At 60.9% G+C, this 111489-nt stretch carries 109 protein-coding genes, 7 tRNA genes, 1 other RNA gene and 1 pseudogene (3 of these 118 cut by a window edge); 44 read left to right on the top strand and 74 right to left on the bottom strand.

Features of this window, described 5'->3' with window-relative positions; translation table 11 throughout:
* On the bottom strand, positions 1-2 hold a 2-nt sliver of the coding sequence (locus ACYQ4Z_RS03160; RefSeq protein WP_459860018.1) for a c-type cytochrome. It extends 1063 nt beyond the left edge of the window; only 2 of the gene's 1065 nt are visible here; the start codon is cut by the window's left edge — 2 of its three bases fall inside, at positions 1-2; the stop codon falls past the left edge of the window.
* Positions 1-1344 carry the 5' portion of a sulfite dehydrogenase gene (soxC, locus tag ACYQ4Z_RS03155; RefSeq protein WP_438438837.1) on the bottom strand. 15 nt of this gene lie to the left of the window's left edge, so the window shows 1344 of its 1359 coding nt (coding positions 1-1344); the start codon lies at positions 1342-1344; its stop codon lies beyond the left edge, outside the window. The genes ACYQ4Z_RS03160 and soxC overlap by 17 nt, the downstream gene beginning before the upstream one ends.
* A gap of 169 nt (positions 1345-1513) precedes the next feature.
* Entirely contained in the window at positions 1514-2782 is a 1269-nt protein-coding gene (locus tag ACYQ4Z_RS03150) for an FCSD flavin-binding domain-containing protein (RefSeq protein ID WP_459860017.1), read from the bottom strand.
* 16 nt (positions 2783-2798) lie between these two features.
* Positions 2799-3398, bottom strand: a complete 600-nt coding sequence (locus ACYQ4Z_RS03145) for a c-type cytochrome (RefSeq protein ID WP_438438835.1) — start codon at positions 3396-3398, stop codon at positions 2799-2801.
* 83 nt (positions 3399-3481) lie between these two features.
* Complete coding sequence (locus tag ACYQ4Z_RS03140; protein WP_459860015.1) at positions 3482-4423, bottom strand: ankyrin repeat domain-containing protein; 942 nt, start codon at positions 4421-4423, stop codon at positions 3482-3484.
* A 44-nt stretch (positions 4424-4467) separates the two neighbouring features.
* Positions 4468-4986 (bottom strand): NapC/NirT family cytochrome c, encoded by a 519-nt coding sequence (locus ACYQ4Z_RS03135; RefSeq protein ID WP_459860014.1) that lies wholly within the window; start codon positions 4984-4986, stop codon positions 4468-4470.
* A gap of 109 nt (positions 4987-5095) precedes the next feature.
* Entirely contained in the window at positions 5096-5545 is a 450-nt protein-coding gene (locus ACYQ4Z_RS03130) for an NUDIX domain-containing protein (RefSeq protein WP_219972520.1), read from the bottom strand.
* Positions 5542-6018, bottom strand: a complete 477-nt coding sequence (dut, locus tag ACYQ4Z_RS03125; protein WP_219972521.1) for a dUTP diphosphatase — start codon at positions 6016-6018, stop codon at positions 5542-5544. The genes ACYQ4Z_RS03130 and dut overlap by 4 nt, the downstream gene beginning before the upstream one ends.
* On the bottom strand, positions 5984-7249 hold the full coding sequence (coaBC, locus tag ACYQ4Z_RS03120; RefSeq protein WP_459860013.1) for a bifunctional phosphopantothenoylcysteine decarboxylase/phosphopantothenate--cysteine ligase CoaBC: 1266 nt from the start codon (positions 7247-7249) through the stop codon (positions 5984-5986). The genes dut and coaBC overlap by 35 nt, the downstream gene beginning before the upstream one ends.
* Positions 7250-7273: 24 nt before the next feature.
* Here coaBC and radC point away from each other — a divergent pair, with 24 nt between their 5' ends.
* The 3 genes from radC (at position 7274) to rpmG (ending at position 8441) form a co-directional block, all read left to right on the top strand.
* Positions 7274-7957, top strand: a complete 684-nt coding sequence (radC, locus tag ACYQ4Z_RS03115; RefSeq protein ID WP_119334846.1) for a RadC family protein — start codon at positions 7274-7276, stop codon at positions 7955-7957.
* Between the two features lie 66 nt (positions 7958-8023).
* Positions 8024-8260, top strand: a complete 237-nt coding sequence (gene rpmB / locus ACYQ4Z_RS03110; protein ID WP_119334845.1) for a 50S ribosomal protein L28 — start codon at positions 8024-8026, stop codon at positions 8258-8260.
* A 13-nt stretch (positions 8261-8273) separates the two neighbouring features.
* The gene (gene rpmG / locus ACYQ4Z_RS03105) at positions 8274-8441 is read left to right on the top strand and encodes a 50S ribosomal protein L33 (RefSeq protein ID WP_119334844.1); all 168 of its coding nucleotides are present in this window, start codon (positions 8274-8276) and stop codon (positions 8439-8441) included.
* A gap of 102 nt (positions 8442-8543) precedes the next feature.
* Here the strand turns inward: rpmG and ACYQ4Z_RS03100 are convergent, their stop codons facing one another.
* Positions 8544-8747, bottom strand: a complete 204-nt coding sequence (locus tag ACYQ4Z_RS03100; protein ID WP_119334843.1) for a cold-shock protein — start codon at positions 8745-8747, stop codon at positions 8544-8546.
* A gap of 164 nt (positions 8748-8911) precedes the next feature.
* Between ACYQ4Z_RS03100 and ACYQ4Z_RS03095 the strand changes: the two genes are divergently transcribed.
* The gene (locus tag ACYQ4Z_RS03095) at positions 8912-10228 is read left to right on the top strand and encodes a M23 family metallopeptidase (RefSeq protein WP_219972524.1); all 1317 of its coding nucleotides are present in this window, start codon (positions 8912-8914) and stop codon (positions 10226-10228) included.
* Positions 10229-10238: 10 nt separating this feature from the next.
* Here ACYQ4Z_RS03095 and rfbC read toward each other — a convergent pair whose 3' ends face one another.
* From rfbC to ipdC, 5 genes are all read right to left on the bottom strand, one after another.
* Positions 10239-10790 carry a dTDP-4-dehydrorhamnose 3,5-epimerase gene (gene rfbC / locus ACYQ4Z_RS03090; RefSeq protein WP_119334841.1) on the bottom strand — a complete coding sequence of 184 codons (552 nt, stop codon included), beginning with the start codon at positions 10788-10790 and terminating at the stop codon, positions 10239-10241.
* A 20-nt stretch (positions 10791-10810) separates the two neighbouring features.
* Positions 10811-11761: a glucose-1-phosphate thymidylyltransferase RfbA gene (rfbA, locus tag ACYQ4Z_RS03085; protein ID WP_219972525.1), complete on the bottom strand. Its 951-nt coding sequence runs from the start codon at positions 11759-11761 to the stop codon at positions 10811-10813.
* 17 nt (positions 11762-11778) lie between these two features.
* Positions 11779-12723, bottom strand: a complete 945-nt coding sequence (gene rfbD / locus ACYQ4Z_RS03080) for a dTDP-4-dehydrorhamnose reductase (RefSeq protein ID WP_219972526.1) — start codon at positions 12721-12723, stop codon at positions 11779-11781.
* Entirely contained in the window at positions 12720-13802 is a 1083-nt protein-coding gene (gene rfbB, locus ACYQ4Z_RS03075) for a dTDP-glucose 4,6-dehydratase (protein WP_219972527.1), read from the bottom strand. Before rfbB ends, rfbD begins: the two co-directional genes overlap by 4 nt.
* Before the next feature lie 108 nt (positions 13803-13910).
* Positions 13911-15539 carry an indolepyruvate/phenylpyruvate decarboxylase gene (gene ipdC / locus ACYQ4Z_RS03070; protein WP_219972528.1) on the bottom strand — a complete coding sequence of 543 codons (1629 nt, stop codon included), beginning with the start codon at positions 15537-15539 and terminating at the stop codon, positions 13911-13913.
* A gap of 115 nt (positions 15540-15654) precedes the next feature.
* On the opposite strand from ipdC, the gene ACYQ4Z_RS03065 reads away from it, so the two are divergent.
* The 4 genes from ACYQ4Z_RS03065 to secF all read left to right on the top strand — a co-directional run bounded on the left by ACYQ4Z_RS03065 (position 15655) and on the right by secF (position 19223).
* Positions 15655-16014 (top strand): Lrp/AsnC family transcriptional regulator, encoded by a 360-nt coding sequence (locus ACYQ4Z_RS03065; protein WP_459860010.1) that lies wholly within the window; start codon positions 15655-15657, stop codon positions 16012-16014.
* Between the two features lie 76 nt (positions 16015-16090).
* Entirely contained in the window at positions 16091-16420 is a 330-nt protein-coding gene (gene yajC, locus ACYQ4Z_RS03060; protein WP_233468021.1) for a preprotein translocase subunit YajC, read from the top strand.
* Positions 16421-16439: 19 nt separating this feature from the next.
* Positions 16440-18278 (top strand): protein translocase subunit SecD, encoded by a 1839-nt coding sequence (gene secD, locus ACYQ4Z_RS03055; protein WP_285614494.1) that lies wholly within the window; start codon positions 16440-16442, stop codon positions 18276-18278.
* 12 nt (positions 18279-18290) lie between these two features.
* The gene (gene secF / locus ACYQ4Z_RS03050; RefSeq protein ID WP_459860009.1) at positions 18291-19223 is read left to right on the top strand and encodes a protein translocase subunit SecF; all 933 of its coding nucleotides are present in this window, start codon (positions 18291-18293) and stop codon (positions 19221-19223) included.
* 67 nt (positions 19224-19290) lie between these two features.
* Here secF and ACYQ4Z_RS03045 read toward each other — a convergent pair whose 3' ends face one another.
* Genes ACYQ4Z_RS03045 through ACYQ4Z_RS03035 form a run of 3 tightly spaced genes read right to left on the bottom strand, consistent with a single transcriptional unit; the run spans position 19291 to position 22213 of the window.
* Positions 19291-20298, bottom strand: a complete 1008-nt coding sequence (locus ACYQ4Z_RS03045; protein WP_459860008.1) for a TRAP transporter substrate-binding protein — start codon at positions 20296-20298, stop codon at positions 19291-19293.
* A gap of 25 nt (positions 20299-20323) precedes the next feature.
* Positions 20324-21607, bottom strand: a complete 1284-nt coding sequence (locus ACYQ4Z_RS03040) for a TRAP transporter large permease (RefSeq protein ID WP_219972532.1) — start codon at positions 21605-21607, stop codon at positions 20324-20326.
* Positions 21608-22213, bottom strand: a complete 606-nt coding sequence (locus ACYQ4Z_RS03035; RefSeq protein WP_459860007.1) for a TRAP transporter small permease — start codon at positions 22211-22213, stop codon at positions 21608-21610.
* Positions 22214-22283: 70 nt separating this feature from the next.
* On the opposite strand from ACYQ4Z_RS03035, the gene ACYQ4Z_RS03030 reads away from it, so the two are divergent.
* Positions 22284-24197 (top strand): sensor histidine kinase, encoded by a 1914-nt coding sequence (locus tag ACYQ4Z_RS03030; protein ID WP_459860006.1) that lies wholly within the window; start codon positions 22284-22286, stop codon positions 24195-24197.
* Positions 24198-24206: 9 nt separating this feature from the next.
* Positions 24207-24833 (top strand): response regulator transcription factor, encoded by a 627-nt coding sequence (locus ACYQ4Z_RS03025; protein WP_459860005.1) that lies wholly within the window; start codon positions 24207-24209, stop codon positions 24831-24833.
* 19 nt (positions 24834-24852) lie between these two features.
* On the opposite strand, the gene purB is transcribed toward ACYQ4Z_RS03025, so the two are convergent.
* The 3 genes from purB to secA all read right to left on the bottom strand — a co-directional run bounded on the left by purB (position 24853) and on the right by secA (position 30329).
* Positions 24853-26220: an adenylosuccinate lyase gene (gene purB, locus ACYQ4Z_RS03020; RefSeq protein WP_438438959.1), complete on the bottom strand. Its 1368-nt coding sequence runs from the start codon at positions 26218-26220 to the stop codon at positions 24853-24855.
* Positions 26221-26291: 71 nt separating this feature from the next.
* Entirely contained in the window at positions 26292-27536 is a 1245-nt protein-coding gene (gene argJ / locus ACYQ4Z_RS03015) for a bifunctional glutamate N-acetyltransferase/amino-acid acetyltransferase ArgJ (protein WP_285614487.1), read from the bottom strand.
* Positions 27537-27575: 39 nt separating this feature from the next.
* Positions 27576-30329: a preprotein translocase subunit SecA gene (secA, locus tag ACYQ4Z_RS03010; RefSeq protein WP_459860004.1), complete on the bottom strand. Its 2754-nt coding sequence runs from the start codon at positions 30327-30329 to the stop codon at positions 27576-27578.
* Between the two features lie 42 nt (positions 30330-30371).
* Between secA and ACYQ4Z_RS03005 the strand changes: the two genes are divergently transcribed.
* Positions 30372-30881 carry a DciA family protein gene (locus ACYQ4Z_RS03005; RefSeq protein ID WP_219972537.1) on the top strand — a complete coding sequence of 170 codons (510 nt, stop codon included), beginning with the start codon at positions 30372-30374 and terminating at the stop codon, positions 30879-30881.
* Here the strand turns inward: ACYQ4Z_RS03005 and ACYQ4Z_RS03000 are convergent.
* The 21 genes from ACYQ4Z_RS03000 to rsmI form a co-directional block, all read right to left on the bottom strand.
* Positions 30843-31025, bottom strand: a complete 183-nt coding sequence (locus ACYQ4Z_RS03000; protein WP_459860002.1) for a hypothetical protein — start codon at positions 31023-31025, stop codon at positions 30843-30845. The two genes, ACYQ4Z_RS03005 and ACYQ4Z_RS03000, sit on opposite strands and share 39 nt — an antisense overlap.
* Positions 31026-31027: 2 nt before the next feature.
* Positions 31028-31975, bottom strand: a complete 948-nt coding sequence (gene lpxC / locus ACYQ4Z_RS02995) for a UDP-3-O-acyl-N-acetylglucosamine deacetylase (protein WP_459860000.1) — start codon at positions 31973-31975, stop codon at positions 31028-31030.
* Between the two features lie 13 nt (positions 31976-31988).
* Entirely contained in the window at positions 31989-33194 is a 1206-nt protein-coding gene (ftsZ, locus tag ACYQ4Z_RS02990; RefSeq protein ID WP_197713773.1) for a cell division protein FtsZ, read from the bottom strand.
* A gap of 46 nt (positions 33195-33240) precedes the next feature.
* Positions 33241-34458: a cell division protein FtsA gene (ftsA, locus tag ACYQ4Z_RS02985; RefSeq protein WP_119334821.1), complete on the bottom strand. Its 1218-nt coding sequence runs from the start codon at positions 34456-34458 to the stop codon at positions 33241-33243.
* Positions 34455-35234 carry a cell division protein FtsQ/DivIB gene (locus tag ACYQ4Z_RS02980; RefSeq protein WP_219972541.1) on the bottom strand — a complete coding sequence of 260 codons (780 nt, stop codon included), beginning with the start codon at positions 35232-35234 and terminating at the stop codon, positions 34455-34457. The genes ftsA and ACYQ4Z_RS02980 overlap by 4 nt, the downstream gene beginning before the upstream one ends.
* A complete protein-coding gene (locus ACYQ4Z_RS02975) occupies positions 35219-36166 on the bottom strand; it encodes a D-alanine--D-alanine ligase (RefSeq protein ID WP_119334819.1) in 948 nt (315 codons plus the stop codon). The genes ACYQ4Z_RS02980 and ACYQ4Z_RS02975 overlap by 16 nt, the downstream gene beginning before the upstream one ends.
* Positions 36166-37578, bottom strand: a complete 1413-nt coding sequence (gene murC, locus ACYQ4Z_RS02970; RefSeq protein WP_459859998.1) for a UDP-N-acetylmuramate--L-alanine ligase — start codon at positions 37576-37578, stop codon at positions 36166-36168. The genes ACYQ4Z_RS02975 and murC overlap by 1 nt, the downstream gene beginning before the upstream one ends.
* Positions 37575-38648 carry an undecaprenyldiphospho-muramoylpentapeptide beta-N-acetylglucosaminyltransferase gene (gene murG / locus ACYQ4Z_RS02965; RefSeq protein WP_219972543.1) on the bottom strand — a complete coding sequence of 358 codons (1074 nt, stop codon included), beginning with the start codon at positions 38646-38648 and terminating at the stop codon, positions 37575-37577. The genes murC and murG overlap by 4 nt, the downstream gene beginning before the upstream one ends.
* Positions 38627-39850, bottom strand: a complete 1224-nt coding sequence (gene ftsW, locus ACYQ4Z_RS02960; protein ID WP_219972544.1) for a putative lipid II flippase FtsW — start codon at positions 39848-39850, stop codon at positions 38627-38629. Before ftsW ends, murG begins: the two co-directional genes overlap by 22 nt.
* Positions 39850-41235: a UDP-N-acetylmuramoyl-L-alanine--D-glutamate ligase gene (murD, locus tag ACYQ4Z_RS02955; RefSeq protein WP_459859997.1), complete on the bottom strand. Its 1386-nt coding sequence runs from the start codon at positions 41233-41235 to the stop codon at positions 39850-39852. Before murD ends, ftsW begins: the two co-directional genes overlap by 1 nt.
* 6 nt (positions 41236-41241) lie before the next feature.
* On the bottom strand, positions 41242-42330 hold the full coding sequence (gene mraY, locus ACYQ4Z_RS02950; protein ID WP_119334814.1) for a phospho-N-acetylmuramoyl-pentapeptide-transferase: 1089 nt from the start codon (positions 42328-42330) through the stop codon (positions 41242-41244).
* Positions 42331-42348: 18 nt separating this feature from the next.
* Positions 42349-43740, bottom strand: a complete 1392-nt coding sequence (locus ACYQ4Z_RS02945) for a UDP-N-acetylmuramoyl-tripeptide--D-alanyl-D-alanine ligase (protein WP_459859995.1) — start codon at positions 43738-43740, stop codon at positions 42349-42351.
* A complete protein-coding gene (locus tag ACYQ4Z_RS02940) occupies positions 43737-45437 on the bottom strand; it encodes a Mur ligase family protein (protein WP_219972546.1) in 1701 nt (566 codons plus the stop codon). Before ACYQ4Z_RS02940 ends, ACYQ4Z_RS02945 begins: the two co-directional genes overlap by 4 nt.
* A gap of 9 nt (positions 45438-45446) precedes the next feature.
* Positions 45447-47180 carry a peptidoglycan D,D-transpeptidase FtsI family protein gene (locus tag ACYQ4Z_RS02935; RefSeq protein ID WP_459859993.1) on the bottom strand — a complete coding sequence of 578 codons (1734 nt, stop codon included), beginning with the start codon at positions 47178-47180 and terminating at the stop codon, positions 45447-45449.
* The gene (gene ftsL / locus ACYQ4Z_RS02930) at positions 47177-47449 is read right to left on the bottom strand and encodes a cell division protein FtsL (RefSeq protein WP_170141264.1); all 273 of its coding nucleotides are present in this window, start codon (positions 47447-47449) and stop codon (positions 47177-47179) included. Before ftsL ends, ACYQ4Z_RS02935 begins: the two co-directional genes overlap by 4 nt.
* A complete protein-coding gene (gene rsmH / locus ACYQ4Z_RS02925) occupies positions 47446-48378 on the bottom strand; it encodes a 16S rRNA (cytosine(1402)-N(4))-methyltransferase RsmH (protein ID WP_219972548.1) in 933 nt (310 codons plus the stop codon). Before rsmH ends, ftsL begins: the two co-directional genes overlap by 4 nt.
* Entirely contained in the window at positions 48375-48818 is a 444-nt protein-coding gene (gene mraZ / locus ACYQ4Z_RS02920; RefSeq protein WP_119334808.1) for a division/cell wall cluster transcriptional repressor MraZ, read from the bottom strand. The genes rsmH and mraZ overlap by 4 nt, the downstream gene beginning before the upstream one ends.
* 234 nt (positions 48819-49052) lie before the next feature.
* An RNA gene (gene rnpB, locus ACYQ4Z_RS02915) (RNase P RNA component class A) lies at positions 49053-49427 on the bottom strand.
* Positions 49428-49445: 18 nt separating this feature from the next.
* Complete coding sequence (locus tag ACYQ4Z_RS02910; protein ID WP_197713772.1) at positions 49446-49880, bottom strand: hypothetical protein; 435 nt, start codon at positions 49878-49880, stop codon at positions 49446-49448.
* Complete coding sequence (gene pyrC, locus ACYQ4Z_RS02905; RefSeq protein WP_459859991.1) at positions 49861-50940, bottom strand: dihydroorotase; 1080 nt, start codon at positions 50938-50940, stop codon at positions 49861-49863. Before pyrC ends, ACYQ4Z_RS02910 begins: the two co-directional genes overlap by 20 nt.
* Positions 50930-51826 (bottom strand): 16S rRNA (cytidine(1402)-2'-O)-methyltransferase, encoded by an 897-nt coding sequence (gene rsmI, locus ACYQ4Z_RS02900; RefSeq protein ID WP_119336066.1) that lies wholly within the window; start codon positions 51824-51826, stop codon positions 50930-50932. The genes pyrC and rsmI overlap by 11 nt, the downstream gene beginning before the upstream one ends.
* Before the next feature lie 14 nt (positions 51827-51840).
* Here rsmI and ACYQ4Z_RS02895 point away from each other — a divergent pair, with 14 nt between their 5' ends.
* The 7 genes from ACYQ4Z_RS02895 to ACYQ4Z_RS02865 all read left to right on the top strand — a co-directional run bounded on the left by ACYQ4Z_RS02895 (position 51841) and on the right by ACYQ4Z_RS02865 (position 58549).
* Positions 51841-52251, top strand: a complete 411-nt coding sequence (locus tag ACYQ4Z_RS02895; RefSeq protein ID WP_219972551.1) for a YraN family protein — start codon at positions 51841-51843, stop codon at positions 52249-52251.
* 10 nt (positions 52252-52261) lie between these two features.
* Positions 52262-52822 (top strand): phosphoheptose isomerase family protein, encoded by a 561-nt coding sequence (locus tag ACYQ4Z_RS02890; protein WP_219972552.1) that lies wholly within the window; start codon positions 52262-52264, stop codon positions 52820-52822.
* Positions 52819-53448, top strand: coding sequence for a BON domain-containing protein (locus ACYQ4Z_RS02885; protein WP_459859990.1), 630 nt, complete (start codon positions 52819-52821; stop codon positions 53446-53448). The genes ACYQ4Z_RS02890 and ACYQ4Z_RS02885 overlap by 4 nt, the downstream gene beginning before the upstream one ends.
* A 402-nt stretch (positions 53449-53850) precedes the next feature.
* Positions 53851-54744: a formate/nitrite transporter family protein gene (locus ACYQ4Z_RS02880; RefSeq protein ID WP_459859989.1), complete on the top strand. Its 894-nt coding sequence runs from the start codon at positions 53851-53853 to the stop codon at positions 54742-54744.
* A gap of 56 nt (positions 54745-54800) precedes the next feature.
* Positions 54801-56528 (top strand): bifunctional protein-serine/threonine kinase/phosphatase, encoded by a 1728-nt coding sequence (locus tag ACYQ4Z_RS02875; protein WP_459859987.1) that lies wholly within the window; start codon positions 54801-54803, stop codon positions 56526-56528.
* Positions 56529-56721: 193 nt separating this feature from the next.
* Positions 56722-58149 carry a CmpA/NrtA family ABC transporter substrate-binding protein gene (locus ACYQ4Z_RS02870; RefSeq protein ID WP_459859985.1) on the top strand — a complete coding sequence of 476 codons (1428 nt, stop codon included), beginning with the start codon at positions 56722-56724 and terminating at the stop codon, positions 58147-58149.
* Between the two features lie 34 nt (positions 58150-58183).
* The gene (locus ACYQ4Z_RS02865) at positions 58184-58549 is read left to right on the top strand and encodes a hypothetical protein (RefSeq protein ID WP_459859983.1); all 366 of its coding nucleotides are present in this window, start codon (positions 58184-58186) and stop codon (positions 58547-58549) included.
* Between the two features lie 5 nt (positions 58550-58554).
* Here the strand turns inward: ACYQ4Z_RS02865 and ACYQ4Z_RS02860 are convergent, their stop codons facing one another.
* A complete protein-coding gene (locus tag ACYQ4Z_RS02860; RefSeq protein ID WP_287683922.1) occupies positions 58555-59820 on the bottom strand; it encodes an IS256 family transposase in 1266 nt (421 codons plus the stop codon).
* A gap of 64 nt (positions 59821-59884) precedes the next feature.
* On the opposite strand from ACYQ4Z_RS02860, the pseudogene ACYQ4Z_RS02855 reads away from it, so the two are divergent.
* From ACYQ4Z_RS02855 to ACYQ4Z_RS02835, 5 genes and pseudogenes are all read left to right on the top strand, one after another.
* Positions 59885-60529: pseudogene (locus ACYQ4Z_RS02855) on the top strand (ABC transporter permease); the annotation flags it as partial.
* A gap of 15 nt (positions 60530-60544) precedes the next feature.
* Positions 60545-61357, top strand: a complete 813-nt coding sequence (locus ACYQ4Z_RS02850) for an ABC transporter ATP-binding protein (RefSeq protein WP_219972557.1) — start codon at positions 60545-60547, stop codon at positions 61355-61357.
* On the top strand, positions 61354-63795 hold the full coding sequence (gene nirB, locus ACYQ4Z_RS02845; RefSeq protein ID WP_459859981.1) for a nitrite reductase large subunit NirB: 2442 nt from the start codon (positions 61354-61356) through the stop codon (positions 63793-63795). Before ACYQ4Z_RS02850 ends, nirB begins: the two co-directional genes overlap by 4 nt.
* Positions 63792-64100, top strand: a complete 309-nt coding sequence (gene nirD / locus ACYQ4Z_RS02840; protein ID WP_119334799.1) for a nitrite reductase small subunit NirD — start codon at positions 63792-63794, stop codon at positions 64098-64100. The genes nirB and nirD overlap by 4 nt, the downstream gene beginning before the upstream one ends.
* Complete coding sequence (locus tag ACYQ4Z_RS02835) at positions 64085-66832, top strand: nitrate reductase (RefSeq protein WP_459859979.1); 2748 nt, start codon at positions 64085-64087, stop codon at positions 66830-66832. The genes nirD and ACYQ4Z_RS02835 overlap by 16 nt, the downstream gene beginning before the upstream one ends.
* Here the strand turns inward: ACYQ4Z_RS02835 and ACYQ4Z_RS02830 are convergent.
* Positions 66826-67389 (bottom strand): DNA-3-methyladenine glycosylase family protein, encoded by a 564-nt coding sequence (locus ACYQ4Z_RS02830; protein WP_346731606.1) that lies wholly within the window; start codon positions 67387-67389, stop codon positions 66826-66828. The genes ACYQ4Z_RS02835 and ACYQ4Z_RS02830 overlap by 7 nt on opposite strands.
* Positions 67390-67465: 76 nt before the next feature.
* Entirely contained in the window at positions 67466-68875 is a 1410-nt protein-coding gene (mpl, locus tag ACYQ4Z_RS02825) for a UDP-N-acetylmuramate:L-alanyl-gamma-D-glutamyl-meso-diaminopimelate ligase (RefSeq protein ID WP_459859977.1), read from the bottom strand.
* Between the two features lie 56 nt (positions 68876-68931).
* On the opposite strand from mpl, the gene ACYQ4Z_RS02820 reads away from it, so the two are divergent.
* From ACYQ4Z_RS02820 to ACYQ4Z_RS02790, 7 genes are all read left to right on the top strand, one after another.
* Complete coding sequence (locus tag ACYQ4Z_RS02820) at positions 68932-69513, top strand: hypothetical protein (protein ID WP_459859975.1); 582 nt, start codon at positions 68932-68934, stop codon at positions 69511-69513.
* Entirely contained in the window at positions 69513-70127 is a 615-nt protein-coding gene (locus ACYQ4Z_RS02815; RefSeq protein WP_459859973.1) for a TlpA family protein disulfide reductase, read from the top strand. The genes ACYQ4Z_RS02820 and ACYQ4Z_RS02815 overlap by 1 nt, the downstream gene beginning before the upstream one ends.
* An 88-nt stretch (positions 70128-70215) precedes the next feature.
* The gene (gene aroQ, locus ACYQ4Z_RS02810; protein WP_219972565.1) at positions 70216-70701 is read left to right on the top strand and encodes a type II 3-dehydroquinate dehydratase; all 486 of its coding nucleotides are present in this window, start codon (positions 70216-70218) and stop codon (positions 70699-70701) included.
* A gap of 12 nt (positions 70702-70713) precedes the next feature.
* Entirely contained in the window at positions 70714-71202 is a 489-nt protein-coding gene (gene accB, locus ACYQ4Z_RS02805; protein ID WP_119334793.1) for an acetyl-CoA carboxylase biotin carboxyl carrier protein, read from the top strand.
* A 7-nt stretch (positions 71203-71209) separates the two neighbouring features.
* Entirely contained in the window at positions 71210-72610 is a 1401-nt protein-coding gene (gene accC / locus ACYQ4Z_RS02800) for an acetyl-CoA carboxylase biotin carboxylase subunit (protein WP_459859970.1), read from the top strand.
* Positions 72591-73508, top strand: coding sequence for a 50S ribosomal protein L11 methyltransferase (prmA, locus tag ACYQ4Z_RS02795; protein ID WP_119334791.1), 918 nt, complete (start codon positions 72591-72593; stop codon positions 73506-73508). The genes accC and prmA overlap by 20 nt, the downstream gene beginning before the upstream one ends.
* Positions 73505-74365 carry a zinc-ribbon and DUF3426 domain-containing protein gene (locus ACYQ4Z_RS02790; RefSeq protein ID WP_459859968.1) on the top strand — a complete coding sequence of 287 codons (861 nt, stop codon included), beginning with the start codon at positions 73505-73507 and terminating at the stop codon, positions 74363-74365. The genes prmA and ACYQ4Z_RS02790 overlap by 4 nt, the downstream gene beginning before the upstream one ends.
* 19 nt (positions 74366-74384) lie before the next feature.
* Here ACYQ4Z_RS02790 and ACYQ4Z_RS02785 read toward each other — a convergent pair whose 3' ends face one another.
* Both ACYQ4Z_RS02785 and ACYQ4Z_RS02780 read right to left on the bottom strand, forming a co-directional pair.
* Entirely contained in the window at positions 74385-74852 is a 468-nt protein-coding gene (locus ACYQ4Z_RS02785; RefSeq protein ID WP_119334789.1) for an outer membrane lipoprotein, read from the bottom strand.
* A 53-nt stretch (positions 74853-74905) separates the two neighbouring features.
* Positions 74906-75832 (bottom strand): carbohydrate kinase family protein, encoded by a 927-nt coding sequence (locus ACYQ4Z_RS02780; RefSeq protein ID WP_119336062.1) that lies wholly within the window; start codon positions 75830-75832, stop codon positions 74906-74908.
* A gap of 162 nt (positions 75833-75994) precedes the next feature.
* Here ACYQ4Z_RS02780 and ACYQ4Z_RS02775 point away from each other — a divergent pair, with 162 nt between their 5' ends.
* The 3 genes from ACYQ4Z_RS02775 (at position 75995) to ACYQ4Z_RS02765 (ending at position 79779) form a co-directional block, all read left to right on the top strand.
* Positions 75995-78025, top strand: coding sequence for a PhoX family protein (locus ACYQ4Z_RS02775; protein ID WP_459859966.1), 2031 nt, complete (start codon positions 75995-75997; stop codon positions 78023-78025).
* An 80-nt stretch (positions 78026-78105) separates the two neighbouring features.
* Positions 78106-78882: a GNAT family N-acetyltransferase gene (locus ACYQ4Z_RS02770; RefSeq protein WP_219973436.1), complete on the top strand. Its 777-nt coding sequence runs from the start codon at positions 78106-78108 to the stop codon at positions 78880-78882.
* 15 nt (positions 78883-78897) lie between these two features.
* Positions 78898-79779 (top strand): lysophospholipid acyltransferase family protein, encoded by an 882-nt coding sequence (locus ACYQ4Z_RS02765; protein WP_219973439.1) that lies wholly within the window; start codon positions 78898-78900, stop codon positions 79777-79779.
* A 24-nt stretch (positions 79780-79803) separates the two neighbouring features.
* Here the strand turns inward: ACYQ4Z_RS02765 and ACYQ4Z_RS02760 are convergent, their stop codons facing one another.
* Positions 79804-80628: a symmetrical bis(5'-nucleosyl)-tetraphosphatase gene (locus ACYQ4Z_RS02760; RefSeq protein ID WP_459859963.1), complete on the bottom strand. Its 825-nt coding sequence runs from the start codon at positions 80626-80628 to the stop codon at positions 79804-79806.
* Positions 80629-80657: 29 nt separating this feature from the next.
* Between ACYQ4Z_RS02760 and ACYQ4Z_RS02755 the strand changes: the two genes are divergently transcribed.
* Entirely contained in the window at positions 80658-82058 is a 1401-nt protein-coding gene (locus ACYQ4Z_RS02755) for a 3-deoxy-D-manno-octulosonic acid transferase (RefSeq protein ID WP_459859961.1), read from the top strand.
* Here the strand turns inward: ACYQ4Z_RS02755 and ACYQ4Z_RS02750 are convergent.
* Genes ACYQ4Z_RS02750 through ACYQ4Z_RS02725 form a run of 6 tightly spaced genes read right to left on the bottom strand, consistent with a single transcriptional unit; the run spans position 81988 to position 89223 of the window.
* Entirely contained in the window at positions 81988-83304 is a 1317-nt protein-coding gene (locus ACYQ4Z_RS02750) for a TolC family outer membrane protein (RefSeq protein WP_459859959.1), read from the bottom strand. The genes ACYQ4Z_RS02755 and ACYQ4Z_RS02750 overlap by 71 nt on opposite strands.
* Complete coding sequence (locus tag ACYQ4Z_RS02745; protein WP_219973449.1) at positions 83301-83654, bottom strand: rhodanese-like domain-containing protein; 354 nt, start codon at positions 83652-83654, stop codon at positions 83301-83303. The genes ACYQ4Z_RS02750 and ACYQ4Z_RS02745 overlap by 4 nt, the downstream gene beginning before the upstream one ends.
* A gap of 10 nt (positions 83655-83664) precedes the next feature.
* The gene (locus ACYQ4Z_RS02740; RefSeq protein ID WP_459859957.1) at positions 83665-84333 is read right to left on the bottom strand and encodes a protein-L-isoaspartate O-methyltransferase family protein; all 669 of its coding nucleotides are present in this window, start codon (positions 84331-84333) and stop codon (positions 83665-83667) included.
* A 36-nt stretch (positions 84334-84369) separates the two neighbouring features.
* The gene (locus ACYQ4Z_RS02735) at positions 84370-87432 is read right to left on the bottom strand and encodes an efflux RND transporter permease subunit (RefSeq protein WP_219973452.1); all 3063 of its coding nucleotides are present in this window, start codon (positions 87430-87432) and stop codon (positions 84370-84372) included.
* On the bottom strand, positions 87433-88518 hold the full coding sequence (locus ACYQ4Z_RS02730; RefSeq protein WP_459859955.1) for an efflux RND transporter periplasmic adaptor subunit: 1086 nt from the start codon (positions 88516-88518) through the stop codon (positions 87433-87435).
* Between the two features lie 24 nt (positions 88519-88542).
* Positions 88543-89223 (bottom strand): TetR/AcrR family transcriptional regulator, encoded by a 681-nt coding sequence (locus ACYQ4Z_RS02725; protein WP_219973455.1) that lies wholly within the window; start codon positions 89221-89223, stop codon positions 88543-88545.
* A 125-nt stretch (positions 89224-89348) separates the two neighbouring features.
* Here ACYQ4Z_RS02725 and ACYQ4Z_RS02720 point away from each other — a divergent pair.
* Together ACYQ4Z_RS02720 and csm6 are read left to right on the top strand one after the other, a co-directional pair.
* Positions 89349-89437 (top strand) — tRNA-Leu (locus ACYQ4Z_RS02720).
* 131 nt (positions 89438-89568) lie between these two features.
* Positions 89569-90786, top strand: coding sequence for a CRISPR-associated ring nuclease Csm6 (csm6, locus tag ACYQ4Z_RS02715; protein ID WP_459859953.1), 1218 nt, complete (start codon positions 89569-89571; stop codon positions 90784-90786).
* 185 nt (positions 90787-90971) lie between these two features.
* Here csm6 and ACYQ4Z_RS02710 read toward each other — a convergent pair whose 3' ends face one another.
* A complete protein-coding gene (locus ACYQ4Z_RS02710) occupies positions 90972-92333 on the bottom strand; it encodes an IS1380 family transposase (RefSeq protein ID WP_169116535.1) in 1362 nt (453 codons plus the stop codon).
* A 208-nt stretch (positions 92334-92541) separates the two neighbouring features.
* A complete protein-coding gene (cas2, locus tag ACYQ4Z_RS02705; protein ID WP_119334767.1) occupies positions 92542-92826 on the bottom strand; it encodes a CRISPR-associated endonuclease Cas2 in 285 nt (94 codons plus the stop codon).
* Positions 92827-93141: 315 nt separating this feature from the next.
* On the opposite strand from cas2 (ACYQ4Z_RS02705), the gene ACYQ4Z_RS02700 reads away from it, so the two are divergent.
* Positions 93142-94407, top strand: a complete 1266-nt coding sequence (locus tag ACYQ4Z_RS02700; RefSeq protein ID WP_287683922.1) for an IS256 family transposase — start codon at positions 93142-93144, stop codon at positions 94405-94407.
* On the opposite strand, the gene cas1 is transcribed toward ACYQ4Z_RS02700, so the two are convergent.
* The 9 genes from cas1 to fdxA form a co-directional block, all read right to left on the bottom strand.
* Positions 94408-95259 (bottom strand): CRISPR-associated endonuclease Cas1, encoded by an 852-nt coding sequence (gene cas1 / locus ACYQ4Z_RS02695; RefSeq protein WP_459859951.1) that lies wholly within the window; start codon positions 95257-95259, stop codon positions 94408-94410.
* Positions 95260-95270: 11 nt separating this feature from the next.
* Complete coding sequence (gene cas2 / locus ACYQ4Z_RS02690; protein ID WP_119334765.1) at positions 95271-95555, bottom strand: CRISPR-associated endonuclease Cas2; 285 nt, start codon at positions 95553-95555, stop codon at positions 95271-95273.
* A gap of 64 nt (positions 95556-95619) precedes the next feature.
* On the bottom strand, positions 95620-96348 hold the full coding sequence (locus ACYQ4Z_RS02685) for an ATP-binding cassette domain-containing protein (RefSeq protein ID WP_217126620.1): 729 nt from the start codon (positions 96346-96348) through the stop codon (positions 95620-95622).
* Between the two features lie 89 nt (positions 96349-96437).
* Positions 96438-97535 carry an amino acid ABC transporter permease gene (locus tag ACYQ4Z_RS02680; protein ID WP_438438776.1) on the bottom strand — a complete coding sequence of 366 codons (1098 nt, stop codon included), beginning with the start codon at positions 97533-97535 and terminating at the stop codon, positions 96438-96440.
* Between the two features lie 15 nt (positions 97536-97550).
* Complete coding sequence (locus tag ACYQ4Z_RS02675; RefSeq protein WP_459859950.1) at positions 97551-98726, bottom strand: amino acid ABC transporter permease; 1176 nt, start codon at positions 98724-98726, stop codon at positions 97551-97553.
* 90 nt (positions 98727-98816) lie between these two features.
* Positions 98817-99842, bottom strand: a complete 1026-nt coding sequence (locus ACYQ4Z_RS02670) for an amino acid ABC transporter substrate-binding protein (protein ID WP_219972892.1) — start codon at positions 99840-99842, stop codon at positions 98817-98819.
* Between the two features lie 153 nt (positions 99843-99995).
* Positions 99996-101687 (bottom strand): long-chain-fatty-acid--CoA ligase, encoded by a 1692-nt coding sequence (locus tag ACYQ4Z_RS02665; RefSeq protein WP_459859949.1) that lies wholly within the window; start codon positions 101685-101687, stop codon positions 99996-99998.
* 81 nt (positions 101688-101768) lie between these two features.
* Positions 101769-102218 carry a CBS domain-containing protein gene (locus ACYQ4Z_RS02660; RefSeq protein WP_459859948.1) on the bottom strand — a complete coding sequence of 150 codons (450 nt, stop codon included), beginning with the start codon at positions 102216-102218 and terminating at the stop codon, positions 101769-101771.
* Positions 102219-102278: 60 nt separating this feature from the next.
* Entirely contained in the window at positions 102279-102602 is a 324-nt protein-coding gene (gene fdxA, locus ACYQ4Z_RS02655; protein WP_119334759.1) for a ferredoxin FdxA, read from the bottom strand.
* 161 nt (positions 102603-102763) lie between these two features.
* On the opposite strand from fdxA, the gene trxA reads away from it, so the two are divergent.
* Positions 102764-103090 carry a thioredoxin TrxA gene (gene trxA, locus ACYQ4Z_RS02650; RefSeq protein WP_119334758.1) on the top strand — a complete coding sequence of 109 codons (327 nt, stop codon included), beginning with the start codon at positions 102764-102766 and terminating at the stop codon, positions 103088-103090.
* A gap of 133 nt (positions 103091-103223) precedes the next feature.
* A complete protein-coding gene (rho, locus tag ACYQ4Z_RS02645) occupies positions 103224-104483 on the top strand; it encodes a transcription termination factor Rho (protein ID WP_217126610.1) in 1260 nt (419 codons plus the stop codon).
* A gap of 212 nt (positions 104484-104695) precedes the next feature.
* Here rho and ACYQ4Z_RS02640 read toward each other — a convergent pair.
* The 6 genes from ACYQ4Z_RS02640 to ACYQ4Z_RS02615 form a co-directional block, all read right to left on the bottom strand.
* Positions 104696-104772, bottom strand: a tRNA-Asp gene (locus ACYQ4Z_RS02640).
* Between the two features lie 14 nt (positions 104773-104786).
* Positions 104787-104862: transfer RNA gene (locus tag ACYQ4Z_RS02635), tRNA-Glu, on the bottom strand.
* Positions 104863-104874: 12 nt separating this feature from the next.
* Positions 104875-104951: transfer RNA gene (locus tag ACYQ4Z_RS02630), tRNA-Asp, on the bottom strand.
* A 12-nt stretch (positions 104952-104963) separates the two neighbouring features.
* Positions 104964-105039 (bottom strand) — tRNA-Glu (locus tag ACYQ4Z_RS02625).
* Between the two features lie 23 nt (positions 105040-105062).
* A tRNA-Ala gene (locus ACYQ4Z_RS02620) sits at positions 105063-105138 on the bottom strand.
* Positions 105139-105202: 64 nt separating this feature from the next.
* Positions 105203-105293: transfer RNA gene (locus ACYQ4Z_RS02615), tRNA-Ser, on the bottom strand.
* A 104-nt stretch (positions 105294-105397) separates the two neighbouring features.
* Here ACYQ4Z_RS02615 and ACYQ4Z_RS02610 point away from each other — a divergent pair.
* Positions 105398-105970 carry a cob(I)yrinic acid a,c-diamide adenosyltransferase gene (locus ACYQ4Z_RS02610; RefSeq protein ID WP_119334756.1) on the top strand — a complete coding sequence of 191 codons (573 nt, stop codon included), beginning with the start codon at positions 105398-105400 and terminating at the stop codon, positions 105968-105970.
* A gap of 15 nt (positions 105971-105985) precedes the next feature.
* Here ACYQ4Z_RS02610 and aroG read toward each other — a convergent pair whose 3' ends face one another.
* The 3 genes from aroG to yjgA are packed head-to-tail and all read right to left on the bottom strand — an operon-like array spanning position 105986 to position 108232.
* The gene (gene aroG, locus ACYQ4Z_RS02605; RefSeq protein ID WP_219972886.1) at positions 105986-107077 is read right to left on the bottom strand and encodes a 3-deoxy-7-phosphoheptulonate synthase AroG; all 1092 of its coding nucleotides are present in this window, start codon (positions 107075-107077) and stop codon (positions 105986-105988) included.
* Between the two features lie 2 nt (positions 107078-107079).
* On the bottom strand, positions 107080-107682 hold the full coding sequence (mog, locus tag ACYQ4Z_RS02600; RefSeq protein WP_219972885.1) for a molybdopterin adenylyltransferase: 603 nt from the start codon (positions 107680-107682) through the stop codon (positions 107080-107082).
* On the bottom strand, positions 107675-108232 hold the full coding sequence (yjgA, locus tag ACYQ4Z_RS02595; protein ID WP_438438773.1) for a ribosome biogenesis factor YjgA: 558 nt from the start codon (positions 108230-108232) through the stop codon (positions 107675-107677). Before yjgA ends, mog begins: the two co-directional genes overlap by 8 nt.
* A 36-nt stretch (positions 108233-108268) precedes the next feature.
* Between yjgA and ACYQ4Z_RS02590 the strand changes: the two genes are divergently transcribed.
* The 4 genes from ACYQ4Z_RS02590 to ACYQ4Z_RS02575 form a co-directional block, all read left to right on the top strand.
* Positions 108269-109618 (top strand): metallopeptidase TldD-related protein, encoded by a 1350-nt coding sequence (locus tag ACYQ4Z_RS02590; protein ID WP_219972883.1) that lies wholly within the window; start codon positions 108269-108271, stop codon positions 109616-109618.
* A gap of 74 nt (positions 109619-109692) precedes the next feature.
* Positions 109693-110775, top strand: a complete 1083-nt coding sequence (locus ACYQ4Z_RS02585) for a TRAP transporter substrate-binding protein (protein ID WP_459859946.1) — start codon at positions 109693-109695, stop codon at positions 110773-110775.
* 77 nt (positions 110776-110852) lie between these two features.
* A complete protein-coding gene (locus tag ACYQ4Z_RS02580) occupies positions 110853-111389 on the top strand; it encodes a TRAP transporter small permease subunit (RefSeq protein ID WP_119334750.1) in 537 nt (178 codons plus the stop codon).
* A 32-nt stretch (positions 111390-111421) separates the two neighbouring features.
* Positions 111422-111489: the start of a TRAP transporter large permease gene (locus tag ACYQ4Z_RS02575; RefSeq protein ID WP_459859945.1), read on the top strand. 1666 nt of this gene lie beyond the right edge of the window; 68 of the gene's 1734 nt are visible here — the first part of the coding sequence; it begins with the start codon at positions 111422-111424; the stop codon falls past the right edge of the window.

Raw genomic sequence — 111489 nt, 5'->3', positions numbered from 1 at the left:
ATTGCTCACCTCGCCATTTTCATTCACCAACCACGACTGGATCGCGTTGTTGTGGTAGATCGAACGGGTACCACGAACTTTGCGCAGTTGCCCGTAGGAGGGTTGAATATGCCCGGTTTCGTCCACCGCACGTGACTGCAGGATCGCCGGTTTTCCGTCCCATACCCAGTCGATATTGAAGCGCGTCAGCGCTTTGGGCAGCACGGGCTGCTCGAGACGCGCCTGCCGCCAGTTGATTCCGCCGTCGGTCGACACATCGACGCGAACGATCTTGCCGCGCCCAGACCACGCCAACCCGGTAATGTTGTAAAACCCTTTGTCGAGGAGGATTTGACCACCCGAAGGGGTCGTGATCACCGATTTCACCTCTTGCAACGAGGTATATTGACGGTGCATCCCGTCCGGCATCAAATCGATGTAATGGACCGCTTCGTCTTTGGTTCCATAGGGCTTGTCCCCTACTTCGACACGCCGCAGCCACTTCACCCAGCTGACCCCTTGCACACCCGGCACCACCAGGCGCAGCGGGTAGCCGTTTTCAGGTCGGATCATCTCGCCGTTCATCCCGTAGGCGACGAGCACTTCGCCGGATTCGACCAGCTCCATCGGGATGGTTCGGGTCATCGACGAACCGTCGGCGCCTTCTGCCAGCAAATACCGCCCTTTCTTGAGATCGGCGCCGCACATTTCCAGCAGGTCGATCAACCGCACCCCGGTGAATTCCGAACAGGAGAGCATCCCATGGGTGTATTGCACCGTGGGCACCGCAACGTTGGCCCACTCCATCCCGGTGTTGGCGCCACACTCGATGAAATGGATTCGCGAAACCGATGGCAGACGCATCAGATCATCCATCGTGAAGACCATCGGGGTCTTCACCAGTCCGTTGATCATGAAACGGTGCTTGGTGGGGTCGATGTCGTGCCACCCTTGGTGGTGGCGCTCGAAGTGAAGCCCGGACGCCGTGATGATGCCAAACATCCCCTGTAGCGGGGAAAATGAGACCGACGCCGCCGCGGTTTGCGTCAGCCCCGGGCTCTGGCGGCGGATCAGACCTGCTTCGTATTTCGAAGGCATCCCATAGCCGCGCGTTGCCACCGGCATCCCGAGCGTCGTACTCCATTCGGGAAGATTGAGGATGTTGGGATCCCCTTTACCGGGATCGACCGTTTCTCCGTAGGCGTTGATCACCGGTCCGCTCGCGGCCAACGCGGTTGCCGTGGCAAACGCTTTGCGAATGAAATCGCGCCGCCCCTTCTTGATGGCCTCGATCTCTTCCGGCGTCAAAAAATTCTCCGGCGCCTTACGAATCAGGCCGATTCGGTTTCGCAGTTCTTCGGTCATTGCCAAATACCTCCCAACCAATTTGGGCAAATTGATGTAGATCAATACTCTTATGAGTTTATATACTTATTACTAAACCGTCAACAACATCATGTGCTGCAGTGCAAAAAAAAGGGGCTTACGCCCCTTCTTTGTTAGCGCTGCACAGAGGCAATGCGCCTCGCAGGAATCAACCGAACATATCGGCGGTGATGTTGTTGTACCAAGACTTCGCGTACTCCGCTTCGCGACGCAGGATCGCTTCAGAGGCATCGGCCGGCGTCAATCCACCTGCAACTTCCTCAATGGTTCCGTTCTTGAGTTCATAGACCGCGGCAACCGACACCGCCTGATCCGGGGCTACGAAGCTGTAGCAGGTATTGGTATAAGCCGGTTTGAGCGGATCTTTGCCATTGAGCAACAGCGCAATTGCCATCGCACACACTTTCGCCTGGCTGTTTGCCGCGTAGCCGGACTTCGGCATCTTCCCGGCGATCGACGCATCGCCAATCACATGCACCCCAGGCACCAACTTCGATTCGAAGGTGTGCTGGTCGACCGGGCACCACCCTTTTTCGTCGGTAAGACTGGCCACCTGCGCGATTTTGCCGGCACGTTGCGGTGGGATGATGTTCAGGACGTCGGCTTTGAATTCCCCGGCGTCGCACTTCACGGTTTTCGTCTTGACGTCGACGGTGAATTTGGTGCCCGCGAAATCCGGTCCCAACCATTCGATGATGCCGCTGTAATGTTTCTTCCACGCCGCGGTGAAAAGCCCTTGCTTCGAAAATTTTTCTTTTGGATCGAGGATGATCAACTTCGATTTCGGTTTATGCTGCTTGAGGTAATTCGCGATCAGCGAAGCACGCTCATAGGGACCGGGCGGGCAGCGGAACGGGTTGGGCGGCGCGACCATCACCACCAAGCCACCGTCCGGCATCTCTTGGAGCTGTTTGGCCAGGATCGCGGTTTGCTCACCCGCTTTCCAGGCGTGCGGAATCGTTTTTTCCGCCTCGGGGCTATACCCTTCGACCCCGTTATAGACGAGTTCGATCCCGGGCGAGACGATGCAGCGGTCGTACGCAAATTTTTGGCCGCTCGCGGTGACGACCTGTTTCGCTGCGCCGTCGATCGCGGTGACGGTGTCGTGCACCACTTTGACACCCCGCTTCGCTAAGCCGTCATAGGTATGGCGAATCGATTCGAGCGGGCGCAACCCACCGATCACCAGATTACTGAAAAAACAGGTGTAATATTCTTTGTTCGGTTCGATCAAGGTCACCTCGATCGAGGGGTCGTAGCGGCGCAAGTAGTGCGCGGCGGTTGCCCCACCCGTACCGCCGCCCACGATCACCACTTTCTTCGCTGCACCCAACGCGAGCGACGGTGCGCCTACGGCTCCGACTGCAACGGCCGCGCCAAGTCCTTGCAAGAATGTCCGACGATCCATCCGATTCATCTTCCTTCCTCCTCGGTTATTTCTGACTTGCATAGAAGTGGAGCACCGCTTCGAGCCCCTTTTGTCCCTCTTTTTCGACGAGTTCCGTGAGCCGTTTCTTCATGTTCTTCTCTTTGTATTCACGTTTTTCTGCCAAATAATCTTCCAACTGATAGTGGAGGTATGGCATCCACTGTCCGGCAAGCACACCCGCCACCGCACTGGCTTTCCCACCATCTTCATGGCATTTTTCGCAGTAACGGTCATGCAGTTTCGCGCCTTTCGCCGCCAATTGGGCATCGTGCGGTTGCGCGAACCGCAAAAACGGCTGTTGCGAAAAATATTCCGCCATCAGTTTGATCTGTTCATCAGAATAACCCTTCGCGATCCGGGGCATGATGGTGCCCGGACGCTTGCCTTCGCGATAGTCCTGCATCGCCTCGATAAAGATCTCCGGGTTCATCCCAGCAATAGTTGGCGCGGCAGGCCCGCGGCTGGCGCCATCGGGGCCATGGCATCCGGCGCAGGTATTGGCTAGGACTTGCGCGTAATCGACTTCGACGGCATGGGCTTGCGGCGTCAGCGCGAACGCCAGTGCCGCAGCCGCCCCGTATACGAATGGTTTGAACTGCTTCATCTTGGTCTCCTCTCGTTGCCCAACGTCCCCGTTACGGGACCCTTACTTCACCGCGTCGAACCCCAGTTCGCCGCGATGAACCCTTATTGCGCTTGCAGCCAGCGGGCGAGTTCCTCATAGCCCCGCTTTTTGGCGATCGCAAGCGCGTCCATTCCGTTACGGTCCCGCACCGAAACCGCGGCACCGCGTGACGCCAGCCATTGAACCGTTTCGAGCCGACCGCTTTCGCTTGCAGCGATCAACGGCGTTCGACCGTCGATGTCCTGATGGTTGATATCGGCACCGCGGTCGAGCAGCACTTCGGCGGTATGAAGATGCCCCTTCGCCGCAGCGAGGATGAGCGGCGTCTGCCCCGCGTCATCGACGACATCGACACGCGCCCCATGGTCGAGCAGCCAATGCACGACGTGCAGCCGCCCCGCTTGCGCCGCATAGTGGAGTGCGGACATCCCGTGACGATCCCGCAAGTCGAGATCGGCGCCAGCACTCACCAGGAGTTCGACCGCTTTGAGATCCCCATTTTCCGCCGCGCGCATCAACGGTGTGACCCCGTGCCGATCGGCGCTGTCGGGGTTGGCACCGCGCGCGAGCAACAGACCAATCAGTTGGTGGTAACCCCGTGCCGTGGCAAGGCTCAAGGGGGTGGCGCCACTCCGGGATTTGACATTCACTTTCGCGCCCGCTTCGATGAGAAACGCAGCGGTTTCGATACGCCCCGATTCGATCGCATAAAAAAGTGCCGTCCGCCCAACCGTGCAGCGGGCGTGGAGGTCGGCACCCGCGTCGAGAAGGATTTTGACGGTTTCCAAATCACCGCTTTCTGCCGCATACATCAGCGGGGTCACCCCGAACGCGCCTTGGGTTTTTGCCGAAACCCCCGCAGCCAATAGGCGCTTCACCGCGCCCGCGTCACCCAACTGCGCAGCGTCGAAGAGCGCCTTCTCTTCGTTCGACAACGCCTGAAGCGCTGGTGTGATCGCACAGAACAACAGCCCCATCGCGATTCGCGTCACCCAGCGCCTCATGGCTCTTGCTCCTTTCCAATCTCTTACCGATACTTGTAAGAATCTCACGACTCGGGTTCTTTGGGCAAGCTGTGCGCGATTCCCTGATGACATTCGATACAAGTTTTCCCTTCCATCGCCGCCGCTTCGTGCTTACGCCGCGCTGAGCGCACCTGCTCCGTGAGGTCCATATCGGCGAATTCGTGACAGGTGCGGCATTCGCGCGAATCGGTTGCTTTCATCTTTTCCCACACGCGGTTGGCCATGGTCCAGCGGTGCGCTTCGAATTTCTCTTTGGTATCGATGGTACCGATCAAGTGGTGGTAGATATCTTTCACCGCGATGATCTTCGCTGCGACCTTCGGGAAAAATTCCTTGGGTACGTGGCAATCGGCGCACTCGGCTTTCACTCCCACCCGATTTTTATAGTGGACAGTCTCCATCCACTCTGCTTTGTTCCACTGCATCGTATGACACGAGGTGCAGAACTCCGTGGTGTTCGTGTATTCGAAGAAGGCATTCACGGCACCCACCGCAACGGCACCCGCGGCAAAAATCACGACCCCTAAAACCCACTTCTTCATCGCGATACCTAAATATAGAGTCAGGTTATGATCTAATAGTTATGATTGTATAAAGAAACGAGGCAAAGTCAAGCAATGGAGGCGCACTCTTTTGCTGCGCCGCAAAAGATTACCAACCCAATTCGAAGAACCACTGCTTCCCTAATTTTGTCCAGATGGCCTCTAGGTAAGGGACCAATGGGGCAGGCGGGGTATCCTGCGGCGCCCATTGTAGAGCGTGCGCTCGATGCGGTTCACAAAGAAGAGGTGTTCCTTGCCAGCGCACAAGAGAAAACAGGAATTCGATGCGGTTGGTATCGGAGCGGCGGTGAATCACGCCGATTGGGTGCAGATCACACGCTTGCACCGTAATCCCCAGCTCCTCGGTCAGCTCTCGAGACGCCGCGGCGAATAACGACTCCCCAGACTCGACGTGCCCGCCCGGCAAACTCCAGAAACCGTCGAAGAACCCCGTTCCAGCGCGCAGTTGAAAAAGTACTTCGTTTTTGGCGTTGATGAGCAGCACCTGTACCGCTGTCGGGATGCCTTTGGCACCCCCAGGCACGTTGCCTTTCATCATTGGCTTCCTGTGCTGCCGAACCCGTCGGCGCCGCGGTGCGACGGGGAAAAGGCATCGACTTCGTCCCATTCGACTTGCACCACCGGGACGACGACAAGCTGCGCGATGCGCATCAACGGTTCGATCACGACTGGCTGTTGCCCGCGATTCCAGACCGAAACGAAAATCTCTCCTTGGTAGTCGGAGTCGATCAAACCCACCAAATTTCCCAAGACCAGTCCCTGCTTGTGCCCCAACCCGGAGCGCGGTAGAATCATCGCCGCCAAACCGGGATCTGCCAGATGGATCGCGATTCCCGTAGGAACGAGCTCGCTCGCTCCGGGTGCCAGAATGAGCGGTGCGGCGATCGCAGCACGAAGATCGAGGCCTGCGGCGCCTTCAGAAGCGTAATGGGGCGGGTTTTCCCGGATCCGTTCGTCGAGATAACGAATCGCGACTTTACGACGGTGTGGTTTCACAGGTAGCTCCCTCATCACGAACCGAGATCATGCGTTTGAGGTGGGCAAGGATCGCCCACGCCACTTCGGACTTGTTCCCGGCCGGCACGGGATGGCATCCAAAATCGTCATAGAGGACGACACGCGTCTCATCTTGTCCCAGCGCTTCCTGCGCAAGATTTCCCACCACCAACGACAACCCTTTCTCACGGCGTTTGCACTCGGCGTAGTGGTCCAAATCGCGGCTTTCCGCGGCAAACCCGACACAGAGGGGCCCGTTGGGCAACGCAGCGATTTCGGCCAAAATATCGGGGTTTTTGACGAGCGTGAGGGTCAGCGCTGCTGCGGACTTCTTGATCTTGTGCTCCTGCGGGGTTTCCGGCCGGTAGTCGGCCACCGCCGCCACCCCAACGAATAGATCCGCACTAGGGGCATACTCGTGCGCAGCGGAACGCATCTGTTGCGCGGTCACGACGTCGACACGCGTCACCCCCCATGGGGTCGGCAACGCCGTCGGACCGGCGATCACCGTCACCTCGGCGCCCGCCATCGCAAAGGCTTCGGCCAACGCAAAGCCCATCTTGCCTGAACTCAGATTGGTGAGGACGCGAACCGGATCGATCGGCTCGTACGTAGGCCCGGCCGTGAGCACGACGCGCTTGCCCTGAAACCACTTGGGCGCGAGTGCCGCTTCGATTCGCGCAAGGATTTCGTGCGGTTCGATCATCCGCCCGGCACCGACCTCTCCGCACGCCTGGGCGCCAACCGCTGGCCCCCAAATGGCAACTCCGTCCGCTTGCAGTTGCGCCACGTTGCGTTGGGTAGCGGGGTGGTGCCACATCGCCTGGTTCATCGCGGGCACTACCGCAAGCGGACAGGTGCGCGCCAGCGCCAAAGTGCTCACCAAATCGTCGGCACGACCTTGGGCGAAGCGCGCCAAATGGTCGGCGGTAGCAGGTGCAACGACCATCAGCGCAGCACCACGCGTCAGATCGATATGCGCCATCGCGTCTTCGGCGCGTCCGTCCCACAAATCGGCCCAAACCGTCCGCCCAGAAAGCGCTTGAAAAGTGAGCGGTGTGACGAACCGGGTTGCCGCGTCGCTCATGACCACGTCGACCGTTGCGCCACGGTCGACGAGCCGGCGGACCACTTCGGCAATTTTGTATACTGCGATCCCACCGGTCACCGCCAATACGATCCGCGCGCCGCGCACGAATGGCGGTTTCGCCCTGTTGCGCCCTTCATTTGCGGTAAGATTGTCCATCGTCGAAATTCGCTCCTCTTGTCGATGTCGATCAGCGATTGGCCCGAAGCGGAACGCCCGCGCGAAAAACTCTTGACGCGTGGTGCGCAGGCTCTGAGCGATGCCGAACTGTTGGCGATTTTCCTACGGGTTGGCGTACGCGGCAAGAGTGCCGTGGATTTGGCGCGCGACTTGATCGCCGCGTTCGGCGGCATCGCTCGGCTCATTCACTGCGAACCCCAACAGCTTGCCCAGATGCCAGGTATCGGCCCGGCGAAAACGGCGCAACTGCTCGCGGCACTGGAACTGGCGCGCCGGGCGTTGTGGCAGGAAGCCCAAGCCGTCCCAGCTTTCGAGCGGCCGCAAGCCGTCAAGGATTGGCTGCGGTTACAAATCGGGGGGCTCCCCCACGAATCCTTTCTGGTACTGCTACTGGATCAGCGTCACCGCTTGCTCAAGAGCGAAACCCTTTTTCGGGGCACGGTAGCCGAAGCGGCGGTCTATCCCCGTGAAGTCGCGAAATTGGCGCTTACGCTCAACGCCAGTGCCGTGATCGTCGCACACAACCACCCAAGCGGCCACGCGGTGCCCAGTCGAGACGACATCGCGGTGACGCAGCGGCTCCAGAACGCGTTGCGGTTGATCGACGTTCGCTTGCTCGACCATTTCCTAGTCACCCGCGACACTGCCGTTTCGTTTGCCGAGCATGGATGGCTCGACCCCACCTGATTCTTGCAAAAAAACGCGCAATTATGGTACATTCCGCATTTCATCGGAATTCGAGGAGCAAAAGCAATGGCTCGAGTCTGTCAAGTGACGGGTAAGCGCCCGATGGTGGGACACAACGTCTCCCACTCCAACATCAAAACCAAACGGCGCTTCTTGCCGAACCTGCACTACCGTCGTTTCTGGAGCGAAGCGGAAAACCGCTGGGTACGCCTGCGCGTTTCCAACGCGGCGCTGCGCACGATCGACAAGAAAGGGATCGATGCGGTTCTTGCCGAACTGCGCGCCCGTGGCGAAAAGATCTGATTAGGAGCGCATCATGGCAAAAGCTGCCCGCGAAAAAATCAAACTGGAATCCACAGCCGGTACCGGCTATTTCTACACCACGACGAAGAACAAAAAGAACACCCCGGGCAAAATGGAATTGAAAAAATACGATCCGAAAGCCCGGAAACACGTGCTGTTCAAAGAGACCAAGTTGAAGTAATCATTTCGGTACTTTGCCTCCCGGTCGGCATTTCAGCGATCGGGACAGCATAAAAAAACCACCCTTGCGGGTGGTTTTTTGCTGCCCAGGGCAGTATCGAACTCAGATTTTCTGAATATTCGACGCCTGCTTACCTTTGGGGCCTTGCGTCACCTCGAAGCGCACGCGATCACCCTCTTTGAGGGTCTTGAACCCGGGCATGTTGATCGAGGAGAAATGCGCAAAGAGGTCATCTCCGCCCTCGTCCGGGGTAATGAACCCGAAGCCTTTGGAATCATTGAACCACTTAACCGTACCTGTTGCCATTGCTTTACTTCCTTACAAACATCAATCAATCAGGGCAGAGCCCTCTTCGCTTGTGCTGCAACACGGCAGCACGGGTTCCACGATACGCGCTTTCCCGCACAATGTCAACAAAAAAATGCGCTACAATTCGATGCATTCTGCGCAAAGGAAAAACGGAGGAGGCGATGAAACGAACGATTTGGCTGCGCCCCCCTTTTTGGTTCGCCCTTTCTGGTGCATTCGTCACTTTGGGTCTTGCCGTTGCGGCAATCGATCCCAACCGCACGGCACCCTCACCGCAAGAGGTCATCGCCTCGCTACCCCCGATTTCTCTCCACCCGGCCGCTGAGCCATCCCTCCCCCCGGTTGTGATCCGAGACCGCGTTCAACAAGGAGAGACACTCAGTGAATTGTTGGAACGAATCGGCGCGAACGACCCCGAATTGATCGATTACGCGCTGGCGGCACCGGAAGCCCAGCCGATCCATCGCCGCCTTTTGGGCAACGGAACGGTCACGCTCAAACTGGACCCAACCGGCAAAGTCTTTGCGCTACAACTTCCGCTCACCCACGGTGAACGGGTGACCATCGAACGCGACGGTGACCGTTTTGCGGTCAAAAATAACGCCGACTCCAGCGACACGACCACGTTCCTTGAAGCACGGGAAGGCGTGATCTCGTCGTCTCTTTTCGCCACTGCCGACGAAATCGGGCTGCCCTACGAAATCGCGAGCCGTTTGGCGGAAGTCTTCGGGACCGAAATCGATTTTTCCCGCGACTTGCGTGTAGGCGACGCGTTCGTCGTGCTCTACGAGACGTCGATCGACGCGTTGGGAAACAAAACTGTCGGTGATATCGTCGCCGCCGAATTCACCAATCAGGGTAAAACCTACCGGGTTCTTCGCTACACCAACCGAGACGGTGAAACAGGCTTTTATACCCCCGACGGCAAAGCGCTGGGGAGCGGTTTCTTGCGCTACCCCCTCAAATTCACCCGGGTCACCTCTCAATTTGGTCTGCGGGAACATCCAGTAACCGGCGGCATGAAAAACCATTATGGCGTCGATTTGGCTGCCGCGACCGGAACGCCTGTTCTGGCCGCGTCGGACGGGCACGTCACATTCCTCGGTTGGAAAGGCGGATACGGGAAACTGGTGATCCTCGCGCACCGCAACGGCTACGAGACCCGTTACGGGCACCTCTCCGCGTATGCCAAGGGGCTTACACCTGGACAGAAAGTGCAACAGGGCCAAGTGATCGCGTACTCGGGCGCGACGGGGCGCGTCACGGGTCCGCATCTCCACTATGAGGTACGCATCGGCGGTAAACCCTACAACCCCCAAACCGTTCGCCTCCCTGGACCCGAGCCGCTACCGAAAGCGGAGTTGGCGCGGTTTCTCGAGCAGACGCGATCCACGCTGACCCAACTGGCAGCGGTTGCGCGCCGCCCCGAATTGGTTGCAACGCAACAGCGAGCGCAGCCATCCCAACCAAAGGGATGATCACGCGCGCTCAGTCGAACCGTTCGGCATCGGCAAAGCGTGGCGCTCGGCGATCCTTTTCTGAGATAATCAACGGGACGTCGAGTTCGGGCCACGCGATCGCCAACTGGGGATCGTTCCAAGCGATTGCGCGGTCGTATTCCGGCGCGTAGTAATCGGTCGCCTTGTAGAGCAAGCGCGCAAAGTCCGTAAGCGTGAGAAAACCGTGGGCAAAACCCGGTGGAATCCACAACTGCCGCTTGTTGGTGTCCGACAATTCCACCCCCACCCACTGACCAAACGTGGGCGAGCTTTTGCGAATATCGACGGCCACATCGTAGATTGCCCCTTCTGCGCATCGAACCAATTTACCCTGCGCGTGCGGCGGCAACTGATAATGGAGCCCCCGCAGCACCCCGCGCTTCGAACGGGATTCGTTGTCTTGGACGAAGGTCACCCGATACCCCAGCGCCGCTTCGAAACGGGCCTGATGAAACGCTTCGAAGAAGTACCCCCGTTCGTCGCCATGCACGACGGGTTCGATCAGCAGCACCTCGGGAAGTGCGGTGGGAACGATGCGCATCCCAAACTCCTTGTGTCCGTTCACAATCGCTGCAGCAACCGGCGCAGGTACGCGCCGTAGCCACTTTTGCCGAGCCGCTCGGCTTGCGCCAAGAGCGCCTCCTCATCGATCCACCCTTGCCGCCAGGCGATCTCTTCCGGGCAAGAGATCTTGAGACCTTGTCGCCGTTCGATGGTGGCGATGAACTGGCCGGCGTCGAGCAGCGAATCGTGCGTTCCGGTATCGAGCCACGCATACCCGCGCCCCATCACTTCGACGTGCAGCGTGCCATCGGCAAGATAACTGCGGTTGAGATCGGTGATTTCGAGCTCCCCACGCGGCGAGGGACGAAGCCTTTTGGCGCGCTCACTCGCCGACCCATCGTAAAAATAGAGCCCGGTCACGGCGTAAGACGATTTCGGCCGCGCCGGTTTTTCTTCGATATCGATCGCGCGCCCCGCTTGGTCGAACGCCACGACGCCGTAGCGTTGCGGGTCGGTGACGTGGTACGCGAAGACCGTAGCACCCGTTTCACGCATATCGGCAGAAAAGAGGAGCGTTTGCAGATCGTGCCCGTAGAAGACGTTGTCACCGAGCACCAACGCACAAGGCGCACCTGCAAGGAACGCTTCGGCCAACAGCAGCGCCTGCGCGATCCCTTCCGGTTTCGGCTGAACGTGGTAATGCAACGCGATCCCCCACTGACTGCCATCGCCCAAGAGTTGCGCAAAGCGCGGCGTGTCTTGCGGCGTCGAAATGAGGAGTATTTCGCGTATTCCCGCCAACATCAGCGTCGAGAGGGGATAGTAGACCATCGGTTTGTCGTAAAGCGGCAACAGCTGTTTGGAAACCGCCAACGTGCTGGGGTAGAGTCGCGTTCCGGACCCCCCCGCCAGGACGATCCCTTTGCGTTGGCTGGTTCGCCGCTCGAACGCATACGGCAACCCCACCGCAACATTGGCAGCCGAATCGGTTGGTACGGAAAATGTCATCGTCTCGTTCCTTCAGGTCATCCATTGAGGGAGCAGCATTGCACCAGCGCTTCGACGGTACGGGCAACGTCCGTCTCCCAGCTGGGAAGCGTCACCCCCAGGGTCTGTTCGAGCAAATCGGTGGCGAGCCGCGAATTGCGCGGGCGCGGTGCTGGTGTCGGGTAGTCGGTGCTCGGAATGGCGCGAATGGCGTCCGGGTGCACCCGCAGCGGCCACCCATATTGCGCTGCGCATTTCAGTAGAAAGCGCGCGTAACCAAACCAGCTCACCGCCCCTTTCGGCGCGAGGTGCAGCAGCGGTGGCACGCGATCGGGTGACGGCGACGGCGCATGAGCGGCGCGATCACCGACTGTGAGCAACCGAGTCAGCAACCGTTCGCTGACTGCGGCGATCAATTCCGCACTCGTCGGCGCGCCGATTTGGTCATCAACCACGGCCAATTGGTCACGGGTCCGCGCTAAGCGCAGCATCGTTTTGAGAAAGTTGTTGCCGTGCACGCCATAGACCCAGGAAACACGCAAAACGACGGCACGAGCACCACTGCCCAACACCGCCTGCTCCCCCGCCAGTTTGCTGGCCCCATAGGTATTGAGTGGCGACGGCGTATCCGTCTCGCGATAGGGGCGGTCATGGCACCCGTCGAAGACGTAGTCGGTGGAATAGTGCAAGAGCGCCGCGTGGTTTGCCGCGCACCAGCGCGCCAACCGTTCTGGCACCGCCGCGTTCAAACGATACGCCAGTTCGGGCTCGCGTTCGGCACGGTCGACTGCCGTATACGCCGCGGCATTGACGATCGCGGCAGGACGCTCGGCGTCAAGGCGCGCTTGCAGCGCGTCGAGGTCGCTCAGATCGAGCACCTGCCGGTCGAGCGCGACCAGATCATAGTCGAGCGCCAACCGAGGTCGCAACGCCCAACCGACCTGGCCGTTGGCACCCAAAAGCAGTACACGCAAACGGCTCATCGCCCCTCCTGGGATAGCCGCGCGCCGTATTGCGTGCGAACCCAATCGCGGTAGGCGCCACTTTGCACCCGCTCGACCCAATCGCGATGGGCAAGATACCAGCGCACCGTTTTTTCGAGGCCGGTTGCGAACGATTCCGCCGGTTGCCAACCGAGTTCGCATGCGATTTTGCGCGCGTCGATCGCATAGCGGCGGTCATGACCGGGCCGATCGGCAACAAAGGTGATTTGATCGCGATAGGAGCGGCCATCCCCACGCGGGGCCAGGCGATCCAGCAAAGTGCAGAGCTCGGTGACCACCGCAAGGTTGGTCTGCTCGTTCCACCCGCCGATGTTGTAGGTCTCACCTGGCGTACCGGCATCAAGCACGCGCCGCACCGCGGCGCAATGGTCACCGACGTAGAGCCAGTCCCGGATCTGTTGCCCATCGCCGTAGATCGGAAGCGGCTCGCCCGCAAGCGCGCGCAAAAGACAAAGCGGGATCAGCTTTTCGGGAAACTGCCGCGGCCCGTAGTTGTTCGAGCAGTTGGTGGTGAGCGTCGGCAATCCGTAGGTGTGGTGGTAGGCCCGCACCAGATGGTCGGACCCCGCTTTGCTCGCCGCGTAGGGGGAATTGGGTGCATAAGGGGTTGTCTCGGTAAAGGGCGGGTCGTCTGGTTCGAGCGTGCCATAGACTTCGTCGGTGGAGACGTGGAGGAAACGAAACGCTTCCTGCTCCGAAAGAGGCAGTTGCTGCCAATAGTGGCGCGCTGCTTCGAGGAGGCGAAAAGTGCCCACGACGTTCGTCTGGACGAACGCCTCTGGCCCAAGAATGCTGCGGTCGACGTGCGATTCGGCGGCAAAATGGACGATCGCGCGAACCCGGTGTGAGGCCAAAAGCTGTTGGAGCAGCGCCGAATCGCCAATATCCCCTTTTACGAAAGTATGGCGCGGATCGTCGAGGACGGGCGCGAGGTTCTCGAGATTGCCCGCGTAGGTCAGCGCATCGAGCGTCACCACGGGCTCATCCCGCTCTGCCAGCCAATCCAAGACAAAATTGCTGCCGATGAAGCCCGCGCCACCCGTGACCAAAATCGTCATTGCCCGTTTCCCCTTCGGAAAGGGGAAATTGTACCGCAACCGACCGAGCGACAAGGAATGCGACGATCCGAGTAAACGGCAACCCCGCCGTGCCTGCGCTCTGCTCGGCTACGTTGCGCTCTTCGGCATGCTCAGGCGCTTGACGCCCGCGACGAAACGGGCCAACGTCGGCGACATCACGCCGCGGGGAATCATCGCCTCGATCAATTGGAAGCGCCCACGTGTCCGCCACGCGCGATCCAACGCCGCTTTCAGTTCGCGCCGGGAGCGCACCCGCATGCCATCGCCGCCCATCCCTGCCGCCATTGCCGCGAAGTTCCAGTCGTCGAGATCGTTGAAGTGCGACTCCGGCTGAAACGCCCGCAACATCTCCCAACTGGCGTTGTTGAGCACGATCACGATGGGATCCCAGCCGTAACGGCGGCAGTTCCCCAACTCCCATCCGGTCATCTGGAACGCGCCATCCCCGACCAGAATGATCGGACGTTCGCCGCAGGCACAAATCCCAAGCCCCGCCGGAACCCCAAACCCCATCGTCGCGTAATAACCCGGCGCTACCATCGCGGTGTGGACGATATCCATCGCGGTAAAGAGGCAATCGCCCGTGTCCGCAGCAAGGGGCACCTTCCCATGGGTGGTCATCAAATCGTTCACCGCCGTTGCGATCGCCTGCGGGGTGATCTCGCCGTCGTCGGCGCTGAGCCCAGTCGGATATTGCCGTTGTGCCGGTTGGAAGCGATTCCCTCGATCTGGGGTGCGCGCAAGCAACGCATCGATCAGGCGATCGAGCGGAATGTTGGGGTAGTGATGGTGCCCCACCCGAACGGCACCGTCGAAGGCATGGATCGTTCGCCGCCAATCGATCCGTTTCTGCGAAACGGCGAAATTGGTGTCCGAAAGTATCACGCCCAACAACAACAGGCCATCGCTCTCCTCGACCAACTGGGTGATCTCGGGATCCCCGGCGATCCCCATGTAGGTCCCCAAAAGGGGCGCATTGGCGTCGGCCAACAAGCCGCGCCCCATGAAGCTGGTCACGACGGGAATGCCCAAGCGGGCGGCAAGTTTCGCAACCGCTTGCTCGACACCGTAGCGCCGCACTTCGACACCTACCAGCAAAACCGGCTGCTTGGCCTGTTTGAGTCGCGCCAATACTTCGTCGGCACACGCAGCGATCGCTTCGGGGTCGACCGTCGCCTCGGGCAACGCCGGAACGGGTTCGCACGGCGCCGCGACAAGATCGCGGGGTATCTCGATATAAACGGGGCGCGAATGGCGTTTGCAATTGGCCAACACCCGCGCGATCTGTTTGGGGGCCGTTCCGGGATCGTCAAGACGCACCTGGTCGCAGGTGATCTCTTGATAGATTCGGTATTGCGAATCGAGCGTCTTTGCCTGATGGTGGAGAAAGAGCCCAGAACTGGCTTCATGCGCCCCCGGCGCACCGGAGATTACGACAACCGGCGATTTTTCCGCATACGCCGACGCAACGGCATTGACCATGTTGAGCGCCCCCGCGCCGTAGGTCACCGCCGCAACGCCCAACCCGCCGTGGTACCGCGCGGCTGCGTCGGCAGCGAAACCGACGCCCGGTTCGTGAGAAAAGGTATAGAGGGGCAAAATGCCGGTCTCTTCGATGATCTTGAAATAGGGTAAGGCAAAATCGCCCGGAATCCCGAAGATCTGTTTAGCGCCATTGGCTTTGAGTGCGTGCAGTAACGCTGTGGTGAGGTTCATCGCAGTGGCCTCCTTTTGGATGTGGTGCGTCATTATCGCGCAATCGTCGGACAAAAAATTCGCATGATCGACAATATCGGGCTAAAATTCGCACAAAATTTTTGTTTTCCCCAATATGAACGCAAAAGAATTGCTCTACCCCGTCGATTGGGAAATCTTGCGCCTCCTGCAACGCGACGCGACGCACGCGCTGGCTGCGATCGGTGAAGCGGTCGGGCTTTCGCCGTCGCAAGTCGCCCGGCCTGAAGCGTTCGAACGCGCCGTCGCGCTGCTACCCCCCATCGTCGAATGCCACGCGATTACCGGCAGTGCCGACTACTGGTTGAAAATCGTCGTCCCCGACCTGGAAACCTTGGGTCGCTTCGTCCGGGAATCGGTTTTGCGCCTACCCGGCGTGGCGCGAATCGAAACCCACATCCGTCTCCAAGGCGTCAAAGAGACCACGGAACTACCGCTTGCGCTCGTCCACCGGTAAACAGGCCACCGCGGTCGTCTGCCGACCCGAACCGCATGCAGTGATACAATGGGCTTTTTTCGTAGGAGTTGTTCTGATGTGGATCACTAACGCTTACGCGCAAGCCACAGGCGCTACCGCCGACCCCACCGGTGGGTTGATGCAGCTGCTTCCGCTCATCTTGATGTTCGTGGTCATCTGGTTTCTGATGATCCGTCCCCAGATGAAACGCGCCAAAGAGCACAAACAGATGCTCGAAGCGCTCAAAGTCGGCGATGAGGTACTCACCCAAGGTGGGATCATCGGGATCGTCCGGGCGATCGACGACCAGTTCGTCACGGTCGAGATCGCCAAAGGGGTCGAAGTGGTGGTGCAAAAACCGACGATCCTCGCCGTCCTCGTCAAAGGCACCGTCAAACACCTCTGATCGTGAAAGCGCTGCGTCTATGAACCGCTATCCGCTGTGGAAAAGTGTCCTGATCGTCCTCGTGGTGATCGTTGGGGCAATTTACGCGCTCCCCAACCTATTTGGTGAAATCCCCGCGGTCCAGGTTGCGCCGATCAAAGCGGGCGCTCCGTGGGACGCCGCGCCCGTAGAGGCGCGCATTCGGGAAACGCTCGCTTCCGCGCACCTCGAAGCCACCGGATTCGAACGGGACCCCGATGGACTTCGGATCCTTTTCGCCGAAACCGAAACGCAACTCAAAGCGCGTGACCTCATCGACGCAGCGCTCAATCCCGATCCCAAAAAACCGCGCTACATCGTAGCGCTGAACCTTCTGCCCGGCGCACCGAAGTGGTTATTGGCGATCGGCGCGAAACCGATGTACCTAGGGCTCGACCTTAGGGGCGGCGTCCACTTTCTCTTGGAAGTCGATATGGCAGGGGCGATTGCGCAGCGGCTCGACGCGCTCGCTGCGGACATCCGGTCCACGCTACGCTCCGAGCGGATTCGGTCACTGGGTATCGCCCGCCAAGGCAATACGATCGTTGCCCGTTTCTCGGACCCCACCACTGCGCAACAGGCGCGCACGGTACTGACGAAAACGTTTCCCGAGCTCGCCATCGACCGCCAAGAAAACGGCGACGAAACGCGCCTCATCGCGCGGCTGACACCCAGCGCGGAACAGAAAATCCGCGAATTCGCTTTGAAACAAAACATCACCACGTTGCACAACCGCATCAACGAACTGGGCGTTGCCGAACCGGTGATTCAACAGCAAGGGGCGAACCGCATCGTCGTGCAACTTCCGGGCGTGCAAGACGTCGCCAAAGCGAAAGACATTCTGGGACGCACCGCGACCCTGGAAGTGCGCCTGGTCGACGACACCCCCGGCGCGCTCGAAGCGGCACTCGCGGGTCGTGTTCCGCCGGGAACGGAGCTGCTCACCGAGCGCAACGGTCGTCCCATTCTCGTCAAGCGCGACGTGGTTCTCACGGGTGAGCGGCTGACCGATGCACAACCCGGGTTCGACAGCCAGACGCAAGAACCGGCGGTCCACCTCACACTCGATGCGGCTGGCGCCCGGATCTTTCGCGACGTCACCCGTGAAAATGTCGGCAAACGCATGGCGATCCTTTTGATCGACCGCGGGGTTGCCGAAGTGGTCACCGCCCCGGTGATCCGAACGGAGATCGGCGGCGGTCGCGTGCAGATCTCGGGCGCGATGACGACGGCAGAAGCGCGTGACATCGCGTTGTTGTTGCGTGCGGGGAGTCTTGCCGCCCCGATGCGGATCGTCGAAGAGCGCACGATCGGGCCGAGCCTAGGGAAAGAGAACATCGAACGCGGGGTCAATGCCACGCTCTACGGTTTCCTGGCGATCGCACTTTTCATGATCGTCTACTATGAGGTGATCGGTATTGTTTCGGTGGTCGCGCTCTTTGTGAACCTGGTGTTGCTGATCGCGCTCCTTTCGCTACTTCAAGCCACGCTGACCCTACCGGGTATCGCAGCCGTGGCGCTCACGCTGGGGATGGCGATCGACGCCAACGTGCTGATCAACGAACGGATTCGTGAAGAGCTGCGCGCGGGTGTCTCCCCGCAATTGGCGATTGCCGCGGGGTATGATCGCGCGTTCGATACCATTTTGGACTCGAACGTCACCTCGCTGATCGCCGGTCTGGCGCTCCTGATTTTCGGCTGGGGTCCGGTACGTGGATTCGCAGTGGTCCATGTCCTGGGTATCCTCACCTCGATCTTCAGCGCCGTTCTGGTCTCACGCTGGCTGGTCAATCTGATCTACGGCGGCAACAAACGCATTTCGCGTATTCGAATCGGTTGAAAGGTCTCGACCATGGAACTCTTTCATTCTCGTGCCGACATCCCCTTCATGCGCTTTGCGCCCATTTTCAACGCCATTTCGCTCCTCTTTTTCCTGGTTGCGGTGGGCAGTTTGATCGTCCGCGGCCTCAACCTCTCGATCGAATTCACTGGGGGGACGTTGGTCGAAATCCATAGCGAACAGTCGATCACACTGCCGCCGCTGCGTGAAACCCTTGTGCAAAACGGTTTTCCCGAAGCGCAGGTGCAACATTTCGGCTCGACGAAAGCAGCGATCGTGCGCTTGGCGCGACACGATGAGCTCCCCCCTGATGAAGTCGCAGACAACCTACGCGCCCTTTTTGCCAAGCACCTGCCTGAGATCACAGTTACCCGCATGGAATTCGTCGGCCCCCAAGTAGGACGTGAACTTGCGGGAAACGGCGCAATCGCGCTCGTCTTGGTCGTGATCGGGATCATGATCTATTTGGCGATCCGCTTCGAGTGGCGCTTTTCTGTAGCGGCGATCATCGCCAACCTGCACGACGTGGTGATCATTCTTGGTTTCTTTGCGCTCTTCCAATGGGAGTTTTCGTTGCCGGTACTGGCTGCGGTACTTGCCGTGCTCGGCTATTCCGTCAACGAAACCGTGGTGATCTTCGACCGCGTGCGCGAAAAGATGCGCGCAAGCCGCGGCAAGGTCTCTACCGCGTCGCTCCTTGACCATGCGATCACCTCGACGATGTCCCGCACCGTGATCACCCACGGCAGCACCTTGGCGATGGTGCTCTCGATCCTTCTCTTCGGCGGAGAGACGCTCTACTATTTTGCGCTGGCATTGACGATCGGCATTCTCTTCGGAATCTATTCGTCGATCTTCGTCTCGTCGGCTCTCCTGATGTGGTTCGGTATCACCCGCGAAAGCCTCATCAAGCCGGAACGCAAGAAAGAAGAAGCGGTCGTCTGAACCGCGCAAAAAAGGTCGCTGCCCATGCAGCGACCCCAATGACGCAACAACGCAACCTGCTCGGTGATCAGCGCAATTTCTTCGGATCGAAGCCGGTACCTTCGTACACCATTTCGATCACTTTCTTACCGATGCGCGGCGCCATCTCTTCATGCACGGGGATGAGCGCTTTCTTGAGCGCCAATTTCTCTTCCGGCGTCAATTCGATGATCTCGCTCGTTCCCGCTTTCCGCACCGCTTCAAGCGCTTTTTCGTTCTCTTCCTTGGCGATGTCGTTGACGTACTCCGTCGCCTCTTTCATCGCTATTTCGAGCTGGGTACGGATCGTATCCGGCAACCCATCCCAGAAGCGTTTGTTGGCGATCACCGCATAGCCCAAGTACCCGTGGTTCGACAGCGTCACATATTTCTGCACTTCGTGCATCTTCTGGGTATAAAGATTGGACGGCGGATTTTCGGTGCCATCGACCACACCGGTTTGCAACGCCTGATAGACTTCGGAGAACGCCATCACCTGCGGCAGCGCCCCGAGCGCCCGCATCTGCGCTTCGAGCACTTTCGAGGACTGGATCCGCATCTTCAACCCTTTGAAGTCTTCCGGCTTGCGTAGCGGCTTGTTGGCCGAAAAGACCTTGAAGCCGTTGTCCCAATACGCCAGCCCTTTGATCCCTTTCGGTTCGAGCGCAGCGAGCAGTTTCTTACCCACCGGCCCATAGGTCACTTTGTGCAGATCTTCGTAGCCGTCGAAAATGTAGGGGAGGTCAAAGACCTCGAACTGCCGGACCCCAAGTGGCCCGAACTTGGCGAGTGACGGGGCGATGATCTGCACCGCGCCCAACTGCAACGCTTCGAGCTCCTCTTTGTCTTTGTAGAGCGTGCTGTTGGGATAGACCTCGACCTTCACCGCACCGTTGGTATATTTTTCCGCCAACTCTTTGAACTTGAGCGCCCCCTTCCCCTTCGGGGTGTCATCTGCCACCACGTGGCTGAATTTGATCACGATCGGTTCGGCCGCTTGCGCCGCGCCCATCACGCCGATCGCAGCCAATGCAAACACAACGGTCTTCAGTTTCATAGTCACCTCCTGTACAAGGCTGCCTTTACATCATCCCCAGCGCTCGCGGCAACCAAAGCGAGAGCGTGGGCCAGTAAGTCACCAAAATCAAAAAGAGCAGCATCGTGAAGAGCCACGGCAACACCGAGACGCTCACCTCGGTGAGCCCCGCACGGGTGATGCCGCTTGCGACAAAGAGGTTGAGTCCCACCGGTGGCGTGATCATGCCGATCTCCATATTGACGGTAACGACCACACCGAAATGGATCGGATCGATCCCAAGCGCTACCGCGACCGGAAAAAGGATCGGCGCAAGGATCAAGATGACCGAGCTCGGCTCCATCAAACTACCGGCAACCAACAACAGGATATTGACGATCAACAAAAAGCCGATTTGACCCAGCCCCATGTCGATGATCGCCTGCGCCAGCATTTGCGGGATCTGCTCACTGGTGAGGATGAACGAAAAAACCACCGCGCCCGAGATGATGAAAAAGAGCATCGACGCCATGTTCGCCGATTCGATGAACACCCGCGGCACGTCGCGCCAAGTGAGGTCGCGATAGACGTAGAGTGCGATGAACGCGGCATAGACGGCGCTCATTGCCGCAGCCTCGGTCGCGGTGAAAATGCCCGCGTAGATCCCACCCATCACGATCAGGATCAGCATCAACCCCCAAATGGCGTCGCGAAAGGCCTCCCAGCGCTCTCGCCAGCTCGCTTTCGGCTGCTTGGGGAAATGGTTTTTCTTCGCCTGCCACCAGGTGGTCGCGGCAAGCATCAGGGTGAGCACGATCCCGGGAACGACCCCCGCCATGAAGAGCGCACCGATCGAAGAGTTCGTGGTCACCGCGTACATCACCATCACGATCGACGGCGGAATGAGGATGCCCAACCCACCTGCGGATGCGACCGTACCGATCGCAAAGCGCTGGGAAAAGCCCTGCTTGAGCATCGCCGGGATGAGGATCGAACCGATCGCCAACACCGTGGCCGGAGAGGAGCCCGAAACGGCCGCAAAGAGTGCGCACGCGGCAACCGCGGTCATCCCCAATCCCCCGGTGATGTGACCGACCATCACGTTCGCAAAGCGGATCATCCGGCGCGCAACCCCCCCGCTGGTGAGAAAGTTACCGGCCAGAATGAAGAACGGGATTGCGAGCAGCTCGAATTTTTCCACCGCCGACATCATTTTGAGGGTGACCGATTCGAGCGGCACATTGGCCAAAACCCCCATGAAGAGGAAGACGGTGAGGCCAAGCGCGACCCCGATCGGCATCCCGACAACCATCAAGAGAAAAAGCAAACCGAAAAGAATCGCCGCGTTCATTTACGACTCCTCCAACCCAGCAACGTGAGCGACCTGGTGGCGCGGCAACTCACCCGTACGCCAGAAACGGATCAGCACCTCCAAAAACCGCCACCCCATGAGCATTCCCCCGATGGGGATGATCAGATAGACCGCCCAAGACGGCCATTCGAGATCGGGTGTCACCGAGCCTTCGAAATAGGGCCCCGTGTCCCAACCCAGCATCTCGTAAAAGGCGTACGCCAAACCGTTCTCCCACACGAACAACGCCCCGAACCAGGCTGTCAACGCACTGAAGAGGATCCCGGCACCAAGCCCCAACGTCACGAGGAGCGCGCGCGTTTTGCCCGTAGCCCGCTCCGTGACAATATCGACGCCGACGTGAATTCCCGTCCGCACCCCATACGCCGCGCCGATTTTGGCCATCCACGCGGCACAGATGAGCGCGAACTCCTGCGCCCACCCCAAATCGCGCGCAAGCAGCCAATCTTGCAGATAAGGGATGGGCACACCGCTCAGATAGCGATGGACAACCGCGACGAAAATCACCCCGGTCGTCAATGCCAGAAGAAAACCGATCAGCCACTCTTCGAGGTGGTTCAGGATTTGCCGGAAACGCATCGTCATGCCCCAACAGACCAGAGATGCGGCGCATTGTGCGACAATCGTCCGCGAAACGCTATCGTGGAATTCCACTATGCGCCGCTTCGCTCAGCACAACCCACTCTTTTGGCCCCCGCTCATCGCTGTACTGACCCTGATGCTCGCGCTCGCGGCAACCGCAGGGTACCAATGGCTGAGTCTCGAAGCGCAACGCACCCAACAGCGCATTCAAGATACGCTCTGGTTACGGCAGTATCTGACGTTTCAACTCGACGACCTCGCTGCCAAGTTGAAAGGCACTGTCGAGGCGATCAGTTCCCCCGACGGAGCCATTTCGTTCACGGCTTCGAAAACCTTGCTCTTTCGTCAGCACCGCGAACTCACAGCGCTCGAGATCGTCCCGCACGCATCGCGCGCTTTACGTTGCCAAGCTGAGCAACCGTGGTCGTTCGTTGCCTCCGACCCGGGAAAAAGCGAACTGGTTTGGTGCCACCCCCTTGCCGACGGACTGGCGCTCATTGCGCACATCGACCTTGCCACCTTCTTGGCGCAAGCGCCGTGGTGGGTGCTGCAGCACTACCACGCAGCGCTTTACGATGCGCAAGGCGAACTGCTCGCGCAAAGCGGCGCACCCACTACCGAGGCGCCGGAGTCGCGCTATCGCACCGTCGTCACGCTCCCTGGGGTCGAATGGATGGTGGAGCTGGCTGGTGACCCGCTGGTCACGCCCTTTGCGCAGCGGCTCCTGCTCACTGCAAGCTTCATCTTGGGGTTGGCCGCGATCGTCGCGATCGGATTTGCGGCCCGCGCTGCCAGTGCGCGTTTGCAAGCCCTCAAAGCGCTCAAAGACGAAGTGGCGTTTCGCCGCGCGATGGAGAATTCGTTGCGCGTGGGGCTCCGCGCGCGCGACCGTGAAGGCAAGATCCTCTACGTCAACGACGCGTTTTGCGCGATGACCGGCTTTACGGCACGGGAACTGATCGGCCGTTCGCCGCCCATGCCCTATTGGGACCCCCAGAAGCAAGAAGAGACCGAGGCGTTGCACCGTAAGATCCTTGCCGGCGAAGGCCCTACGGCAGGTTTCGAGATCGGGTTTCGTCGCAAGGATGGACGACCTTTGGAAGCGTTGGTTTTCGAGGCCCCGCTCGTCGATGGAGAAGGCAAGCAGATCGGGTGGATGGCTTCGATCATCGACGTCACCGAGCAACGGCAAAAGGAGCGCGAGATCGAATGGCAGCGCAACCGCCTGGCCGCCCAAGCACGACTCGTTACTCTCGGTGAGATGGCGGCAGCGATCGCGCACGAACTCAACCAGCCGCTGTTGGCGATCGCGAGCTACGCCAGTGGCGCGCGCCATCTGCTGCAGCAGGACGCAAACAGAGGCACTGCTGGGGACAACCCAACGGGCGCTGCGCTCAGCGACGCGCTCACGGCGATCGAACGCCAAGCGTTACGCGCGGGCGAAGTCGTGCAGCGGATTCGTCAATTCAGCCGCCACCGCGAACCCCTCTACGCGCCCCATGCGATCGGGAAACTGATGACCGAAGTCGTTCAACTGGTCGAGCCGCTCGCGAAGCGATCCGGCGTCCACATTCAGGTGACCCCTGGACCGGAGATCACGGTCGAGGTCGATGCGATTTTGCTCCAACAAGCGGTTGCGAACGTCTTGATCAACGGCGTCGAAGCCGCCGCGGAGCCCGAAGCACGGGCGCGGCGAGTCGCGCTCACCTGGCAAGTGGATGGGGATCAATTCGCAATCGTGCTCCGCGACTGGGGGCCGGGGATTGCGGAAACGGCATGGCAACGCCTCGACGAAGCGTTCATCACCCACAAACCCGACGGGCTCGGTTTGGGGTTATGGGTGACCCGCTCGGTGGTCGAAGCCCATCGCGGACGACTGACGATCCGCCGCCACCCAGACGGCGGTACCGAGGTCATGTTGCGCTTTCCGCGCCAAGCCACCCACGCCGCTCGTAGCGCCTCTCCTCAACCCGCTGCCGCGCATTAGGGAGCCGTGATGACGTCTGAAATCACCGTATTCCTCATCGACGACGACCCCGATGTGCGCCAAGCCCTCTCGTGGCTGTTGCGCGCCCATCGCTTTTGCGTCGCCACCTTTGCTTCGGTCGCCGACTTTTTGGCCGCGGTCACGCCGCAAGCGCGCGGGGTGATCGTGATGGATCTGCGCATGCCCGAGATCGACGGGCTGGACGGCCAGGCCTTGTTGCGGCAACGGGGCTTTCAACTCCCGATCCTTTTTCTCACTGCCCATGGCGATGTCCCCAGTGCAGTGGTCGCACTCAAACAGGGTGCGTTCGACTTTTTGGAAAAGCCGGTCGAAGGCCAGGCCCTGGTTGCCCGAATCCAGGAAGCGCTGGCGTTCGAAGCAAAGCTCTGGTCCGAACGGCAGCGTGAAGCGCAGTGGACAGATGGGTTGGCGAAACTGACCGAACGCGAACGCGAGGTATTGCGGCTGACGCTACAGGGACTTCCCACCAAAACGATCGCCGATCGCTTGGGGATCGCGGTTCGTACCGTCGAGGTGCACCGCGGGCATTTTTTCGAAAAATTGGGGGTAAAAAGTGCGCTCGAACTTGCAGCGCAGATGCCGCCCCACCTGCGGGCGGAAATCGAAGCATCATGACCGCAAGCACGCGTCCTGCTCAGATCCGCCGCGCGAGTTCGCTCGCTTTACCGGTGTAGTCGTGCGGGGTCATCGCCAGCAGACGGTTTTTGACCGGCTCCGGCAACGGCAAGTCCGCGATGAACGCACGCAGCCGTTCCGCGGTAATTTTCTGTCCCCGGGTGAGCGCTTTGAGCTGTTCGTACGGATTGGGCAAGCCATAGCGCCGCATCACGGTTTGCACCGCTTCGCCCAAAAGTTCCCAGGCGTCGTCAAGATCGGCAACGATCACGTTCGCATCGACGTCGAGTTTTCCAAGGCCACGCGCGAAACTGTCGAGCGCCAAGAGGGTGTGGCCAAACGCCACGCCGAGGTTGCGCAGTACGGTGGAGTCGGTCAGGTCGCGCTGCAGACGCGAAATCGGCAGTTTTTCCGCAAAGTGGCGCAAGAGCGCGTTCGCAACCCCTAGGTTTCCTTCGGCGTTTTCGAAATCGATCGGATTGACCTTGTGGGGCATCGTCGACGACCCCACCTCCCCCGCTTTGAGCCGCTGGCGGAAATAGCCGAGCGAAATGTAGGTCCAGAGGTCGCGCGCAGCGTCGATCACGACCGTATTGACGCGAGCGACCGCGTCGGAGAATTCGGCGATCGCGTCATGCGGTTCGATTTGGATGGTGTAGGGGTTGAACGTGAGCCCCAACGATTCGATGAAGCGGCGGTTGATCGCTTCCCAATCGAGCTCCGGGTACGCGGCGGTATGGGCGTTGTAGTTCCCCACCGCGCCGTTGAATTTTGCGGTAAGCGTCACCGCGGCGATCGCAGCGCGCCCTTTTTCGAGCCGCGCGACGATATTCGCAAACTCTTTTCCGAGCGTCGTCGGGCTAGCGGGTTGGCCATGGGTGCGCGACAGCATCGCCAGATCGGCGTGCGTGTGTGCCATCGCGCGCAGCGCTTCGATCACGGCATCAAGGCGCGCCAATACGACGTTGCGGCCAGACGCCAGCATCAACGCATGCGCGACGTTGTTGATGTCTTCACTGGTGCACGCAAAATGGACGAACTCCTTGGCCTTGGCAAGCGCGGGCAACGCGGCCAAACGTTCTTTGAGCCAATATTCCACCGCTTTGACGTCGTGGTTGGTCTCGCGCTCGATCGCTTTGATGCGGGCGGCGTCTGCGGCCGAAAATTCACGCGCGAGCCGCTCGACCTCGGCGCGTGTCGCCGCGTCGAGCGGTGGCACTTCGGCGATCTCGGGCGTCGCTGCCAAATGGAGGAGCCAAGCCACCTCGACGCAGACGCGCGCGTGCATCAAACCGAATTCAGAGAAGATCGGCCGCAGCGCGTCGAGTTTTTCAGCGTAACGACCGTCGAGCGGTGAAAGCGCGAAGAGCGCAGCGTGCGGCGACAGCGATTCCTGCACCTCAGGGTTGGGAAAAAGAGAAACGGTTGGGCACGTCGTTTCGGTCATCGTCGTAGTCCTCAGGAGCGATACTCGGCGTTGATCTTCACGTAGTCGTAGGAAAAGTCGCAGGTCCAGACGGTTGCTGCGGCGTCGCCGCGCCCCAGGTCGATTCGAATCGTGAGCGCGTCGGCTTTCATGATCCGCACGCCGTCGGCCTCTTGGTACGAGGCAGCCCGACCACCCTGTTCGGCGACGAGCGTCTCTTCTTCGGCATTCGCCAACCAAACCCGTACGCCAGTGACGTCGAGATCGGCAATCCCAGCGTAGCCGATCGCCGCGAGGATCCGGCCCAGGTTGGGGTCGGAAGCGAAGAGTGCCGTTTTGACGAGTGGCGACTGGGCCACCGCATAGCCCACCTGACGGCACTCGCCACGATCCTTGCCGCCAGTTACCGAGACCGCGACGAATTTGGTCGCGCCTTCACCGTCACGCACGATCGCTTGCGCGAGCCATTGGGCCAGCGCCAGGAGCGCTTCGCGAAAGCGGCGCGAATCGGTGCAGGTCGCATTCCCCCGAAGGAGTGGCCCGGTGCGCTGCGTCGCGATCACGACGAATGAATCGTTGGTCGAGGTATCGCCATCGACCGTGATCGCGTTGAACGACTCGTCGGCGACTTCGCGAACCAATGCCTCGAGCCAGTGGGGATCGACCCGGGCGTCGGTGGCGATGAACCCGAGCATCGTCGCCATGTTGGGCCGGATCATCCCGGCCCCTTTGCTGATGCCGGTAAGCGTCACCGTGCTGCCGTCGGAGAGTGTCACGGTTCGGCTGGCCGCTTTCGGCACGGTGTCGGTGGTCATGATCGCTTCCGCTGCGTGCGCCCAGCCGGTGGGGCTGAGGGTTGCGACCGCGTCGGGGATCCCGGCGAGCACTTTCGCGATCGGCAGCGGTTCCAGAATCACGCCGGTGGAGAACGGCAAGACTTCGGTTGCGGTAACGCCCAGCGCTTCTGCGACCGCGGCACAGGTGGTCCGCGCGTCGGCAAGCCCCTGCGCTCCGGTGCCCGCGTTGGCCACCCCGGTGTTGATCACAAGCGCACGCACTTTTCCACCCGTTGCCGCAAGATGTTCGCGGCACACCTGGACCGGCGCGGCGCAGAAACGGTTTTGCGTAAACACCCCGGCAGCGATACTGCCCGGATCGAGCGCGATCACCGTGAGGTCGCGGCGGTTTGCTTTGCGAATCCCCGCTTCGGTCACCCCCAATCGAACCCCCGGGACCGCCTGCAAAATTTCTGGTTGAAACGTCAGACCAACAGCCACTCTTTACCCTTTCCTATCCAACCGCTTGCCCAGAGCGGTTCACACCAAACGGCCGTGACAGTGTTTGTATTTCTTCCCCGATCCGCACGGGCACGGGTCGTTCCGCCCCACCTTGGGAAGCGCATGGCGGAACGGTTCGCCCTTGGTTTCCGCTTGGCCAGCGCGTTGCCCGTCGCTTTCCGATTCTGCTGCGGTCGCAACACCCGCGTCGGGATGTTCGAAATGGAGCGCTTTGAGTTCCGGTTCCTGTTGGGCCACCGCCTCGACCGCTTCCGGCGCTTGAATCCGAACCGTCATCAGGATTTGTGTGACGTCGCGGCGAATCGCCTCAAGCATCGTTTCGAAAAGCTCGAACGCCTCCCGCTTGTACTCCTGTTTCGGGTTCTTCTGCGCGTATCCGCGCAGGTGGATGCCTTGGCGCAGGTGGTCGAGCGCTGCAAGGTGTTCGCGCCAGTGCTGGTCGATGCTCTGAAGGAGCAGCGAACGTTCGAACTGTGCCCATGCGTCTGGCTCGACGAGCGCTTTCTTCTCGGCGTAGGCCCGATCCGCCGCTTCCAGGATTCGCGCCAGCATCGCTTCGTCACTCAGCTCCGGTTCCGCTTCGAGCCACGCTTTGACCGGGAGCGGCAATGCGAATTCGCTGGCAAGCGTCTGCTCGAGTCCGGTAAGATCCCACTGCTCGACGATACTGTCTTGCGGTACGAAGGTACGGAACGTGTCGCGCAAAACCCCCGCGCGCATCTCGTCGATCATCTCCGCGACGCTCGCGGCGTCGACCACTTCGTTACGCAGCGCATAGAGCACCTTGCGCTGTTCGTTCGCGACGTCGTCGTACTCCAACAGTTGCTTGCGGATATCGAAGTTGTGCTGCTCGACCCGCCGCTGCGCGGTCTCCAATGCCCGCGTCACCATCGGATGTTCGATCGCCTCCCCCTCGGGCATTTTGAGCCGCACCATCAACGCATTGAGTCGGTCGCCCGCAAAGATCTTGAGGAGCGGGTCTTCGAGCGAGAGGTAGAAACGCGACGAGCCGGGGTCGCCCTGACGACCGGCGCGACCGCGCAATTGGTTGTCGATACGGCGCGACTCGTGCCGCTCGGTCCCGATGATGCGTAGCCCCCCGGCTTCGATCACCCAGCGATGGTTCTCTTCCCACTCCTTCTCGAGCGCTTCGATCTTCGCTGCTTTTTCGCTTTCGGAAAGGTTGGGGTCGTTGCGGATCGCTTCGACCTGAGGTTTGATATTCCCGCCCAAGATGATGTCGGTACCCCGACCTGCCATGTTGGTCGCGATCGTCACCATCCCCGGGCGCCCCGCCTGAGCGATGATCTCCGCTTCTCGCGCATGCTGCTTCGCGTTGAGCACCTGATGTGGGATCCCCCTTTTTTTGAGGAGCCCAGAGAGGAATTCGTTCACTTCGATCGAGGTCGTCCCGACCAGCACCGGCTGACCGCGTTTGCGGCACTCTTCGATGTCTTCGATCACCGCTTGCCACTTCTCTTTTGCGGTGCGGTAGATCCGGTCGTTTTCGTCCTTGCGGATCATCGGCCGGTTGGTTGGGATGATCACCGTTTCAAGGCCGTAGATTTGCTGGAACTCGTAGGCTTCGGTGTCGGCGGTCCCCGTCATTCCCGCCAATTTTTCGTACATCCGGAAGTAGTTTTGGAAGGTGATCGACGCGAGCGTCTGGTTCTCGGCGCGAATCGGGACCCCTTCCTTGGCTTCGACCGCCTGATGCAACCCTTCCGACCAGCGGCGACCGGGCATCAAGCGACCGGTGAATTCATCGACGATGATGATCTCACCATCCTGAACGACGTAGTGTTGGTCACGATGAAAGAGCGCATGTGCGCGCAGCGCGGCAAAGACGTGATGCACCAAGGTGATGTTGCGCGGGTCGTACAGGCTCGACCCTTCGGGCAACAGCCCCTGTTCGGTGAGGATGCGCTCGACCTTTTCATACCCTTGTTCGGTGAGGAGCACCTGGCGCGCTTTGAGGTCGACGGTGTAGTCGCCCGGCGTCACCACCTCATCCCCTTCCATCTTTTGCTCGGTGAGCAGCGGGATGATGGCGTTCACTTTGACGTAGAGTTCGGTATTGTCGTCGGCCTGTCCCGAAATGATGAGCGGGGTTCGCGCTTCGTCGATCAAGATCGAATCGACTTCGTCGACGATCGCGTAATGGAGCCCCCGCTGCACTCGATCCTCGGGGCGATAGACCATGTTGTCGCGCAAGAAATCGAACCCGAATTCGTTGTTGGTCCCGTAGGTGATGTCGCACGCATAGGCCGCCTGCTTCGCCGCGTGGTCGATCCCTGGCAGATTGACACCCACGGTCAGCCCCAGGAAACGGTGCAATTGCCCCATCCATTCGGCGTCCCGTTTGGCCAAGTAGTCGTTCACCGTAACGACGTGCACCCCTTTGCCGGTAAGCGCATTGAGATAGGCGGGAAGGGTCGCGACCAAAGTCTTCCCCTCACCGGTGCGCATTTCGGCGATTTTCCGTTGGTGCAGCGCAATGCCGCCGATCAACTGGACGTCGAAATGGCGCATCCCCAGCACGCGCTTGCCCGCTTCACGGACCACTGCAAACGCTTCAGGCAGCAGCGTGTCGAGCGATTCGCCGTTGGCGAAGCGCTGTTTGAATTCCGTGGTTTTGTTTTGCAATTCGGTATCGGAGAGACGGGCGGTTGCTTCTTCGAGGGCGTTGATCCGCGCGACGATTCCGCGGTACTGTTTGATCAACCGGTCGTTGCGGCTGCCAAAGATCTTTTTCAAAAGCTTCGCGATCATGCTACATTCCAAGGCGATTACGCGTCAAAGGTGAAGTGTATCATGTCCTTTCAGCGTCTTCCGGAGGCGTTCGCGGGCGAATCGCGTCTGCGCGAATTGCAGCGTCAAGGGTTATGGTTGTGGCAAGTGCAGCAGGCGCTGAGCGAAATCCTGCCGCCCGAGTGGTGCGCGCAATTGAGCGTCGGCCGTTTTGAGGGGGGACAATTGACGGTGATGAGTCCGTCGGCACTGGTCGTCGCGAAATTGAAACAGATGACCCCAACGCTCATCGCGGAACTCAGTCGCCGCGGCTTTGCCGTCACGGCGATCCGCTGGCGGGTGCGGCCAGAGCTCGTGCAGACGCTCGCGCAACGCCCGAAAGCGCCGACGCATGCGCCACGCGGGTTGAGCCAAGCTGCGATCGCGGCGCTCACCGAGCTGCGCGCGCAACTTCCCGCAGACGACCCCTTGGCACAATCGCTCACCGCGTGGCTTCGCCGCGTAACGGAAAAAACACCCGCCGCAGGCCCCCAGTCACAGGGCAACGAGTCGTTCGAGCAAAAACAGCAGTAAGTAGAGAAGCAGAATCGCGCCGCCTACGCTCGCGCCGCGCAGCGCCCAGCGCACCCACCGCCGCTCACCGGTCACGAAATAGGCAGCAAGCGCCACGAGCACAGCCAAAATGGTGAGGACGAGGACGATACGAAACGCAATCACCGTCAAGAAACCGGAACGGCGTCAGGTATCGGCAGGAGGGAGGGGCGGCGATGGGGCCAGCCAACGCGATGACCCGCGGAGCTGGAATCGGTAAAGGTCACCCACTCCCACGCAGTTTGGTCGGCCAGAAGCGCGCGCAAAAGCCGGTTGTTGAGCGCATGCCCCGATTTGTACGCGCGGTAATGGGCAAGCAGCGGGTGCCCCAGCACGTAGAGATCCCCAATCGCGTCGAGGATCTTGTGGCGGACGAACTCATCGGGTCTCCGTAGGCCGCCGGGATTGAGCACCCGAAATTCGTCGAGCACCACGGCGTTCTCCAGGCTGCCACCGCGCGCAAGCCCCATCTGGCGCAACTGCTCGACCTCATGAACGAAACCAAAGGTACGGGCACGCGCCACCGCGCACAAGTAACTCTCTTCGGCAAAATCGACGACCGCTTCCGTCTTCGAGGCAGCGATCGCCGGATGGTCGAACTCGATCTGAAAAGAGAGCCGGAACCCGTCGAACGGCTCCAACCGCGCCCATTTGTCGCCCTCTTCGACCACGACCGGACGTTTCACGCGGACAAAACGGCGTGGTACCGATTGTGCGACCGTCCCTGCCTCCAGAAGCAACAAGACGAACGGCGCCGCGCTGCCATCCATGATCGGCACTTCGGGGCCATCGAGTTCGATCGTAACATTGTCGACACCCACCCCTGCAAGCGCCGAGAGGAGGTGCTCGATCGTTCCCACCCCGACATCCCCGCGACGAATTCCGGTGCAGAGACGGGTCTCCGCCACCGCGTCGGCGGAAATGGGGATCTCCACCGCGGGGGAATGGTCGATCCGTACGAATCGAATTCCGGCATCTGGGGGAGCAGGGAGCAGACGCAACGCGACCTTGGCTCCACTGTGCAATCCCACGCCAACGGTCTGGACGGGACGAGCGAGCGTTCGTTGCGGGATCACGGACGCGCCCCGTTCAGTCGTTTTGTTTGCGCAGGAACGCAGGGATGTCGAGTTTGTCCATGCCCTTGCTCGCCAACTGCTCGGCGAACGAGCGGACCGGTTTGCGCCCGGTGGCACGTGACGAGCGGATCACTTTGCTCGCTTCCGCTGCCGCTGCGCTCGCGGAACGACCATTCGGCGCTACGGCATGCGTAGCCGCAGCACCATAGGTACCCGTCGCACGGGCCTCTTCCCAAAGGTCGGACGTAGTCTGACGACGCCCCGCCCCCAGTCCTGTCGCGACGACTGTGACCCGAATTCGGTCTTCCATCGCGTCGTCGAAAACGGTGCCGTATTTGACGAACGCCTCCGGCGCAGCGTACCCCTGAATGGCGCGCACGGCGTCGCGCACTTCGCTCATCTTGAGCGAGCTGCGGCTTGCGGTGATGTTGATCAAGACACACCGAGCGCCAGAGAGTTCGGTCCCCTCAAGGAGCGGGCTCACCGCTGCCTGTTCGGCGGCGACGCGGGCCCGATCGACTCCGCTTGCCTCTGCCGAACCCATCATCGCCCGTCCCATCTCCGCCATCGCGGTGCGCACGTCTTGGAAGTCGACGTTCACCATACCGGGAACATTGATGATTTCGGCGATCCCGGCAACTGCGTTTTTGAGGACATCGTCGGCGGCTTTGAAGCACGCTTCGAACGGGGCATCGTCGCCGAACACTTCCAGCAGCCGATCGTTCAAGACCACAATCAACGAATCGACGTGGCGCGTGAGCTCTTCGATCCCGCTTTCGGCAACGCGGTCGCGATTTTCGAATTCGAACGGTTTGGTGACCACCGCAACGGTGAGGATCCCCATCTCTTTCGCGATCTCAGCGATCACAGGTGCCGCACCGGTTCCTGTTCCCCCACCCATCCCGGCGGTGATGAAAATCATGTGCGCACCGTCGAGCGCTTCGGCGATTTGGTCTCGACTTTCGAACGCCGCTTCCCGCCCCGCTTCCGGTTTCGACCCGGCACCGAGACCACTGCGTCCCAATTGGACTTTGGTTGGCGCGAGCGCACGGGAGAGCGCTTGCGCGTCGGTGTTGATCGCGACGAACTCGACGCCAGCTACCCCCTCACGGATCATGTGATCGACCGCGTTACACCCGGCCCCGCCGACGCCCAAAACACGAATGACTGTTTTCGCCTCTGCCGATTCGACCACCTCTTCCAATGCGTGCAGTGCCATGACCCTTCTCCCTGACTTTGTTCGATTCTAACCGATTTGTCGCCAATCAACGATTTTCTGTGCCAAAAAACCAACGCAGCAACTGCGCGAACCACCCGGACCGCCGTTTGGTCCAAACCGCAGCATCCCCCCATTGTGCGTGCAGCAGACCACTGACCGCAGCATACGCAGGATCCTCCCACTTTTCGGCTTCATTGCTCAAATAGGGAATTCCCACCCGCGCCGGTGCTCCGAAAACGGCTTCCGCCAGATCCGAAATGCCGCTCAATTTCGCGCTTCCCCCGGTCAGGACTACGCCGGCGCTGATCTGCTCTTCGAGCCCCTGCTCGCGCAGCGTTTCCAACGCCATTTCGAAAATCTCCTCGACGCGCGGGTGGATCACGTCGACGAGCCGCTGCCGCGCCAAACGCCGCGGGGGGCGGTCGCCAATCGCCGGGGCATCGACGAACTCATCCATCGCCACCCAGTCGTAGGATGCCGCGCCGTACGCACATTTGAGCCGTTCCGCGTCGGCAGCGGGGGTGCGCAGCGCCATCGCGATGTCATGGGTGATGCGATCCCCACCCAGCGGCAACGCGGTGCAATACCGAACCGCTCCTTGCGCATAGACCACCATATCGGTCGTCCCGGCGCCGATATCGAGGAGCAACACGCCCAGCGCTTTTTCGTCTTCGGTAAGCACCGCTTGCGCCGCAGCCAGCCCTTGCACCATCAACGTGGTCAAATTCAACCCCGCGCGACGAATACATTTCACCAAATTGTGCGTTGCGCTCTTCAATCCGGTGACGACATGCACCCGTACCGCCAGTTTTCGTCCGCTCATCCCCACCGGGTTCGCGATTCCGCCCAGATCGTCGAGTACGAACTCCTGCACCAGCGCGTGCAACAATTGGCGATCTTCGGCAAGCGGCAGCTGTTTGGCGGCCTCCAAGACGCGCGCGACATCCTGTTCGGAGACTTCCGCACCGTGCACGGGCACGATCCCTTCGTTGTCCAAGCAAGCGAGGTGTGCGCCGCTGATCGTCGCGCGGACCTCCGAAAAGTTCGTTTCGATTTTCTCTTGCAACGTTTCGGCAACGCGAGCAACCACGGCCAACGTGGCGTCGATATTGACGACCATGCCGTGCCGCAACCCCATCCCTGTGGGCACTTCGACCAGGTGCAAGACGTCGACGCCCCCCTCGGGGCGTCGGCGTGCTACGACCGCTACGGTTTTCGCGGTACCGATATCGAGGGCAAGAAAAGGGGCTGTCCGTTCGCTCATCCGTTTCGGTCCTGTTCGGTTGCAGGCGCAGGAGGTAACGAGACCGCGAAAGCCTGGTCGTGGCGCAAATCGACGCGCGATGGCATCGCCCCCAAACGGCTGACCAACTGCGGCCAACGCTGGCTCAGCCACGCCACCCGCTGTTTCGCTGCTGCAGGTGAGGCGACGGTTCCCAGGAACCATTCGACGGGTTCGACGAAGGTCACCGTGATCGCACCCAATGGGGACAGCGTGATTCCGCTGAGGTGTAACGTATCGGGCAAGACTGGTGCAACCACTCGAAGGTTGCGAAACGCGTCGACCAATTGCGCCTCGTGTGCGGCAAGCCAAATCTCTTCGCCATTTTCGGGGGAAAGCCGATCTTGGAATGGGCGCCCTTGCGCGTCGATCCAGCGCCATGTGCCGTCATCCAAATTGCGCCAGCGCAATACCGGTTTGCGCAACGCCAACTCGATCACCAGTCGGTCCGGCCAAACGCGCTCCACCCGAACCCGATCGACGACGGAAAACGCCTTCAATTGCCGCTCGATGCGGATCAGATCGACTTCCCAGAGCGCCTGCCCGCGCACCTGCTGCGTCACCGTCTCGACCACCTGTTCCGGATCGATCTGGGCAACCGACCCTTCGGCCACCATCAGCGCAACCTCTCGAACCGGCACGAAGAGCCGCTCCCGCACCAAAGCCAACAAGCCAAGCCCCCAGACGAGCAACGCCCCTGCGAACGCAACTTTCGCGCCCAACCGCCACCGTTGCACGCCACTCAACCGTGCGCGCACGAAAAGCCCCCTTTGAGCCGCGCTGTTTCGAGAATGCGCACACAGAGTTGGTCGAAATCCAGACACACGGCACGCGCCGCCATCGGGACCAACGAATGGTCGGTCATACCGGGCGCCGTATTCATTTCGAGCAATTTCGCCTCGCTCCCGTCCCAGAGAAGATCGACACGGCCCCATCCTTCACAACCCAATGCGTCGCGCGCCTGCACAACGAGCGTTTCCAATCCCCGCAAGATCGACTCCGGAAGGGGTGCCGGGCAATGGTAGCGCGTATCGCTACTCTCATATTTGTGGTGAAAATCGTAATTGCCTTCGGGCGCTTCGATCTCGATCACAGGCAAGACCTCATCGCCGAGGAACGCCACGGTCAATTCCCGCCCCCGCACCTGCTGCTCGACGAGCACGTCGTCGTCGTACGCCAACGCCGCTTCGATGCGCGTAACCAGTGCGTCCCGATTCGCAGCAGCCCCCGCCCCAACGCTCGAACCCTCATGGACCGGCTTGACGAACCACGGTGCCGGAACCGCTTCCCGCACCGTGTCGAGCACGGCGTCGGCATCTCGCTGCCACGCATCCCGTGTCACGCGAATCCCAGGAATCACCGGCAATCCCACCGCCTGCCAAACGAGCTTGGTCCGCCATTTGTCCATGGCCAGCGCGCTTGCTAACACACCACTTCCCGTATAGGGAATGCGCAACCACTCGAGTATCGCTTGCGCGGTCCCATCTTCGCCCCCCCGTCCGTGCAGGACGACGAACGCCTTGGTAACCCCTTCCTGCGTCAACTCCGGCCAGTCGCGCAGTTTGGGATCGAACGGGACCACGTCAAACCCCGCTCGGGTAAGCGCCGCACACACGGCATTTCCGGAGCGGAGCGAAATCGTCCGTTCCGCGGACGCCCCGCCCATCAAAACGGCTATCCGTTCGCGCATCATGCCTGCTCCGCGTAAGGTGCCAGCAAGCGGGGCAACGTCCCGATCGACCCCGCCCCCATACTGAGCACGAGATCGTGGTCTTGGACCACCGCGGCAAGCGCCTCAGGAATCCCGTCGATCGCATCGACGAAAACCGGTTCGACCCGTCCGCGCAACCGAACGGCACGAGCGAGCGCTCGGCCGTCGGCTGCCGGGATCGGCTCTTCGCCCGCCGGATAGACTTCGGTCAAGACCAAACCATCTACCTCGGAAAGCACCTGGGCGAAGTCGTCGAAACAGTCGCGCGTGCGGGTATAGCGATGGGGTTGAAAGACAAGGATCAGACGCCGGTTTGGATAGGCCAAACGAGCAGCCTCGATCGTTGCGGCGAGCTCCCGCGGATGGTGGCCGTAGTCGTCGACCAGTTCGAACCGCACACGCGCACCAGTTGGATTCGTCAGCACGAACCACCCATGGCGTTCGAACCGGCGGGCAACTCCCTGAAACGTCGCAAGCCCCCGCGCGATGGTTTCGTCATCGACCCCCAATTCACTCGCCACCGCAGCCGCCGCGAGCGCGTTGCGCACGTTGTGCGTTCCCAGAAGCGACATCGTCACTGCGGTGCGCCGCGCCTGACCGTTGCGGCGCACCAGCGTGAAATGGGTTTTGCCGTCACGCACCACCACGTCTTCTGCCTGGACCATCGCCTCCGGATGGAACCCATACGAGAGTACCACGCGGCTACACCGCTGGGCAATTTCGCGCACCGGCGCTTCGTCCCAACACAGGACCGCGACCCCCCAAAACGGCAGGCGGTGGAGAAACTCCAGAAAGTGCGCCTTCAACCGCTCGAAATCGTGGCCGTAGGTGGCCATATGATCGGCGTCGATGTTGGTCACCACCGCGATCACGGGGGAAAGGTGCAAGAAAGAGGCGTCCGATTCGTCCGCTTCCGCGACGAGATAAGCACCTGAACCCAATTTGGCGTTACTGCCCGCAGCCAACAGCCGCCCACCGATCACGAAAGTAGGATCGAGTCCGGCTTCGGCCAACAAGGTAGCGACGAGCGAGGTCGTGGTCGTCTTGCCGTGCGTGCCGGCAATCGCAATACCTTGGCGAAAGCGCATCAGCTCGGCCAACATTTCGGCACGCGGCACGACCGGAATCCGCCGCTTTCGCGCCTCGCCCCACTCGGGGTTGTCGGGCGTGATTGCGGAAGAGACGACCACCGCGTCGGCATCCTGAAGGTGCGCTGCGTCGTGTCCGAGGAACACGGTCACCCCCATTTGGCGCAACCGTTCGACCGTTGGACTGAGCGTCAGATCGGAGCCGCTCACCGCAAACCCCATCTGGACCAAAACCTCCGCGATGCCGCTCATGCCAACACCGCCGATGCCTACGAAATGAACTTTTCGTACCCGATGTTTCATCGGTTGGTTATCTCCTCGATCACTTGAGCGATACGCACTTGGGCGTCACGGATACCCAACGCGTAGGCTCGCTGCGCGATGCGGGCCGCGTCGGCTCGCGAAGCGTGACGCAACCAATCGGCCAACCGCTCCGGCGTCAAATCGGCCTCGCGCGTTACCAGCGCCGCATCCTGCGCCACCAGCCATTGGGCGTTCGCGTATTGATGATCATCGACGGCGTACGGATAGGGAACAAAATGGGCCGCAACCCCAACCGCCGCCACTTCAGAGACCGTCATCGCACCCGCACGACACACAACCCAGTCGCTTCCCGCCAACGCCGCCCCCATCTCGACGATGAACGGTTCGCACTGTGCGGTCACACCCGCATCGCGGTAGGCAGCCAGCGTTGCCTCGTAATCGCGTTCCCCCGTTTGGTGGCGCACCAACGGGCGTTCCGAGGGCGCCAGCAACCGAAGCGCAACCGGAACCAGTCGGTTGAGCCGCTGCGCCCCCAGGCTACCGCCCAACACCAAAAGGCGCAACGGCCCTTCCCGGTCACGATAGCGCAGCGATGGCTCCGGTTGCGCGACGATCGCATCGCGGACCGGGTTTCCCACCACTTCTGCGCGGCGCAACCCATTGGAAAACGCGGTCAACACGCGGCTGGCAAGTGGCGCGAGCACCCGGTTGGCCAGCCCCGCGCGCGCGTTCTGCTCATGGATCACCAGTGGCAACCGCAACCGTTTGGCCGCGAGCGCAGCGGGAACCGAGACGTATCCTCCGAACGTCGCGACCACAGAAACCCGATGGGCGCGCAAACCCCGAACCGCCCGACCCGTTGCCTGGGCTAGCGCAACCGGCAACGACAACCAACGGCGCCACCCTTTACCCCGCACCTGACCGAACGCCACGTCATAAAACGCAATCCCGTTTTCCGCCGCAATTTTCGCTTCCAGCCCAGCCGAATTCCCCAGCCAAACCACGGTCCAGCCGCGGCGTTCGAGCGCGTGCGCGACCGCAAGTGCCGGAAAGATGTGTCCGCCTGTCCCGCCGGCGGCAAGCGCAGCTACACGGGGTTCCGACGACATAACGATCGCAACTCCCATTCTGCCCGCATCACGAACGCCACCGCGAGCAGGTTCATCACCAGTGCCGAACCGCCGTAACTCATGAACGGCAGCGCGAGCCCTTTCGTCGGCAACAATCCGACATTGACCCCCATGTTGATCGCTGCCTGCACGCCGACGCCAAGCGCCACGCCGATCACGGACAAACCGGCGAAATAGGCCTCCACCTGCACCAGCCGTCGCCCCACGTCCACCATACGCCAAACCAAGACCGCAAACAGGAGCACCACGGTCACAACCCCCAACCAGCCCAACTCCTCACCGATCACGGCCAGAATGAAATCGGTGTGCGCTTCGGGCAAATAGAAGAGTTTTTCGATGCTGCCGCCCAAGCCAACCCCCAACCATTCCCCACGACCGAAGGCGATCAGGGCATGGGTCAATTGATACCCTTTCCCCAACGGGTCCGACCACGGATCAAGAAACGCCACGAATCGCTGCATCCGGTAGGGGGAGACGACGACCAACGCGGCAAACAACAAAAGCGCCGCGGCTATGAGTAACCCGACGATTCGCCAACTGAGCCCGCCCATGAAAAGGATGCTAAACGCCACTGCGCTCACCACCACGAGCGAGCCGAAATCGGGTTGCCAAAGCAGCAACGAACCGACCGCCGCGACCATGAGCAAAAACGGGAAAAACCCGGCAAAGAAGCGCTCCATCGCATGGAAATGGTGCACGGTGTAGTTGGCGGCAAAAAGCGCGATCGTGAATTTGACGATCTCTGCAGGTTGGAGATTGAGCGGCCCCAGCGCAATCCATCGCTGCGCCCCATTGACCGTTTTCCCGATCCCAGGGATCAGCACCAGGACAAGCAAGACGAGCGACGCCGCAAAAAGCCAGCGACTATTCCTTTCCCACCAGCGCAACGGCAAGCGATAGGTCCACCACGCCACGCCCAAACCGATCGCAACGAAGACTAGCTGCCGAATCAAGAAGAAATAGGGGGTCCCGTACTGTTCCGCAGCCACCGCGATGCTTGCCGAATAGACCATCACCAGGCCCCAACTGACAAGCAAAAGCGTTGGCCAGAGCAGCAACGGGTCAGGTGCGCCAGGCCGGTCGAAGTAGGGGCGCAACTGCGCCGGGAGCCAAACGTGAGTGGGCAGCTTCGTTTCCACCGCTTGGCGTTCTCGAGGCCACAACGCGGTCCAGACCTTCATCACGGTATCTGCTCCGTGGTCAAATGGCGCTCGACGGCAGCAACGAAACACGCAGCGCGTGCGCGGTAATCCCGAAACTGATCCCAACTGGCACACGCAGGAGACAGCAGCACGATATCGCCGGGCTCTGCGTCGCGGGCGGCCCGTGCCGTCGCCTCCTCAAGACTTTCACAACAATGGACCGCGACACCCGCTGCCGTGAACGCCTCGGCCAACGCAGTGCGATCGCGGCCGTACAGGTACGCACAGCGGACGCGTCCCCGCGCCGCTTCAGCAAGGGGCACGAACGATTGCCCTTTGCCATCGCCACCTGCCAGCAAGCGAATCGGCGCATCCAGCGACGTGATCGCCGCAACCGTCGCGCCTACGTTGGTTCCTTTCGAATCTTCGACGAAACGAACGCCGTCGCTGCGCGTCGCGACCAACACCATGCGGTGGGGTAACCCGCGGAAAGAGGTCACCGCTGCCGCCAACCGATCGTCCCACCCCGTAAGATGAACCACCAGCGCGAGCGCCGCCAACACATTGCGCTGGTTGTGACGCCCCAGAAGCGCCAAACGGTCGGTTGGCACGAGCAGCCGATCCCCCCACGCCAACCAGGAACGCCCCTCAGATTCAACAACGCCCCAGTCTTCGTCAGTTGGCGGCTGGTCGAGACCGAACGTAACGGTTCGCACGCGTTGCGCGGCATCGCCGAGCCATTGCCAGAGCGTTGCGTCGTCGCGCGGTAACACGGCGCACGCCGCCCCTTCGAGAATCCGCGCCTTGGCACGCACATACGCGGCCATCGAGCCGTGCCGATCGAGGTGATCCTCGGTCACATTCAGAATCGTCGCCGCATCCGCAGCAAAGGTGCCAGCTGCCTCGAGCTGAAAGCTGGAGAGCTCGACCACCCATACCTGTGGCCAGGGACGACCCGTTCGCTCCCGCTCCAACGCCTCCGCTAGGAGCGGTTTGCCGATATTGCCGAGCGGCGGCGCGTCCCACCCCAACGCGGTCAACAGATGAGAAACGAGCGCAGTCGTCGTACTTTTTCCGTTGGTGCCGGTGATCGCCAGAATCGGCGCGCGATCGCCACGGGCACGCCGCACTTCGGCAAAGAGCGCGAGTTCCCCGCCAGTCGAGAGACCGCACGCGCGGGCGGCGACCAAGCACGGGAGGTCTGTGGGCAGCCCCGGCGACACCCAGACCCGATCGACCCCATCGAGGAGCGCTGCGTCCATCACACATCCGAAGCGCCACTCGACCCCTGGGCATTCGGCGATGAGCGCTTCCTTCTCTGGGGGCGCTGCGCGGGTATCGGCAGCGCGTACAGAAAGACCGTGCGCCACCAACCAGCGCACCATCGCCGCACCGCTCAACCCAAGGCCCAAGACCAAATCCATCGCCACCTACCGCAGTTTCAATGTCGACAACCCGATCAGCACCAGAATAATCGTGATGATCCAAAAGCGCACCACCACCTGCGTCTCTTTCCAGCCACCCAATTCGAAATGGTGGTGCAACGGGGCCATCCGCAAAATCCGCTTTCCCCCGCTGTATTTGAAAAACCCCACTTGGAGCATCACCGACAGCGCTTCGACGACGAAAAGCCCACTCATGATGAAAAAGACGATCTCTTGCCGGACGATCAACGCGATCGCCCCCATCGCTGCGCCCAGCGCCAGCGCACCGACATCGCCCATGAACACCTGCGCCGGATGCGCGTTGAACCAAAGGAACCCAAGCCCAGCGCCACAGATTGCGCCACAAACCACCGCCAATTCGCCTGCTCCCGGCACATAGGGGACGCCCAGGTAACGTGCAAAAACCGCGTGCCCGGCGACATAGGCAAAAATCGCCAACGCCCCGGTGACGAGTACCACCGGCATCACCGCCAGACCGTCCAACCCGTCGGTGAGATTGACGGCATGGCTTGCCCCGTTGATCACGAAATAGCCAAGCACCACCAACCCAACGGTGCCCAACGGAATCGATACCTCTTTGAAGAAGGGAACGATCAGCGTGGTATGTACCGGAAGCGTTGCCTGCCACGCCAGATAACCGGTAGCCGCTAAAGCGATCACCGAAGTCCAAAGGTACTTCCACCGCGCCGGCAACCCCTTCGGATCCCGGTGCACCACTTTGCGCCAGTCATCGACCCAACCCACCAGACCGAAACCCAGCGTGACCCAAAGCACCACCCAAACGTACGCGTTGCGCAAATCCCCCCAGAGTAGAACTGCAAGCGTCATGGAGAGCAGGATCAACACCCCGCCCATCGTCGGCGTCCCACTCTTGATCAAATGGCTCTGCGGTCCGTCTTGGCGCACCGCTTGCCCAAACTTTTTTGCCGCCAACCAGCGGATCACACCAGGTCCCAGAAGGAAAGAGACCACGAGCGCGGTGAGCGCCGCAAGCATCGTGCGCAGCGTGATGTAGGTAAAGACGTTGAATGCCCGCACCTCGTGCGCCAACCATTGCGCCAATTCCAGCAACATGCCCTTCTCCTTGCGCGCTCACTCAGCCGATGGGGCGATCGCTGTAACGACCCGCTCCATGCGACTCGAGCGCGAACCTTTCACCAAAACGGCTGTCTGCGCATCGAGAAGCGGCAACAGCGCGTCCAACAATCGCGGCAAAGCCGAGAACGCCATTGCGCCGTCGCCGAACCCTGAAGCCGCCGCTTCGGCGTTCGTTCCCAAAGTCAAAAAATGGGTCACACCTGCCGCTTTGGCATAGCGGCCAACCTCCTCGTGCAGCTCGCTGCCATGCGCCCCCAGTTCCGCCATCTCACCCATCACGACCACTTTGCGCGGCTGCGGCAATGTCATCAGGGCGTCGATCGCGGCGCGCATCGCGTCGGGGTTGGCATTATACGTGTCGTCGAGAACGACCGTTCCGGTGGGCGTCTGCAGCCGCCGCAGCCGACCCGCCACGGGGGGTAGAGCCTGCCAGGCAGCGACCGCTGGCTCCCACGGCAATTGCAGCGCATCGAGCACCGCCAACGCGGCACAGGCCAATTCGGCGAAGTGGCGCCCGACCCACGGCAGGCGCACGGTGGCTTCTTGCCGGTCGCTGACCACCTCGCAGCGGATGCCTTCGGCATCGGCAACCTCATGACACAACCGCACCATAGCCGCTGGCGCGCGCCCGAACGTCACGATCTGGCGCGGTTGCGCCCGCTCCCGCCATTCGGCGAAAAAAGGGGAATCGGCAGGCAGCACGGCGACCCCGTCTGATGCGAGCGTGGTGACGAGCGACCCTTTCTCTGCCGCCACCGCATCGACGCTACCCAGCCCGGCCAAGTGGGCGCGCAGCGCGTTCAACACCACCGCGACGTTGGGTTCGGCCAACCGCCCCAACGCAACGATCTCCCCGGGTTGATTCATCGCCACTTCTACGACCACACCCCGATGCTTTCTTTCGATCCCACAGAGCGTGAGTGGCACGCCAATCGCGTTGTTCCAGTTCCCGGGCGTCGCCCAGACTTGGCTTTCGCCCCAGATCGCAGCCAATGCGGACGCGAGCAAGGTTTTGGTCGTCGTCTTGCCCGCGCTGCCAGTCACCGCGGTCACCGCGCCGCCCCACTGCCGCCGCCACCATTGTCCGATTGCGCCCAATGCCGCCAAGGTGTCGGGTACCGGTAAAACGCGATCGGCAGGCACCGACGTGCGGTCTCGGTGGTGCGCCCATTGCGCTGCCGAAACCATCGCCGCGACGGCGCCTTGCGTGAGCGCCGCCGCAACGAAATCGTGGCCGTCAAAACGCGTCCCCGTCAAGGCCACGAAGAGTTTCCCAGAACACGCTGCGCGCGAATCGGTGGTGACACCATCGATTCGCCGATCCTGAGCCTCTGGCGGCATCGGCACCCCGATTGCCGCGGCGATTTCAGCCAAAGATGTGTTCATCGTTGATCCTGAAGCGAAAAAGACGCGGCGCACGGCGTCTTGGCATCACGCGCCATCAACGCAGCGCGCGCGCATTCGTGATCGGAAAAGGGGATTTTCTCGCCGGCAATCTCCTGATACCCCTCGTGCCCCTTGCCAGCGAGCAAAATCACATCGTCAGCCGCGGCAGAAACGACCGCGTACCGGATCGCTTCGCCGCGATCCAACTGCACCATGACCGAACGATCCGCAGGAACCCCACGCAGAATCGCGGCAGCGATCGCATCCGGCGACTCCCAGCGGGGATTGTCGCTCGTCACCACCAGCCGATCGGCGTACGCAGCCGCCGCCCGTCCCATCTCCGGGCGTTTCCCGGCATCGCGATTGCCGCCCGCCCCAAAGACCACCCAGAGCGCACCGCCACGCGCAGCGGCAATCGGGCGGAGGCTCTCGAGCGCTTGTGCCAGCGCGTCCGGCGTATGCGCGTAATCGACGACCACCATCGGGCGTTCGGCCACCACCTCCATTCGCCCGGGCGGCGGCACCACGTGCGCCAACGCAGCGAGCGCATCGGACAAAGGGATTCCCTCAGCCAACAAAGCAGCCAAGACAAGCGCGCCGTTCGCGATTTGAAACGCACCCGCTGCCGGAACCTCAAGCGTTCCCGTCTGCACAACGGGCGCGTGCCCAGCCAAATGGCTGGCTCCGGCAGAACGAACGGAGACCGGAACGGTCCAGCGCCCGTCTATCCATTGCGGTTTCGCCGTCAAAGCAACCGTAGCAACACCGCAACCGTGCGCAGCAGCGCCACTTCTCTGCAGGTGGCGAATGGTCGCTTCGGTTCCGACCCACCAAACCGTACGCTGGCGTTCGCTCCCCGTGCGTTCGGCTTCTAGTGCCGCAGCGCTGCCCCACAGCGCTCCGTAGGGATCATCGACCCAGAAAATTTGATGGGCAAGCTCCGGGCGAAAAAGGAAACGGCGTTTCGCTTCGGCGTACGCCGCAAGCGACCCGTGGTAATCCAGATGGTCGCGCGAAAGGTTGGTAAAAATCGCCCCTTGGAACCGCACGCCGTCGATGCGCCGCTCACAGACACCGATCGACGAAACCTCGAGGCTGGCCGCGCGACACCCGCTCTCACGAAACCGCGCGAGCAGGGTGTGGAGCAGCACAGCGGAGGGGGTGGTGAACCCCGTCGCAGCGAGCGCCCCCAACCGCCCTGCCCCCAGAGTCCCGACAACCCCGGTGGCGCATCCGAGCCGCTCCAACGTCTGCGCCAACCATTGGCTGACCGTCGTTTTCCCGTTGGTACCGGTAACCCCCCAAACCGCGAGGTGTTCAGAGGGTGCTTCGTACCAGCGGTGGGCCAACTCCCCCGCCCAGCGCTGTAGCCCCGGGACGCGCCACAACAACACCTCTTTTCCGGTGTCACTGGTAAGGATTTCGGGTTCGTCCGCCGACGCCCCCTCTGGCTTCGTTCCCGCTTCGCCACACGCCGCCGGATCGCAATCGGCGATCACGGCCGCAGCGCCCCGCCGAATGGCATCGGTCACATAGTCCCAGCCGTTTCGACCGTCGTGTCGAAACGCCAAAAAGAGGTCACCGGGTTGGATCCGACGCGAGTCGCTCGCAAGCGATGCGTTGGGAAAACGGTCACGGCACGCGCGAAAAACCGCTTCGAGCCAATCGGGCCACGGATAGATCGTCGAAACATTCATCGACCAGAATCACCCACGTGGAGCACGCGACTCGGCCACCACCTGTACGGGTTGGTCGGGCAAAACGCCCAATGCGGGGAGCGCTTGGCGAACGATCTCAGCAAAAGCGGGTGCGGCAACGGTGCCTCCGTAATACCCTTTCTGCACGTTTGGCTCATCGACCATCACCGCGACGACGATTCGCGGGTCGGTCGCTGGCGCATAACCGACGAACGACGCGACATACTTCTGCACATACTGCCCATTTTCCACTTTACGCGCCGTCCCCGTTTTCCCCGCAGTCGTATAGCCGGCAACCTGCGCGCGCGTTCCCGTTCCCCCCACGTCCGTCACCTTCTCCAGCATCGCACGCACGGTGCGTGCCGTACGTGACGAGACGACGCGCTGGTGTTGCGAACACGAAGGGAGTGTTTCTAACCGAACGAAGGTGATCGGCAAGCGACACCCATCGTTCGCCAATGCCTGGTAGGCGCCTGCCACCTGCAGGAGCGACGCCGACATCCCATGACCGAAGGCCATCGTCGCCACTTCGATCGGTTTCAAGTGCTGCGGTGGGAACAAGTGACCTGCCGTTGCCCCCTTCAAGGGAATTTTAGGCCGTTCGCCGAAACCAAAGCGCCGATAGTGTTGCCACAGCGCTTGGGGGTCCAGTTTCTGCGCGATTTTGACCACGCCGACGTTCGACGATTTTTGGATCACTTCCGAGACGGTCAACACCCTGTCGCTTGCGTGGGCGTCGCGAATCGAAAAACCGGAGACTTTGATCACCCCACCACGCACGTCGATCGGTGTCTCCGGACGAACCACGTTCTGCTCCAACCCGAGCGCGACGAGAATCGGCTTGACCACCGATCCCGGCTCGTAACTGTCGGTGATCGCGCGGTTCCGCACCAAGTTCCAATCGAGTTCCGTCCTAGCTTCCGGATCGAACGTGGGCCAGTTGGCCATCGCCAACACTTCACCGCTCTTGGCGTCGAGCACCACTGCCGCGCCGCCCTTTGCTTGAAATTGCGTCACGGTGTCTTTCACCGCGTTCAACGCCGCTGCCTGAATGCGGAGGTCGAGGGAGAGAATGAGATCTTCCCCGGACTGAACCGGCACCAGCCATTCCCCCTCGCGAACCGGTCGCCCTTGGCGATCCTGCACCAACACCTTCTTGCCAGGATGCCCCTGCAACCGGTTGTCAAAACCGCGTTCCAACCCTTCCAGTCCGTTTCCGTCGATATCGGTGATACCAACGACGGTCGCGACGAGCTCGCGGTAAGGGTAGACGCGCTTTGGCTCCTGAAGCGCCGAAACACCGGGGATTTTGAGCGCCAATACGGCCTCAGCAGTTCGACGATCGAGATGCCGTTTCAAATAGGCGAAACGGCTTCCGCCCCGGGCGATCTGCGCTTCGATCGCATCGGGTGTCGTTCCCAACAGTCGAGCAAGCGCTTCGACCTGCTCGGACGAAGCGGCTTGCCACAACTGGGGATCGACCCAGATCGAATGGGTTTCGACCGATTGCGCCAGGATCGTCCCATTGCGATCGAGCAAGCGGCCGCGCGCTGCTGGTACCGTGACCACCCGCTCATAGCGTTGCTCTGCTTGCGCTTGCAGAAACTGACTTTCGGCCGCGACCAACCACCCGGCGCGCCCGACCACCAATGCGACGCACAACCCGAAAAGGCTCAGAACGAAAACCAAGCGGGGCAACGGTACCGCCAAACGAAACGTTCCAACCGCCAAATCGTGTGTCATGGTTTCTGCTCCTCCCAGCGCCGGATACGTGCCACGGCAGGGGGCGCCAACCCCATTTGCGCCGCGACCGCTTTCAGCCGCTCCGGCCGTTCTGCGGCTGCACGCGCCACCTCCAAACGCCGCCACTCACTTTCGATCCGTGCCGTCGTCGCTTTTTCTGCTTCGACCGCCCGGACCAAACCCCGTACTTCGTGGTGCATGGTGACCACCGCGATCGCCGAGCCGATCGCCGCCCCCAGCAACACGCCGTCCCACCAGCCTGCGCTCATCGCTTCTCCGCAGCGCGCAACACCGCGGACCGTGCGCGCGGGTTTTGCGCACATTCCGCGCCGGTCGGCAAAAGGCGTTTGACCACCCAGCGCATCGCGGGCTCGGGCCGTTCGTCCTCACGAATCGCCACACCTGGCGGAAGCGGCGGCGGTTCGCACTGCGCCCTCAAAAACCGCTTGACGATTCGATCCTCGAGCGAGTGAAAGCTGATCGCTACGAGCCGTCCGCCCCGCGCCAGCCGTGCGACTGCCTGCGGCAGTGCGCGTTCGATCTCTTCCAGTTCGCGGTTCACAAAAATCCGAAGCGCTTGGAAGGTGCGCGTCGCTGGGTGTTGCCCCGGCTCACGGCGCGGGACCGCTTTTGCCACGATCTCGGCCAACTGCCGCGTGGAAACAATGGGTGCTCTGGTGCGCGCGGCGACAATCGCCTTTGCAATCGCATGAGCAAACCGCTCTTCGCCATACTGTTTGATCACCTCCTTGATCGCGTCGCGTTCCGCTGTCGCCAACCACACCCGAACCGGCTCACCCCGCGTCGGATCCATGCGCATGTCGAGCGGAGCGTCCAAACGAAAACTCATTCCCCGCTCCGGGGTATCGAGTTGTGGCGACGAAACGCCAAAATCGAACAGCACCCCATCGACCGCGGCAAGGCCCCACGCATCCAGCGCCTGCCCCAGCTCCGAAAAGGGGCGGTGGGCAATCGAAAACCGAGGGTCCACTTTCGCCAATGCGATGCCTGCGGCCACTGCTTCAGGATCGCGATCCAGCGCCACCACGCGTCCATTCGCCCCCAAGCGCGCCAAGATGGCGCGGCTGTGCCCCCCTCGGCCAAAGGTGGCGTCGAGATAACACCCGTCCGGACGCACCGCCAGCGCTTCCAGGGCTTCGCCGAGCATTACGGGTTGGTGCGCTCCCTGCACGTTCATAAAGCCAACCCTTGGAACGGTTCGGGCAGGTCGGCAAAGGAGATCGACCGCATCGCCTCTTGCTGTTTCGCCCAGCCGGTTTCAGACCAGAGCTCAAGATGACTCCCTTGCCCCACCAACCACACGTTCTTTTCCAACTCGGCCCATTGCCGCAACGATGGCGCCAACAACACCCGACCCGCGCCATCGAGCGTCTGCTCTTCGGCAAACCCGACCAAGAGCCGCTTCAACGCTGCGGCACGCGGATCGAGCCCAGGCATGCGAACGATCTCGTCGCGAATCGGCTGCCAAACGGATTGCGGATAGAGCACGACACAGCGGTGGGGATGCGCGGTCAGCACCAGTGGTGCCCCGTCTGGACAGAGCAGTTCGCGGTGCCGCTGCGGGACCGTCATCCGCCCTTTCGCATCCAGCGTGAGCGCCACCGCGCCTTGAAACATCTTGCTCCACCCAAACCCCTTTTACCCCACTTTTTACCACTTGTTCCCACATAAAACTACTGAACAAATTTACAAATCCCACCAACCAAACGAAAAACCCCGCTGCACGAAACAGCGGGGCGCTATCCACACCAGCGAAAAAGATTCGACGAACCATGTGCGCGCCCCGGTTAGCCGAATCGGGGCGGAATCACATGCGTACAACTGAAGAGGAAGGAGAGACAAAGAAGCGAGAGTGGAAGCCCGCCAGTAAGCCGGGTTCTGTCGCAGGCGGCAACACCGCCTGGGGCAGTCATTCCTCTAGGCCTGACGTCACCGCCAGGCTCGAGCGGCCAACCCGGAAGCGGCGCGAGCCACGCCGTTGCTTCCCTATTCGGCCTTGCTCCGGATGGGGTTTACCGTGCCGGTCCGGTTACCCGGACCGCGGTGGGCTCTTACCCCACCGTTTCACCCTTGCCTGATCCCGTAGAAACGGGCCATCGGCGGTCTGTTCTCTGTGGCACTTTCCGTCGCCTCACGGCGCCCGGCCGTTAGCCGGCATCCTGCTCTGCGGAGCCCGGACTTTCCTCCCCCGTCGTTGCGACGGCGGCGACTGCCTTGGCGGACTTCCGAAAGTATTATAAGGGCTTACTGTGCCGCGACAAAGACCACTTGACCGTCTTTTTCTTGAAACGTTCCCACCAACGGCCCCAACGATTGCGGATTGGGGTTCGGCCAACGCTGTACCTTGCAATCTTCTGTCGTCGCCAAATACCAACGGCCCTTTTGCTCGAGCGCCCAAAGGAGATCACCGGCGTGATAGACCCGCATCGGCGTCATCGGCGTGCCATCCTCTTGGATGCGCCAACGGCGCTGACAGACCGGCAAACGACTCACCACAACGAACTGTTCGATCGCCGCGAACGGCAGCCGCTGCTCGCGCACCAAGATCAACGCGTGCTCGCGCCCTTCGATCTGGTACGCCGTCGCCGAATTCTCGCAACCGGTCAGAACGAGCGCCGCTGCCCCCAGAAGGAAAGGGGTCAGCAACCGCACGCGCAGATCATTCGCTTTCCTCACCATCACTCACCTCCACCTGCCATTCGAACGCTTCGCCTGCACAGAGCGGCACCAAAGGATCGTCGGGAAGATAGGGAAACGTTTGCGGTACCGTCCAGGGGCATCGCACCAACGTCACCTGCTCGGTTGCCTGCGGGAAACCGTAGAATGCGGCGCCGAAGCGTGCCGCGAAATCGGGTAACCGATCGAGCGCCCCGACGGACGCAAACGCTTGTGCGTACAGCGGCAACGCGGCGTACGCCGTGTAACAGCCTGCGCACCCACAGACGGCCTCTTTCGTACTGCGCGCATGGGGTGCCGAATCGGTACCCAAAAAGAATTTGGGGTTGCCACTCGTAGCCGCTCGAACGAGCGCCTGCCGATGCTGCTCCCGCTTGAGCACCGGCAAGCAGTAGTAGTGGGGACGTATCCCGCCTTGGAAAATCGCATTGCGGTTATAAAGCAGGTGGTGCGCAGTGATCGTCGCGGCAACGTTTTCTGGTGCCGCTTCGACGAACGCCACCGCATCGGCCGTGGTGATGTGCTCGAGCACCACTTTGAGCCCCGGGAAACGGCGCACGATCGGATCCAGCACCCGTTCGATGAAAACTGCTTCACGATCGAACAGGTCGATTTCCGGATCGGTGACTTCACCATGCACGCAGAGCACGATCCCGCGCGCCTCCATCCGTTCCAGAACGGGATAGACCCGCTCGATGCACCGAACGCCGCTCTCGGCATTGGTCGTTGCCCCAGCCGGATAGAGCTTCACGGCGCGAACGCGCCCCTCCGTTGCTGCTGCGCGGTCGATTTCGGTCACTGTCGTCGTTTCGGTCAAATAGAGCGTCATGATCGGCTCGAAGCGCGCTGCCGCTCCGGGTAGGGTACGAACCACGGAAAGGATCCGCTCACGATAGGCAAGCGCAGCGGCAACCGTGGTCACGGGAGGTTTCAAATTGGGCATGATCAGCGCGCGACCAAAAACCGCCGCGGTATGGGGCACCACCGCGGCAAGCGCTGCGCCGTCGCGAACATGCAAATGCCAATCGTCAGGCCGGGGCAAAGCAAACCGCTCAACTGTCATCGCGAATCCTTTCGTGCGCAACCACCCAATCATACAACCGGTTCTTGGAAATCTGGAAAAGCTCCGCAGCCCAGCGAACCGCTTCCGAACGAGCCACCCCCGCTGCGATGAACCGTTCGCACCAGGCCTTTGCCCTTGCCGTACGTTCGGAGTCGTCGTTCGCCGGTGGAACGACCAAAACGAATTCACCATGCTTGCGCTCACGCCGTGCCGCCAGCCACGCTTGGGCCTCGGTTACGGTTCCGCGAAAACTCTCTTCGAAACGCTTCGTCATCTCCCGCGCGACGAACACGGGATGATTCGTCCCCAGCGTGGCAGCGAAATCGGCCAGCGCTTCGTCGATCCGGTGTGGCGTTTCGAACCAGACCGTAGGCAAATCCCCTGCGGCTGCTTCGCGGATCGCTGCACGGCGTTGCGCCGCTTTTGCCGGCAAAAAACCCCGAAAAGCAAAACCCGACTCTCCCCATCCCGAAATCGAAATCGCCGCGGTCACTGCGCTCGGCCCAGGGATCGCCACCACCGGGAACCCCTGCTCGCGCACCATGGCGACCACTTTGACACCGGGATCGGAAACGGCAGGGGTACCCGCGTCACTCACCAACGCCCAGTGCTCGCCAGCTGCGAGACGCGCACACAACACCTCTGCGGCGCTGCGCTCGTTGTGGGCGTGGAGCGCGACAAGCGGCGTGCGAATCCCCCAACTTTCCAACAACCGCGCCGTGACGCGCGTATCTTCTGCCGCAATCCCGGCCACCCCCGAAAGCACCGCCAATGCGCGCACAGAGAGGTCGAACCGGTTGCCAAGCGGGGTTGCGACTACGTACAATGCAGCCGTCGGCAACCGCCATGAGGCCTCCTCCGCCAACGCACGCCAATCCGCTTGCATCTTCACCTCCCCATATGCCATTGTCCGATTCTCGCACATCTGCCACCCGCCTCTCTTCGGATTCCCGCACCACCGGCGCCCATTTCGAAAACCGAGCGGCGCAATGGTGCTATGAACGCGGCTGGACGGTCATTGCCCGCAACGTCCGGTGCCGACGCGGCGAGATCGACATCATTGCCCTGGATGGGGCAACACTGGTTTTCATCGAAGTCCGCCATCGCCGCTCCGCCCGTTATGGCTCGGCAGTAGAGAGCGTCACCCCTACCAAGCAGCAACGCCTGACCGCCGCGATTCGCTACTGGCTAAACGGCCGTGAAGGGCGTCAGCATGCCCATCGCGCGATGCGTTGCGACCTTTTGGCATTTACCGGGACCCTTGAGACGCCTGAGTGGATCCCCAACGCATTTGCCCCTTCCCCCTGGTAAACTGCGCCGTATGGATCTGATCGAAGCCCTAAGCGACCGCTTTGCGTTTCAGCAAAGCCTCTACCGGGAGACCGTCGACGCCTTGGCGCCCCCGCTTGCTGCCGCAGCGGAAATTCTGGCGCAAACGGTCTTGAGCGGCCACCGACTGTGGATCGTGAGCGGCCCAGGGACCCACTACCTTGCTGCCCATTTCATCGAACGGCTTTGGTACGGACTCGAACGCGAGCGCCCCCCTTTTGCCGCGGTTCACCTGCCCGCCGCTACAACGCCGCCGCCGCACGGACAGCCGCTGGACGTTTTGGCTCAGCCTGGCGACTGCGTCATGATCCTGCTCGGTCATGAACCCAGCGAAACCATACGCGCCGCGATGCGCACCGCACTCGAAGCGGGATCTCCCTTGATCGTGATCGGCCATGACCCGGACGAACACATCTGGTCGCAACTGCGCGGTGGCGACGTTCCTGTGGCGCTGCCGGAACTTCCCCCCGCACAGCAGGACGAACTGCTCCTTTTCCTGCTCAACGCCCTGACCGAAACCTGGGAACAACTCTTGTTTGGAGAACTGGTATGAAAAAAACGACCCTGTTGCTCACCCTGGGGTTAGCGGTGCTCACCCCCACGTTGTCGGGCTGCTTCCCCGCGGTCGCTACCGTTGTCGCCGCGACCGCAGCGGTTGCCGCGGACCGGCGAACTGCCGGCGCGATCGTCGAAGACGAACAACTGGAATGGAAGATCAGTAGCGCAATCCAAAAAGCGCTCGGCGATCGCGCCCATGTCAATGTCACCTCCTACAACCGCATCGTGCTGCTGACGGGCGAAGTCCCCGACGAAGCGGCCAAACAACGCGCGGAAACGCTCGCCAAACAAACCGAAAACGTCCGCGCCGTCGTCAATGAACTGATCATCGCTGCGCCGTCGTCTCTGGCGTCACGCGCCAACGACGCATCGCTCACCACGCAAGTCAAAGCGCGGTTGGTCGGCAATCGTGATGTCCCCGCCCACCTCGTCAAGGTGGTTACCGAAGGGGGAGTCGTCTACCTGATGGGGCTCGTGACGCGTCGGGAAGGCGACGCCGCCACCTATGTCGCTCGCACCACCTCGGGGGTGAAGCGGGTGGTGCGCGTCTTCGAATTCATCAGCGAGGCAGAGGCGAAACGGCTCGATCACGCAGCGAAGCAGTCGCAGAACGGACGCTGACGGCAACCGCTACCCTTCCTCACCAACCGGAATAGCCCTACCGCTCTCCCCCGCGCACAAAAGGGGGATGCGCTTTAGGGACAACACCCTTCGAATATTTTTGTTTCATCGTTGCTAACCGAAGCGACCTGCCGGAGCCATAAACGGACTCCAGCAGGCCACTTTCAGGTGCGCGTCCGCGCTTCTTTCATGCACGATTTTGGTGCAGTGCACCAAACTTCAACAACGCCCCCCTATAAAGCGCAACCTCGCGATTTTTTTGTTGTTTTATTTCAATAACATACATCTTAGGCATCAATTTTGCTGAAAAACACTCGGGCAGACTTGGCCTAAGGTCGGCCAACCGCCCACGGGTACGCACCGAAATGACACAGTTTCACAAGGATTGAAGGAGGTTTCACCATGTCGTATCTCGAACCCAGCGAATTCGTCACCAAGATGGTCGATCAGGGCGAATCCAAGGTGTACATGTCCACCAAGGATACGCTCATCCGCGCCTTCATGGCGGGCGCCATCCTCGGGCTGGCCGCAATATTTGCGATCACCGTCACTGTCAACACGGGATCGCCGTTACTCGGTGCGATCCTCTTTCCGGTCGGCTTCATCATGCTCTACCTGATGAAGTTCGACCTCCTCACAGGGGTGTTCACGCTGGTGCCGCTTGCGCTGCTCGACAAGCGTCCTGGAGTCACCGTTTCTGAAGTACTCCGCAACTGGGGACTGGTCTTCATCGGCAATTTCGCCGGTGCGCTCTTCGTTGCCTTCCTGATGTCCTTCATCCTCACCTATGGTTACTCCACCGATGGTGGGGTGATTGCCGAGAAAGTGGGGCATATCGGCGAAGGGCGGACGCTCGGTTACAAGGCACATGGCATCGAAGGATGGTTCACCATCTTCATCCGGGGCATGCTATGTAACTGGATGGTCTCCATGGGCGTAGTCGGCGCGATGATCTCGACCTCCGCCACCGGCAAGATGGCCGCGATGTGGATGCCGATCATGCTCTTCTTCTACATGGGATTCGAACATTCGATCGTCAACATGTTCCTCTTCCCCTTCTCTATGATCATGGGGGGCGACTTCACCCTTGCCGACTATTTCATCTGGAACGAAATCCCAACCGCGCTGGGCAACCTCGTGGGCGGATTTCTCCTCGTCGGACTTCCGCTCTACTACACCCACGTTCGGACCAGCCCAGAGCGACTGCTCAAGAATGGCCGGAACGCTGGCAAAAGCGATCGCGAACCCAGCAGCTCCCTCCATCGGCACGCAGAGACGCTGAAGGCAAGCCTCTGAGTTCCTCACGCCTCGCCCCCCTACCTGGGAACGAGGCCCCTTGGCGGAACGCGAACATGTTGCAGGTCAGTGTCGGGCAGTATTCGGACAAGGGGCGCAAAGCGGTCAACCAAGATTTCCACGGTTACCTTTGCCCCCCTCGCCATCTTCTCCGGACGAAAGGGATCGCCGTAGCCATCGCCGATGGCATCAGCAGTAGTGCGGTGAGCCATATCGCGGCAGAAACGGCGGTAAAAAGTCTTCTCACCGACTATTACGACACTTCGGAAGCTTGGTCAGTGAAAAACGCCGTGCGTCGGGTCATGGCGGCCACCAATTCCTGGCTGTACGCCCAGTCACGCCATCGGCCAGGCCGCTTCGACCTCGACCAGGGATACGTCTGCACCTTCAGCGCGATCGTACTCAAATCGCGCTCCGCGCACCTGTTTCACATCGGCGACACGCGGATCTGCCACCTCGTCGGCGACCAGTTGGTCCACCTTAGCGAAGCACATCGCGTCTGGGAAGGAGAGAAGAGCTACCTCACTCGTGCCCTCGGGATGCGCGAACAACTGGAGATGGACTATCAGCACTACACCGTCGAGGTGGGTGCCATCCTGATCCTGATGACTGACGGCGTCTACGAGCACCTTCCCGACGCCAAAATCGCCCAGCTCATCCGGGAAAACCCAAACGACCTCGACCTGGCTGCAAAACGGATCGTTGCAGCAGCGCTCGATCGCGGCAGCGACGACAACCTCACCATCCAAATCGTGCGCATCGAGCAACTTCCGTCCCCAGAGCAGGATGAGCTGAGCGAGGAGGCGGCTCGTCTGCCACTGCCAGGAGAGCTTCGCCCGCAGAGCGAGCTCGATGGTTACCGCATCATCCGCGAGCTATACCGTGGCCCCCGCAGCCACCTATACCTCGCACAGCAGGACGGGAGTGACGCTCGAGTCATCATCAAGGCGCCAGCAACCGAATTCGCCCACAACCCCGACTACCTCGAACGCTTCCTGATGGAAGAGTGGATCGCCCGCCGTATCGACAGCCCCCACCTGGTCAAGACCGCCGAACGCACCACCCTACCCACCGCACTCTATTCGGTTTTTACCTACATCGAAGGACAGACACTCGACCAGTGGATGAAAGACAACCCCACACCCGATCTCGAAACGGTCCGTGTGATCGTCGAACAGATCGCCAAAGGGCTTCGGGCGCTCCACCGGCAAGAGATCATTCACCGCGACCTTCGTCCTCAGAACATCCTCATCGAACCCAACGGTAACGTCAAAGTGATCGACTTCGGCTCGGCGCAGATCGCAGGTTGGGTTGAAGAGATCCCCAAGGACGAACCGGTCCCACCCGGCGCCGTTCCCTACCTGGCCCCGGAGTATTTCCTCGGGGAACGGGGTTCGAAACGATCCGACCTCTACTCGCTCGGCGTCATCGCTTACCAAATGTTGAGCGGCGGCCGCCTTCCCTATGGCACCGATGCCGCCAAGATCGTGAGCAAAGAGGAGCTTTACCGACTGCGCTACCGTTCACTGCGCGAGCGGGGCGTTGCCGTCCCCTTCTGGGTCGACGCAGCGATTCGAAAAGCCGTCCACCCCCGAGCGGAAAAACGGTACGAGAGCCTCTCCGAATTTATCCACGATTTGCGCCACCCCAATCCCGACTTCGTCCCCATGCATAACCGATCGTTCCACGACCGCGACCCGCTCCTCTTCTGGAAAACCGTCTCATTCATCCTCTTTTTTTGTCTGCTGGTACTGATTCTAACCCACCCCATGTTGCTCCAGTAAGCAACGAGCAATCGCCCTGCACCGAAATGGTGACACAGCGCACGAAATCATCGCAATCGCGCACTGCTGCGGTGCAACATTCGACCGAACCTCAAAAAAAATCGGTTTTTCAACGCCCGTAATTGATGGCACGTTACTTGCTGGAAAGATGATTGTGAAACCAGCCGAATCAAATAAAGAGGGGAAGCGAAAAATGAGCAGCAAGCAAGACGGGAAATTGACCACTCTGATCGGTCGGAGAACCTTCATGAAAAAAGGGGCCGCCGTGGCTGCAACGGTCTTTGGCCTTTCCGCTGGACTCGTGCGCACACCGGCACAGGCCTCGGCAAAGCTGGGAGAACCCGAAAAAGCGGATCTGAAATTCGGTTTCATCAAACTTACCGATATGGCGCCGTTCGCCATCGCCAAAGAGCTCGGCTATTTCGAAGAAGAAGGGCTCTACGTCGAGCTCGAGGCACAGGCCAACTGGAAAGTTTTGCTCGACCGGGTGATCGATGGTCAACTCGATGGCGCCCACATGCTGGCTGGTCAGCCCATTGCCGCAACCATCGGCTATAGCACCCAGGCAGACATCATCACGCCGATCTCGCTGGATCTCAACGGCAACGCGATTACCGTCTCCAACGCGGTGTGGGAGATGATGAAACCATCGATCCCCCAAGAAAACGGCAAGCCGAAGCACCCGATAGGCGCCGAATACCTCAAGCCGGTGGTCGAGCAATACCGGAAAGAAGGAAAGCTGTTCAAGATGGGGATGGTCTTTCCCGTCTCCACCCACAACTACGAATTGCGTTACTGGTTGGCGGCCGGAGGACTCCATCCTGGCTACTATGCCCCACAACGGGGAGACACCGCCGGTACCATTCAAGCGCAAGTCCACCTCTCGGTCACCCCACCGCCCCAAATGCCGGCCACTCTGGAGGCGGGAACGATCGACGGCTACTGTGTCGGAGAACCGTGGAACCAGCAAGCGGTGATGCGCGGCATCGGCGTAGCCGTCATCTCCGACGATGAGATCTGGAAGAACAACCCAGAAAAGGTCTTCGGTATTCGCCGCGAATTTGCCGAAAAATTCCCGAACACCACCATTCGCATCGTACGTGCACTGATCCGTGCCCAATACTGGCTCGATCAGGAAAACAACAAGAACCGACCGGAAGCGGTCAAGATCCTCTCCCGCCCCTACTATGTTGGTGCCGATTACGACGTGATCGCCAACTCGATGACCGGATTCTTCGAATACGAGCGGGGAGACAGAAGAGCGGCCCCCGACTTCAACGTCTTCTTCCGTTACAACGCTCCATACCCATACTACTCCGACGCCATCTGGTATTTGACTCAAATGCGGCGATGGGGCCAGATACCGGAACAACGGCCGGACGACTGGTATTTCGAGACGGCGAAAAAGGTCTATCGCCCAGACCTATACAAAGCCGCAGTCGAATCCCTGATTGCAGAAGGGATCATGAATGAATCCGATTTTCCGGAAGAAGTCTGGAAAAGCGACGGTTTTCGCCCTGTCCAGCGGGGATTCATCGATGGAATCCCGTACGACGGAAGGTTTCCCAACCGCTACATCGATTCGTTGCCGATTGGGCTCAAAGGAAACGAAAAGGCGTAACGCCTGAAAAGAGAAAAGACGCATGAGGAACGATATGGTCCCATTTCGCTTGCCCCCCCTGCGTTCCCTGCTCGCTCCGCTAATCGGCCTCACTCTATTTCTGGCCGTTTGGCAAGGCGTTGCCAGCCAAATCGATACCTCGCTAGGGAAATTTCCTGGCCCGATCGAAACTTGGCAACAGTTCACCAACCTGATCGAAGAGTACCAGCAGGAAAAGGTTCGTGAACAAAAGTTTTACGAGCGGCAGCGCATTCTCAACGAGAAAAAGCTGCAGGAAAACCCGAATGCCAAAATCGTCTGGCGCGAATACAGAGGAATGCCGACCTATCTCGACAAAATTCAGCGCAGCCTCATCACCGTCGCCTCCGGCTTCCGAGCTATAGTCAAATCTGGTGTATGACCTGATCAGGCGGCGTTCCTGCTTTCGTCGGTTTCGCGTTTGTCATTGACTTCCACTCCGTCCCTGAACTTTACTCCTTCGACAACCTTGGCAAGGTAGTTGAACCCTCGTATCCGCCGCCAGCGTTTCTGTGCGCTCATTCCCAGTTTGTACAACGTTGCCAGCAGGGTGTTTCGGCTCACGCAGCCTTTGGCCTGGTCACTCCGGTGGCGAATCGTGGCAAAGGCCGACTCAATGGGATTGGTCGTGCGAATATGCACCCAGTGTTCGGCCGGAAAGTCGTAGAAGGCCAGAAGGGCCTCCCGGTCCTTTTCCAGGCAGGTCACCGCCTTCGCGTATTTGGCTTGGTATGTCGCAACGAAATGGTCGAAGGCCTTGTGGGCTGATGCCCGGTCTTCGGCCATCCAGATCTCCTGCAAGGCTTTCTTGACCTTGGGCTGAACGGCTTTGGGCAGGTAGTTCAGTACGTTGGCCGTCTTGTGCACCCAGCAGCGCTGGTGACGGGTTTCGGGATACACTTCCTCGAGCGCCGCCCAGAAGCCCAAGGCGCCGTCGCCTACTGCCAGTTTCGGCGGCACATCAAGGCCGCGCTGCTTCAGCCCCAGCAGCACCTCCCGCCAGCTCTGGGTCGATTCCCGAATGCCATCCTCGATGGTCAGAAAATGTTTCTCGCCCCATTCGTTGACGCCGATGATCACCAGGGCGCACAGCTTCTGGCCCTCGGCCCTCAGGCCGCTGTAGATGGCGTCTGCCCACCAATAAACCCAGCGCACCCCTCTCATGTCCCGCTGGCACCATTCGGTATATTCCGCTTCCCACTCCCGTTTCAGGCGGCCAATCACCGAAGCAGACAGCCCTTTTGCCTCGGGGCCGACGAGCACCTCCAGGGCCTCTTTCATCTGGCCGGTCGAGATGCCCTTCAGGTAGAGCCACGGCAGAGCGGCCTCCACCCGACGGGCTTTGCGCACATACGGCGGCACCAGTGAGGAGCGAAATACCACCGATTCCTTCCCACGGCTGCGCACCTTCGGCACCTTCACCGTTACCGGTCCTACGCCGGTCAGAATTTCCCGCTCCGGCAGATAACCATTGCGAACCACCGCACGGCGCCCCTGTTCGTCTGTCTGCCCCTCATACTTTGCCAGCATCTCGGCCAGCTCCGCCTCGATCGCTTGCTGAATCAGTCGCCTGGCGCCATTGCGCAGCAACTCCGTCAACGAGTCCTCGATACCCCCTGGCATCAACAAAGAAACGATGTTATCTTTACTCATGGTGGCGTGCTCCTTTGCTGTTCATCAGTTCGGTAAAACCGATTTCAGCAGAGTACGCCGCCCTTTTCAATCACTCCGTACACCAGTTTCGAGCATAGCTCCCGGCTTCCTGCTGGGTTCGCTGATCGCCATACCGGTCGGGTTGCTCATCGGAATCAACAAAACCGCTTATTCGGCGATCAACCCGATCATCCAGGTGTTGAAACCGATCTCACCGCTCGCCTGGCTGCCATTGGTGACCATCGTGATCTCGGCCGTCTATAAGAGCGAATCGCCCTTGTTCGACAAAGCGTACCTCACCTCGATGTTCGTCGTAATGCTCTGCAGCCTCTGGCCCACCATCATCAACACCGCGGCCGGTGTCGGCAGCGTCACCCGTGACATGCTCAACGTCAGCCGCGTGTTGCGTCTGAGCCCCCTGACCCATCTGCGCAAGATCGTCCTGCCTTGCACCATCCCCAGCATGTTCACAGGGCTGCGCATCTCGCTCGGAATCGCCTGGATGGTGCTCATCGCTGCGGAGATGCTCGCCCAGAACCCGGGGCTCGGCAAATTCGTCTGGGACGAATTCCAGAACGGAAGTTCCCAATCTCTGGCTCGGATCATGGTGGCTGTGGTCACCATCGGCATCATCGGTTTCCTCCTCGACCGGTTGATGCTGCTCGCCCAACGGTGGGTCTCCTGGGACAAAACGGCCACACTGCGCTGAAAAGGAGCGGCACGCATGAATTCCCCTCGCCCCCACCTCGAACTCTGTCAAGTCAGCATCGAATTTCCCACGTCGAAAGGCCCATTCCGGGCGTTGCGCGACATCAACCTCAAGATCGCCAAGGGCGAGTTCCTCTCGCTCATCGGCCACTCGGGCTGTGGCAAATCGACCGTGCTCAACATCATCGCCGGTCTCTATCAGCCCACCGAAGGGGTGGTCCTGCTCAACAACAAGGAGGTGCGCGAACCCGGTCCCGAACGCGCTGTGGTCTTTCAGAACCACTCCCTCCTGCCCTGGTTGAACGTCTATGAAAACGTCAAACTGGCCGTCGACCAAGTGTTTCGTGACAAACCCTCATCATGGAAAAAGGAGTGGATCGAGCACAACTTGAAACTCGTCCATATGGACCACGCCCGCCACAAGTATCCGGCCGAGATCTCGGGAGGGATGAAGCAACGGGTGGGTATCGCCCGTGCACTAGCCATGCAACCGGAGGTCTTGCTGATGGACGAACCGTTCGGCGCACTCGACGCCCTTACCCGCGCCCACCTCCAGGATTCGCTGATGGAAATTCAGGAAACGCTCAAAAACACTGTGATTATGATCACACACGACGTAGACGAGGCGGTTCTGCTCTCCGACCGCATCGTCATGATGACCAATGGACCTGAGGCGACCATCGGCGAAATTCTCCCCATCAACTTACCGCGGCCGCGCAACCGTCTGACACTTTCCAAAGATCCCACCTACGCCGCCCTGCGCGCGCAGGTCCTCGACTTTCTCTACGCCAAACAGGCTCGCCGTTTCGAAGAAGGAGTCCTCGCATGAAAAAACCACGTCTTGTCGTGGTCGGCAACGGCATGGCCGGCTGCCGAACCCTGGAAGAGTTGCTGAAATTGGCGCCGGACCGCTACGACATTACCGTGTTCGGCGCCGAACCCCACCCCAACTACAACCGCATCCTCCTCTCGTCGGTTCTTGCTGGAGAGACATTGTTCGACGAGACGATCCTCAACGACCCCAACTGGTACGAAACCCATGGCATCCGACTGCACCTCGGGAAGCGAGTCGTCGAAATCGACCGCATTGCCCAACGGGTCGTCGCCGAAGACGGCACGAGCGCCGAATACGACCGCCTACTCCTTGCCACCGGATCTTCACCGGTCATCCTGCCGGTTCCTGGAAACGACCTTCCCGGCGTGATCTGCTGGCGTGACATCGCCGACACCGAAGCGATGATCGAAGCCAGCCGAAACTACCGCCATGCGGTCGTCATCGGTGGGGGGCTTCTCGGCCTGGAAGCAGCCAACGGACTGGCGCTGCGCGGAATGACGGTAACGGTGGTCCATATCGGAGCATGGTTGCTCGAGCGCCAACTTGACCGCTATGCCGGGGAACTGCTGCAAAAATCGCTGGAAGCAAAAGGGTTGCGTTTCATGCTTCAGACCGAAACTCGAGCGCTTCACCCAGGTCCCGATGGGCGGGTGCATAGCGTCGAGTTCGCCGACGGCTCCCGAGTGGAAGCTGACCTCGTCGTCATGGCCGTAGGCATCCGGCCGAACATCGAACTGGCGCAGCGCGCCGGTCTCTACTGCCGTCGCGGCATCGTCGTCAATGACACCCTCCAGACCTACGACCCGAAGATCTACGCAGTTGGCGAGTGTGTCGAACACCGTGGCGTCACCTACGGGCTGGTAGCCCCCCTCTTCGAACAAGCCAAGGTCTGCGCCAACCATCTCGCAGAGTTCGGCATCGCCCGATACACCGGCTCTGTCACCTCGACCAAACTCAAGGTCACCGGCATCGACCTCTTCTCGGCGGGCAACTTCATGGGCTCGCCACAGAGCGATTTCATCACCTTCACCGACCCGTCAGCTGGCGTTTACAAGAAACTGGTGATCGAAGGCGACCACCTGGTCGGCGCCGTTCTCTATGGTGACACCGTCGATGGCGCTTGGTACTTCCAGCTCATCAAAGACCGGCAGAACATCACCGAAATTCGCCACCAACTGATGTTCGGCCCCCACCACCTCGGAAATACAGGTCACAGCGGTGAAAACCGCGCCGCAGCCATGCCCGACGACGCCGAGGTCTGCGGCTGTAACGGCGTCACCAAAGGGGCAATCGTCGCGGCAATCAAGGCACACGGCCTCTTCACCTTGGAAGATGTGCGCAAACACACCAAAGCCTCCTCAAGTTGCGGTTCTTGCACCGGCTTGGTAGAACAGATCCTGGCCAATGTACTCGGCAGCGTTTACCAGCCGAGCAATACCCGCGAAAAACCGATCTGCGACTGCACTGAGCTCACCCATGCCGAAGTTCGGCAAGCAATCCGTGAGCAGAAGCTCCTCTCGATTCCGCAGGTGATGGAGACGCTCGGTTGGCGCACCCCAGACGGTTGCGCCACTTGTCGCCCCGCCCTCAACTACTATCTGATCTCCACCTGGCCCCACGAAGCGCAGGACGACCCCCAGTCCCGCTTCATCAACGAACGGGCCCATGCCAACATCCAGAAAGATGGCACCTTCAGCGTGGTTCCCCGGATGTGGGGCGGTCTGACCAACCCGACGGAGCTGCGAGCGATTGCCGATGTGGCAGAAAAATTCCGAGTCCCAACGATCAAACTCACCGGCGGGCAGCGCATCGACTTGCTTGGCGTCAAGAAGAGCGACCTGCCGAAGATCTGGGCTGAACTGGGTAAGGCTGGACTCGTTTCCGGCCACGCCTATGGCAAATCGTTGCGCACCGTAAAGACATGCGTTGGAGCCGAACATTGCCGTTTTGGCACGCAGAAATCGATGGGACTCGGCATTCGTCTGGAAAAAGCGCTCTTCGGCATGTGGTCGCCACACAAGGTCAAACTGGCCGTCTCGGGATGTCCGCGCAACTGCGCCGAATCGGGAATCAAGGATGTGGGCATCATCGGTGTCGACTCCGGTTTCGAAATCTACATCGGCGGCAACGGCGGGATCAAAACCGAAGTAGCTCAATTCCTCTGCAAGGTCAATAGTGAAGAAGAGGTCATCGAATACGTGGGGGCCTTTTTACAACTCTATCGTGAAGAGGGTTTCTACCTCGAACGCACCTGCCACTACTTGGCCCGCGTCGGCCTCGACTACGTCAAAGCGCAGATCGTCGACAACCCTGAGAAAAGGCAGGCACTTTACGAACGGCTCCTCTACTCGCTCCAGGGCGTGGAAGATCCCTGGCAGAAAGCCGTTGCAACCCAAGACCGAGAATACGCCATCATGGAGATGACCGAATGAACCTTTGGAAAAAAGTTTGTCCGCTCGAGCAGATCCCACGCCTCGGGGCAATGCGGATCGAGACCCCCAAAGGCGCAATCGCCCTCTTTCGCACACGGGACGACCAGCTCTTCGCGGTCACCGACCGCTGTCCCCACAAGGGTGGTCCGCTCTCGCAGGGAATCGTCGCCGGCCATGAAGTCACCTGTCCGTTGCACGGTTGGCGGATCGACCTCACCACCGGTGAAGCGGTTTCTCCTGACAAGGGATGCGTAACACGCTACCCCACCAAAGTCGAAGAGGAGTGGGTATGGATCGCGCTGTAACGAATCGGCGCAAAATCGCCGAGGTGAAGAGCGTCTGCTGCTACTGCGGCACCGGCTGCGGGGTGGCCATCGAAACCGACGGTGTCAACCTTCTCAACGTCCGCGGCGATCCCGACCATCCCGTGAACCGCGGACAACTTTGCATCAAAGGGCAAACCCTTGCAGCAGCGCACGTACGCACCGGCAGGGCCACGCGGCCTCTGATACGCCCAAAGCGGGGCGCTGCGTTCCAGCCCACCGACTGGGACACGGCGCTGCGCCTCAACGCGGAACGCTTCGCGCAGATCATCGCCACCCACGGCCCGGATGCGGTTGCTTTCTACGTTTCCGGGCAACTCCTCACCGAAGACTACTATCTCTTCAACAAACTGGCGCGGGGACTGGTGGGCACCAACAACATCGACTCCAACTCGCGTCTCTGCATGTCCTCGGCCGTTACCGCCTATAAGTCCACCTTGGGCAGTGACACTGTGCCCTGCTGCTACGAAGACATTGATCTCGCTGACCTATACCTCCTGGCAGGCAGCAACGCTGCAATCACCCATCCCATCCTGTTCCGCCGGATCGAGGCGGCCAAAAACCGCCATCCTGAACGCCAGATCCTCGTCATCGACCCGCGCCGCAGTGAAACCGCCGCATACGCAGACCTGCACCTGGCCATCCAACCGGGGACCGACACGTTTCTCTTCGCGGCAATGCTCCACGTGCTCGTCTGGGAACGGATGATCGACGAGGCGTTCATCGCCACGCACACCGAAGGGTTCGAAGCTCTGCGCCGTGAACTCGCCGAGCTCACCCCCGGCGCTGTCTCGCCGATCTGCGGCCTCAGCCCAGAAACCATCGTCGACGCAGCGCGACGCTTCGGAAGCGCACAGTCCCCCCTCTCCTTGTGGTGCCAGGGACTGAACCAGTCGATCCATGGGACCAGCAACGGTGTGGCGCTCATCCACCTTCACTTGGCCACCGGTAAGATCGGGCGACCGGGCATGGGGCCCTTCTCGCTCACCGGTCAGCCCAACGCGATGGGCGGCCGCGAGACTGGCACCATGGCCACCCTCCTCCCCGGCCACCGCAACCCCAACTCGGAGAAAGACCGAAGCGAACTCGCTCACCTCTGGGGCATTCCCTCCCTGCCCGAGCGTCCAGGAAAAACCGCGGTCGAAATCTTCGACGCTCTTGCCGAGGGCACGATCAAGGCCATCTGGATCGCGTGCACCAATCCGGCCCATTCGCTCCCCCACCTGGAACATGCTGTCGAAGCCTTGCGCCGCGCCGAATGGGTCGTCCTCCAAGACGCGTGGCAGGATACCGAAACTGCCCCGTTTGCCGATCTTCTTCTTCCCGCTGCCACCTGGGGTGAAAAAGAGGGAACGATGACCAACTCGGAACGGCGAATCAGCCGCGTGCGCGCCGCCGTACCCCCTCCTGGTGAGGCCAAACCCGACTGGTGGATCGTCCAGGCTTTCGCCCGGCATCTGGGCAAAGCCCTCGGCATACCGGAGCGGGCCGAGCGCCTCTTTTCCTTCCCCACCGAAGAGGCGATCTTTCTCGATTATGCCCGAACCACTGCGGGCACCGAGATCGCTATCGAAACGCTCACCTACGCCACGCTCGACCAGCTTGGACCGCAACAGTGGCCCTTTACCTCCGGTCAAAGTCAAGCGCGCCCCTTCTCCGATCACCGTTTTTCCTATCCCGACGGCAAAGCTAGATTCCAAACGCTCGATCGCAGCCGTCTCCCCGAGCAAATCGACGCGCGCCACCCTTTTCTGCTCATCACCGGACGGTTGCGCGACCAGTGGCACGGGATGAGCCGCACAGGACGCATTCCGCAACTCTTCCGCCACGACCCTGAACCGGTCGTGTGCATGAACCGCACCGACCTCGAACGGCGCGGTTGGCATGAAGGGGATCTGCTGCGCCTGCGCAGCCGACGCGGCGAACTCATCCTGCCGGTAGCCGCCGCAGACGAAGTCCGCAGCGGCCACCTGTTCCTTGCTATGCACTGGGGCAGGCGTTCTCTTTCGGGCGAAGGGAGCAATGCGCTCACTTTGGCCGCCACCGATCCTCTCTCCAAACAGCCTCACCTGAAACACGCAGCGGTGCGCGTCGAAAAATGCAACCTGCCGTGGCGAACCGTCATCCTGCGCCGAAGCGATCACCCAGATAACCCGATCGAACCCCTGCTTCAATGGCAAGCAGCGTTACGCCCTCTGGTGGCCAACTTCCCTTACGCGGCCCTGACCCTCGACGAAGGACGCTGGCCGATCCTGCGCGTCACCCTCGCCCATAGCACTCCTCCCGAAGACGAGCTTCTGGAACGGTTGGCATCGCTCCTCGCACTCAGCGGGCCGGAGCTTCTGCAATACGAAGACCGCAGCAACCACATCCTCAAACGGGCGCGCATCGCTGAGCGGCAACTGACCGGTATCCTGCTGAGCGGAGAAACCGCGGCGGCACATTGGCTCTGCGAAGCGATCAAGAACGGGACCCAAACCGATACATTCCACCGCTGGCTCTTCGCTCCGTTGGCGGAACCGCCGCTTGCCGACCTCACATCCAGCCGCATCGTCTGCAACTGTCGTATGGTCAGTGAAACGGCCATACGCAGTGCCGTTGCGGCTGGCGCCGACCTCGAACGGCTACAAGCGGAACTCGGATGCGGCACCGTGTGCGGCTCATGCCTGCCAGAAATCCGGAAAATCACCTTAGAAGCGCGCGCCGTTCAATAAGCCACCGCCACCGGGTCGAGGCTACGCCACAGATACCAGGTGGCAACGGTGCGCCACGGGCGGAAACGCTCCCCAGCGCTGCGCCATGCCGCAAGGGGCTGCTTTGCCGGCAGCCCATAACGCGCAACCAACGCTTTACGCAACCCCAAGTCGTCCGCTGGCCAGACGTCGGGGCGCAGCAGATGAAAAATCAGAAACATCTCAGCCGTCCACCGCCCGATGCCCCGCACCGCAGTGAGTGCGCCGATGATCACCTCGTCAGACATCCCCGCCCAGCGTTCCGGGTCGAGCGAACCCTCCTGCGCGTGTCGCGCCAAATCACGCAGGTATTCCACTTTTCGCGCCGAAAGGCCCGCGCCGCGCAACGCTTCAGGTTCAACCGCCCAAACCCGTTCGGGTGACACCACGCCATCCACCGCAGCGGTAAGCCGTTCCCACAACCGATCGGCTGCCGCCACCGATACCTGCTGCCCCACGATCGCGCGCGCAAGTGTCACGAAGGGATCGCCGTGTGACCCCAGCAGCTCCCCATCATACTGCGCGATCAGTTCGGCCATTTTGGGGTCTCGCGCCCTGAGCTCGGCACACGCCGTTTCCCAATAGGGTGGACGAACCCACGATTCGGCATCCGGATCACACACCAACGCGTCGCTCCTTTGCCCTCAGTGCCGCCAGCAAGGTGCGCTGCACCCCTTCGAATGCCCCATTACTCATCACCACCACCGCATCACCCGGTTCTACGCACACAACGATCTCCGCCACCAACGCTTCGATCTCGGTTACCACCTTGGCCTTTGCACCGAGCGGCGCCAGCGCTGCCGCCAAGTCCCAAGAAAGTCCTTTCGCGTACCCGAAGACACGATCCGCGCGTGCAAAGGCTGCGGGCAACTCCGCCTGCATCACCCCGCGCTTCATCGTGTTCGACCGCGGTTCGAAAAGCGCGATCAATCGCCCCGTCACCCGGGGTCGCAGCGCATCGAGCGTCGCGGCAATCGCCGTCGGATGGTGGGCAAAGTCGTCGAAGACCGTCACCCCAGCCGCCTCCCCCACCTTTTCGAGCCGCCGCTTCACCCCGGGAAAACTGGCCAGCGCCGCGACCGCCTGCTCGGGAAGCACCCCGGCGTGGCTTGCCGCAGCCACCGCAGCAAGTCCGTTGAGCGCATTATGGACTCCCGGCAACGGAAGGGTCACACTTCCGATCGCTCGCCCATCGAACGCGTAGTGCGCCCGATCCCCTGCCACCTGCACCTGCCAGCGCGGCACTTCCACCCGGTCGTCTGCTTGGGCATTATGTCCACCTAGATACGATTCTGCCAACCCAAAACGGGCCACTTCCGACCATACCCCCCGCGCCAATACCCGATCGATCGCCGGGATTCCCGCACGCGCGAAAATCGCCCCGCTTCGCGGCATCGTTCGGATCAAATGGTGGAATTGCGTCTCGATCGCAGCCAGATCGGGGTAGATATCGGCGTGGTCGTACTCCAAATGGTTGATCACCAACGTCCGCGGGCGGTAATGGAGGAATTTCGCCCGCTTGTCCGAAAAAGCGGTGTCGTACTCGTCGGCTTCGATCACGAAAAATGGAGAATCCCCCAACGCCGCCGGCGCTTCGAACCCCGGCACCGCGCCGCCGATGAGATACCCAGGGTTGAACCCCGCCGTGCGCAAAATATGCGCCGTCATCGCCGTAGTGGTCGTCTTGCCGTGGGTACCGCTCACCGCGATCACCCACCGCCCGCGCAGCACCGTCTCGGCCAACCACTGTGGGCCCGAGACGAAAGGCAAACCGGCGTCCAGGATCGCCTCCAGCAACGGGTTGCCGCGCGAAATCGCATTCCCGACCACGTAACAATCGGCACCCAAACGAATCTGATCGGCGTCATACCCTTCGATCGGCGTCAACCCATGCGCTGCCAACACGTCGCTCATCGGAGGATAGAGGGGCCCATCACACCCCGTCACCCGGTAGCCGAGCGCTTTCGCCAGAATCGCCACCCCAGCCATGAACACCCCGCCCATACCCAAAATGTGCAGATGCATCGTGCAGCACCGTCTGATTGGTACAATAGGGCGAATTCTCGCATACCCCATTCCCCATGAAACGCAAAACTTACGAGGCGATCGACTACCGCGACGAGATCGCCCACGTCGCAGCGCGGCTCATCTTCGACGAAGGCATTCGTGACCTTGCGTTTGCCAAGCGCAAAGCGGCCAAACAGCTTGGCCTGCCGCCGCGCACGATGCTGCCCAGCAACGAAGCGGTCGAAGCGGCACTGGCAGAATTCGTCGCCGAATATGGCGAGATCGAAAACCTTCCAGAACGACTCACCGCGATGCGTCGCGAAGCTGCGCACACGCTTGCGTGGCTTCCGTGGCCGGCGTACCTGGTCGGCGCGGTTGCGCACGGGACCGCTGGGCCGATGAGTGAAATCGAAATCGACCTCTTCGCCGAATCGGGGAAAGATGTGGAAATTTTTCTCCTCAACGAACATCGCCATTTCCGGGTCCATACGCCGAAAGCCAGTGCCGCGCGCCGCCCAGAAACCGAATTGATCCTCGAAGACACACGCTACCCCGTTCGGCTGCGCGTCTGGCCCGCGGTCGACGAACGGCGGCGAAAAAAAACAGAGCGCGGCCTCACCCTTGCGATGCTCGAACAACTCTTGCAGGAGGCGTGATGAACGACCCGCTCAACTCCCCCCCCCAAGAGCCGAACCCGAAGTCTACTCGTACGTCGTCGCGCCAAGCCCTTGTCCATTGGCTCATTGCAGGGCTTCTTGCCGCAGGCGTCTTGTGGCTCTTTTTCAGTCAAACAGTCGCCACCCAGAAACCAGCCGACCCCTCCTTTTCGGGTTACGATGCCCGCGCGCTCCAGCAACTCCTGACCGCTCAAATGCCGGAAATCGAATCGGGTAGCCCACGAACCCTGAACGAGTGGCGCGGCAAACCGCTGATCATCAACTTCTGGGCCACCTGGTGCCCACCGTGCAAAAAAGAGCTCCCCGATTTCGCCGCGGCTGCCCGCCACTACGCCGGGCGCGTCCATTTCGTAGGCCTAGGACTGGACGAACGCGACAAACTCCTTGCGTTCGCGCGCGAATTCGACCTGCCCTACCCTACCCTGGTCGCAGGCGGCTTTGCCCTGGGGCAGACGACGAAACTCGGCAACCCCAACCGCGGCATGCCCTTTACGCTGGTTCTCGATGCAAACGGGCAACCCGTCGCGCACCATGTCGGCTTGATCTCGCGGGAGCGTCTTGAAACACTCATCGCCCAAGCGCTCGAACGATGACCCCCGGGCGAACGCCCTCTAGCCAAAAGCGGCGAAATGCGGCAAACTTGCAGCTTTGCACCGCGAAACGCTGCAAAGGAACGACCCGATGGCTGCTGCTCCTAACGAACCGTGGCGCATTTTGGTGCTCCACGGCCCGAACCTCAACCTCTTGGGCGTGCGCGAACCGGAAATCTACGGTCGCGTCACGCTCTCCGACATCCACACCGCGTTGACGGCCCGCGCCGGCGCAAGAGCGATCGTCGAGAGCTATCAGAGCAACCACGAAGGGGCGCTCGTAGACCGGATTCAAGCGGCAATGGAAGAGGGCGTCGATTTCATCCTCATCAACCCCGGCGCCTACACCCACACCAGCGTCGCGATTCGCGATGCGCTCGCCGCAGTGCAAATTCCCTTCATCGAAATTCACCTCTCCAACATCCACGCGCGCGAGCCGTTTCGGCGCCATTCCTACCTTTCCGACAAAGCCGTGGGCGTCATTGCAGGATTGGGCGCTTTTGGCTATGAGGCGGCGCTCGAAGCGGCGATGGACTGGCTCGAGCGTGAAACGAACCCTAACCGTGCAACCTCTTAAGGAATCCGATCGATGGACCTACGCAAACTCAAGAAATTGATCGAACTCGTCGAAGCGTCCGGGATTGCCGAAATCGAGATCACCGAAGGCGAAGAGAAAGTTCGTATCGCCAAGCAACCGCCGGTCACCCTCCCGTCGGTCACTGCCCCATACCCCGCGGGCGCAACCGTCCACGCCACACCGGTACCCACCGCCCCACAAGCCACACCCGCAGTGAGCACCCCCACCAACGAAACCGCTGCCCCAGCCGACCCGGGATTGCCCCCGGGCCACGTCGTGAAATCGCCGATGGTGGGCACCTTCTACCGCGCCCCTTCGCCCACCGCGCCCCCCTTCGTCGAAGTGGGCAGCCATGTCACAGTGGGCGACCGGCTCTGTATCATCGAAGCGATGAAACTGATGAACGAAATCGAAGCCGACGTCGCAGGTGTCGTCAAAGCAATCCTCGTCGAAAACGGCCAGCCGGTCGAATATGGCCAACCCCTCTTCGTGATCGGATGATCCGGCCATGAGTCACACGATCCAACCCACGCTGGACGCAGCGCCCGAACGACCCCCGTTCAACAAAATCCTGATCGCCAACCGGGGTGAAATCGCGCTCCGGATCCTACGCGCGTGCCGCGAACTCGACATCGCCACGGTGATGGTCTATTCCGAAGCCGACCGTGATAGCAAACCCGTTCGTCTTGCCGACGAAGCGGTGTGCATCGGCCCTGCCCCAGCGGGGAAAAGCTACCTCAACATCCCCGCGATCATCGCTGCCGCCGAAGTGACCGACGCCGAAGCGATCCACCCCGGCTACGGCTTCCTCTCCGAAAACGCCGAATTTGCGCAACGCGTCGAAGCGTGCGGATTCACCTTCATCGGTCCGCGCCCAGAGACGATCGCGATGATGGGGGACAAGGTCGCTGCGAAACGCGCCATGCTCGATGCCGGCGTACCTTGCGTCCCCGGCTCCGACGGCGCGCTACCGGACGACCCCGACGAAATCGTGCGCATCGCGCACGAGATCGGTTTTCCCGTGATCATCAAAGCCGCTGGCGGCGGGGGTGGTCGCGGCATGCGGGTCGTGCACACCGAAGCCGCGCTCCTTTCCGCAGTCGAAACCACACGCAACGAAGCGCGCGCCGCGTTTGGCAACGCCGCGGTCTACCTCGAAAAATTCTTACAACAACCGCGGCACATCGAAATCCAGGTACTCGCCGACGCCCACGGCAACGCCGTCTGGCTCGGCGAACGGGACTGCTCGATGCAGCGCCGCCACCAAAAAATCATCGAAGAGGCCCCGGCGCCCGGCATCGACCGCGCGGCGATTGCCGAAATCGGCGAAGCGTGCGCCGAAGCCTGCCGTCGTATCGGCTACCGCGGTGCAGGTACCTTCGAGTTTCTCTACGAAAACGGGCGCTTCTACTTCATCGAAATGAACACCCGCATCCAGGTCGAACACCCAGTGACCGAACTCATCACCGGAATCGACCTCGTGCAGGCGCAAATCCGCATCGCGGCAGGCGAACCGCTGTGGTTCCCCCAACAAGCGGTTTCCCTTCGCGGTCATGCGATCGAATGCCGCATCAACGCCGAAGACCCTTACCGCTTCACCCCTTCACCGGGACGCGTCGAACAGTGGCACGCCCCTGGCGGTCCGGGAGTACGGGTCGACTCCCACGTCTATTCCGGCTACACCGTGCCCCCCCACTACGACTCGATGATCGGTAAACTCATCGTTCATGCCCCTACCCGTCGCCAAGCCATCGCCAAGATGCGCGGCGCGTTGCAAGAGCTCGTCGTCACGGGGATTCAGACCAACGCCCCGCTGCACCTGCAACTCATGAACGACGCTGCGTTCGGCGAAGGGGGCGTCTCGATCCACTACCTGGAGCAGTGGCTCGATGCCCGCGGCAAAAAATAGCGCCGCACGCTGGCTCGAAGTCCGGATCGTCCTACCGGCCGAGGACGCGGAACGGCTCGCTGAAGTCGCACTCGACCACGGCGCCCTTTCGGCAACCCTGGAAGACGCCGACGCCGGAACCCCGGACGAAACCCCCCAATTCGGCGAACCCGGCGAAGCCCCGGCCACCTTGTGGCGGCGATCCGTCGTCGCGCTCCTCTTCGACAGCGACGCCCCGTGGTCGCAACGTCTGGCCGAAATGGCCCGCGCCGCGCAGGTCACACTCCCCGACGAACCCGAACTCGTGCCGATCGCCGAAACCGATTGGGTGCGGCAAACCCAAAACCAATTCCCGCCGATCGCGGTTGCCGACGGCGCGCTCTGGATCGTACCCAGCTGGCACGAACCCCCCGCCACTACGGCACCCGTAATCCGTCTTGACCCGGGATTGGCTTTTGGCACCGGTAGCCACCCCACCACCCACCTCTGCCTGGAATGGCTTGTACGCGAAGTCACCGCTGGCGCTTCGGTACTCGACTACGGGTGTGGATCGGGTATTCTGGCGATCGCCGCAGCCAAGCTGGGCGCCAGTGCAGTCACTGCGGTCGACATCGACGCCGACGCACGCACTGCCACCTGCGCCAACGCCGAAGCAAACAGCGTCGATCTCACTGTGCTGCCCGCCGATGCGCCCCTTAACCAAACGTTCGACTTGGTGGTTGCGAACATCCTCACCAGACCGCTCATCGTCCTGGCACCGACCTTGGCAACACGCGTCGCATCGCAAGGCAAAATCGCGCTTGCAGGGATTCTTGCCGAACAGGCCGATGCCGTCATCGCTGCGTACGCCCCATGGATTCGGCTCGAAATCGCTGCCGAACGGGAGGGCTGGGTACGGCTAGAGGGAACCCGATCATGACCACAGCCGACGATCGGTGCCTGCGTGATGAACCCTTCAGCGGCAAACGCATCGTCCGTTGTCCCCATTGCGGTGCCACCTTCGCCACCAGTGACCGGGTTCTGGCAAAAGCCCAGGGATGGGCACTGTGCGGCGAATGTTTCGAACCGTTCAACGCGCTCCGTGCTACCGTTTCCGAACTCCCCCCGGAAGAACGTGCCCCGAAGCCTTCGGACGAACCGGCACCCCCGCCCGCAGCCCCAAACGAAACCGAAAACCGCGTCGAACCCAGCCCCTCCCCGTTCGAACACGCAGACGCGGAATCGCTCAGCCCGAGCGCGGTAACGGCCGCCTATCGCAACCCTGCCGCACTGGATCGCGACCCCCCCACCCCGCCAGCAGCCCGCAACCCGCTTGCGCACGCGATCGCGTTGCTTTTGGCGCTCCTCCTTTTCCTTACCGCGCTTGGGCAAGCAGCATGGGTTGCGCACCCCACACTGATCCGCATCTTCCCCGAACTCTACCCCATCGGGGAAACGATCTGCCAAGCGCTGGGCTGCACGCTCACACCGCCAGCGGACTCCGAACGGATACAGATCGATGACGCCCGCCTCATCAAAGAAGCCGACCCTGCGCGTTATACCCTCGAATTGACCATGACGAACCGCGCCGACTACCCGATGCCGTGGCCCCACCTGGCCCTCACCCTGACCGACGGACTCGGCCGAGCACTCGTGCGCAAAAACCTTCTGCCTGCCGATTGGGGGGCACCGCAGACGACGCCGTTTGCCCCCCACCGCCGCATCGCGGTCACGCTTTCGCTACAAATCGTCGAAAGCGGGATCGTCGGTTTCGAAGTCGTCCCGTTTTACCCGTAACCGCCCGTAACCCGCGCCATCAACGGGCAACGCGCGCGTTGCCGTAACGGTCGGTCAAAAGCCGAACCCGTTCGCCAACGCGGAACCCTTCACCTTCATCCTCTTGGGTCACCGCCAAGACGCGGCCATTGTCGAGGCGCACCGTGATCTCTACCCCTGGGCGAGCGGTCACGGCACCCTCCACGGCTTGACCGGCCACGGCACCCGCAACCGCCCCCACCGCGGTGGTGGCAATTCGGCCACGTCCGCCACCCAAGGTGTTCCCCGCAAGCCCCCCCAAAAGCGCACCCGTGAGCGTTCCAGCGCCCGATTCCGTCCCTTCGAGCTGCACCGGACGGATCGCTTCGATCACCCCGTATTTGACCTCCATCACCCGCCGCGCCTCAGTACGGGCGTAGGCGCTGCTCCCCAAACTGGGCGCACACCCGGTCACCAGCAGCGCGCTACCAGCCACCCCGACGATCACCGTCAAAAACCGTTTGTTCATCGAAACCTCCTGCTGCTGCGCGTTTCCGATCCACCATTGTCACGACGTACCGACTACGGCATTTTAGCCCATGCTGCCCCGACCCTGTAGTGGGTGCGCAACCGCGCCACCGCTTCAGAAAAGGTAAGGGCATAGTTCTGCGCGCCGCTCACCGCGATCTTTTCCGAACCCATCACCGACCCGAGCCGTACCGCATCGCCCCAATCGGCCCCGAGCGCTTTCGCACACAAGAGTCCGGCGCGAAACGCGTCGCCGCACCCCGTCGGATCGACCACCGCTCGCGGCGGCACAGCCTCGATCCGTTCGCACCGCCCATCACAGAAAAGATCCGCGCCTTCTCCGCCTCGGGTCACGATCAGCGCCTCGACCCTCTCCGCCAACTGCGGCAGCCGCAACCCCGTGCGCTCCTCCAACAGCTTCGCTTCGTAGTCGTTGACCACCGCGACCTGAGCCAATTCCAGGCAGCGCACCAACTCCGCGCCGGTCAAGAGCGGCAACCCCTGCCCCGGATCGAAAACGAACGGCACCGCCAGTTCGTGAAAGGTTTCGCAGTGGACCAACATCCCTTCGCGCCCGTCGGGCGCGACGATCCCCCATACAGCGCCCCACCCCGGCTCGATCGATGCGGCGTGCGAACGCAGCATCGCACCCGGATGAAACGCCGTGATCTGGTTGTCGTCGAGGTCGGTGATGATATAAGCCTGCGCCGTCATCTCTTCCGCGAAGAGACGGATCCCCTCGTCGCGGATCCCCAACTGGCGCAACCGTTCCAAATAGGGCCCGGCATCCTGCCCCATCGTCGCGACAATGATCGGATCCATCCCCAGCAACCGCAACCCATACGCGATGTTTCCGGCGCACCCACCGAATTCTCGCCGCAATTCGGGAACGTGGAACGCCACGTTCAAGATATGGATCTGTTCCGGCAAGATGTGGTTGCGGAAACGATCGGGAAAGACCATGATCGTATCGTAGGCCATCGACCCACACACCGCAATCGGAAAAGACACGGTTCCCCCTTAGCAAAGCCCAAAATCCGGGCCATTCTAGCGGTAAGGCACCCCCCGGTCAATCAGATCCTGTCATCAAGTTGTCACACCGATTCGCTAAGCTACCCGTGTCTGCACGACAGGAGCGCAACGATGAAAGCATACGACGAACCGCTGAGCAACGACAGCACCAATCCAACGTTCCACGAAATTGCCGCGTGCGTGATGGAAAAGCGGCGAGCACTCCTCAAAGGAGCGGTTGGTAGTGCGCTTTTGGCCCTCTTTGCGCCCTGGACGAACGCCGCCACCGCCCGTGGTACCGCCGCAGCACTGCCCGGTGCACCGCAACGCGTGTCGAATACCAGCACGCTGCTTGCCCCTTTTGGCCCCAGCATCCCGACACACTCCGAAGATCGTGTCACCGTGATGCCGGGTTTCAAGATCCGCGCGATCCTCCCCTGGGGCGACCCGCTGACCCATCCCAACGCCCATTTCAAACCGGATGGCAGCAACACCGCCGCCGAGCAAGCGCAGCAGATCGGTGACAACCACGACGGGATGCACCTCTTTCCATTTCCCGGAAAAAGCGACGAAGGACTCCTTGCGCTCAACCACGAATACACCAATCTGGAATACCTCTATCCCGCCGATTTCCTACCCCAAGCGACGCTGAGTGAGGAAAAAGCGAACAAAGCGATCGCGGCGCACGGTGTCTCGATCATCCATCTGCGACGCGGGCCAAACGGCTGGGACAAAGTGCCGGAAAGTCGCTACCACCGCCGCATCACTGGCGCCACCCCGTGCGCGCTCACCGGCCCCGCTGCAGGTCACCCGCTCCTGCAAACGCAAGACGACCCCAGCGGCCGACTCGTCCTGGGAACGCTCAACAACTGTGCACACGGCGTCACCCCGTGGGGTACCTACCTCACCTGCGAAGAAAACTTCAACGGCTACTTCGGTAATGGCAACCCCAACGATCCGATGCACAAACGCTACGGCATCGCAAATGGTTTCGGTTACCGCTGGCATGAAGCGATCCCCCGTTTCGACGTCGCGCGCACCCCGAACGAACCCAACCGTTTCGGTTGGGTGGTCGAAATCGACCCGTTCGATCCGGAAAGCACACCGAAAAAACGCACCGCGCTTGGGCGTTTCAAACACGAAAACGCCGCGGTGACGCTCGCAAAAGATGGACGGGTGGTCGTCTATATGGGCGACGACGAACGGTTCGAATACCTCTACAAATTCGTCAGCCGAAAACCGTTCGACCCGACCAATCCGGAGGCGAACCGTGATCTTTTGGACGACGGTGACCTCTTCGTTGCGGAATTCACGAGCAACGACACGGGCAACGGCCGCCTGCTCGGGCGTTGGCATCTCCTTTCTCGCGCCAATCCGAAAATCGCATCAGACCCCCGGTTCCCCACGGACGCCGAGGTCCTCATTTTCACCCGTGCCGCGGCAGACGTTGCAGGCGCGACCAAAATGGATCGGCCCGAATGGATCGCGATCCACCCAACGAGCGGCGAAGTCTTCGTCACCCTCACCAACAACAGCAAACGTCAAGCCGATGCCGTCGACGCCGCGAACCCGCGCGCGCCCAACTTCTGGGGGCAGATCGTCCGCTGGCAAGAGGCAGGAAACGACGCCGCTGCAACCGAGTTCGCGTGGGATTTCTTCGTCATAGCCGGCAACCCGGAAGTCTACCCGGAAACGGATCCCCGCGCCGGCTCGATCAACGTCACGCCCGAAAACATGTTCAACTCCCCCGATGGGCTGGCGTTCGACCGCATGGGGCGGCTCTGGATCCAGACCGACGGCAATTACAGCAATCGTGGCGAATTCGCGGGGCAAGGCAACAACCAGATGTTGGTTGCCGACCCGAATACCGGCGAAATCCGCCGCTTTCTCGTCGGGCCGTCGGGTTGCGAAATCACCGGCATCACCTTCAGCCCAGACGGTCGCACGATGTTCATCAACATCCAACACCCAGGTGAAGCGGAGGGGCATCCGCGCGCCCCCGGTTTTCCGGCTGAAATGCTTAACACAGTGCTCAACCAACAACCCACGCTCTTTTCCGACTGGCCACACAGCCAATTCCCGGAAATCACCGGTGGCCGGCCCCGCAGCGCCACGCTCGTGATCGAACGGGAAGATGGCGCTCCGATCTTCGGCGCTGCCTGAACGCCAACGCCACAACCCCCTGCCCGCACCCCTGAGTGGCTGCGGGCAGCTGGGAAACCCCGTCACACAGGGAGCAAGCCATGACCGCGACCGACCCCACCCTCTGTTTTGCCGAAACCCCGCGCTATCGCCTCATCCTCGCCCACGACGACGCGCAACTGCTCGCCGCACAGCGGCTGCGCTACCGCGTCTTTGCCGGCGAGTGGGGCGCTCGCCTCAAAACCCGCAAGCCGGGCCTCGATCACGACCTTTTCGACCCCTTCTGCCACCATCTGCTCGTGCTCGACAAGAGTGACGATTCGGTGGTCGGTTGCTACCGTCTGCTGCCGTCCCGCAGCGCACGGGTCGTCGGCGAACGGTGCGCCGAAGCCGAATACGATCTCACCCGCATCAAACGGCTCGATTTCGTCGAACTGTCGCGCGCCTGTATCGCCCCCGAACACCGCACTGGCGCGGTGATCGGACTGCTTTTTCGCGGCCTTGCCGCCTACCTGGCTCGCTTTCGCGTTCGCTACCTCTTCGGCTTGGCGTCATTCCCCTACCATTGCGGCCTCGACGCCGTGCTCGCGCAATACCGGACCCTGCGGCAAAAGTACGAAGCGCCGATCGAATTTCATGTCACCCCGTGGCGCCGCATCGAACCGATGCCGCTCGACGGCGTCGAACCCGCGCCTTGTCCCTCGCTCATCTTGGCCTACTTGGCCGCAGGTGCTTGGATTGCAGGCGACCCGACGATCGACCCCGATTTCCACTGCGTCGACTTTCCCGTTCTACTCGACGGAGAACGGCTCGCCCCGCGCTACCGCCGACACTTCTCCCGAAATGCGCTTCGTAGCGAATCGTTGAGTCACGCGTGACCTGTGAAGCACACGATGATTGCACCGCACCGCTCGACGCCCACCCCAACCAGATACCGCTTGGCGTCTGCCCCCACATCTGCTACGCTTGATCGCTTTGAACCTTGCCTGGGTAAAGCGCTGCCGCCTTTGACCTTCGAAAACGCTACTACCACCCGACGCTACCGCACCGCGTGGTGGTGCAAACTGCGGCTCTTTGGCTGGCTCCTCTTTGGGCTACTCGCCACGATCACCCTCTTTCCGTGGCTTCGCCCAAGCCAACGTGCGCGCCTCCGATCCTTCTGGGCACGGCGGATTCTGGCCGCGCTCGACGTCGAGCTCGTCGTCACCGGCGCCGTCCACCCAGGTGCGCTCGTCGTCGCAAACCACATCTCCTGGCTCGACATCCCAGTCCTCATGGCCGTGGCCCCCATGCGGTTCGTCGCCAAAAGTGAGGTACGGCGCTGGCCCGTGTTGGGTTGGCTCGCCGCTCAGCACGGCACGATTTTCCTTGCGCGCGGCTCCAAGCACCACGCTGCGACCATCGGCAAAACCCTCACCGCGGCGCTCCAAAACGGCGAAACCGTCGCCTTGTTTCCCGAAGGAACGACAACCGACGGCACCACCCTGCGGCCGTTTCACAGCGCGTTACTGAGTAGCGCCGTGCACGCCAACGCACCCGTGCAACCGGTCGCGCTCAGTTACCACCGCGCAGACGGTACCCCAACCACCGCGGCCGCGTTCGTCGGCGCAATGACCTTCTGGGATACCCTCGAAAACCTCCTTGCGGCCCGACCGCTCACCGCCCGCGTGCAACTCCTTTCCCCCCTTACCGGAAACGACCGCAAAACGCTCACCCGCAACGCCGAACAGGCGATCCGCGCGGCTTTGGCGCACGCGCAGGAAGAAGCCGCGTAGCCCGTGCACCGAGCGTGCCAGCGCTCACCCCTTCGTGCCGCCACAATCGGTACACGCCACCGAAACCACCGCCTGATCCTCCAGCCGCACCGCGGTCAACCGCCCACCATAGACACAACTCGTATCGACCGCCATCACCGCCGCGTCGGCATAAAACCCCAGCAGCGACCAGTGACCGAAAACCACCCGATACGGCAACGCAACCCGTTTGGCGTACCGAAACCAGGGAACGGTTCCCTTGGGCGCGTTCGTCGGCGGCCCTTTCGCTTTGAGCTCCAGGGCCCCGCTCTTTGCATCGACGAAGCGCATACGCGTCAAACCGTTCACGATGTAGCGAATCCGTGCCATCCCCTCCAATTCGGGATGCCAAACCGATTCCCCCCCTTTGAGTTGGCGCAACCAGCCCAAATCGTGCTGTAATTTCGCAACCACTTCGGCGTTCGCCGCTACCGCGGTTTCCCAATCCCACACCGGCGGTATGCCTGCGTGCGCCATCGCCCACCCCAATGCCTCGTCCCAGACCAACAGCTGCCGCGCCCGCAGCCAATCGAGCAAGCGGTCCCGGTCCGGAGCGGAAAAAAGGGAATCGAGCGTGTCGTCTTTCGCGCTTTTTTTGAGCCCCGCCGCGCGCATCAACGCATAGAGATCGTGGTTGCCCAACACAGCGGTCACCGCCCTTTCGGGCAACGACGCGAGCAACCGCAGCACCTCGAGCGATTGCGGCCCACGATTCACCAAATCCCCGACCAACCACAAGCGGTCCCGCTGCGGGTCGAAACGGCACAACGCCAGCAACCGCTCCAACGCGGCGCAACACCCTTGGACATCGCCCACCACCCAGGTGGCCATCGCACGCAACCTCCCTTCGCGCTATACTGATGACTGTGCGAACCTACCATATCTACGATCGCCTGTGGCACTGGGCGCGCCCGCTGCTGGAAAAGCGGCTCAAACGGCTTGCCGAGTCGCTCCACCCTGGTTACGCCGAAGGGATAGCGGAACGATTCGGCGTCGTCACGTGGCCCGAGAACCTGGCGCGTCCCGTTTGGGTGCACGCGGTTTCCGTTGGCGAAACGCGTGCGGCGCAGCCGCTCATCGCGGCGATTCGCCGCCAGTACCCCTCGCTGCCGGTGCTCCTCACCCATATGACCCCAACGGGTCGCGAAACGGGCGCAAACGCGTGGAGCAGCGACCCACTGGTGCGCCAAGCCTGGGCACCCTATGACCACTCAGCATGGGTCGCCGCGTTCGTTGCCGCCACCCGCCCGCGCGCGCTCCTCTTGATGGAAACGGAACTGTGGCCCAACTGGTTGCGCGTCGCGCAGGAAACGGCGATGCCGGTTGCGCTCATCAACGCTCGCCTCTCCGAACGGTCGTTCCGCCGCTACCGCCGCTGGCAGCGTTGGCTACCGATTGCGTGGGAAGCGCTCACCCTGATTGCCGCGCAAACCGCGGATGACGCAGAACGTTTCCGCGAACTGGGGGCAAAGCACGTGGTGGTCACCGGCAACCTCAAATTCGACCAAACGCCGAACCCCGAACTGGTCGCGCTGGGCAAAAGCTGGCAACGCCACTTGGGCAACCGGGCGGCGTTGGTCTGGGCAAGCACCCGTGATGGCGAAGAGAAACTGCTGCTCGACGCGTGGGAACGGCTCCTCGAAACCTTTCCCCCGCAATGGCGCGCGCCGCTCTTGGTGATCGTCCCCCGTCATCCCGAACGGTGTGACGCGGTTGGGGCGCTTCTGACCCAACGCCGCTATCAGTGGGCCAGGCGGAGCGAAACGCTCCCGAACCCGGGGCTGGACGTCTGGTTGGGGGATAGCCTGGGCGAAATGACCGCTTACTATACGTTGGCACGCGCCGCACTCATCGGCGGCAGTTGGAAACCCTTCGGCGGGCAAAACCCCCTGGAAGCGATTGCTGCCGGATGTCCGCCCGTGGTCGGCCCCCACGTCTTCCACTTCGCCGAACTGGTCACCACTGGCCGCCGTTCCCGCGCGATCGTCCAATGCCCCGATCCGGAAGCGGGGCTTCGTTACGCATTGCGGCTACTGCACAGCGCAGAACTCCACGCAGAACACGTCGCCCAAGGGGCACTTTTCCTTGCGGCGCACCGCGGCGCCACCGAGCGAACGATGGCCACCGTGGCGCCGCTCCTCACCCCCTCCGCCGCAGAGCGCGACTCAGCGGCGGACGGAGTCACCCCATTCACTCTTCCTCGAACAACGCATCCACCTGCGCCAAATCGGACGCCGCCAGCTGCCCCGCCGCGGCCTTGAGCTGCAACAGCGCCAGCAGCGTATCGAAGCGCGCTTGCGCCAGTTGTGTCCGCGCATCGGCCACTTGCGCCTGCGCGTTCAACACGTCCAGATTGATGCGCACCCCCACCTCGAACCCCGTTTTCGTCGCTTCCAAATTTTTGAGCGACGAAGCAAGCGCAGCCTCAAGCGCTTTCACCCGGGTGAGCCCGTTGGTCACGTTCAGATAGGCCTGCTTGGTGGCCAGCACCGCCTGCCGCTCAGCCGCGTCGCGATTGCGTTGCGCTTGCGTCAAGAGCGCCGCCCCCTCGCGCACCTGCGACGTGATCGCGCCGCCTGCATAGAGCGGAATCGTCACCCGCACCCCGATCTGTGCGGCATCGACGTCGGCGGAAGAAAAGCTCGATTGCAAAAACAGGCGCTGATTGCCCACCATCGCTTCCAGATCAACCGTCGGTTGGTGGCCAGCGCGCCGCCGCGCCAACTCCTCTTTCGTAATTCGCTCTGCCACCTGCGCTTGCAACACCGCCAGATTGTCGGCGCGCGCCGCTGCTTCCCAAGCGGACAACTCTGCGGGCTCCGGAGGAAGCAGCTTCACGTCCATTTTCAAGCGCGGATAACGCTGCGGAGCCTGGCCCGTGATCGAGACCAGCGCGGCTTCAGCCACCGCCACCCCGTTCTTCGCCGCAACCACCTGGGCTTCGGCAAGGTCATACCGCGATTGCGCCTCATAGACGTCCACCACCGTGACGGTGCCGACCTCGAAACTGGCCTTCGCCAGTTTCAGTTGCCCCTCTGCCGCAGCGCGCAACTCTTCGGCCGCTTGCAATTGCGCCCGCGCGGTCAAGACGTCGAACCACGCTTTTGCCACCCGCAACACCAACTGCTGCTCAGCGTCCCGCCACTGCAATTCGGCCAACTCGGACTGGAGTTCCGCCTGCTTAGCCTGTGCCCAGTTCTGCGGACGGTAAAGCGGCTGCGTGAACTTCACACCCCACTGATTGGTGTTGTAATGTTTTTCGAACCCCCTGATTTCGACGCGGTTCCAAAAGGTATCCGCAGAAGCACCCAAAGAAGGCAACAAAAGCGCCCGCCCTTGCACCTCCTTCTCTTTGCCTGCTGCACGCGCTGCGCGGGCTGCCGCAATCACCGGATCGTTCTGCTCCGCCCAGCGCAACACCGTTTCCAACGGTTCGGCATGGACAGATGCGAACCACCCTGCACACACGCTGCTCAATAGCAACGGCAACCACCGCTTCGCCTTCATCGTGATTCCCCCTGCGCTTCGGGTTGCGCGGCACCGGCTTCACGCACCCACGCCACCATCCCGCCTTGCAAGTTATAGACCGCCTCGAAACCTTTCTGCTGCAAAAAATAGACCACTTGCGCGCTGCGCGCCCCACTGTGGCAGACGACAACGATCGGCCGGTCGCGCGGCAACGTCTCCAGAGACAACGGAATCAGATGCATCGGAAGATGGCGCGCCCCCGGAAACGGCATCTGCGCCACCTCCCACGCCTCACGAACATCGATTACCTCGGGGCGCAACGTCTCCGTTTCTTCCGCCAGTGCCGTCTGCAACTCGGCTACCGTCCATTCTTTGATGGTCTGCCACATCGCCCGTTCCTCACGCAGCCTGCGCCAGCGCTGGCGAAGGTTCCACCAACATCGGCACCACAGTTTCGAAAACCCCCTCTTCACGATACGCGCCCGGCGCCGTGCAGACGAAACGGACCGCCTCCATCACCGGCTCCGTTCCGACGAATGCCAACAGCCGACCCCCTACCTTCAGGTACCGCAGCAAATGGTCAGGACGCTGCCGAAGACCACCCGTAAGCACGATGACATCGTAGGGGCCTGCTTGCCACCATTTCGCACGATCGTCCGCGACCAAACCGTCCCCAACCATCACCTCGACATTGCGCACGCCTTGGTCTTGAAGACACCGAACCGCGTACTCCGCCAACACCCCTTTGCGCTCAACGGTCACCACGGAACCGCCCAAATGGGCCAAACAGGCGGCAAAGAACCCAGAACCGGTCCCCACTTCCAGGATGCGCTCGTTTGGCTGAATCATCAACGCCTGAAGCGCCTTCGCCTCGACCACCGGACGCAGCATCCGCTCCCCTTCCGGCAACGGAATCTCGACATCGGCAAACGCCAACGCGCGATATTGGGGCGGAACGAACCGCTCACGCTTCACCGTCATCAAAGTGTCGAGCACCCGCAAATCGAACACCTCCCAGGTACGCACCTGCTGCTCGACCATGTTGAACCGCGCCTTTTCCCAATCCATCGGATCCTCCTGATTATTAGCAAATCTTGATGAAGATTATACCCCGACCGTTTTCGGCAACCGATACCAGATCGCGTAGAGCGCCGGCACGAAAAGGAGCGTGATCGCCGTTCCCACCACCACGCCGCCGATCAGCACGATCGCCAACGGCCCCCAGAAGGTGTCGGTAGCCAGCGGCAGAAACGCCAAAGCGGCTGCCAACGCGGTGAGTACCACCGGCCGCGCCCGCCGCACCGCCGCTTCGATCACCGCCTCTGCGGGTGACCACCCTTGCTCTTGAAAGTCACGAACCTGCTGGGTCAGGATCAGCGTGTTGCGCATCAGAATCCCGCCCAAACCGATGAGCCCCAAGAGCGCGACGAAACCGAACGGTCGTTGCGTAAGGAGCAGCGCCACCGTAGCGCCGATCAACCCCAACGGCGCCGTGGCCACGGTCATGAAAGTTCCGGCAAACTCCCGCATCTGCAACATGATGAAAATGAGGGTCACCGCCACCATGATCGGTTGCAATTTCTGGATCGACGCATCGGCCTTACCAGAGGCCTCCACCGTCCCACCAATCTCCAGATGGTACTCCGGCGGCAACGTCGCACGAAGTGGTTCGAGCGCTTGCCAGAGCGCTTTGGTGACATCGGGCGGCTGTGCCCCTTCGACTTCGCTCTGCACAGCGATGTAGCGCTCGCGGTTATACCGTTTGATCACCTGATCCTCGTAGGCAACCGCGATTTTCGCCACCGCTTGCAACGGAATCCGAGAGCCCGCGGCATTGCGTACTTCAACTGTGGCCAACGCAGCCGGATCGCGCAACCAGGCGTCTGCCCCGCGCGCAATCAGCGCAACGGTACGATCGCCGCGCCGCAATTCGGTCACCGGAACGCCCGTGAGCGCGAGTTGCAACTGCTGCTTGACCTCGAGCGGTGTCAACCCGTAACTGGCCAACCGCTCGGGCAGAAACGTCAGCTGCAACACCGGGGTTCGTTCGTCATAATTGAGGTGCGGATCGACCACGTTCGTGTGTTGCGCCATCACCGCACGCACCTCATGCGCAATGCGACGCACCTCATTGAGATCGGGTCCCATCACCCGGAACTCGATCGGCCACGCCACGGGCGGCCCGTAGAGCAACCGATGCACGCGCACCCGCCCCTCGGCAAACTCGCCCCGATCCACCGCCTGCTGCACCGCGGCGATCACCCGTTCCCGAGCCGCAACGTCGTGCGTGACCGCCACGATTTTCGCAAACGCCGTATCGGGTGGTTCGGGACTTGCCGAGATGAAAAAGCGCGGCGCACCCCGCCCCACATGCGCCATCATCGACTTCACCTCGGGCATCGGTGCCAGCATCGCCTCGATGCGCCGGGTGAGTGCGTCGGTTGTCGCGATGCTGGTCCCTGCCGGCATCTGAATGTCGATCAGCACTTCGGGCCGGTCGGAACTGGGGAAAAACTGCTTCGGCACCGCTTTCGCCATGCCGACTCCCGCAGCGACCAGCAACGCCACCGTCACCGCCACCACGCTCTTACGGTAGCGCACGCAGGCGCTGATGAGCCACCGCAACCGCTGATAGGCGGGCGTGCCATAAATCGCATCGATACCCCCCTCGACCTTGTGGTAATGGGGCAGCAGCTTGAACCCCAAATAAGGCGTGAAAAGCACCGCGACGAACCACGAGGTCACCAACGCGTACGCCAGCACCCAGAAGATGTTGCCTGCGTACTCCCCCACGCCCGATTTGGCAAAGCCGATCGGCAAAAAACCCGCCGCCGTCACCAACGTACCGAAGAGCATCGGCGCTGCGGTGGCGTGCCACGCGTGGGTTGCCGCGTGGGCCCGATCCCACCCTTCCTCAAGCTTGACCACCATCATCTCGATCACGATGATCGCATCATCCACCAACAGCCCCAACGCCAGGATCAACGCACCCAGCGAAACGCGGTCCAGACTGATCCCACGCGCGAGCATGATCAGGAAGACGATACCCAGTGTCAGCGGAATCGCGATCGCGGTCACCACCCCCGCGCGCCACCCCAGCGCCAACAGGGTCACGACCGTCACCACCGCCACCGCCATGAAAAACTTCACCTGGAAACGGTCGACCGCAGCCGAAATCGCCTCGGCCTGGTTGGTGAGCACCTCCAGATGCACCCCCGCAGGAAGCCGCTTTTGCGCATCGGCCAAGAACGACTCGAGCCGCTTGCCCAACGCCAGACCGTTTTCCCCGCGCTGCATCACCACCCCGAGCAACAACGCATCGTCGCCACGAGAACGAACCAGATAGCTGGGCGGATCCTCCTCCTGCAGATGGACGCGCGCCACTTCCCCCAAAGGCACCACCCGCGAACCGATCCGCAACGGCAACGCTTCCAGACGATCGAGCTCAGCCAGATCCGCAGCAGGCAACCGCACATAGAGCCGCGCCGCGTCGGTTTCGACGAACCCGGCAGGGGCCATTTCGTTGTAGGCCTGAATCGCCTGCATCACCTGCAACGGCGAAACACCCAAGCGCTGCAACCGCGGCCAATCGAATTCCAGATAGACCGTCTGCGGCCGCTCACCCAGCAATTGCGCCTTATGCACACCGGGCAAGCGCTGCAACCGGTCACGAATCTCCTCGCCGATTTCGACCAGTTCCCGGTAGGTCTTGGTAGGCCCCGTAAGCGCAAGGAGCGCGAAATAGACGTCGGAAAAGTCGTCGTTCACGATCGGCCCGATCGCCCCCGCGGGCATCGACCGCGTCTCATCCCACATGCGCTTACGCACCTCGTAAAAGAGCTGCGGCAGTTCGCGTTCCGGCACGTAATCGTGGAACTCCACTTTGATATCGGTTCGCCCGGGACGAACCGTCGCATCCAGCCGGTAGAGGTTGGGCACCTCTTGCAGGCGCTTTTCCAACCGTTTCGTGATCTGCGCTTCAACCGCCTCCGCACTCGCCCCCGGCCACACCGCGGAAACCATCAACACCCGTACCGTGAAAGCCGGGTCTTCGGCGCGCCCCAATTGCAAAAACGCGAACGCACCGCCTGCCAACGCCAAAATCAAGAAAAAAAGGGTCACGGCGCGTTCCCGCACCGCCAATGAGGAAAGATTGGGGAAAGCCATCTACCGCGCCTCCACCACCGAAACCCCCGGGACCAGGCGGTGGGTCCCTCCGGCAACGATCCGCGCCCCTTCGTCGAGCGGGCCCGCTACCACCGCATCGTGGCGCCCATAATGGACCACTGTCACCGGCACAGGCGTCACTTGCCCATCCGGTGCCACGCGCCAGACTCGCGCACCACTGCCCCGTTCATCGAGCGCCGCTGCCGGTACCTGCCACACCCGTTGCGCGTCCGCTTCCGCGAACGGCAAGGCTAGCCGCCATACGGCGCCCAGGACCAAAGCGGTGTCTTTAGGGGGGAAAGCCGCGAAACGATAGCGCGCGCGCACCGTCCGCGACAGGGGATCGAGCGCCCCATCCTGCTCACGCCAAACCACGACATACCGCGCACCGGAAGGCGATTCCGCCACCCCTTCCTTGGGGGCATCGTGTGCAAGCGATTCCGGCAGTGCTACCTCCAGTTCCCGCTCCGCTCCCAGCGCCATATGTACCACCGGCTGCCCCGGGGCCACCACTTGCCCCGGTTCGGCCAACCACGTCAACACCACCCCATCTTGCGGCGCCTTGAGCTCGGCGTGCGCCACCATCAAACGGGCGCTGCGCACCTGCGCTTCTGCGGCGCGCACTGCTTCCAACGCGGCCTGTTCACTGGCTTTGGCGCGATCCCACTGCTGCTCACCCACAAACCCCTTTGCAAAGAGCGCCGCAACGCGCTTGCGCTCATTCTGCGCCAACCACCACTGCGCCTTTGCCTGTTGCGCCTGTGCTTTCGCGGCGTCCAACGCCGCTTCGAGATCGCGCGTATCGAGCTGCGCCAGTACCGCCCCTTTCTTGACCGAAGCCCCCGCTTCCACCGTGCGGGCAAGCAAGCGGCCGCTTGTCTGGAACGCCACGCCCACCTCATACCGCGCGCGTACTGTTGCCGCAAACGTGCGTGCTGGCGCCGCAACCGCCCGCACCGTCGCGATGGGAAGAGCAAGCGGCTCCGATCGCACACCCGCTTCTGCCCCCCTAGCCACGGCAGCGCTCATGATCAGCACCACCGCCAGCAACCATCGGGGTCCCACCATCACCCATTTCGTCGTCATCGTCGCGCGCTCCAAAAATCCCGATCACTCCACACGCCGCAACAAACCGTCTCTGAGCAGCAACCGATAATTGGCCCAGAAGACCGCCTCATCCAGCGCTTCGGAGGCTTCGGAACAGACCACCGCAAATGAAGAAAGCCACAACGAACGCTGCAAAAGCGGCGCCACCACCAACCGCGCAGTGGCTTTCGGCTGCAACGTCACCGGAAAATCGCCCCGCTTCTGACCGTCGATGATCACCCGCTCCACCAACGCCATCGCGGGATGGATCACCCGGTCGTGGTAAACGGTGGCCATTTCCGGAAAATTGCTTGCTTCCGCCATCACCAGCTTCGCCAGCCCACCCAGCGGCGTATGAAACAGGCGCTCCCCCCAGCGTTCGAGCAGCAACCACAACCGATCGAACGGCGCCGCATCAGACGGCACCCCTTCGGTGAGCCACTGTTCGTCTTCCCCCAAGAGCGGCGCAATCACTTGTTCCACCACAGCCGTGAAAAGCGCCAATTTGTCGGCATAGTAAAGATAGATCGTTCCCTTCACCACCCCCGCGCGGGCAGCGACATCCTCCAGGCGCGTCGCCGCGTACCCTCGCTCGATGAAAAGCGCCATCGCCGCTTCCAACAGCTCCTGAGGCCGCGCCTCTTTCCGCCGCCGACGCCGCTTGTAGGGCGACGCTGCCGCTGCAACGTTTTCTAGCTTTTTCATGTGCACAACCAGATAATGACCAATTGGTCATAATTTCACCATAAAGCTGATAAAATCACAAGTACTCTGCCCAAAGCCCACCCGTTCGAGCCGTTTTACCTTTGCGTATAATTGCGGTGCGCGATGCCGGGGTGGTGAAATCGGTAAACACAGCGGACTTAAAATCCGCCGGCGATCAAAAGCCTTGGGGGTTCGAGTCCCCTCCCCGGCACCATGCCAATCTCAGGTCGATACATCCCAGACCTTCTCCCCACAAGCTTGTGGTAATCTCCCCACTGTGATCCGATAGCGAAAATAACAATACGCCATCACAAACAATACGCCATCACAACAGGGGGGATTCCGGTGCCGAGCCAAGCACCCCAAGCCTTTTCGCGACGCATCTTGCTGGCGGTAAGCGGTCTCACGCCTCAGATCGTCACCGAAACCCTTTACGCGCTGATCCATCAGCCGCAGCCCTTTATCCCAACCGAAATCCACCTCATCACTACCGTCGAGGGCGCCAAACGGGCCAGGCTTGCCCTGTTTTCCCAAGAACCCGGTTGGTTCCGTCGCTTCTGCCAAGACCATGCGCTGCGGCCCGTCGATTTCGACGAACGCAGCCTCCACGTGCTCTCCCACCCATCCGGACAACCGCTGGAAGATATCCGAACACCGGAGGACAACCGGCTTGCGGCGGATCAGATCCTTGCCTGGGTCCGCACCCTCACTGCCGACCCGGAAAGCGCCCTTCACGTCTCGATTGCCGGTGGTCGCAAAACCATGGGCTACTACCTGGGGTACGCCCTTTCGCTCTACGGCCGCCCGCAAGATCGCCTTTCCCACGTCCTGGTCTCAGAACCCTTCGAATCGACGTGGGACTTCTTCTACCCCACCCCGTACGAACGGATCATCCAGACGCGGGACGGCAAACTGGTCGACTGCCGGGACGCAACCGTCACCCTTGCCGAAATTCCGTTCGTGCGGCTGCGTGACGGCCTGCCGCCCCGCCTACTCACCGGCGAAGCCGCGATGAGCGAAGTGGTTGCCGCGGCAGAGCGGGCGCAACAACCGCCTCGGTTGGTCTTGGATCCTGAAAAACGGACCGCATGGGCGGACGATCTCGCGCTCGATTTGACGCCTACCGAATTTGCCGTCCTCTATTGGCTCGCACAGCGTGCGCGCCATGGCGACCCGCCAATCGACTGGAAGACGACAGAGGCGCGCGACGAATACCTCAATATCGCGAAAACGCTCTTTCATCCGATGAGCACCGAGTACCAACGGATTGAAGAGGCGTTCCGATACCGCAACGACGGGAAACTCCTTGCCGAATACTTCCAACCCCACAAATCACGGATCAACAGTGCCATCGCAGAAGCGTTGGGCAGTCACGCGGCAAAGCGGTATCAAATCCCTCCCGGAAGCATGAATGCGCTCCCGTTGGAAGCCGATCAGATCGCAGTTGTGGATCATCGCACACCCAGCAATCCACAAGCTTGTCAACCCCCTATCACCCCATCCCATTCCCCTGAATCCGTGGTCACCAAAGTCGAAACCTTTCCTGTGAGCTGTCCGGCATGAAATTTTTGCCGGACAGACCGATTCATTGTCATGCCGACCATCTTTTCGGGGGTGATGGACCCGTATTTGCCCGCAAAAGTCGGCCTTGTCGGGACGGCGTTACGTCATATTGCAGCTTTCAGGCGAAGGGCTACCTTCCACCGCAGCGGAATCCGTCCTTGGGGTGGGTTTCAGCCCGACCATCGTCATGGCGATGCCGCTCGCAACAATCGCTGCTGAAGCGCGACGAACACCTGCACATGGCCGGCAAATCCGCGGCCAAAGTCGAGAATGAGTTTTCTGGCATGTGCCACAAACTTCGCCGCCCGGTACATGATCTCCTGCAACACCGTCTTGAGCCTTCTGCGCTTGGCCGGGTGGCGAATGGGCGCAATCTCGCCGGTCAGGCCCAATTGGCCAAGGAGGCGCAGGCAGTTGTAGGCGAATGCCCCCAGATGCAGGATCACGTCGTTGGTGTCGAACTTGCCCGACGGCAACCGTTCCAGATCAAGGTCAGATTTGATCTCGGCATGGAACTGTTCGTGTGTGCCGTGATACCGGTAGTGCTCGATCACCTCCACAGCCGGCAGGGTGAGGCTCGTCCACCAGCCTTCGATCTCAATGTCCGGCACCAGCAGGTGTTGTCCCTTCTTGTCGATGGTGCGCTCGGTCACCCGCACGATCAGCCGGAAGGTGCGCTTTTGTTTCTGCCAGGCGCGCTCGACCTGGAGGTCGAGAAGTCCCACCCGCTTGCCTGGTCGGGTCACTTCAAAGGCGTTCGCTTCCTCGGCCCGCTTGACCCAGGCCGTTCTGTCCTGCTTTCTTGGGTTCCACTTCGTGACGAATTCCAATACGCGCCCATCACGCGCCCAGGCGTCGCGTTCTTCCGCTTTGGCGAACAGCAGTCGCGCGCTGTCAAAGCCGCTGTCTTCGACCATCAGGACGGGTTGATCCGCCCTGACCAAACGCTTGACCCGAGGAAACGCCCGTTCGTAGAAGTACTCGGTCTCGAGCGCCGAATGCCAGTTCCCGGCACGCAGTTCCAGTCCCATGTTCCAGCCTTCGTTGCCCAGGTAGCCCGCAATCGGGCAATAGCCATCAACGCCTTGGTAGGTGTGGCCGACGTCCTCCTTCTTGGTATCGCTGTTGTCCATGACGAAGGTGTCGATCTCGAAGCGCACGAATCCTTTGTGCGGCGTGATCGGCGCTTTTGTCCTCTCCAGCAGGCGCACCGACAGCTCGTCCGTCCGCTCCCGCAACTCGCCGGCCTTGGCGTCGAGTCGCTGGCGCATCCAGGCACTGCTCGGCACCTTCGACAGCCCCAGCGCTTCCTTGAAGAAGCGATCCTGCCGAAACGGCTCGATGGCTTCGAAGTCGCTCTTGCCCAGACTGAGCAAGCCAGTCATCGCCTTGACCAAGTCGGAGGTCTTCATGCCTTGCGATACCGGCAAGCGCGGATCGATCACGGCTTCCACCTGCGCCGCCTCGCAGCATTGCCCAATCAGCGCCAGGCCGGAGTAAGAGGTCAGATTCAGCTTCGCGGATTGACGGACTTCAAAGCGGGGCATGATCAGTTGGGTGAAGAAGGAAGATGCCGTATTCTATCAATAAATCATATGGTTGCAATTGATCGGGGACAGGTTTCCCACGGATTCAGGTGGGTTACAACCACTGTTCCCAAAAAATTAACCACTTTGACTACGTGTGTTTTGTACAGTTGGTTGTGCGACATTGGATAAACCAAATTGTCAAGGAGCAAACAAAATTAATTGTACTTCATAGATCTGGTGGCAGTACACTGAGATGGATCCCTTCCGGCAACACGGCCCGACCGATTCGCTTACGCCATCCTCCCGCGGGTAATGGGTAGCACCGCAGATCATCTTTTTTGGGGTTGATCAGGCAAACGGCGCGTTCCATGATTCTACGCAAACTCCGTTCATCGCCTTGGTAAATAAAGACGGAGTACTGGATGGGGGTAGCCACGCGTGTGAAATAGCGGTGCGTCCGTGCCAGCCGCTTGGGGTCCGTGATATCGTAGCAGATCAGAAAAGTTGCCATCGTGAACCACTCACTCGAGCGGGTCTGAAGCTGCCAAACTGTCGCTTGCTGAAGCAAATGCCTCCCAAGCTTCCTCTGCTGCAGCCAAAGGTTCTTCGGCGGCTTTGAGCCAATCGGAAAGCCATTCTACCTCTTGCTCAATAGCTGAACGCAAGTCGTTGCCAGCGTGTTCATACGCACCGTAAAAATGTTGCCGCCCCGCCTTACCCAGAAGGAGCTATGCTCGAAACTGGTGTACGGAGTGATTGAAAAGGGCGGCGTACTCTGCTGAAATCGGTTTTACCGAACTGATGAACAGCAAAGGAGCACGCCACCATGAGTAAAGATAACATCGTTTCTTTGTTGATGCCAGGGGGTATCGAGGACTCGTTGACGGAGTTGCTGCGCAATGGCGCCAGGCGACTGATTCAGCAAGCGATCGAGGCGGAGCTGGCCGAGATGCTGGCAAAGTATGAGGGGCAGACAGACGAACAGGGGCGCCGTGCGGTGGTTCGCAATGGTTATCTGCCGGAGCGGGAAATTCTGACCGGCGTAGGACCGGTAACGGTGAAGGTGCCGAAGGTGCGCAGCCGTGGGAAGGAATCGGTGGTATTTCGCTCCTCACTGGTGCCGCCGTATGTGCGCAAGGCCCGTCGGGTGGAGGCCGCTCTGCCGTGGCTCTACCTGAAGGGCATCTCGACCGGCCAGATGAAAGAGGCCCTGGAGGTGCTCGTCGGCCCCGAGGCAAAAGGGCTGTCTGCTTCGGTGATTGGCCGCCTGAAACGGGAGTGGGAAGCGGAATATACCGAATGGTGCCAGCGGGACATGAGAGGGGTGCGCTGGGTTTATTGGTGGGCAGACGCCATCTACAGCGGCCTGAGGGCCGAGGGCCAGAAGCTGTGCGCCCTGGTGATCATCGGCGTCAACGAATGGGGCGAGAAACATTTTCTGACCATCGAGGATGGCATTCGGGAATCGACCCAGAGCTGGCGGGAGGTGCTGCTGGGGCTGAAGCAGCGCGGCCTTGATGTGCCGCCGAAACTGGCAGTAGGCGACGGCGCCTTGGGCTTCTGGGCGGCGCTCGAGGAAGTGTATCCCGAAACCCGTCACCAGCGCTGCTGGGTGCACAAGACGGCCAACGTACTGAACTACCTGCCCAAAGCCGTTCAGCCCAAGGTCAAGAAAGCCTTGCAGGAGATCTGGATGGCCGAAGACCGGGCATCAGCCCACAAGGCCTTCGACCATTTCGTTGCGACATACCAAGCCAAATACGCGAAGGCGGTGACCTGCCTGGAAAAGGACCGGGAGGCCCTTCTGGCCTTCTACGACTTTCCGGCCGAACACTGGGTGCATATTCGCACGACCAATCCCATTGAGTCGGCCTTTGCCACGATTCGCCACCGGAGTGACCAGGCCAAAGGCTGCGTGAGCCGAAACACCCTGCTGGCAACGTTGTACAAACTGGGAATGAGCGCACAGAAACGCTGGCGGCGGATACGAGGGTTCAACTACCTTGCCAAGGTTGTCGAAGGAGTAAAGTTCAGGGACGGAGTGGAAGTCAATGACAAACGCGAAACCGACGAAAGCAGGAACGCCGCCTGATCAGGTCATACACCAGATTTGACTATAGCTCCCCAGAAGGCACCCGCTTTCGGTCTGGCTGAAATGTTCTTTGCGAACGGTTTCGTTCCGGATCAACTCGAGACAGAAGCGGTCACAAACCACGCGCAAGGGCTCCAGTAGATCCGAAGCGAGCGATTCGCGGCCAAACGACAGCGCATGGTAAAACCCAACGAATGGGTCGAACCCCGCACCAAATAGAGACAGAGCAATTTCGGCATGCATCAGGGTATAGGTGAGGGAGAGCAGCGCATTGAACGGATCCCGCGGTGGTCTTCGGTTCCGCCCATGAAACCCCCAGCTATCCGGCACAACCGCTTTGAGCCCGGAAAAGTAGTACCGCGCAGCGTGCCCTTCGATGCCCCGTAATGCGGCAATAGATTGGGCACTTTGTGCATCCACTGCCGCTTTTTCGATTTGCCGGATGGCATGGGTGAGTTCCAGGCGCACGCCTGGGTACCGCTGACGCAGTTCCAACAAAAAGAAGCGCTGCCCCTCACACTTTCGGTGGACAAGCGCTCGGGAAAATTCGAGCGCAAAGGGTTCGTCGAACGCTTTGAGGATTTGCGCGACGCGTCTTCGCGCGTCATTGTGGGGTCGCGCCAACATCAACGCGGGTTTCCCCCTTCTTCCCGCTAGGATGATCACCCCCACGCCTGCCTCGCCCAATTTGCCCAGAAGGTTTGCGGAGACGGATACATCCCCTTTGAGAAAAACGCGGGAAAGCGGCTGTATGGGGATGGTTGCCACTCGTTCTTCGTCTTCACGGATGACGATGGCATTGCCGTCCAATGCCAAATGCACGCCGCGGCGATCGACGATGAGGCTACTCATGCTTCTGCTCCTTATGCCACCACGAAGTAGCTGGGAAAACTCTCGACTGGGATGCCGTAGGCATGCATCGACATCCGGGGGTCAAGGCGAAAAAGATGCACGCGATCGACCTCTGCGTCGATCAGTTTGCGCAAGGTGGTAATGATCGTGGCAATTTCTGCAGGCGTTGCCCACACCTCATAGACCGATTTTTGCCCGCCCACCTTGTAGCCATTGAGGTAACGGTGGACACGGGCCAACCGGCGAGGGTCGCAAATGTCGTAGGCAACCAAGTAACGATCGCGCCCTTTGTCCATAGCGGACAGTGTAGGCGCGTCTTCACAGAAGGCAAGCGCCACAAGCTTGTGGCGCTCGAGGGGATCAGTGGTTGAGGATCTGGCCCAGGAACTGCTTGGTCCGTTCGTTTTGCGGATTGGTGAAGAAGACTTCGGGCGGCGCTTCTTCGACGATTTCGCCTTTGTCCATGAAGATCACCCGGTCAGCCACCGTGCGCGCAAAGCCCATTTCGTGGGTGACGCACAGCATCGTCATTCCCTCTTCCGCGAGTTCGATCATGGTGTCGAGCACCTCTTTCACCATCTCAGGGTCGAGCGCGGAGGTGGGCTCGTCGAAGAGCATCACCTTCGGCTTCATGCACAGCGCCCGGGCAATCGCAACCCGCTGCTGTTGCCCCCCTGAGAGTTGACCGGGATATTTGTTCGCTTGATCGGGAATGCGCACCCGTTCCAAGAAGTGCATCGCGATGACTTCCGCCTCTTTTTTGGGCATCTTTTTCACCCAAATGGGGGCCAGGGTGCAGTTTTCCAACACGGTGAGGTGGGGAAAAAGGTTGAAGTGCTGGAACACCATCCCCACCTCTTTGCGGATGGCTTCGATTTGGCGCACGTCGTCCGAAAGCTCGATGCCATCGACGACGATGCGTCCGCTTTGGTGCGCTTCCAGCCGGTTGATGCAGCGAATGGTGGTCGATTTTCCCGAACCGGAAGGGCCGCAGAGCACGATCCGTTCCCCGCGGGCAACGGTGAGGTTGATGTCTTTGAGCACGTGGAAGTCACCGTACCACTTGTTCACGTGCTCCATGACGATCATCGCCTCCGCGGTTTTGTGCGAAGCGATCCGGTTGGGCGTCGTAGTGGCGGTTGCCGTTTCGTTCATCTGGAACTCTCCTCTTGCGTCCATTACCGACGATGGTCGGTATTGAGCCGTTTTTCCAGCGCAATCGAATAGCGCGACATGCCGAAGCAAAAAATCCAGTAGACCGCTGCGGCGAAGACGTACCCTTCCGTGGCGAAGCCAAGCCAGGCCGGATCGACAGTGGCGCGGTGAATGATCATGAAGAAGTCGGAAAGGCCGATGATGATCACCAGACTGGTATCTTTGAAGAGCGCGATGAAGGTGTTTACGATTCCTGGGATCACCAATTTGAGCGCCTGGGGCAGGATGATCAACCCCATCATCTGCCAGTAGTTGAGTCCCAGCGCCTGCGCCGCTTCATACTGCCCTTTCGGAATGGCCTGCAAACCGCCGCGCACCACTTCGGCGATGTAGGCAGCCTGAAAGAGCACCACCGCGATGAGCGCACGCACCAGTTTGTCGAAGTTCATCCCCTCCGGCAGGAAGAGCGGCAGCATCACCGAGGACATGAAGAGCACCGAAATGAGCGGTACCCCGCGCCAAAACTCGATGAACGCGATCGACACCGCTTTGATCACGGGCAGCTCGGAGCGCCGCCCCAACGCAAAGAGAATGCCAAACGGCATCGCGCCTGCGATCCCCACGGCGGCGATCACCAGGGTCAGCATCAAGCCGCCCCACTGATCGGTGGGAACCGTAGTCATGCCGAAAAGGTCACCGCCGTAGAGCAGCCACCAGGCAATCAGCGGGTACCCAATCAGGAATGAGAAGCCAAACAGCTTTTTCCAAGGAAAGCGCTGGAAAAGGAGCGGCCCACCCCAGAGCACAGCCAAGATCCCGGCAAGGTCGACGCGCCAACGCAACGCCTCTGGGTAGAACCCGTACATGAACTGCGACCAGCGCTGCGCGATGAAGACCCAGCACGCGCCGCCAGGTGTGCAATCGTCGCGGGATGTCCCCACCCAGGAGGCTTTGAGGAACGCCCATTCGATCACCGGCGGCACCAGCAACCATAGGATATAGAGTGTGATCAGGGTGAGGATGGAGTTCCAGACGCTGGAAAAGAGGTGTTCGCGCATCCACCCGATGGGAGAAAAGATCACTTTGGGTGGTTGCAGCGAGGGTGCGGTTTCGTGTGTCATAAGCCCAGTCGCTCCTTATCGCTCCACCAGCGCCATGCGCTTGTTGTACCAGTTCATGAACAGCGAAATCATGATGCTGATCGTCAAATAGACCGCCATCGCCATCGCGATGGTTTCGATCGCCTGCCCGGTCTGGTTGAGTACCGTACCGGCAAATAGCCCGACGATGTCCGGGTAGCCGATCGCTGCTGCCAGCGACGAGTTTTTCGTCAAATTGAGGTATTGGCTGGTAAGCGGCGGAATGATCACCCGCATCGCTTGCGGCAGGATTACCAACCGCAACCGCTGCTGCGACGTCAGCCCCAGCGCCATCGCCGCTTCCGTTTGCCCGTGCGGCACCGCCAAGATCCCTGCGCGCACGATCTCCGCGATGAATGCGGAGGTATAGATCGACAACGCCACCCACAACGCCACGAGCTCAGGGATCATTACCCAGCCGCCCACGAAGTTGAAGCCACGCAGGCGCGGGACTTCCCAGGTAAACGGCGAACCGAAGATGAGGCTAGCCAGGTACGGCAGGAGCACCACCAACCCCAGTCCGGTCCAAAAAACCGGGAACGGTTGTCCCGTCTCGTCCTGACGGCGTTTGGCCCAACGTGCGATCACCCACCAGAGGACGAACGCCAGCACCACCGCAACGACAAATGCGGTGACCGCTTCTGTAGGTATGGGGCGCGGCAGATAGAGACCGCGAATATTGAGGAAAACGGCATCGAACCATCCCAAGCTCTGCCGTGGAGACGGCATCGCTTGCAACACTGCGAAATACCAGAAGAAAATCTGCAAAAGCGGAGGGATGTTGCGAAAGGTTTCGATATAGACGGTTGCCAGCGCCGAAACCAACGCGTTTTTCGAAAGGCGCGCCACCCCCATGATGAAGCCCAGAATCGTCGCGGCGACGATCCCCAGCGCAGAAACCAGTAAGGTGTTCAACAGTCCGATGACGAAAACCCGCGCGTAGGTGTCCGATTCCGTGTACGGGATCAGGGTTTGCAGAATGCCGAATCCGGCCGGGTCGTTCAGGAAATCGAAACCCGATGCGATCCCGCGCGCAGCGAGGTTCACGATCGCGTTGTGCGCAAGCCAACCAACCAAAAGCCCTAAAACGATGAGGGTGACGACCTGCGCGATGATTCCTCGGATTTTGGGATCGTAGATCCAGGAAAGAAACGCACTCCGTGAAGGTTTCATGACCATTCTCGCGGCTGGAACGAAAAGGAAGCCCCTGCCCATTCCGACAGGGGGTCCGCACTCAGTCAGAAGAGAGTCAAACGATGGCGATCAGCGAATCGGCGGCGCATACTGCAGGCCACCCTGCGTCCACAACGCGTTGAGGCCACGCTCGATCTTGAGCGGGCTTCCTTTGCCGACGTTACGCTCGAACGATTCGCCGTAGTTACCCACTTGTTTGATCACTTGGTATGCCCAGTCTTGCGGCAATCCGATCGCTTTGCCGAAATCGGCGTCGACGCCAAGGAGGCGGCGAATTTCTGGGTTGTTCGATTTCTTCATCTCATCGACGTTCTTCGAGGTCACGCCGAACTCTTCGGCGATGAGCATCGCGTAGTGGGTCCAGCGCACGGTGCTGAACCATTCGTGATCACCCGGGCGCACCACGGGGCCCAACGGCTCTTTCGAGATCACTTCCGGCAGGACGACGTATTGGTCCGGATTCGCCATCTTGATCCGCTGCGCGTAGAGCTGCGACTGGTCCGAGGTCAGCACGTCGCAGCGGCCAGCTTCAAGCCCTTTCGCCGATTCGTCCGATTTGTCGTAGGTGATCGGCGTATATTTCATCTTGTGGGTGCGGAAGTAGTCGGCCAGGTTGAGTTCGGTGGTCGTCCCTGCCTGGATGCAGACCGTAGCGCCGTCGAGCTCTTTCGCGCTCTTCACGCCAAGCTTCTTGTTCACCAAGAAGCCTTGACCATCGTAGTAAACGACCGCAGCCGGGAAGACCATCCCCATGCCGGTGTCGCGCGACATCGTCCAGGTGGTATTGCGGCTGAGCACATCGATTTCACCGGACTGCAGCGCCGTGAACCGCTCTTTGGCGGTGAGCGGCGTAAATTTCACTTTGTTCGCATCACCGAAGACCGCGGCTGCGAGCGCACGGCAGAAGTCGGCGTCGATCCCACGGACCACCCCTTTTTCATCGGTGTACGAAAAGCCAGGGAGCCCGTCGCTCACGCCGCAACGGATCTCGCCGCGCGCTTTGATCGCGTCCATGGTTTCGCCGGCTTGTGCGGGTGCCACCGCCGCAACGGTCAGTGCAGCGCCAACCGCTGCCAAAAGGTTTTTTTGCTTCATCACCTATCCTCCAGGTTTCCATCCCAACAACTGTTGGGTAATCAAAGGATAAAGAAAAAAGGGCGAACGCGATAGTAGGGAAAACCCCACTGGTACGGCGTCTCGCCCTTTGCTGAACCGCAAGTGCTGAGTTAGGGGCAGGTCCCCTTCCCGTTATTGCCCCTTGGCGACCTTTTCCGCCCGTTTCTCCCGAAGCGCGCGGCGCAGGATCTTGCCGACGTTGGTCTTCGGCAGTTCGTCGCGGAATTCGACACGTTTCGGAACTTTGTACCCCGTGAGCCGCTCGCGGCACCATGCGATGATCGCTTCTTCGGTAAGCGCCGGGTCTCTCTTCACCACGAACGCCTTCACCACTTCGCCACTTTTTTCGTCCGGCACCCCGATCACCGCCACCTCGAGCACGCCCGGATGGAGCGCAATCACGTCCTCGACTTCGTTGGGATAGACGTTGAAACCGGAGACCAGAATCATGTCCTTTTTGCGGTCGACCAGATAGACAAAGCCGTTTTCATCGATTTTGGCCACGTCACCCGTCCGCAAGAACCCATCTTCGGTAAACACTTTCGCCGTTTCGTCGGGACGATTCCAATATTCTTTCATCACCTGCGGACCACGCACACAGAGTTCCCCTTCGGCACCAACGGGCAATTCGGCACCAGCGTCCGAGCGTATGGAGATCTCTGTCGAGGGCAACGGCAGGCCAATCGAGTGGTTGTACTCGTGAAGCGTCATCGGATTGATCGTCACCGCCGGCGACGTTTCCGTCAAGCCATAGGCTTCCAAAAGGGGCTTGCCGGTTACCTGTTTCCACCGTTTCGCGACGGCTTCCTGTACTGCCATGCCGCCGCCGAGCGTGACCTTGAGCGCCGAAAAATCGAGTTTGGCAAACTCGGGGTGGTTCAAGAGCGCGTTGAAGAGCGTATTGACCCCGGTCATTGCCGTGAAGCGCCACTTGCCGAGCTCTTTGACGAACCCCGGAATGTCCCGAGGATTGGGAATCAGCACATTGAGGCCACCCAGCGCAGTAAAGGTCATGCAGTTTGCGGTCAGCGCAAAGATATGGTAGAGCGGCAGCGCCGTGATGACGATCTCTTCCCCTTCCTTGACCGCCTCGCGAATCCATGCGGTGGCCTGCGCGACGTTCGAAAGGATATTGCGATGTAGTAGCACCGCCCCCTTCGCAACCCCGGTGGTGCCACCGGTGTATTGTAGAAACGCAATGTCCTCGGGGCCAACCGCAACCGGCTGCAACGTGGTTTTGGCACCCGCCGCCAGCGCTTCCTGCCAGCGGGTTACCTGAGGCAGGCGCCAAGCTGGGACCATCTTTTTCACATACCGGACGACAAAGTTGGTGATCGCCCCTTTCAACCCTGGGAAAAGATCCCCCAACGACGTGACGATGATGTGGGGCACTCGAACACCATGCGCAATTGCCGCTTCCAAGGTATGGGCAAAGTTCTCTAGGATGACGATCGCCTCTGCGCCGGAGTCTTTCAACTGGTGCTCGAGCTCCCGCGGGGTATAGAGCGGGTTGACGTTCACCACCACATAGCCCGCGCGCAGCACGCCAAAGAGCGCAACCATGTATTGCAGGACGTTGGGCATCATGAGGGCGACCCGCGCCCCTTTCGGCAATTGAATCACTTGCTGCAGGTACGCGGCAAAAGCGCGCGACTGCTCGTCCAGCTCACGATAGGTCAGCACCCGCCCCATACACGCCGCGGCAGGGCGATCGGCGTAGCGGGCTACCGATTGCGCAAACAGGTCACCCAGCGATGAATAAGGAAGTGGTCCGATTTCGGCAGGCACGCCTTCCGGATAGCTTTTGAGCCAGATTTTCTCCATGGGTTTCTCCTCCGGTACAACGACTCGTTTCAGACGCACACCGAAGCCGCCCTGCCGTCCGTATCGCAAGCAACGTCCCCGTCAGCGGGAGGCTTCTTCGTCTTGAATCCCTTTGATGAACGCCTTGAGCGCTCGATTTTCGAAACTTTGCTCTTCGAGAACCGCTTTCGCGACGTCGTGAAACGACACCACACCCAGCAACGTCTCCCTATCCATCACGGGGAAATAGCGCTGGTGCACGCGCACCATCTGTTCACGCAACGGCTCGACTTCGGTGTCCGGCGAAACGGTCATCGGCGCCGCAAGCATCGTCTCCCGCACGGGGCGCTGCTCCCAGGCCGCACCGGCTTGGGCAATCGCTTTGAGCGCTTCCCGGAAGGTCAATAAACCGACCAGGCGCCCCCCATCGAAAACGACCAAGGAACCGATATCCTCTTGCACCATGGTTGCCACCGCCTCTTTGAGCGTCGCCGCCGGGGAGACCGTAAACAATGCGTTGCCTTTGACCGCCAAAATTTCGCGAACTTTCATCACCTTCTCCTAAATAAGAAGGTTCAAACAAACGTTCGAACTCATTATAATCGAAACCGATTATCGCTGCAACAGATGTTTTTTCTCCTTCACACCCGCCCACTGGTCGGCGTCAGGAAGCGGCTCATGGCGCTCGACGATCGGCGGCCACTGTTTGGCCAATTCCGCATTGAGCGCAATGAACTCGCGCTGATCCTCGGGCACATCGTCTTCGGCGTAGATCGCCTCAACCGGGCACTCGGGGACACACAACGAACAGTCGATGCACTCGTCCGGGTCGATCACCAAAAAATTGGGCCCTTCACGGAAACAATCCACCGGGCAGACATCGACGCAATCGGTATATTTGCATTTGATGCAGGCTTCAGTGACGACATAGGTCATGGCACGCTCCTTGTTTGAACACGGTGTGCACATGATGCCACATCCCACCCCTTCGTTCTATGCTTCTGAGGGCATACAACCATTGACAAAGCGCGCACGCTGACGTATCGTTCGGGCACGTCTTTTTATTCCTCCTCAACCCCATTGGATTCGAGTGTCTCATGAGCGAACACATCCATCACGTGAGCGACGCCACGTTCGAACAGGAAGTGGTCAAATCCGAAATGCCGGTGCTGCTCGATTTCTGGGCAGAATGGTGTGGTCCCTGTAAAATGATCGCGCCGATCCTGGACGAAATCGCTGAAGCGTATGCAGGCAAACTCAAAGTCTGCAAACTCAACATCGACGACAATCCGGAAACGCCCAGTAAGTTCGGCGTGCGCGGCATCCCCACGCTCATGCTCTTCAAAAACGGCAACGTGGAAGCAACCCGCGTGGGCGCGCTTTCCAAGTCGCAACTGACCGCGTTCATCGATAGCCACCTCTAAAATTTTACACGCGCTGCTCGACCCCCGTTCGGGCAGCCTTCGCTTTCCCCCAACCGCTCACTTTTTGATCGTTCAGGACCCGTGCTGTTCGGGTTCCTCACTGTTCAGTTTCAGTATCCGATAGCGAACCATCATGCATCTCTCCGAACTCAAAACGCTTCACGTCAGTGAACTGTTGACCTTGGCCAGCGAAACCGGGATCGAAAACGCGAACCGTTTGCGCAAGCACGAATTGGTGTTTGCGATTCTCAAACAACGCGCCAAACGGGGAGAACCGATCTACGGTGGTGGTGTCCTAGAGATTCTCCCGGATGGTTTCGGTTTTCTTCGCTCGCCGGACACTTCGTACCTCGCAAGCCCCGACGACATCTATGTCTCCCCTTCGCAAATCCGCCGCTATAACCTCCATACCGGCGACACGATCGAAGGGGAGATTCGCACCCCTAAAGATAGCGAACGCTACTTTGCGCTAACCAAGATCGACCACATCAACGGCGATCCGCCCGAAGTCTGCAAGCGCAAGATCCTCTTCGAGAACCTCACGCCGCTGCACCCCAACGAACCCTTTCGCCTGGAACGCGATATCCGCAGCGAAGAGAACCTCACCGGCCGAGTGATCGACATCATTGCCCCCATCGGCAAAGGACAGCGCGGTCTCATCGTTGCGCCCCCCAAAAGCGGCAAGACCGTGATGCTGCAACACATCGCGCACGCGATCGCGTCGAACCATCCCGAAGCGGTGCTCATGGTGCTTTTGATCGACGAGCGCCCGGAAGAGGTCACCGAAATGCAGCGTTCCGTGCGCGGAGAAGTGATCGCATCGACGTTCGACGAACCCGCGACGCGCCACGTGCAGGTAGCCGAAATGGTGATCGAAAAAGCAAAACGCCTCACCGAACACAAAAAGGACGTGGTAATTCTGCTCGATTCGCTGACGCGCTTGGCGCGGGCGTATAACACGGTCGTGCCGGCGTCCGGAAAAGTGCTCACGGGTGGGGTCGACGCCAACGCGCTGCAAAAGCCCAAACGCTTCTTTGGTGCCGCGCGCAATATCGAAGAAGGGGGAAGTCTGACGATCATCGCCACGGCGCTGATCGACACCGGCAGCCGAATGGACGACGTGATCTACGAAGAGTTCAAAGGCACCGGCAACATGGAACTGCACCTGGATCGCCGCATGGCGGAAAAACGGGTCTATCCGGCGATCAACGTGAACCGCTCAGGCACCCGCCGCGAAGAGCTGCTTCTGGACCCCTCGGTCCTGCCGAAAATATGGGTGCTGCGCAAACTCCTGTACGGCATGGACGATCTCGAGGCCACCGAGTTTTTGCTCGACAAGATCAAAGCCACGAAGAACAACGCCGAGTTTTTCGAATCGATGCGGCGGGCGTAGCGGCCGTAGCGCTTCAGCGGGCATAGCCATAGTATGCCGCGGCGCTTTTGCAGGCGTGGCCAGTGCAGCCGCGGCGTTGCTTCATGCAGCAAGCGTAGCGGCAATGGCCCCTTTTTCGCACGCGGCGATCGGCTGTGACCGTCAATGCGACGCTTCGCAAAAGAAAAGAGCCACCGAGCGGTGGCTTTTTTCTTTGCATGACACTGAGTGGTTGGCGGAGCGGACGGGACTCGAACCCGCGACCCCCGGCGTGACAGGCCGGTATTCTAACCGACTGAACTACCGCTCCGCGTTCAACCTTTTTGGCGTCCCTAGGGGGATTCGAACCCCCGTTACCGCCGTGAAAGGGCGGTGTCCTAGGCCTCTAGACGATAGGGACGCTGCCCAAAACTGGCGGAGCGGACGGGACTCGAACCCGCGACCCCCGGCGTGACAGGCCGGTATTCTAACCGACTGAACTACCGCTCCGCGTTCAACCTTTGGCGTCCCTAGGGGGATTCGAACCCCCGTTACCGCCGTGAAAGGGCGGTGTCCTAGGCCTCTAGACGATAGGGACGCTGCTTTTAACCTCAACCTTCCTGGTGGAGGTAAGCGGATTCGAACCGCTGACCCCTTGCATGCCATGCAAGTGCTCTACCAACTGAGCTATACCCCCACAGCAGAGAAAGCGAATTATACTGGCGCGACCGTCCGTTGTAAACCCCTTTTTGCGTTCGCGCTGGCGGAGAGGGCGGGATTCGAACCCGCGTCAGGGTATCACCCTGAACACGCTCTCCAGGCGTGCGGTTTAAACCACTCACCCACCTCTCCGCGTGAGCGGGAGATTGTAGCACAACGCCAGTCGTTTTCACCAAGCTGCACGATCGGCTTTCCGGTACAATCGCCGCGTACAGACCACTCGGGAAGGAAGCGCGATGGGACATCGCCTCAGCAAAATCTACACACGAACCGGCGACAACGGCACCACCGGCTTGGGTTCGGGCGAACGCACCGGCAAGGACGATCCGCGCATCGAAGCCATCGGCACCGTAGACGAACTCAACGCCATTCTGGGGCTACTGGCTTGCGAACCCCTTCCGGAGGATCTTGCTGCGCTGATCGTCCGCCTCCAACACGAACTGTTCGATCTGGGGGGAGAATTGTGCCTACCGGGTATGGCGCTCTTTGCCGAAAGCCGGGTCGATGAATTGGAGCAAGCGCTCGATCGGCTCAACGAAACGCTGCCGCCGCTCAAGGATTTCATTTTGCCAGGTGGCACGCGCGCCGCCGCGCTTGCGCATTTGGCGCGCACCGTCTGCCGCCGCGCGGAACGGGAAGTGGTACGCTTGGCACGTGTGGAGCCCCAAGAGCGGCTGCGTCCGGTTGTTGCGCGCTATCTCAACCGCCTCTCAGACCTCTTGTTCGTGCTGGCGCGCACCCTCAACGCGCGAAGCGGTACCCCGGATGTCTTGTGGCAGAAGCGGCTCGACGCCCCGAAATCCCGCTGACGGGGCGGCTACCGGTCAGTCGCCGCGTTGCGCCAGCACCGCCCGTCGCAACTGCACGGCATGCGCCAAACCGTCCAGGATATGGACGGTATCTTCCCAACCGATGCAGGCATCCGTGATGCTTTTGCCGTATTCGAGCGGTTGCCCCGGAATCAGATCCTGGCGCCCCTCTTTGAGGTGGGATTCGATCATCACGCCGATGATGCGCTCCTCCCCTTGCGCCAGTTGATCCATTACCGCTTGCGCCACTTCTGCTTGACGACGGTGATCTTTCCGGCTGTTCCCATGGGAACAATCGACCATGATACGCGCCGGCAAACCGGCGTTCGCCATCTCCTGGCACGCCGCTTGCACGCTTGCCGCGTCGTAGTTGGGCGCTTTGCCGCCGCGTAAAATAATATGACAATCTTCGTTCCCCGCGGTGCTCACGATCGCCGAGTGGCCCGCCTTGGTCACCGAAAGGAAGTGGTGCGGTGCCTGCGCCGCTTTGATCGCGTCGATTGCGATCTTGACGTTGCCGTCGGTACCATTCTTGAAACCCACTGGGCAGGAGAGCCCAGAGGCCAATTCGCGATGGACTTGGCTTTCCGTGGTGCGGGCACCGATTGCCCCCCACGCGATCAAGTCGGCGATGTATTGCGGCGTGATCATGTCGAGGAATTCGGTTCCAGCCGGGAGCCCCATCTCCGTGATCTCGCAGAGGAGTTTGCGCGCGATGCGAATGCCATCATTGATGCGATAGGTACCGTCCAAGTACGGATCGTTGATCAACCCCTTCCAGCCCACAGTGGTTCGGGGTTTTTCGAAATAGACCCGCATGACGATCAACAGCTCGTTCGCAAGACGCTCAGCCTCTTTTTTGAGGCGCGTGGCGTATTCGATCGCCGCGTCCGGATCGTGAATCGAACAGGGTCCCACTACGACGACCAAGCGCTCATCCGCACCGTGGAGAATACGGTGGATCGCCTGTCGGGCTTCGAACGTAGTTTGCGCCGAAGCCGGTGTCGCCGGGAATTCCCGCAGCACATGGATGGGCGGAACCAACTCTTGGATGTCGCGAATCCGAGTGTCGTCGATATGAAACCGAACGGAACTTCTAGGGTTCATGGCTATAAGACCTTCTTGGTTGTGGGACGTTGCGCGCTTTTCGGCCGAAACGCGGGGATCACGTCGGGATCCGTTTCGAGATAGGGGCCGCCGATCAAGTCGATACAGTAGGGAATCGCGGCGAAAATCCCTTTGTGCTGCCAACTGCCGTCTTCGTGACGAAGCCCTTCGAGCGTTTCGACGATCGATTTCGGTTGCCCGGGCAGATTGACGATCAAGGTTTTCCCGCGCACGACCGCCACTTGGCGTGAAAGGATCGCGGTAGGTACGAAATTGAGGCTGATGCGCCGCATCTCTTCGCCAAAACCGGGCAGGACGCGATCGGCCACCGCGAGCGTCGCCTCGGGTGTGACATCGCGCGGCGCTGGCCCCGTTCCCCCAGTGGTCAGAATGAGGCAGCAACCGCACGTGTCGGCTAGCGTTCTGAGCGTCTCCTCGATCACCGGCTGCTCATCGGCGATCAACCGTTTTTCCGCCCGCCAAGGGGTAACGAGCGCGCGGTTGAGCCACGACTCCAACGCAGGAATTCCTTTGTCTTCGTAGGCGCCGCTCGATGCGCGGTCGCTGATCGACACCAACCCAATGACCACCTCGGGTTCACTCATCGTCGGTCTCCTCGTCGTAATCCGTCTCCACTGCGCTCCGTTCCGGGAGCGTCAGTACCAATGTCGCCTCGATCGCGTGCCTAAGCGCTGCCACCAAGCGACGGCGCGGCAAGAGGTCTTGCGGTTCTGCCGAAAGACCTTTCAACGCCGCGCGTCGCATTTGCCGCCAATAGGGCACGTCGAACTCCGGAAAGCGGGACAACAGTTCCCCCACCACCGACTCATCGGCAAGAAATTCGGCGGCAAGGCGTTCCGCTTCCCGTTGACACTGCGCATCGACCGCCCCACCGGGACACAGGGAAGCAACCAGCACCTGCAGCGGTTCCAGTTCGTACGGTTGCAGAAGACGCCCCACATACTGCATCTGGCGCCGGTAGGCCTCGAAGTGACCAGATAGCCGTCTCGCTTCCGCGAGCGCCTGCGCGAGATCGCGCGGGAGCGCCAACCAGCGCAACCGCTCCACCGGCAGCGCCAACAGCGCTTCCCCTACCGCTTGCAGTTGGTGCATGCGCGCTTTGCGCTTGGTTTTCGAGAGTTCTTGCGGTTCCATTATAGAATTATCGCAAATTTTCCCTGAGGATCACGCATGAACCCTGGCTTGCCTTCATTGCCGCACTGGCAACAGCAACTGCAACGCGTTGCGGAACATGCCGCCGAACGGGCACGCCATCTTGGCGCAACAGCACAAACAGGGGTTTCGGAACGAGTGGGACGCTCCATCACGGTACGCCACGGCGAAGTCGAAACCATCGAGCACCACCGCGAACGCGCCCTCTCGGTGACCGTTTACCTCGACGGGCGTACCGGGCACGCCGCCACGAGTGACCTTTCTCCGCGCGCAATCGAAGCAACCGTGCAAGCCGCAGTGGCGATCGCGCGCCACACCGAACCCGATCCTGCCGCCGGGCTTCCCGATCCTTCATGGCTTGCCGACCCCAGTGCCGCGCCTGACCTCGGCTGCTACCACCCTTGGTCGGTGACTCCTGAGACGTTGATCGCGCTTACCCAGCGCCTCGAAGCGGCCGGAACGGCGCAAACGGGGATCGTCAATTCCGAAGGAGCCACCTGCACCACCGAAGTGGAACTGAGTGCGATCGCGAATACCCTCGGTTTTTCAGGGGTCACCGCCGAAACGGTCCATTCCTATTCTTGCGTGTTGTTGGCACAAAGCGACGACGGATCGCTGGTGCGCGACGGTGCCTGGGCGAGCCGCCGCGCCGTCGACCAACTGCCCGACCCCGAAGCGCTTGGCGCTGAAGCCGCTACCCGTGCGCTTCAGCGGCGCAACGCGCGCAGACTCCCCACGGGACGCTATGACGTCGTCTTCAGCCCCGAGGTGGCGCCGTCGCTATTGAGTCACTTCGTCGCCGCAGCAAGTGGCGGTGCGCTCTACCGCCGTGCTACGTTTTTGCTGGAACGGTTCGAAACGCAGCTCTTTCCCGAATGGTTTTCGATCCAAGAGGATCCGTGGCTGCCCCAAGGTTTTGGCTCCTGCCCGTTCGACGCCGAAGGGGTGCGCGTGGCGCCGCGCCTTGTGATCGACCAGGGCCGGTGGGTTGGACGCTTCCTGTCCAGCTACACCGCGCGCAAACTCGGGCTGACCAGCACCGGCAATGCAGGCGGCGCGCACAACCTGTTGCCCACCACCACCCACGATTCGCTCGCAGCGCTCCTCGCTTCGGTCGATCGCGGGCTCTTGATCACCGAACTTCTGGGCCATGGGGTCAATACGGTGACTGGCGAATATTCGCGCGGCGCGGCCGGATTCTGGTTCGAAAACGGCACGATCGCGTTCCCGGTGCATGAGATAACGGTATCAGGCATGCTACCGGAACTTTTTGCCGGCTTGATCGGCGTTGCCGACGACGCACGCCCCGACCGCCGCTTTCGGTTGGGCAGCACCGCGATTGCTGCAGTGCAAATAGCGGGTCAATAATTTTTGCGTTATCATAAACGCCGCCAACTGAACCGTTCAGTTCGCATAACAAACCCGTATCCAAGGAGGTGATTATGGAACGTCGTCGTTTCCTCAAAGGCGCCGGCCTTGCCGGCATTCTGGCTGCCGGCACGGCGCCTGCGATCATCCATGCACAAGAAGTAATCCGTTGGCGGTTGGCGTCGAGCTTCCCGAAAGCGCTCGACACCATCTACGGCGCGGCGGAAGACTTCGCGAACGCCATCAACCAGATGTCCGGCGGTAAATTCGAAGTCCAGGTCTTCGCTGGCGGCGAACTGGTGCCCGCTTTCGGGGTGTTGGACGCCGTTCAGCAAGGCACCATCGAATTGGCCCATACTGCGCCCTACTACTTCTTCGGCAAGAACGAAGCGTTCGCGTTCGACTGCGCGGTACCGTTTGGCCTCAACTCGCGGATGCTCACCGCATGGATGTACGACGGCGGCGGCAACCAGCTGATGAACGAATTCTATGCGAAATACAACATCGTCAGCCTGCCGATGGGGAATACCGGCGCGCAGATGGGGGGTTGGTACCGCAAAGAGATCAAGTCGGTTGACGACATCAAAGGCTTGAAGATGCGCATCGGGGGCTTCGGTGGACGCGTGCTGGCCAAAGTTGGCGGCGTGCCGCAGAACATTCCGGGCGGTGAAATCTACCAAGCGCTCGAAAAGGGAACGATCGACGCCACCGAATGGGTTGGCCCGTACGACGATCTCAAGCTCGGTTTCTACAAAGTGGCGCCTCACTACTACCATCCGGGCTGGTGGGAAGGTGGTGCGCAGCTGACGCTGTACATCAACAAAGAGAAGTTCGCGGCGCTCCCGAAAGAGTACCAAGAGATGATCCGTACCGCGGCGTCGCACGCCCATGTGACCATGCAAGCGAAGTACGACGCGCGCAACCCGCAGGCGTTGAAGCAACTCATCGCAAACGGGGCGCAGGTGCACCGCTTCCCGAAAGACGTCATGGACGCAGCGTTCAAAGCGCGCAACGAAGTCTACGCCGAACTCAACGACACCAACCCCGATTGGAAGAAAATCTACACCGAGTTCGAAAAATTCCTGCGTGACCAGTACGCGTGGTTCCGCCTGGCGGACCTGAGCTACGACCAGTACATGGCTTCCGTCAAACTCTAAAATCGAAAACCCCCGAAACATGCGGGGGTTATTCTCTTCACCCCCGATTGCAACCCTATTGATGAGGCGTCACGACGATGCAACCGCTCCTAAGAATCTGTGCAGTAATCGATACGCTCAACCGCTCACTCGGGCGGCTCTTTTTCTGGTTCACGCTCGCTGCCACCGCAATCAGCGCCGCGAACGCATTGGTGCGCAAACTCTTCGATACCAGCTCCAACGCCTTTTTGGAGATCCAGTGGTACCTCTTCGCTGCAGTCTTCATGCTGGGGCTGGGTTACGGCTTTTTGGAAAACGCCCATGTCCGCATCGACGTCGTCGCCAACCGCCTGAGTGCCCGGACGCGCAATTTGATCGACGCCATCGGCATCGTCGTCTTCGTCTTTCCCCTGTGCTACTTCATGGCGAATTTCGCGTGGCCGATCGTCGTCCAAGCCTATACCACGGGGGAAATGTCGTCGAACGCGGGCGGTTTGATCCGCTGGCCACTCTATGCGCTGGTGCCTGCCGGATACGGCTTGTTGGCCATTCAGGCCTTCTCTGAATTGATCAAGCGCATCGCATTCTTGCTGGGTCACGGCCCCGACCCGCTGAAGCAAGCGAACCCCCACTAATTCACCCATTTTGCGAGGCTGAGGAGCGCTTCATGGCCGAATTCCTTGCTGCCAACTTCCCGCCGCTGATGTTCCTGGGGTTGGTCATCTTTCTGCTGTC

Source organism: Hydrogenophilus hirschii (assembly GCF_054656675.1).
The sequence above is the reverse complement of the archived record's forward strand: the minus strand, read 5'-3'. Positions and strand labels throughout refer to the sequence as shown.

What these genes read in the sequence shown, in the direction of transcription:
- ACYQ4Z_RS03140 (WP_459860015.1), bottom strand. Translation starts at nt 4,423, where the DNA reads ATGAGGCGCTGGGTGACGCGAATCGCGATGGGGCTGTTGTTCTGTGCG.
- aroQ (WP_219972565.1), top strand. Translation starts at nt 70,216, where the DNA reads ATGGCTGCTGCTCCTAACGAACCGTGGCGCATTTTGGTGCTCCACGGC.
- ACYQ4Z_RS02885 (WP_459859990.1), top strand. Translation starts at nt 52,819, where the DNA reads ATGAAAAAAACGACCCTGTTGCTCACCCTGGGGTTAGCGGTGCTCACC.
- ACYQ4Z_RS02745 (WP_219973449.1), bottom strand. Translation starts at nt 83,654, where the DNA reads ATGTGGCAGACCATCAAAGAATGGACGGTAGCCGAGTTGCAGACGGCA.
- ACYQ4Z_RS02935 (WP_459859993.1), bottom strand. Translation starts at nt 47,180, where the DNA reads ATGACACACGATTTGGCGGTTGGAACGTTTCGTTTGGCGGTACCGTTG.
- ACYQ4Z_RS02660 (WP_459859948.1), bottom strand. Translation starts at nt 102,218, where the DNA reads ATGAAAGTTCGCGAAATTTTGGCGGTCAAAGGCAACGCATTGTTTACG.
- ACYQ4Z_RS02675 (WP_459859950.1), bottom strand. Translation starts at nt 98,726, where the DNA reads ATGAAACCTTCACGGAGTGCGTTTCTTTCCTGGATCTACGATCCCAAA.
- nirD (WP_119334799.1), top strand. Translation starts at nt 63,792, where the DNA reads ATGAACCTTTGGAAAAAAGTTTGTCCGCTCGAGCAGATCCCACGCCTC.
- ipdC (WP_219972528.1), bottom strand. Translation starts at nt 15,539, where the DNA reads ATGAACCTCACCACAGCGTTACTGCACGCACTCAAAGCCAATGGCGCT.
- ACYQ4Z_RS03025 (WP_459860005.1), top strand. Translation starts at nt 24,207, where the DNA reads ATGACGTCTGAAATCACCGTATTCCTCATCGACGACGACCCCGATGTG.
- ACYQ4Z_RS02880 (WP_459859989.1), top strand. Translation starts at nt 53,851, where the DNA reads ATGTCGTATCTCGAACCCAGCGAATTCGTCACCAAGATGGTCGATCAG.
- rpmB (WP_119334845.1), top strand. Translation starts at nt 8,024, where the DNA reads ATGGCTCGAGTCTGTCAAGTGACGGGTAAGCGCCCGATGGTGGGACAC.
- fdxA (WP_119334759.1), bottom strand. Translation starts at nt 102,602, where the DNA reads ATGACCTATGTCGTCACTGAAGCCTGCATCAAATGCAAATATACCGAT.
- ftsA (WP_119334821.1), bottom strand. Translation starts at nt 34,458, where the DNA reads ATGAGCGAACGGACAGCCCCTTTTCTTGCCCTCGATATCGGTACCGCG.
- ACYQ4Z_RS02940 (WP_219972546.1), bottom strand. Translation starts at nt 45,437, where the DNA reads ATGAATGTTTCGACGATCTATCCGTGGCCCGATTGGCTCGAAGCGGTT.
- murG (WP_219972543.1), bottom strand. Translation starts at nt 38,648, where the DNA reads ATGTCGTCGGAACCCCGTGTAGCTGCGCTTGCCGCCGGCGGGACAGGC.
- secF (WP_459860009.1), top strand. Translation starts at nt 18,291, where the DNA reads ATGGAACTCTTTCATTCTCGTGCCGACATCCCCTTCATGCGCTTTGCG.
- ACYQ4Z_RS02775 (WP_459859966.1), top strand. Translation starts at nt 75,995, where the DNA reads ATGAAAGCATACGACGAACCGCTGAGCAACGACAGCACCAATCCAACG.
- ftsL (WP_170141264.1), bottom strand. Translation starts at nt 47,449, where the DNA reads ATGAGCGCAGGCTGGTGGGACGGCGTGTTGCTGGGGGCGGCGATCGGC.
- prmA (WP_119334791.1), top strand. Translation starts at nt 72,591, where the DNA reads ATGCCCGCGGCAAAAAATAGCGCCGCACGCTGGCTCGAAGTCCGGATC.
- ACYQ4Z_RS02850 (WP_219972557.1), top strand. Translation starts at nt 60,545, where the DNA reads ATGAATTCCCCTCGCCCCCACCTCGAACTCTGTCAAGTCAGCATCGAA.
- ACYQ4Z_RS02710 (WP_169116535.1), bottom strand. Translation starts at nt 92,333, where the DNA reads ATGCCCCGCTTTGAAGTCCGTCAATCCGCGAAGCTGAATCTGACCTCT.
- ACYQ4Z_RS03045 (WP_459860008.1), bottom strand. Translation starts at nt 20,298, where the DNA reads ATGAAACTGAAGACCGTTGTGTTTGCATTGGCTGCGATCGGCGTGATG.
- pyrC (WP_459859991.1), bottom strand. Translation starts at nt 50,940, where the DNA reads ATGACAGTTGAGCGGTTTGCTTTGCCCCGGCCTGACGATTGGCATTTG.
- ACYQ4Z_RS02910 (WP_197713772.1), bottom strand. Translation starts at nt 49,880, where the DNA reads ATGGTGAGGAAAGCGAATGATCTGCGCGTGCGGTTGCTGACCCCTTTC.
- ACYQ4Z_RS02770 (WP_219973436.1), top strand. Translation starts at nt 78,106, where the DNA reads ATGACCGCGACCGACCCCACCCTCTGTTTTGCCGAAACCCCGCGCTAT.
- cas1 (WP_459859951.1), bottom strand. Translation starts at nt 95,259, where the DNA reads ATGAGTAGCCTCATCGTCGATCGCCGCGGCGTGCATTTGGCATTGGAC.
- ACYQ4Z_RS02610 (WP_119334756.1), top strand. Translation starts at nt 105,398, where the DNA reads ATGGGACATCGCCTCAGCAAAATCTACACACGAACCGGCGACAACGGC.
- ACYQ4Z_RS03065 (WP_459860010.1), top strand. Translation starts at nt 15,655, where the DNA reads ATGAACGCAAAAGAATTGCTCTACCCCGTCGATTGGGAAATCTTGCGC.
- rsmH (WP_219972548.1), bottom strand. Translation starts at nt 48,378, where the DNA reads ATGAACGTGCAGGGAGCGCACCAACCCGTAATGCTCGGCGAAGCCCTG.
- aroG (WP_219972886.1), bottom strand. Translation starts at nt 107,077, where the DNA reads ATGAACCCTAGAAGTTCCGTTCGGTTTCATATCGACGACACTCGGATT.
- mraY (WP_119334814.1), bottom strand. Translation starts at nt 42,330, where the DNA reads ATGTTGCTGGAATTGGCGCAATGGTTGGCGCACGAGGTGCGGGCATTC.
- accC (WP_459859970.1), top strand. Translation starts at nt 71,210, where the DNA reads ATGAGTCACACGATCCAACCCACGCTGGACGCAGCGCCCGAACGACCC.
- ACYQ4Z_RS02755 (WP_459859961.1), top strand. Translation starts at nt 80,658, where the DNA reads ATGACTGTGCGAACCTACCATATCTACGATCGCCTGTGGCACTGGGCG.
- ACYQ4Z_RS02835 (WP_459859979.1), top strand. Translation starts at nt 64,085, where the DNA reads ATGGATCGCGCTGTAACGAATCGGCGCAAAATCGCCGAGGTGAAGAGC.
- ACYQ4Z_RS03100 (WP_119334843.1), bottom strand. Translation starts at nt 8,747, where the DNA reads ATGGCAACAGGTACGGTTAAGTGGTTCAATGATTCCAAAGGCTTCGGG.
- rsmI (WP_119336066.1), bottom strand. Translation starts at nt 51,826, where the DNA reads ATGCAAGCGGATTGGCGTGCGTTGGCGGAGGAGGCCTCATGGCGGTTG.
- cas2 (WP_119334765.1), bottom strand. Translation starts at nt 95,555, where the DNA reads ATGGACAAAGGGCGCGATCGTTACTTGGTTGCCTACGACATTTGCGAC.
- ACYQ4Z_RS03005 (WP_219972537.1), top strand. Translation starts at nt 30,372, where the DNA reads ATGTCCTTTCAGCGTCTTCCGGAGGCGTTCGCGGGCGAATCGCGTCTG.
- ACYQ4Z_RS03040 (WP_219972532.1), bottom strand. Translation starts at nt 21,607, where the DNA reads ATGAACGCGGCGATTCTTTTCGGTTTGCTTTTTCTCTTGATGGTTGTC.
- ACYQ4Z_RS02890 (WP_219972552.1), top strand. Translation starts at nt 52,262, where the DNA reads ATGGATCTGATCGAAGCCCTAAGCGACCGCTTTGCGTTTCAGCAAAGC.
- ACYQ4Z_RS02725 (WP_219973455.1), bottom strand. Translation starts at nt 89,223, where the DNA reads ATGAAAAAGCTAGAAAACGTTGCAGCGGCAGCGTCGCCCTACAAGCGG.
- ACYQ4Z_RS02580 (WP_119334750.1), top strand. Translation starts at nt 110,853, where the DNA reads ATGCAACCGCTCCTAAGAATCTGTGCAGTAATCGATACGCTCAACCGC.
- ACYQ4Z_RS02785 (WP_119334789.1), bottom strand. Translation starts at nt 74,852, where the DNA reads ATGAACAAACGGTTTTTGACGGTGATCGTCGGGGTGGCTGGTAGCGCG.
- ACYQ4Z_RS02740 (WP_459859957.1), bottom strand. Translation starts at nt 84,333, where the DNA reads ATGGATTGGGAAAAGGCGCGGTTCAACATGGTCGAGCAGCAGGTGCGT.
- ACYQ4Z_RS02750 (WP_459859959.1), bottom strand. Translation starts at nt 83,304, where the DNA reads ATGAAGGCGAAGCGGTGGTTGCCGTTGCTATTGAGCAGCGTGTGTGCA.
- cas2 (WP_119334767.1), bottom strand. Translation starts at nt 92,826, where the DNA reads ATGGCAACTTTTCTGATCTGCTACGATATCACGGACCCCAAGCGGCTG.
- rfbB (WP_219972527.1), bottom strand. Translation starts at nt 13,802, where the DNA reads ATGACGATTTTGGTCACGGGTGGCGCGGGCTTCATCGGCAGCAATTTT.
- ACYQ4Z_RS02585 (WP_459859946.1), top strand. Translation starts at nt 109,693, where the DNA reads ATGGAACGTCGTCGTTTCCTCAAAGGCGCCGGCCTTGCCGGCATTCTG.
- rfbA (WP_219972525.1), bottom strand. Translation starts at nt 11,761, where the DNA reads ATGACATTTTCCGTACCAACCGATTCGGCTGCCAATGTTGCGGTGGGG.
- ACYQ4Z_RS02870 (WP_459859985.1), top strand. Translation starts at nt 56,722, where the DNA reads ATGAGCAGCAAGCAAGACGGGAAATTGACCACTCTGATCGGTCGGAGA.
- yajC (WP_233468021.1), top strand. Translation starts at nt 16,091, where the DNA reads ATGTGGATCACTAACGCTTACGCGCAAGCCACAGGCGCTACCGCCGAC.
- accB (WP_119334793.1), top strand. Translation starts at nt 70,714, where the DNA reads ATGGACCTACGCAAACTCAAGAAATTGATCGAACTCGTCGAAGCGTCC.
- secA (WP_459860004.1), bottom strand. Translation starts at nt 30,329, where the DNA reads ATGATCGCGAAGCTTTTGAAAAAGATCTTTGGCAGCCGCAACGACCGG.
- ACYQ4Z_RS02730 (WP_459859955.1), bottom strand. Translation starts at nt 88,518, where the DNA reads ATGACGACGAAATGGGTGATGGTGGGACCCCGATGGTTGCTGGCGGTG.
- ACYQ4Z_RS02735 (WP_219973452.1), bottom strand. Translation starts at nt 87,432, where the DNA reads ATGGCTTTCCCCAATCTTTCCTCATTGGCGGTGCGGGAACGCGCCGTG.
- rho (WP_217126610.1), top strand. Translation starts at nt 103,224, where the DNA reads ATGCATCTCTCCGAACTCAAAACGCTTCACGTCAGTGAACTGTTGACC.
- ACYQ4Z_RS03150 (WP_459860017.1), bottom strand. Translation starts at nt 2,782, where the DNA reads ATGAATCGGATGGATCGTCGGACATTCTTGCAAGGACTTGGCGCGGCC.
- ACYQ4Z_RS02865 (WP_459859983.1), top strand. Translation starts at nt 58,184, where the DNA reads ATGGTCCCATTTCGCTTGCCCCCCCTGCGTTCCCTGCTCGCTCCGCTA.
- ftsZ (WP_197713773.1), bottom strand. Translation starts at nt 33,194, where the DNA reads ATGGCACTGCACGCATTGGAAGAGGTGGTCGAATCGGCAGAGGCGAAA.
- trxA (WP_119334758.1), top strand. Translation starts at nt 102,764, where the DNA reads ATGAGCGAACACATCCATCACGTGAGCGACGCCACGTTCGAACAGGAA.
- mpl (WP_459859977.1), bottom strand. Translation starts at nt 68,875, where the DNA reads ATGCATCTGCACATTTTGGGTATGGGCGGGGTGTTCATGGCTGGGGTG.
- murC (WP_459859998.1), bottom strand. Translation starts at nt 37,578, where the DNA reads ATGAAACATCGGGTACGAAAAGTTCATTTCGTAGGCATCGGCGGTGTT.
- ACYQ4Z_RS02975 (WP_119334819.1), bottom strand. Translation starts at nt 36,166, where the DNA reads ATGCGCGAACGGATAGCCGTTTTGATGGGCGGGGCGTCCGCGGAACGG.
- secD (WP_285614494.1), top strand. Translation starts at nt 16,440, where the DNA reads ATGAACCGCTATCCGCTGTGGAAAAGTGTCCTGATCGTCCTCGTGGTG.
- ACYQ4Z_RS03145 (WP_438438835.1), bottom strand. Translation starts at nt 3,398, where the DNA reads ATGAAGCAGTTCAAACCATTCGTATACGGGGCGGCTGCGGCACTGGCG.
- radC (WP_119334846.1), top strand. Translation starts at nt 7,274, where the DNA reads ATGTCGATCAGCGATTGGCCCGAAGCGGAACGCCCGCGCGAAAAACTC.
- ACYQ4Z_RS03135 (WP_459860014.1), bottom strand. Translation starts at nt 4,986, where the DNA reads ATGAAGAAGTGGGTTTTAGGGGTCGTGATTTTTGCCGCGGGTGCCGTT.
- ACYQ4Z_RS02685 (WP_217126620.1), bottom strand. Translation starts at nt 96,348, where the DNA reads ATGATCGTCATGGAGCACGTGAACAAGTGGTACGGTGACTTCCACGTG.
- ACYQ4Z_RS02670 (WP_219972892.1), bottom strand. Translation starts at nt 99,842, where the DNA reads ATGAAGCAAAAAAACCTTTTGGCAGCGGTTGGCGCTGCACTGACCGTT.
- rfbC (WP_119334841.1), bottom strand. Translation starts at nt 10,790, where the DNA reads ATGCGCATCGTTCCCACCGCACTTCCCGAGGTGCTGCTGATCGAACCC.
- ACYQ4Z_RS02665 (WP_459859949.1), bottom strand. Translation starts at nt 101,687, where the DNA reads ATGGAGAAAATCTGGCTCAAAAGCTATCCGGAAGGCGTGCCTGCCGAA.
- ACYQ4Z_RS02700 (WP_287683922.1), top strand. Translation starts at nt 93,142, where the DNA reads ATGAGTAAAGATAACATCGTTTCTTTGTTGATGCCAGGGGGTATCGAG.
- coaBC (WP_459860013.1), bottom strand. Translation starts at nt 7,249, where the DNA reads ATGGACAATCTTACCGCAAATGAAGGGCGCAACAGGGCGAAACCGCCA.
- ACYQ4Z_RS02895 (WP_219972551.1), top strand. Translation starts at nt 51,841, where the DNA reads ATGCCATTGTCCGATTCTCGCACATCTGCCACCCGCCTCTCTTCGGAT.
- ACYQ4Z_RS02875 (WP_459859987.1), top strand. Translation starts at nt 54,801, where the DNA reads ATGTTGCAGGTCAGTGTCGGGCAGTATTCGGACAAGGGGCGCAAAGCG.
- ACYQ4Z_RS02860 (WP_287683922.1), bottom strand. Translation starts at nt 59,820, where the DNA reads ATGAGTAAAGATAACATCGTTTCTTTGTTGATGCCAGGGGGTATCGAG.
- ACYQ4Z_RS02830 (WP_346731606.1), bottom strand. Translation starts at nt 67,389, where the DNA reads ATGGCCGAACTGATCGCGCAGTATGATGGGGAGCTGCTGGGGTCACAC.
- ACYQ4Z_RS02680 (WP_438438776.1), bottom strand. Translation starts at nt 97,535, where the DNA reads ATGACACACGAAACCGCACCCTCGCTGCAACCACCCAAAGTGATCTTT.
- ACYQ4Z_RS03095 (WP_219972524.1), top strand. Translation starts at nt 8,912, where the DNA reads ATGAAACGAACGATTTGGCTGCGCCCCCCTTTTTGGTTCGCCCTTTCT.
- ftsW (WP_219972544.1), bottom strand. Translation starts at nt 39,850, where the DNA reads ATGAAGGTCTGGACCGCGTTGTGGCCTCGAGAACGCCAAGCGGTGGAA.
- ACYQ4Z_RS03035 (WP_459860007.1), bottom strand. Translation starts at nt 22,213, where the DNA reads ATGACGATGCGTTTCCGGCAAATCCTGAACCACCTCGAAGAGTGGCTG.
- ACYQ4Z_RS03030 (WP_459860006.1), top strand. Translation starts at nt 22,284, where the DNA reads ATGCGCCGCTTCGCTCAGCACAACCCACTCTTTTGGCCCCCGCTCATC.
- murD (WP_459859997.1), bottom strand. Translation starts at nt 41,235, where the DNA reads ATGGATTTGGTCTTGGGCCTTGGGTTGAGCGGTGCGGCGATGGTGCGC.
- ACYQ4Z_RS02780 (WP_119336062.1), bottom strand. Translation starts at nt 75,832, where the DNA reads ATGGCCTACGATACGATCATGGTCTTTCCCGATCGTTTCCGCAACCAC.
- ACYQ4Z_RS02820 (WP_459859975.1), top strand. Translation starts at nt 68,932, where the DNA reads ATGAAACGCAAAACTTACGAGGCGATCGACTACCGCGACGAGATCGCC.
- ACYQ4Z_RS02815 (WP_459859973.1), top strand. Translation starts at nt 69,513, where the DNA reads ATGAACGACCCGCTCAACTCCCCCCCCCAAGAGCCGAACCCGAAGTCT.
- ACYQ4Z_RS02790 (WP_459859968.1), top strand. Translation starts at nt 73,505, where the DNA reads ATGACCACAGCCGACGATCGGTGCCTGCGTGATGAACCCTTCAGCGGC.
- ACYQ4Z_RS02760 (WP_459859963.1), bottom strand. Translation starts at nt 80,628, where the DNA reads ATGGCCACCTGGGTGGTGGGCGATGTCCAAGGGTGTTGCGCCGCGTTG.
- rpmG (WP_119334844.1), top strand. Translation starts at nt 8,274, where the DNA reads ATGGCAAAAGCTGCCCGCGAAAAAATCAAACTGGAATCCACAGCCGGT.
- ACYQ4Z_RS02765 (WP_219973439.1), top strand. Translation starts at nt 78,898, where the DNA reads ATGATTGCACCGCACCGCTCGACGCCCACCCCAACCAGATACCGCTTG.
- mraZ (WP_119334808.1), bottom strand. Translation starts at nt 48,818, where the DNA reads ATGTTTCAAGGCGCGGTGGCGCTCACGCTGGATGCGAAAGGGCGGATG.
- ACYQ4Z_RS02590 (WP_219972883.1), top strand. Translation starts at nt 108,269, where the DNA reads ATGAACCCTGGCTTGCCTTCATTGCCGCACTGGCAACAGCAACTGCAA.
- dut (WP_219972521.1), bottom strand. Translation starts at nt 6,018, where the DNA reads ATGAGGGAGCTACCTGTGAAACCACACCGTCGTAAAGTCGCGATTCGT.
- nirB (WP_459859981.1), top strand. Translation starts at nt 61,354, where the DNA reads ATGAAAAAACCACGTCTTGTCGTGGTCGGCAACGGCATGGCCGGCTGC.
- mog (WP_219972885.1), bottom strand. Translation starts at nt 107,682, where the DNA reads ATGAGTGAACCCGAGGTGGTCATTGGGTTGGTGTCGATCAGCGACCGC.
- ACYQ4Z_RS03130 (WP_219972520.1), bottom strand. Translation starts at nt 5,545, where the DNA reads ATGATGAAAGGCAACGTGCCTGGGGGTGCCAAAGGCATCCCGACAGCG.
- ACYQ4Z_RS02945 (WP_459859995.1), bottom strand. Translation starts at nt 43,740, where the DNA reads ATGAACACATCTTTGGCTGAAATCGCCGCGGCAATCGGGGTGCCGATG.
- rfbD (WP_219972526.1), bottom strand. Translation starts at nt 12,723, where the DNA reads ATGAGCCGTTTGCGTGTACTGCTTTTGGGTGCCAACGGCCAGGTCGGT.
- yjgA (WP_438438773.1), bottom strand. Translation starts at nt 108,232, where the DNA reads ATGGAACCGCAAGAACTCTCGAAAACCAAGCGCAAAGCGCGCATGCAC.